102 protein-coding genes, 2 tRNA genes and 1 pseudogene (1 of these 105 running past the window's edge) are annotated in these 115,343 nt (G+C 34.5%); 66 read left to right on the top strand and 39 right to left on the bottom strand.

The features are described from left to right. Positions 1-271: the 3' portion of a translation initiation factor IF-2 gene (infB, locus tag ACN0QX_RS05665; RefSeq protein WP_417195835.1), read on the top strand. The gene continues 2,552 nt to the left of window position 1, outside the view; the window shows 271 of its 2,823 coding nt (coding positions 2,553-2,823); the start codon falls outside the window, past its left edge; the stop codon is at positions 269-271. Between the two features lie 67 nt (positions 272-338). On the opposite strand, the gene ACN0QX_RS05660 is transcribed toward infB, so the two are convergent. Beyond that, positions 339-746: an SPOR domain-containing protein gene (locus tag ACN0QX_RS05660; protein ID WP_417195834.1), complete on the bottom strand. Its 408-nt coding sequence runs from the start codon at positions 744-746 to the stop codon at positions 339-341. A 215-nt stretch (positions 747-961) separates the two neighbouring features. On the opposite strand from ACN0QX_RS05660, the gene ACN0QX_RS05655 reads away from it, so the two are divergent. The 34 genes from ACN0QX_RS05655 to tsaB all read left to right on the top strand — a co-directional run bounded on the left by ACN0QX_RS05655 (position 962) and on the right by tsaB (position 44,026). After that, a complete protein-coding gene (locus ACN0QX_RS05655) occupies positions 962-2,257 on the top strand; it encodes a cytochrome c3 family protein (protein WP_417195833.1) in 1,296 nt (431 codons plus the stop codon). A gap of 89 nt (positions 2,258-2,346) precedes the next feature. Beyond that, positions 2,347-5,589 carry a TAT-variant-translocated molybdopterin oxidoreductase gene (locus tag ACN0QX_RS05650; protein WP_417195832.1) on the top strand — a complete coding sequence of 1,081 codons (3,243 nt, stop codon included), beginning with the start codon at positions 2,347-2,349 and terminating at the stop codon, positions 5,587-5,589. 34 nt (positions 5,590-5,623) lie between these two features. Further along, the gene (gene nrfD, locus ACN0QX_RS05645; protein WP_376858820.1) at positions 5,624-7,360 is read left to right on the top strand and encodes an NrfD/PsrC family molybdoenzyme membrane anchor subunit; all 1,737 of its coding nucleotides are present in this window, start codon (positions 5,624-5,626) and stop codon (positions 7,358-7,360) included. Positions 7,361-7,363: 3 nt separating this feature from the next. Continuing rightward, entirely contained in the window at positions 7,364-7,900 is a 537-nt protein-coding gene (locus ACN0QX_RS05640; RefSeq protein ID WP_066248140.1) for a DUF3341 domain-containing protein, read from the top strand. Between the two features lies 1 nt (position 7,901). Further along, a complete protein-coding gene (locus ACN0QX_RS05635) occupies positions 7,902-8,459 on the top strand; it encodes a c-type cytochrome (protein ID WP_248397599.1) in 558 nt (185 codons plus the stop codon). A gap of 24 nt (positions 8,460-8,483) precedes the next feature. Then, a complete protein-coding gene (locus ACN0QX_RS05630; RefSeq protein ID WP_417195831.1) occupies positions 8,484-9,848 on the top strand; it encodes a quinol:cytochrome C oxidoreductase in 1,365 nt (454 codons plus the stop codon). A gap of 26 nt (positions 9,849-9,874) precedes the next feature. Then, the gene (locus tag ACN0QX_RS05625; RefSeq protein WP_248397603.1) at positions 9,875-10,942 is read left to right on the top strand and encodes a cytochrome c oxidase subunit II; all 1,068 of its coding nucleotides are present in this window, start codon (positions 9,875-9,877) and stop codon (positions 10,940-10,942) included. Positions 10,943-10,978: 36 nt separating this feature from the next. Further along, positions 10,979-12,772 carry a cytochrome c oxidase subunit I gene (locus tag ACN0QX_RS05620; protein ID WP_248397605.1) on the top strand — a complete coding sequence of 598 codons (1,794 nt, stop codon included), beginning with the start codon at positions 10,979-10,981 and terminating at the stop codon, positions 12,770-12,772. A gap of 176 nt (positions 12,773-12,948) precedes the next feature. Beyond that, positions 12,949-13,971, top strand: a complete 1,023-nt coding sequence (ruvB, locus tag ACN0QX_RS05615; protein ID WP_417195830.1) for a Holliday junction branch migration DNA helicase RuvB — start codon at positions 12,949-12,951, stop codon at positions 13,969-13,971. A 12-nt stretch (positions 13,972-13,983) separates the two neighbouring features. Next, complete coding sequence (locus tag ACN0QX_RS05610) at positions 13,984-15,318, top strand: cytochrome P450 (protein WP_417195829.1); 1,335 nt, start codon at positions 13,984-13,986, stop codon at positions 15,316-15,318. Positions 15,319-15,374: 56 nt separating this feature from the next. Beyond that, entirely contained in the window at positions 15,375-16,298 is a 924-nt protein-coding gene (gene queG / locus ACN0QX_RS05605) for a tRNA epoxyqueuosine(34) reductase QueG (RefSeq protein WP_417195828.1), read from the top strand. 82 nt (positions 16,299-16,380) lie between these two features. Beyond that, entirely contained in the window at positions 16,381-18,672 is a 2,292-nt protein-coding gene (locus ACN0QX_RS05600) for an NADP-dependent malic enzyme (protein ID WP_248397613.1), read from the top strand. A gap of 69 nt (positions 18,673-18,741) precedes the next feature. Continuing rightward, positions 18,742-19,323: a Holliday junction branch migration protein RuvA gene (gene ruvA, locus ACN0QX_RS05595; RefSeq protein WP_248397615.1), complete on the top strand. Its 582-nt coding sequence runs from the start codon at positions 18,742-18,744 to the stop codon at positions 19,321-19,323. A 6-nt stretch (positions 19,324-19,329) separates the two neighbouring features. Next, a complete protein-coding gene (gene sprA / locus ACN0QX_RS05590; RefSeq protein WP_417195827.1) occupies positions 19,330-26,541 on the top strand; it encodes a cell surface protein SprA in 7,212 nt (2,403 codons plus the stop codon). A gap of 59 nt (positions 26,542-26,600) precedes the next feature. Beyond that, entirely contained in the window at positions 26,601-26,981 is a 381-nt protein-coding gene (gene gcvH, locus ACN0QX_RS05585; protein WP_417195826.1) for a glycine cleavage system protein GcvH, read from the top strand. Further along, positions 26,953-27,351, top strand: a complete 399-nt coding sequence (locus ACN0QX_RS05580; RefSeq protein ID WP_417195825.1) for a VanZ family protein — start codon at positions 26,953-26,955, stop codon at positions 27,349-27,351. The genes gcvH and ACN0QX_RS05580 overlap by 29 nt, the downstream gene beginning before the upstream one ends. 65 nt (positions 27,352-27,416) lie before the next feature. Beyond that, entirely contained in the window at positions 27,417-28,136 is a 720-nt protein-coding gene (locus ACN0QX_RS05575; RefSeq protein ID WP_248397623.1) for an energy transducer TonB, read from the top strand. Positions 28,137-28,272: 136 nt separating this feature from the next. Then, on the top strand, positions 28,273-29,067 hold the full coding sequence (locus tag ACN0QX_RS05570) for an energy transducer TonB (protein ID WP_417195824.1): 795 nt from the start codon (positions 28,273-28,275) through the stop codon (positions 29,065-29,067). A 113-nt stretch (positions 29,068-29,180) separates the two neighbouring features. After that, positions 29,181-31,286, top strand: a complete 2,106-nt coding sequence (locus tag ACN0QX_RS05565; protein ID WP_417195823.1) for a gliding motility protein RemB — start codon at positions 29,181-29,183, stop codon at positions 31,284-31,286. Positions 31,287-31,346: 60 nt separating this feature from the next. After that, positions 31,347-32,240 carry a heme o synthase gene (gene cyoE / locus ACN0QX_RS05560; RefSeq protein ID WP_417195822.1) on the top strand — a complete coding sequence of 298 codons (894 nt, stop codon included), beginning with the start codon at positions 31,347-31,349 and terminating at the stop codon, positions 32,238-32,240. 2 nt (positions 32,241-32,242) lie between these two features. Next, positions 32,243-32,824, top strand: coding sequence for a cytochrome c oxidase subunit 3 (locus ACN0QX_RS05555; protein ID WP_376858844.1), 582 nt, complete (start codon positions 32,243-32,245; stop codon positions 32,822-32,824). A gap of 137 nt (positions 32,825-32,961) precedes the next feature. Further along, positions 32,962-33,942, top strand: coding sequence for a cytochrome c oxidase subunit 3 (locus ACN0QX_RS05550; RefSeq protein ID WP_417195821.1), 981 nt, complete (start codon positions 32,962-32,964; stop codon positions 33,940-33,942). 20 nt (positions 33,943-33,962) lie between these two features. Continuing rightward, entirely contained in the window at positions 33,963-34,343 is a 381-nt protein-coding gene (locus tag ACN0QX_RS05545) for a cytochrome C oxidase subunit IV family protein (protein WP_248397635.1), read from the top strand. A 92-nt stretch (positions 34,344-34,435) separates the two neighbouring features. Further along, a complete protein-coding gene (locus ACN0QX_RS05540) occupies positions 34,436-35,122 on the top strand; it encodes a hypothetical protein (RefSeq protein WP_248397637.1) in 687 nt (228 codons plus the stop codon). After that, entirely contained in the window at positions 35,106-35,861 is a 756-nt protein-coding gene (locus tag ACN0QX_RS05535; RefSeq protein ID WP_417195820.1) for an SCO family protein, read from the top strand. Before ACN0QX_RS05540 ends, ACN0QX_RS05535 begins: the two co-directional genes overlap by 17 nt. Then, positions 35,861-36,394, top strand: a complete 534-nt coding sequence (locus ACN0QX_RS05530; protein WP_417195819.1) for a DUF420 domain-containing protein — start codon at positions 35,861-35,863, stop codon at positions 36,392-36,394. The genes ACN0QX_RS05535 and ACN0QX_RS05530 overlap by 1 nt, the downstream gene beginning before the upstream one ends. 12 nt (positions 36,395-36,406) lie before the next feature. Next, positions 36,407-36,628 (top strand): hypothetical protein, encoded by a 222-nt coding sequence (locus ACN0QX_RS05525; RefSeq protein ID WP_248397643.1) that lies wholly within the window; start codon positions 36,407-36,409, stop codon positions 36,626-36,628. Continuing rightward, positions 36,629-37,540, top strand: a complete 912-nt coding sequence (locus ACN0QX_RS05520) for a carboxypeptidase-like regulatory domain-containing protein (protein WP_248397645.1) — start codon at positions 36,629-36,631, stop codon at positions 37,538-37,540. It begins immediately after the preceding gene. A gap of 140 nt (positions 37,541-37,680) precedes the next feature. Continuing rightward, positions 37,681-38,382, top strand: a complete 702-nt coding sequence (locus tag ACN0QX_RS05515; protein ID WP_248397647.1) for an ABC transporter ATP-binding protein — start codon at positions 37,681-37,683, stop codon at positions 38,380-38,382. Then, the gene (locus ACN0QX_RS05510) at positions 38,375-39,604 is read left to right on the top strand and encodes an ABC transporter permease (protein ID WP_248397649.1); all 1,230 of its coding nucleotides are present in this window, start codon (positions 38,375-38,377) and stop codon (positions 39,602-39,604) included. Before ACN0QX_RS05515 ends, ACN0QX_RS05510 begins: the two co-directional genes overlap by 8 nt. Before the next feature lies 1 nt (position 39,605). Next, positions 39,606-40,850 (top strand): ABC transporter permease, encoded by a 1,245-nt coding sequence (locus ACN0QX_RS05505; RefSeq protein ID WP_248397651.1) that lies wholly within the window; start codon positions 39,606-39,608, stop codon positions 40,848-40,850. A 60-nt stretch (positions 40,851-40,910) separates the two neighbouring features. After that, positions 40,911-42,023: an efflux RND transporter periplasmic adaptor subunit gene (locus ACN0QX_RS05500; RefSeq protein WP_248397653.1), complete on the top strand. Its 1,113-nt coding sequence runs from the start codon at positions 40,911-40,913 to the stop codon at positions 42,021-42,023. Further along, positions 42,010-43,344, top strand: coding sequence for a TolC family protein (locus tag ACN0QX_RS05495; RefSeq protein ID WP_417195818.1), 1,335 nt, complete (start codon positions 42,010-42,012; stop codon positions 43,342-43,344). Before ACN0QX_RS05500 ends, ACN0QX_RS05495 begins: the two co-directional genes overlap by 14 nt. A 4-nt stretch (positions 43,345-43,348) precedes the next feature. Next, entirely contained in the window at positions 43,349-44,026 is a 678-nt protein-coding gene (gene tsaB, locus ACN0QX_RS05490; RefSeq protein WP_417195817.1) for a tRNA (adenosine(37)-N6)-threonylcarbamoyltransferase complex dimerization subunit type 1 TsaB, read from the top strand. 3 nt (positions 44,027-44,029) lie between these two features. Here tsaB and ACN0QX_RS05485 read toward each other — a convergent pair whose 3' ends face one another. From ACN0QX_RS05485 to ACN0QX_RS05475, 3 genes are all read right to left on the bottom strand, one after another. Beyond that, the gene (locus ACN0QX_RS05485; RefSeq protein ID WP_248397659.1) at positions 44,030-44,848 is read right to left on the bottom strand and encodes a mechanosensitive ion channel family protein; all 819 of its coding nucleotides are present in this window, start codon (positions 44,846-44,848) and stop codon (positions 44,030-44,032) included. Positions 44,849-45,084: 236 nt separating this feature from the next. Further along, entirely contained in the window at positions 45,085-45,285 is a 201-nt protein-coding gene (locus ACN0QX_RS05480) for a dodecin family protein (RefSeq protein ID WP_092206572.1), read from the bottom strand. Between the two features lie 57 nt (positions 45,286-45,342). After that, a complete protein-coding gene (locus ACN0QX_RS05475; RefSeq protein WP_248397661.1) occupies positions 45,343-46,245 on the bottom strand; it encodes a NifU family protein in 903 nt (300 codons plus the stop codon). Between the two features lie 255 nt (positions 46,246-46,500). Between ACN0QX_RS05475 and ACN0QX_RS05470 the strand changes: the two genes are divergently transcribed. From ACN0QX_RS05470 to ACN0QX_RS05455, 4 genes are all read left to right on the top strand, one after another. Next, on the top strand, positions 46,501-47,502 hold the full coding sequence (locus ACN0QX_RS05470; protein WP_248397663.1) for a type IX secretion system membrane protein PorP/SprF: 1,002 nt from the start codon (positions 46,501-46,503) through the stop codon (positions 47,500-47,502). Between the two features lie 303 nt (positions 47,503-47,805). Then, on the top strand, positions 47,806-49,899 hold the full coding sequence (locus tag ACN0QX_RS05465) for a histidine kinase (protein WP_417195816.1): 2,094 nt from the start codon (positions 47,806-47,808) through the stop codon (positions 49,897-49,899). 69 nt (positions 49,900-49,968) lie between these two features. Continuing rightward, positions 49,969-50,703: a LytR/AlgR family response regulator transcription factor gene (locus tag ACN0QX_RS05460; RefSeq protein WP_417195815.1), complete on the top strand. Its 735-nt coding sequence runs from the start codon at positions 49,969-49,971 to the stop codon at positions 50,701-50,703. A gap of 270 nt (positions 50,704-50,973) precedes the next feature. Continuing rightward, a complete protein-coding gene (locus tag ACN0QX_RS05455; RefSeq protein ID WP_417195814.1) occupies positions 50,974-51,489 on the top strand; it encodes a gamma carbonic anhydrase family protein in 516 nt (171 codons plus the stop codon). Between the two features lie 76 nt (positions 51,490-51,565). Here the strand turns inward: ACN0QX_RS05455 and ACN0QX_RS05450 are convergent, their stop codons facing one another. The 9 genes from ACN0QX_RS05450 to ACN0QX_RS05410 form a co-directional block, all read right to left on the bottom strand. Then, a complete protein-coding gene (locus tag ACN0QX_RS05450; RefSeq protein WP_417195813.1) occupies positions 51,566-52,771 on the bottom strand; it encodes a TlpA family protein disulfide reductase in 1,206 nt (401 codons plus the stop codon). A 38-nt stretch (positions 52,772-52,809) separates the two neighbouring features. After that, complete coding sequence (gene murI / locus ACN0QX_RS05445) at positions 52,810-53,589, bottom strand: glutamate racemase (protein ID WP_417195812.1); 780 nt, start codon at positions 53,587-53,589, stop codon at positions 52,810-52,812. Positions 53,590-53,651: 62 nt separating this feature from the next. Then, positions 53,652-54,161 (bottom strand): OmpH family outer membrane protein, encoded by a 510-nt coding sequence (locus ACN0QX_RS05440; protein ID WP_066248235.1) that lies wholly within the window; start codon positions 54,159-54,161, stop codon positions 53,652-53,654. 38 nt (positions 54,162-54,199) lie between these two features. After that, positions 54,200-55,237, bottom strand: coding sequence for an OmpH family outer membrane protein (locus ACN0QX_RS05435; protein WP_417195811.1), 1,038 nt, complete (start codon positions 55,235-55,237; stop codon positions 54,200-54,202). A gap of 159 nt (positions 55,238-55,396) precedes the next feature. Further along, a complete protein-coding gene (locus tag ACN0QX_RS05430; RefSeq protein ID WP_417195810.1) occupies positions 55,397-58,075 on the bottom strand; it encodes a BamA/OMP85 family outer membrane protein in 2,679 nt (892 codons plus the stop codon). Next, positions 58,008-58,772, bottom strand: a complete 765-nt coding sequence (locus ACN0QX_RS05425; RefSeq protein ID WP_371922397.1) for an isoprenyl transferase — start codon at positions 58,770-58,772, stop codon at positions 58,008-58,010. The genes ACN0QX_RS05430 and ACN0QX_RS05425 overlap by 68 nt, the downstream gene beginning before the upstream one ends. After that, positions 58,754-59,443 (bottom strand): DUF6089 family protein, encoded by a 690-nt coding sequence (locus ACN0QX_RS05420; protein WP_417195809.1) that lies wholly within the window; start codon positions 59,441-59,443, stop codon positions 58,754-58,756. The genes ACN0QX_RS05425 and ACN0QX_RS05420 overlap by 19 nt, the downstream gene beginning before the upstream one ends. A gap of 100 nt (positions 59,444-59,543) precedes the next feature. Continuing rightward, a complete protein-coding gene (locus ACN0QX_RS05415) occupies positions 59,544-60,425 on the bottom strand; it encodes an NAD kinase (protein WP_248397679.1) in 882 nt (293 codons plus the stop codon). A gap of 4 nt (positions 60,426-60,429) precedes the next feature. Next, the gene (locus ACN0QX_RS05410) at positions 60,430-61,089 is read right to left on the bottom strand and encodes an acetoin utilization protein acuB (RefSeq protein ID WP_417195808.1); all 660 of its coding nucleotides are present in this window, start codon (positions 61,087-61,089) and stop codon (positions 60,430-60,432) included. 89 nt (positions 61,090-61,178) lie between these two features. Between ACN0QX_RS05410 and ACN0QX_RS05405 the strand changes: the two genes are divergently transcribed. From ACN0QX_RS05405 to clpX, 6 genes are all read left to right on the top strand, one after another. Next, positions 61,179-61,892, top strand: a complete 714-nt coding sequence (locus ACN0QX_RS05405) for a pyridoxine 5'-phosphate synthase (protein ID WP_417195807.1) — start codon at positions 61,179-61,181, stop codon at positions 61,890-61,892. Positions 61,893-61,939: 47 nt separating this feature from the next. Further along, entirely contained in the window at positions 61,940-62,716 is a 777-nt protein-coding gene (locus ACN0QX_RS05400; protein ID WP_417195806.1) for an alpha/beta fold hydrolase, read from the top strand. 35 nt (positions 62,717-62,751) lie between these two features. Continuing rightward, positions 62,752-63,099: a phage holin family protein gene (locus ACN0QX_RS05395; protein WP_417195805.1), complete on the top strand. Its 348-nt coding sequence runs from the start codon at positions 62,752-62,754 to the stop codon at positions 63,097-63,099. 155 nt (positions 63,100-63,254) lie between these two features. After that, positions 63,255-64,583: a trigger factor gene (tig, locus tag ACN0QX_RS05390; protein WP_248397687.1), complete on the top strand. Its 1,329-nt coding sequence runs from the start codon at positions 63,255-63,257 to the stop codon at positions 64,581-64,583. A gap of 153 nt (positions 64,584-64,736) precedes the next feature. After that, positions 64,737-65,411, top strand: a complete 675-nt coding sequence (gene clpP, locus ACN0QX_RS05385; RefSeq protein ID WP_248397689.1) for an ATP-dependent Clp endopeptidase proteolytic subunit ClpP — start codon at positions 64,737-64,739, stop codon at positions 65,409-65,411. A 78-nt stretch (positions 65,412-65,489) separates the two neighbouring features. Next, positions 65,490-66,722 (top strand): ATP-dependent Clp protease ATP-binding subunit ClpX, encoded by a 1,233-nt coding sequence (clpX, locus tag ACN0QX_RS05380; RefSeq protein WP_248397691.1) that lies wholly within the window; start codon positions 65,490-65,492, stop codon positions 66,720-66,722. 234 nt (positions 66,723-66,956) lie between these two features. Here the strand turns inward: clpX and ACN0QX_RS05375 are convergent, their stop codons facing one another. Further along, the gene (locus tag ACN0QX_RS05375) at positions 66,957-68,471 is read right to left on the bottom strand and encodes a GH3 auxin-responsive promoter family protein (RefSeq protein ID WP_417195804.1); all 1,515 of its coding nucleotides are present in this window, start codon (positions 68,469-68,471) and stop codon (positions 66,957-66,959) included. Positions 68,472-68,513: 42 nt separating this feature from the next. On the opposite strand from ACN0QX_RS05375, the gene ACN0QX_RS05370 reads away from it, so the two are divergent. Then, positions 68,514-69,308 (top strand): DUF2797 domain-containing protein, encoded by a 795-nt coding sequence (locus tag ACN0QX_RS05370; protein WP_248397695.1) that lies wholly within the window; start codon positions 68,514-68,516, stop codon positions 69,306-69,308. A 52-nt stretch (positions 69,309-69,360) separates the two neighbouring features. Here ACN0QX_RS05370 and rpsU read toward each other — a convergent pair whose 3' ends face one another. After that, positions 69,361-69,555, bottom strand: coding sequence for a 30S ribosomal protein S21 (rpsU, locus tag ACN0QX_RS05365; RefSeq protein WP_066248272.1), 195 nt, complete (start codon positions 69,553-69,555; stop codon positions 69,361-69,363). Between the two features lie 104 nt (positions 69,556-69,659). Continuing rightward, the gene (locus tag ACN0QX_RS05360; RefSeq protein ID WP_417195803.1) at positions 69,660-72,308 is read right to left on the bottom strand and encodes an AsmA-like C-terminal region-containing protein; all 2,649 of its coding nucleotides are present in this window, start codon (positions 72,306-72,308) and stop codon (positions 69,660-69,662) included. 344 nt (positions 72,309-72,652) lie between these two features. Between ACN0QX_RS05360 and folK the strand changes: the two genes are divergently transcribed. Both folK and ACN0QX_RS05350 read left to right on the top strand, forming a co-directional pair. Next, positions 72,653-73,798 (top strand): 2-amino-4-hydroxy-6-hydroxymethyldihydropteridine diphosphokinase, encoded by a 1,146-nt coding sequence (gene folK / locus ACN0QX_RS05355; protein WP_248400705.1) that lies wholly within the window; start codon positions 72,653-72,655, stop codon positions 73,796-73,798. 196 nt (positions 73,799-73,994) lie between these two features. Beyond that, positions 73,995-74,474, top strand: a complete 480-nt coding sequence (locus ACN0QX_RS05350) for a GyrI-like domain-containing protein (RefSeq protein ID WP_417195802.1) — start codon at positions 73,995-73,997, stop codon at positions 74,472-74,474. Positions 74,475-74,480: 6 nt separating this feature from the next. On the opposite strand, the gene ACN0QX_RS05345 is transcribed toward ACN0QX_RS05350, so the two are convergent. From ACN0QX_RS05345 to ACN0QX_RS05335, 3 genes are all read right to left on the bottom strand, one after another. Next, entirely contained in the window at positions 74,481-75,314 is an 834-nt protein-coding gene (locus tag ACN0QX_RS05345) for an energy transducer TonB (protein ID WP_417195801.1), read from the bottom strand. A 208-nt stretch (positions 75,315-75,522) separates the two neighbouring features. After that, entirely contained in the window at positions 75,523-75,945 is a 423-nt protein-coding gene (locus tag ACN0QX_RS05340; RefSeq protein ID WP_417195800.1) for a hypothetical protein, read from the bottom strand. A gap of 228 nt (positions 75,946-76,173) precedes the next feature. Further along, complete coding sequence (locus tag ACN0QX_RS05335; RefSeq protein WP_376858900.1) at positions 76,174-76,707, bottom strand: RNA methyltransferase; 534 nt, start codon at positions 76,705-76,707, stop codon at positions 76,174-76,176. A gap of 121 nt (positions 76,708-76,828) precedes the next feature. Between ACN0QX_RS05335 and mutS the strand changes: the two genes are divergently transcribed. The 3 genes from mutS to ACN0QX_RS05320 all read left to right on the top strand — a co-directional run bounded on the left by mutS (position 76,829) and on the right by ACN0QX_RS05320 (position 79,748). Then, the gene (gene mutS, locus ACN0QX_RS05330) at positions 76,829-79,444 is read left to right on the top strand and encodes a DNA mismatch repair protein MutS (protein ID WP_417195799.1); all 2,616 of its coding nucleotides are present in this window, start codon (positions 76,829-76,831) and stop codon (positions 79,442-79,444) included. Between the two features lie 118 nt (positions 79,445-79,562). Continuing rightward, positions 79,563-79,634: transfer RNA gene (locus ACN0QX_RS05325), tRNA-Gly, on the top strand. Positions 79,635-79,664: 30 nt separating this feature from the next. Beyond that, positions 79,665-79,748, top strand: a tRNA-Leu gene (locus ACN0QX_RS05320). A 209-nt stretch (positions 79,749-79,957) separates the two neighbouring features. On the opposite strand, the gene ACN0QX_RS05315 is transcribed toward ACN0QX_RS05320, so the two are convergent. Together ACN0QX_RS05315 and ACN0QX_RS05310 are read right to left on the bottom strand one after the other, a co-directional pair. Then, on the bottom strand, positions 79,958-80,197 hold the full coding sequence (locus ACN0QX_RS05315; protein ID WP_248397709.1) for a hypothetical protein: 240 nt from the start codon (positions 80,195-80,197) through the stop codon (positions 79,958-79,960). After that, positions 80,194-80,385 carry a hypothetical protein gene (locus tag ACN0QX_RS05310; protein ID WP_417195798.1) on the bottom strand — a complete coding sequence of 64 codons (192 nt, stop codon included), beginning with the start codon at positions 80,383-80,385 and terminating at the stop codon, positions 80,194-80,196. Before ACN0QX_RS05310 ends, ACN0QX_RS05315 begins: the two co-directional genes overlap by 4 nt. 114 nt (positions 80,386-80,499) lie before the next feature. Here ACN0QX_RS05310 and ACN0QX_RS05305 point away from each other — a divergent pair, with 114 nt between their 5' ends. Next, positions 80,500-81,369, top strand: a complete 870-nt coding sequence (locus tag ACN0QX_RS05305; protein WP_417195797.1) for a helix-turn-helix domain-containing protein — start codon at positions 80,500-80,502, stop codon at positions 81,367-81,369. 2 nt (positions 81,370-81,371) lie between these two features. On the opposite strand, the gene ACN0QX_RS05300 is transcribed toward ACN0QX_RS05305, so the two are convergent. From ACN0QX_RS05300 to ACN0QX_RS05290, 3 genes are read right to left on the bottom strand one after another with little or no spacing between them, the layout of a single operon-like run. Then, positions 81,372-81,674 (bottom strand): chaperone modulator CbpM, encoded by a 303-nt coding sequence (locus ACN0QX_RS05300; RefSeq protein WP_248397713.1) that lies wholly within the window; start codon positions 81,672-81,674, stop codon positions 81,372-81,374. Between the two features lie 2 nt (positions 81,675-81,676). Next, positions 81,677-82,567, bottom strand: a complete 891-nt coding sequence (locus ACN0QX_RS05295; protein WP_248397715.1) for a DnaJ C-terminal domain-containing protein — start codon at positions 82,565-82,567, stop codon at positions 81,677-81,679. A gap of 22 nt (positions 82,568-82,589) precedes the next feature. After that, positions 82,590-83,819, bottom strand: a complete 1,230-nt coding sequence (locus tag ACN0QX_RS05290) for a metallophosphoesterase (protein WP_417195796.1) — start codon at positions 83,817-83,819, stop codon at positions 82,590-82,592. 164 nt (positions 83,820-83,983) lie between these two features. Here ACN0QX_RS05290 and ACN0QX_RS05285 point away from each other — a divergent pair, with 164 nt between their 5' ends. From ACN0QX_RS05285 to ACN0QX_RS05270, 4 genes are read left to right on the top strand one after another with little or no spacing between them, the layout of a single operon-like run. Beyond that, entirely contained in the window at positions 83,984-84,829 is an 846-nt protein-coding gene (locus ACN0QX_RS05285; RefSeq protein WP_248397719.1) for a universal stress protein, read from the top strand. A gap of 28 nt (positions 84,830-84,857) precedes the next feature. Next, on the top strand, positions 84,858-85,694 hold the full coding sequence (locus ACN0QX_RS05280) for a universal stress protein (RefSeq protein WP_417195795.1): 837 nt from the start codon (positions 84,858-84,860) through the stop codon (positions 85,692-85,694). A gap of 32 nt (positions 85,695-85,726) precedes the next feature. Further along, on the top strand, positions 85,727-86,584 hold the full coding sequence (locus ACN0QX_RS05275) for an ATP cone domain-containing protein (RefSeq protein WP_417195794.1): 858 nt from the start codon (positions 85,727-85,729) through the stop codon (positions 86,582-86,584). After that, on the top strand, positions 86,574-87,956 hold the full coding sequence (locus ACN0QX_RS05270; protein ID WP_417195793.1) for an MBL fold metallo-hydrolase RNA specificity domain-containing protein: 1,383 nt from the start codon (positions 86,574-86,576) through the stop codon (positions 87,954-87,956). The genes ACN0QX_RS05275 and ACN0QX_RS05270 overlap by 11 nt, the downstream gene beginning before the upstream one ends. A 55-nt stretch (positions 87,957-88,011) precedes the next feature. Here ACN0QX_RS05270 and ACN0QX_RS05265 read toward each other — a convergent pair whose 3' ends face one another. Together ACN0QX_RS05265 and ACN0QX_RS05260 are read right to left on the bottom strand one after the other, a co-directional pair. Continuing rightward, positions 88,012-88,344, bottom strand: coding sequence for a hypothetical protein (locus tag ACN0QX_RS05265; RefSeq protein ID WP_376858922.1), 333 nt, complete (start codon positions 88,342-88,344; stop codon positions 88,012-88,014). 111 nt (positions 88,345-88,455) lie between these two features. Beyond that, on the bottom strand, positions 88,456-89,688 hold the full coding sequence (locus tag ACN0QX_RS05260; protein ID WP_417195792.1) for a 3-deoxy-D-manno-octulosonic acid transferase: 1,233 nt from the start codon (positions 89,686-89,688) through the stop codon (positions 88,456-88,458). A gap of 82 nt (positions 89,689-89,770) precedes the next feature. Between ACN0QX_RS05260 and ACN0QX_RS05255 the strand changes: the two genes are divergently transcribed. The 3 genes from ACN0QX_RS05255 to ACN0QX_RS05245 all read left to right on the top strand — a co-directional run bounded on the left by ACN0QX_RS05255 (position 89,771) and on the right by ACN0QX_RS05245 (position 92,321). Beyond that, the gene (locus tag ACN0QX_RS05255) at positions 89,771-90,928 is read left to right on the top strand and encodes a DegT/DnrJ/EryC1/StrS family aminotransferase (protein ID WP_417195791.1); all 1,158 of its coding nucleotides are present in this window, start codon (positions 89,771-89,773) and stop codon (positions 90,926-90,928) included. Further along, complete coding sequence (gene galE, locus ACN0QX_RS05250) at positions 90,921-91,943, top strand: UDP-glucose 4-epimerase GalE (RefSeq protein ID WP_248397733.1); 1,023 nt, start codon at positions 90,921-90,923, stop codon at positions 91,941-91,943. Before ACN0QX_RS05255 ends, galE begins: the two co-directional genes overlap by 8 nt. Before the next feature lie 186 nt (positions 91,944-92,129). Continuing rightward, entirely contained in the window at positions 92,130-92,321 is a 192-nt protein-coding gene (locus ACN0QX_RS05245; protein ID WP_248397735.1) for a hypothetical protein, read from the top strand. Positions 92,322-92,407: 86 nt separating this feature from the next. On the opposite strand, the gene lspA is transcribed toward ACN0QX_RS05245, so the two are convergent. The 11 genes from lspA to ACN0QX_RS05190 all read right to left on the bottom strand — a co-directional run bounded on the left by lspA (position 92,408) and on the right by ACN0QX_RS05190 (position 103,902). Then, entirely contained in the window at positions 92,408-92,908 is a 501-nt protein-coding gene (gene lspA / locus ACN0QX_RS05240; RefSeq protein ID WP_248397737.1) for a signal peptidase II, read from the bottom strand. Further along, positions 92,908-93,801 (bottom strand): ACP S-malonyltransferase, encoded by an 894-nt coding sequence (fabD, locus tag ACN0QX_RS05235; RefSeq protein ID WP_417195790.1) that lies wholly within the window; start codon positions 93,799-93,801, stop codon positions 92,908-92,910. The genes lspA and fabD overlap by 1 nt, the downstream gene beginning before the upstream one ends. 113 nt (positions 93,802-93,914) lie before the next feature. Beyond that, complete coding sequence (locus ACN0QX_RS05230) at positions 93,915-95,465, bottom strand: NAD(P)/FAD-dependent oxidoreductase (RefSeq protein WP_248397741.1); 1,551 nt, start codon at positions 95,463-95,465, stop codon at positions 93,915-93,917. Between the two features lie 29 nt (positions 95,466-95,494). After that, positions 95,495-96,664 (bottom strand): chloride channel protein, encoded by a 1,170-nt coding sequence (locus tag ACN0QX_RS05225; protein ID WP_417195789.1) that lies wholly within the window; start codon positions 96,662-96,664, stop codon positions 95,495-95,497. A gap of 116 nt (positions 96,665-96,780) precedes the next feature. Beyond that, on the bottom strand, positions 96,781-97,683 hold the full coding sequence (locus ACN0QX_RS05220; protein WP_417195788.1) for a dihydrofolate reductase: 903 nt from the start codon (positions 97,681-97,683) through the stop codon (positions 96,781-96,783). 59 nt (positions 97,684-97,742) lie between these two features. Further along, positions 97,743-98,600 (bottom strand): hypothetical protein, encoded by an 858-nt coding sequence (locus ACN0QX_RS05215; RefSeq protein WP_417195787.1) that lies wholly within the window; start codon positions 98,598-98,600, stop codon positions 97,743-97,745. A 9-nt stretch (positions 98,601-98,609) separates the two neighbouring features. Next, complete coding sequence (locus tag ACN0QX_RS05210; protein WP_417195786.1) at positions 98,610-99,434, bottom strand: thymidylate synthase; 825 nt, start codon at positions 99,432-99,434, stop codon at positions 98,610-98,612. Positions 99,435-99,646: 212 nt separating this feature from the next. Further along, entirely contained in the window at positions 99,647-101,377 is a 1,731-nt protein-coding gene (locus tag ACN0QX_RS05205) for a NupC/NupG family nucleoside CNT transporter (protein WP_417195846.1), read from the bottom strand. A gap of 7 nt (positions 101,378-101,384) precedes the next feature. Then, complete coding sequence (locus ACN0QX_RS05200; RefSeq protein WP_417195785.1) at positions 101,385-101,999, bottom strand: bifunctional nuclease domain-containing protein; 615 nt, start codon at positions 101,997-101,999, stop codon at positions 101,385-101,387. Between the two features lie 119 nt (positions 102,000-102,118). Beyond that, positions 102,119-103,078 carry an electron transfer flavoprotein subunit alpha/FixB family protein gene (locus ACN0QX_RS05195; RefSeq protein ID WP_417195784.1) on the bottom strand — a complete coding sequence of 320 codons (960 nt, stop codon included), beginning with the start codon at positions 103,076-103,078 and terminating at the stop codon, positions 102,119-102,121. Between the two features lie 77 nt (positions 103,079-103,155). After that, positions 103,156-103,902: an electron transfer flavoprotein subunit beta/FixA family protein gene (locus tag ACN0QX_RS05190; RefSeq protein ID WP_417195783.1), complete on the bottom strand. Its 747-nt coding sequence runs from the start codon at positions 103,900-103,902 to the stop codon at positions 103,156-103,158. Between the two features lie 260 nt (positions 103,903-104,162). Between ACN0QX_RS05190 and ACN0QX_RS05185 the strand changes: the two are divergent. From ACN0QX_RS05185 to ACN0QX_RS05165, 5 genes and pseudogenes are all read left to right on the top strand, one after another. After that, a pseudogene (locus ACN0QX_RS05185) lies at positions 104,163-105,130 on the top strand (alpha-ketoacid dehydrogenase subunit beta). A 64-nt stretch (positions 105,131-105,194) separates the two neighbouring features. Then, complete coding sequence (locus ACN0QX_RS05180) at positions 105,195-107,696, top strand: DUF5686 family protein (protein WP_417195782.1); 2,502 nt, start codon at positions 105,195-105,197, stop codon at positions 107,694-107,696. A 327-nt stretch (positions 107,697-108,023) separates the two neighbouring features. Further along, positions 108,024-108,551: an inorganic diphosphatase gene (locus ACN0QX_RS05175; protein WP_417195781.1), complete on the top strand. Its 528-nt coding sequence runs from the start codon at positions 108,024-108,026 to the stop codon at positions 108,549-108,551. A 116-nt stretch (positions 108,552-108,667) separates the two neighbouring features. Then, the gene (locus ACN0QX_RS05170; protein ID WP_248397765.1) at positions 108,668-111,109 is read left to right on the top strand and encodes a sodium-translocating pyrophosphatase; all 2,442 of its coding nucleotides are present in this window, start codon (positions 108,668-108,670) and stop codon (positions 111,107-111,109) included. 80 nt (positions 111,110-111,189) lie between these two features. Then, the gene (locus tag ACN0QX_RS05165; protein ID WP_417195780.1) at positions 111,190-112,188 is read left to right on the top strand and encodes an App1 family protein; all 999 of its coding nucleotides are present in this window, start codon (positions 111,190-111,192) and stop codon (positions 112,186-112,188) included. Positions 112,189-112,191: 3 nt separating this feature from the next. Here ACN0QX_RS05165 and ACN0QX_RS05160 read toward each other — a convergent pair whose 3' ends face one another. Beyond that, entirely contained in the window at positions 112,192-112,806 is a 615-nt protein-coding gene (locus ACN0QX_RS05160) for a deoxynucleoside kinase (RefSeq protein WP_376858951.1), read from the bottom strand. Positions 112,807-112,811: 5 nt separating this feature from the next. Next, positions 112,812-113,588 (bottom strand): hypothetical protein, encoded by a 777-nt coding sequence (locus ACN0QX_RS05155; RefSeq protein ID WP_417195779.1) that lies wholly within the window; start codon positions 113,586-113,588, stop codon positions 112,812-112,814. A gap of 169 nt (positions 113,589-113,757) precedes the next feature. Between ACN0QX_RS05155 and ACN0QX_RS05150 the strand changes: the two genes are divergently transcribed. Both ACN0QX_RS05150 and ACN0QX_RS05145 read left to right on the top strand, forming a co-directional pair. Continuing rightward, positions 113,758-114,678 (top strand): GLPGLI family protein, encoded by a 921-nt coding sequence (locus tag ACN0QX_RS05150; protein WP_417195778.1) that lies wholly within the window; start codon positions 113,758-113,760, stop codon positions 114,676-114,678. A gap of 175 nt (positions 114,679-114,853) precedes the next feature. Next, a partial coding sequence (locus ACN0QX_RS05145; protein WP_417195777.1) for a carboxypeptidase-like regulatory domain-containing protein occupies positions 114,854-115,343 on the top strand: 490 nt, incomplete at its 3' end.

The following is a 115,343-nucleotide window of genomic DNA, read 5'->3' as shown; positions in this document are numbered from 1 at the left end:
AGAAATCTTTAAAGTATCTAAAATTGGAAGTATTGCAGGTTGTATGGTATTAACAGGTAAGATTTTTAGAAACTCTGGAATTCGTTTAATTCGTGATGGAGTGGTAGTTTACACAGGTGAATTGGCTTCATTAAAACGGTTTAAAGATGATGTAAGAGAGGTTGCTAAAGGATACGATTGTGGTATGCAAATTAAAAACTACAACGATCTTAAGGAAGGCGATATCATTGAAGCTTACCATGAAGTAGAGGTTAAAAAGAAATTGAAATAAATTTTATTATATATCAAAAAAAAGAGTGCCAATTGGCACTCTTTTTTGTTTAACACTTAACGCTCTATTAGCCTTTGTTTCTGTCCTTTTTTTTGGGTTTAAAACGGAAAGCATCACTAAACTCTTTTTTAATTTTTTCAAGTGCGCGATCGGCTTCCAAACGACTTCTAAAATTTCCAACCCAGACCTTATAGTTTGGGGTTTCATATTCTAAAATAGAAGAAATTTTATCAAATTTTGCATCAAATTTACTCATGGCAGAATTTGCCCCAGAGCGGTCACCGGAGTATATTTGAATCTTATAACGATCAGAATCGGTTTCAGAAACATTCATTTCTTTCTTTAAAGCCAATAAAGTATCTAATTCAGGTGCCTGATTGATAGTAATTGTGCCTTGTTGGGCATAAAATAAATTAACGGTAAGCATCATGCTTACTGTTATTAAGGGTTTGGAATATCGGTTCAATAAATTCATTTTCAATAGTATTTGATACAAATGTATAAGATTATAACTTAAAAGTACTTCAAATTATTATTTAGAATTTCTCTAAATTAGCAATTAACAGTTCTGTAACATTTCTAAAATCGACTTTAAATGTTACTTTTGCGAGAGATTTTATTATTGTATTTTTTTTCTTTTGTTAATTGAAAAAATCATACCAAAGTTTAGAAGTTAATTCAACCAATAATATGAAACAGGTGAATCACCGAAAATTAGGCAAGAACATTTTACGTTTAAGTTTAATTATTTTATTAGCATTTTCAACATCACTTTCGGCCCAAGAAGGTGATTCCGTAAACGGTAAATCTTTATTTAATGCCAACTGTGCTGCTTGTCATCAATTAGACAAGAAGATGACGGGTCCAGCCCTACGAAATGTAGAGCAACGACTAGCTGAAGCCGAAGGTCTTGACAGAGAGTGGTTAAGCAGTTGGATTCGTAATAGTTCAGCAATGGTTAAAGCTGGAGATCCGTACGCTAATAAAATATTCAATGAATATGGAGGTGCAGCCATGACGGCGTACCCACAATTATCTGATCAAGATATTAGTGATATTTTGGCCTATACTGCAGAGGAAGCGCCTGCTGCACCTGCGGGTGTTCAGATTGCAGACGCTGGTCAGAGCAGTGGATCAGATGGTGCAAGTATGTCCAATAAAGTTATCTTAGGTGCTTTGGCCGTGCTATTTGCTTTATTGGCAATGGCGCTTATTTTAGTAAGACAAACACTAAATCGTTTTGCAGAAGCAAAAGGTGTTGATATTTCAGAAACTAAAGGCACGCCAATCTGGAAAGCTTTTATTCAAAATCAATTTCTAGTATTGGTTTCTGTAGTTGTTTTGTTACTAGCAAGTGGTTACTTTGTGTTTGGTTACTTTATGCAAGTAGGTGTTGATCAAGGTTACCAACCAGTTCAGCCAATCCATTTTTCTCATAAAATTCATGCAGGTGATAATGGAATTGATTGTAAGTATTGTCACTCTTCAGCACGTGTTAGTAAAACATCTGGAATTCCGTCATTAAATGTTTGTATGAACTGTCATAAATCCGTTTATGAAGTGGCGCCAGAAACTGCAACTGCAGAATACAGTAAAGAATTTTATGATGGTGAAATTAAAAAGCTTTATGCTGCCGTAGGTTGGGATGATGCTGACCAAAAGTATACAGGAGACACACAACCGGTTAAATGGGTGCGTATTCATAACTTACCAGACTTTGCTTACTTTAACCACTCGCAACACGTTTCAGTTGCCGGAATTGAGTGTCAAACATGTCATGGGCCTGTGGAAGAAATGGAAATCATGTACCAACATTCGTCTCTAACTATGGGCTGGTGTATTAACTGTCACAGAGATACAAATGTTAAAGTAGAAGATAATGCATACTATACCAAAATTCACGAAGAATTATCTAAAAAGTATGGTGTTGATAAACTAACAGCTGCACAAATGGGTGGTCTGGAATGTGGTAAGTGTCACTACTAATTATTTAGTAGCTTCCACAAGCGTGGAAATCTCATAATAGGGATTTAAAACTTTAAATAAATTAATAAGAAGTAATTCAATTATATAATATGTCATCAAACAAGAAATACTGGAAAAGTGTTGAAGAGCTAAACGAGAATAGCTCAATTGTTGAGACGCTAAAACAAAACGAATTTGTTGAAGAGATTCCAACGGATGATTTTTTAGGAAATAAAGAATCGTTAGAAAGTTCTAAAACAACACGTCGTGATTTCTTAAAATATGTTGGTTTTAGCACAGCTGCTGCATCTTTAGCGGCTTGTGAAGGGCCAGTTATTAAGTCTATACCCTATGTGGTGCAACCAGAAGTAATTACTCCTGGAGTAGCAAACTACTACGCTACTACAATTGCGGATGGTTATGACTATGCGTCTGTTTTAGTAAAAACTCGTGAAGGTCGTCCAATTAAAATTGAAAATAATACACTAGCTACTGCTAATGGTCATGCAAATGCTAGAGTAAATGCTTCGGTTTTAGGATTGTACGACAGTATGCGAATTCAAGGTCCAATGAGAGCAGGCGAGCCTATTTCATGGAGTGAATTTGATGCGGAAGTTGGTCAGAAACTAACTAGTATAAGTGGTTCTGGAAAATCTATCGTGTTATTAACGCAAACGTATGCGAGTCCGTCAACTTCTAAATTAGTAAATGAATTTAAAGCAAAATTTGGAAATGTACGTCATGTGCAATATGATGCCATATCCGAATCAGCAGCTTTAGATGCTTATGAAGCTAATTATGGAGAACGTGGTTTAGCAAATTATGATTTTACAAAAGCCATGACAATTGTTTCCTTTGGAGCAGATTTTCTAGGTGATTGGCAAGGTGGCGGATTTGATTCTGGTTATGCAAAGAACAAGGTTCCTACTAATGGAAAAATGTCACGTCATATTCAGTTTGAATCAAATATGTCTTTAACTGGAGCTAATGCTGATAAGCGTGTGTCTTTAACACCAAGCCAGCAAAAAGTAGCTTTAGCTAAATTATATAGTGCTGTAGTGGGAGGTTCTGTTTCAGGCGAATTACCACAGCATATTGAAGACGCTGTTCAAAAGGCAGCTTCTCAATTGAAAAAAGCAGGAAGTAAAGGTGTTGTTGTAACGGGTATTCAGGATGTGAATGCGCAAACCGTTGTTTTGGCAATCAATGAGTATTTAAATAGTCAAGCATTTGATCCAAACACACCTATTAAAATAAGACAAGGAAATGATAAGGCAGTCATGACTTTAGTTGCGGATATGAATGCAGGTAAAGTTGGTGCTATCATTATGAGTGGCGTTAATCCACTATATACATTACCAAATGCAGGAGATTTTTCTGAAGGGTTAAAGCAAACAGAATTATCTGTTTCTTTTACTATGAAAGCAGACGAAACTGCATTAGAGACAGAATATCAAGCAGCAGCACCACATTATTTAGAGTCTTGGGGTGATGTTGAGTTGAAAAAAGGTCATTATGCATTAATGCAACCCACCATTCGTCCGTTATTTGATACACGTCAGTTTCAAGAAGCTTTACTAAAGCTAATTGGTAGCGATTTATCGTATCATGATTATGTGAAGCAAACGTGGAATGAAAGTATTTTAGGTAATACTTCATTTAGTCAAGCATTGCATGATGGCGTGTATGTTGCAGGGTCGGCTTTAAAAAATGCTGAAGGCCTTACGACAACAGAAACAACAACTTCTACCAACGAAAAGGATTCTAAAACTTGGGTTGGTGGTATTATAGAAGATGTTGCTGAAGGTATTGGTCTAAAAGACAAAGAGGATGATGCAATTATGGTATCATCTACAACAACTACCACTACAAATGGAATTGCTGCGCCTGTAGCGGTTTCTGGTGGTGATGCAGCAAGACAATTGGGCGCAACGTCTACATCTAATGGATTAGAATTAGCCTTATACTCCAAAACATCAATGGGTGATGGGCAACAAGCCAATAACCCTTGGTTACAAGAAATGCCAGACCCAATAACAAGAACAACTTGGGACAACTATGTGACCGTTTCTCAAGCGGATGCTAAAGATTTAGGTATTAAAAACTGGCATGAAGCTGATGGTGGATTAAATGGTAGCGTTGTTGAAATATCAGTAAATGGTGTAACAGTAACCGCTCCAGTAATTATTCAACCTGGACAAGCAAAAGGTTCTATAGGATTATCTTTTGGATATGGTCGTAGAGCTGGTTTAAAAGAAGAAATGCAAACAGGCGTAAATGCCTATCCATTATATATGGACTTTAATCCAACGCAAGTAAATGTATCTATGACTGTTTTAGGTGGCGAACATGAGTTTGCTTCTGTACAGCTTCATAATACATTAATGGGTCGTGGTGATATTATAAAAGAAACAACTTTAGAGGTATTTAATACCAAGGATAAGAAGTATTGGAATGTTATGCCGGTGGTTTCATTAAATCATCAAGAAACTCCAGTAACTTCTCCAGAAGTAGATTTATGGGATGAGTTTGACCGTTCAATTGGGCATCACTTTAACTTATCAATCGACTTAAACTCTTGTACAGGTTGTGGCGCATGTGTTATTGCTTGTCATGCTGAAAACAATGTACCAGTTGTAGGTAAAGAAGAAATTCGTAAGAGTCGTGATATGCACTGGTTGCGTATTGATAGATATTATTCTTCAGAAGATACATTTGAAGGCGATAACACGAAAAAGAATGACACCAAAGGACTGGCAATTATTAATGCACTGGACGAAATGGAAACGGCTGCAGCTAATCCACAAGTAGCATTTCAACCAGTTATGTGTCAACATTGTAATCATGCACCTTGTGAAACGGTTTGCCCCGTTGCGGCAACATCACATGGTCGTCAAGGACAAAACCACATGGCTTATAACCGTTGTGTTGGAACACGTTATTGCGCAAATAACTGTCCTTATAAGGTGCGTCGTTTTAACTGGTTCTTATATAGCCAAAACGATGAGTTTGATTACCACATGAATGATGATTTAGGGCGTATGGTTTTAAATCCAGATGTTACTGTTCGTTCACGTGGTGTTATGGAAAAATGTTCAATGTGTATTCAAAAAACACAGAAAACTATTCTAGATGCTAAACGTGATGGTCGTGAAATTAAAGATGGTGAATTCCAAACAGCTTGTTCCGCGGCTTGTGGAACTGGCGCTATGGTTTTTGGCGACATAAACGATAAAGATAGTCAAGTTGCAAAACTTAAAGAAGATAATCGTATGTATCATTTGTTAGAGCACATAGGCACAAAACCAAATGTGATTTACCATACTAAAGTGAGAAATACAACCGAAGCATAATAAAACGAATTAAGAAAATAATTATAAAAGGATTATGGCGTCTCATTACGAAGCACCTATTAGAAGACCTTTAGTTACAGGGGAAAAATCATATCATGATGTAACAGTCGATGTGGCAAGACCTGTTGAAGGTAAAGCAAATAAATCTTGGTGGATTGTATTTTCAATTGCACTTATCGCTTTCCTTTGGGGAGTTGGGTGTATAATATATACAGTATCAACAGGTATTGGAACTTGGGGTTTAAATAAAACCGTAGGTTGGGCTTGGGATATTACTAACTTCGTTTGGTGGGTTGGTATTGGTCACGCAGGAACATTAATTTCTGCAGTACTTTTACTTTTCCGTCAGAAATGGAGAATGGCAATTAACCGTTCCGCAGAAGCAATGACAATTTTTGCCGTTGTTCAAGCAGGTTTATTCCCAATTATCCACATGGGTCGACCATGGTTAGCATATTGGGTATTACCAATTCCAAACCAATTCGGTTCCTTATGGGTTAACTTTAACTCTCCATTACTATGGGATGTATTCGCAATTTCAACGTATCTATCTGTTTCATTAGTATTCTGGTGGACAGGTTTACTACCAGATTTTGCTATGTTACGTGATAGAGCTGTCAAGCCTTTTCAAAAGAAAATTTATTCCTTATTAAGCTTTGGATGGACTGGTCGTGCAAAAGACTGGCAACGTTTTGAAGAAGTATCTTTGGTACTTGCAGGTTTAGCAACACCATTAGTACTTTCTGTACATACCATTGTATCCTTTGACTTCGCAACGTCGGTTATCCCAGGTTGGCATACAACCATTTTCCCTCCGTACTTTGTTGCAGGTGCAATTTTCTCTGGTTTTGCCATGGTAAACACCTTATTAATTATCATGCGTAAAGTAGCTAATTTAGAAGATTATATTACCGTTCAACATATTGAGTTAATGAACATCGTTATCATGCTTACAGGTTCTATTGTGGGTGTGGCTTACATAACGGAGTTATTTGTAGCTTGGTATTCTGGTGTGGAATATGAACAATACGCTTTCTTAAACAGAGCAACAGGACCTTACTGGTGGGCTTATCTATTCATGATGAGTTTTAATGTGTTCTCTCCACAGTTTATGTGGTTCAAGAAATTACGTACCAGTATCATGTTTTCATTCTTTATCTCTATTATCGTTAACATAGGTATGTGGTTTGAGCGTTTTGTAATTATTGTAACATCATTACACCGTGATTACTTACCATCTTCTTGGACAATGTTCTCACCAACATTTGTTGATATTGGAATATTTATTGGAACTATTGGGTTCTTCTTTGTGTTGTTCTTATTATATGCTAGAACATTCCCTGTAATTGCGCAAGCTGAAGTAAAAACAATCTTGAAATCATCAGGTGAGCGTTATAAGAATATTAGAGAGCGTGGAGATAGTCTTGTTGGAACCGGATCAGATGCTAGAACATCTGGTATTGTTAAAGCAAAACCAGTTTCACCTGTAGTGCCTCCAGTGGATCACACAGAAAAAACAAAAAATCTGCTAGAAAACATTGGTAAGTTTGATCCAACAATTCAAACGGCTGATGACCTTCAAAAAATTAATGGTATTGGACCAAAGATGGAAGAAGTACTTAATAGTATCGGGATTTTCACATACTTGCAAGTAAGTAGAATGACGAAAATAGAATACGATTTGTTGGACGAAATTACAGGTTCATTCCCAGGAAGAGCCGAACGTGATGATTGGTCTGGACAAGCTAACCAAATAATAAACGAAGCGTAGATAATGGAAACATCAAAAGTAATTCACGCTATTTATACAGATGACGACGTATTAATGTTGGCTGTTAAAAGAGTTAAAGCTGAAAAGCATCATATTGAAGAAGTATTTACACCTTTTCCAGTTCACGGACTAGATAAAGCTATGGGATTAGCTCCAACGCGTTTGGCTATAACATCATTTATTTACGGCTGTATTGGTTTAGCAGTTTCTATAGTAATGATGAACTTTATAATGATTGAAGATTGGCCTCAAGATATTGGAGGAAAACCAAGTTTTAGTTATATTGAAAATATGCCAGCGTTTGTACCTATTATGTTTGAGTTAACGATATTTTTCGCTGCGCACCTAATGGTAATTACATTTTACTTACGTAGTAGGTTGTGGCCATTTAAAAACGCAGAAAATCCTGACCCAAGAACAACCGATGATCATTTCTTAATGGAAATTGCAATTCATAACAATCAACTTGAATTAGAAAATTTACTGAAAGAAACTGGTGCAGTTGAAATTAACATTGTTGAAAAAGTAGAAGCACATTAATATGAAGGCCTTAATAAAAATAACAATTATAGCATTAGTATTAGTAACGATTGTGTCGTGTAAAAATGATTCCTCTCGTAATTACGAATACATGCCAAATATGTATCAATCGGTTGGCTATGAAACGTATTCTGAAACTAGCGCATTTAGAAATGGTGTAGAAGCGCAATTGCCAGCAGAAGGATCAGTACCAAGAGGTCATATACCTTTTGATATTGATAATACTTTAGATGGTTTTAATGAAGCTAAAGCTACTTTAAAGAATCCTATAGACTCCCTCCAATTTGATAAGATAAGAGGAAAGGAACTTTATGATATTTACTGTGGAATTTGTCACGGAACTAAAGGTGATGGACAAGGCAATTTAGTGAAACGTGAAAAAATTCTTGGTATTCCAAGCTTTGACGATGTGGGAAGAGCTATAACCGAAGGTAGTATTTACCATACTATTTATTATGGTAAAAATGCCATGGGTTCATATGCTAACCAATTGAATGAGGAAGAGCGTTGGCAAGTAACCGCTTATGTATTAGAGTTGAAAGCCAATTTAGAAAAATAAGATAGATAAAGATTATATATAGATATGTACACATTCTCAAATAGATTAAAGACATTTTCTATTGCCCTGATTATAATTGGAGCAATAGGTGTTGTTTATGGTTTTATGACATCTCATAAATCTTTTGAAGACGTTGAAACGATGTTGGCTGCAGAAGCTGCACATGGTGGAGGACACGGAGAAGAGGCTGGACACGAAGTCGCTACAACACATGATATGACTACCGAAACGGCTGCCCACGGTGACGCTTCAGAAAGTCATGTGGACGAACACAAAAAACATGTAGAACATGTACAACATCAAATGGCAAACAGACCTTGGTCTGCATTGTATGTTGCGGCATTTTTCTTCTTTATGATTGCGTTAGGTGTTTTGGCTTTTTATGCAATTCAGTTTGCATCTCAAGCGGGTTGGTCACCAGTTCTCTATAGAGTCATGGAAGGACTTACAGCTTATGTGTTACCAGGTGGTTTAATTGTATTAGCTGTTGCAGTAGCATCAGGTACAATTGGTCATTACAACTTATTTATATGGATGGATCCAGAGGTGGTAGCTCAAGATAAATTAATTCAAGGAAAAGAAAGTTATTTAAACTTACCTTGGTTTATTATTAGAGGCTTAATATTTATTGCGGGATGGAGTTTATACAGACATTTTGCGCGTAAATTTTCAATCGCTCAGGATCAGGCAGAACCAGGTGATAATCGTAATTTTAAAAAATCATTTCGTATTGCCGCTGCATTCCTAGTATTTTATATTTATACAGAATCAATAATGTCTTGGGACTGGATAATGAGTGTGGACCCACACTGGTTTAGTACCTTGTTTGGATGGTATGTTTTTGCTAGTATGTTTGTAAGTGGTATTACCGTTATTGCTTTAATGTCTATTTACTTAAAATCTAGAGGGTACTTACCGTTTGTAAACGATAGTCATCTACACGATTTAGCCAAGTTTATGTTTGGTATTAGTATTTTCTGGACATACTTATGGTTCTCACAGTTTATGCTAATCTGGTATTCAAATATTCCAGAAGAGGTAACATACTTTGTAACAAGATTCCAAGATTACCAATTGCCATTTTTAGGAATGGTAGCTATGAATTTTATTTTCCCATTATTACTTTTAATGAATAGTGATTACAAACGTATTCCATGGTTTGTTGTTATGGGTGGTATTGTTATCTTAGCAGGTCATTATTTAGATATATTTGTAATGATTATGCCAGCAACAGTTGGTGACAGATGGTTTATTGGAATTCCTGAAATAAGTGCTATTTTGTTATTTGCTGGTTTGTTTATGTTAGTCGTATTTACGTCATTAACAAAAGCACCACTATTAGCAAAAGGAAATCCATTTATGAAAGAAAGTGAACATTTCCATTATTAAAAATTAATTAAAGTAGAGAAAAGACAATGACAGCTTTTTTAACAATTATAATAGTTCTTTTTATTGCTATTGCTATTTGGCAAATGGTAAAAATATTTGATCTGGCACAAGTAGGTGTAACGGATAATCAAGTAGCAAATGAGACAGATAATAAAATGAATGCGTATTTAATGATAGGTTTTCTAATCTTCATTTATGCTATCACAATCGTTTGTTTCGTTCTATGGGGTGATTTACCATTAATGTCTAATTCAGCATCTGAACACGGATCTGAAATTGATAACTTAATGATTATCTCTATGATCGTTATCTTTATCGTTCAAACTATCACACAATTCTTATTACACTTTTTTGCTTATAAGTACCGTGGAGAAAAAGGTAAAAAAGCATTATACTATGCGGATAATAATACATTAGAAGCTATTTGGACTATTATTCCTGTTATTGTTTTAGCGGGATTAATTATCTATGGTTTATTTACTTGGACCAGTATTATGAATGTTAATGAAGATGACGACCCTTTAATTGTCGAACTATATGCACAACAGTTTAACTGGAAAGCGCGATATGGAGGAAACGATAATACACTTGGAAAAGCCAATGTACGTTTAATTGATATTGATAAAGCAAACATTTTAGGAGTAGATGAATCAGATCCAAATGCTCAAGATGATGTTATTACTTCAGAATTGCATTTACCTGTAGGTAGACCGGTATTAATTAAAATGCGTTCACAGGATGTTCTGCATTCAGCTTATATGCCACACTTTAGAGCGCAAATGAACTGTGTTCCAGGTATGATTACGCAATTTGGTTTTACACCAACAGTTACAACAGCTGATATGAGGTTAACACCAGAAATGATTAAAAAGGTGGACAACATTAATGAAATTCGTGAAGAAAAAAATAAAGAATTAGCAGCTAAAGGTGAAGCACCTTTGGATCCTTACGAATTTGATTATCTAGTATTATGTAACAAAATTTGCGGTAAGTCACATTACAACATGCAAATGAAAATAGTAGTAGAAACCCAAGAAGAATACGACGCTTGGATGGCAGAACAAAAAGAATTTAAAGATTCTTTAATTAAGTAAATAAAAACGGTTTTAAAAAAAAGCATATAGAAGATTATGTCAACACACGCAGATACTCACGCTCACGACGACGATCACGGACATCATCATAAGGAAACGTTCATGACTAAATACATTTTTAGTCAGGACCATAAAATGATTGCGAAGCAGTACCTTATTACAGGTACACTTATGGGAATTATAGGAGTTTTAATGTCTATCATGTTCCGTATTCAAATTGCTTGGCCAGAAGAACCTAATGTGTTATTTGAAGCTTTACTAGGTAAGTGGGCTCCAGGTGGTGTTATGGATGCTGATATTTATTTAGCATTAGTAACTATTCATGGTACTATTATGGTATTCTTTGTACTGACAGCGGGTTTAAGTGGAACTTTTAGTAACCTGTTAATTCCATTGCAAATTGGTGCACGAGATATGGCGTCAGGTTTCCTAAACATGGTTTCCTACTGGTTATTTTTCTTATCAAGTATCTTAATGGTTTGCTCTTTGTTTGTAGAAGCAGGACCTGCAGCTGCGGGTTGGACAATATATCCACCACTATCCGCATTGCCAATGGCACAAGGTGGTTCCGGAATGGGTATGACAATCTGGTTAATATCTATGGCTATCTTTATTGCTTCCTCGTTATTAGGATCATTAAATTACGTAGTTACAGTTATTAATTTACGTACTAAAGGCATGTCCATGACGCGCTTACCATTAACAATTTGGGCGTTCTTTGTAACGGCTATCATCGGTATCGTATCATTCCCTGTATTATTTGCAGCGGCTTTATTATTAATAATGGATAGAAGTTTTGGAACATCATTCTTCTTATCAGATATATTTATCCAAGGTGAAGTGTTACATTATCAAGGTGGATCACCAGTGTTATTTGAACACTTATTTTGGTTCCTAGGACACCCAGAAGTGTATATTGTAATTCTTCCTGCTATGGGATTAGTTTCTGAAATTATGGCAACCAACTCACGTAAACCTATCTTTGGTTATCGTGCCATGATTGCTTCCATTTTAGCAATTGCATTCCTATCAACTATTGTTTGGGGACACCATATGTTTGTATCTGGTATGAACCCGTTCTTAGGATCAGTATTTACATTTACAACACTATTAATTGCTATCCCTTCGGCCGTTAAAGCCTTTAACTGGATAACCACAATTTGGAAAGGAAATATTCAAATGAATACAGCCATGCTGTTTTCTATAGGGTTTGTTTCTACATTTATATCTGGTGGTTTAACAGGTATTATTCTAGGTGATAGTGCTTTAGATATTAACGTTCATGATACATACTTCGTAATTGCGCATTTCCACTTGGTAATGGGTATATCAGCATTGTATGGTATGTTTGCAGGTATTTATCATTGGTATCCAAAAATGTTTGGACGCATGATGAACAAAAAAATGGGATATATCCACTTTTGGATAACAGCTATTTGTGCTTACGGTGTTTTCTTCCCAATGCACTTTATTGGAATGGCAGGTTTACCAAGACGTTATTATACGAACTCGGCGTTTCCATTATTTGATGATTTAGCAAATGTGAATGTGGTCATTACAATCTTCGCTATTATTGGTGGAATTGTACAGATTGTTTATTTATATAATTTCTTTGCTAGTATGTTTTATGGTAAGAAAGCAGAACAAAATCCATGGAAATCTACTACTTTAGAGTGGACTGCTCCAGTAAAACATATTCATGGAAACTGGCCAGGTGCTATTCCACATGTTTACCGTTGGCCTTATGATTACAGTAAGCCAGGTCACGATGTCGATTTTGTGCCTCAAAACGTTCCGTTATTGGAAGGTGAAGAAGAGTTACATCACTAAACAATTCCCTTTTAAAAAGGGAGCTCATAATAACATTTATCATATCAAAGCCTTTCTATTAATTTAGAAAGGCTTTTTAGTTTTTTGATATAAATGTATTGTACACTTCGTATATTTGTTTATGAAGTTTTAATTTTGATTAATAAATACGATTCCCCTTTTCATGGGAACTGAACATGAACGAAAACCTAGATCCTACAAACGAAAATTTTTCACCGGAAGAAAATGACGTCGAGAAAAAGTTAAGACCGTTATCATTTGATGACTTTACAGGTCAAGATCAAGTATTGGAAAATCTTCAAATATTTGTTCAAGCCGCTAAAGGTCGGGAAGAAGCTTTGGACCATACCTTATTTCACGGACCTCCAGGATTAGGAAAAACTACTTTAGCCCATATTTTGGCTAGCGAATTAGGCGTGAGTATTAAAGTTACATCAGGACCTGTTTTAGATAAACCAGGCGATTTAGCTGGACTACTTACCAACCTAGATGAACGCGATGTGCTATTTATTGATGAAATCCATCGGTTAAGTCCTATTGTGGAGGAATACTTGTATTCGGCTATGGAAGACTATAAAATCGATATTATGATTGAGTCTGGACCAAATGCTAGAACTGTTCAGATAAATCTAAACCCCTTTACCTTAATTGGTGCTACAACACGTTCCGGATTATTAACAGCGCCAATGCGTGCGCGTTTTGGAATCCAAAGTCGTTTACAGTATTATAACACGGAATTATTAACGACCATCGTGCAAAGAAGTGCTTCTATTTTAAACGTTCCCATTTCTATGGAAGCTGCTGTTGAAATAGCCGGAAGAAGCCGTGGAACACCGCGTATTGCTAACGCATTACTGCGTCGTGTTCGTGACTTTGCGCAAATTAAAGGAAATGGTAATATTGATATTAATATTGCGCGTTTCGCTTTGGAAGCTTTACATGTAGATGCGCATGGTTTAGACGAAATGGACAATAAAATCTTAACAACCATAATTGATAAGTTTAAAGGTGGTCCTGTTGGAATTACAACATTAGCAACAGCCGTTAGTGAAAGTGCTGAAACAATTGAGGAAGTATATGAACCCTTTTTAATTCAACAAGGCTTCATCATGCGGACACCGCGTGGTCGTGAAGTTACGGAACAAGCCTATAAACATTTAGGACGGGTAAAAGGGCCTACTCAAGGCGGACTATTCTAATAATTCTTAATTTTGAAATCTAAAAAGCAAATACCGACGGTTCCATTAAGTAAATTCATTGGTAATTCTCTGGAGATTCTCAAAAACCCCCTACCTTTTCATCATAAGAATTTTACCGAACAAGGCGATGTTTTCCGATTAAAAATTGGCTTTTCAAATAGCGTTGTTTTTGTTCGCAATGCTGCCTTTGCCGAATATGTGTTGCAAACCAATCAAAAGAATTATAAAAAATCTAAAATCCAAACCGAAGATTTAGTCAAATATGTTGGCAAAGGATTGTTGACAGCTGAAGGTGAACATTGGAAAAAGCAACGAAAACTTATTCAGCCTGCTTTTCATAAGAAGCAATTACAATTGCTTTTAGATAGTATAAAAAACGCCATTCTTTCGGAATATAGAAAGATTGAACCGAATCAGGTTATGGATGTGTTCCCCATTTTAAATGATTTAGCATTTCAAACCGTTGTAAAATCATTATTCAGTAGTGCAGCCAATCAAGAAGATATTAATCGCCTGCAATATATTACGGAAGCTGCTCAAAAAATGCTGGTTAAAGAATTACGTCAACCGTATTTAGGTTGGTGGTTTACATGGAGTGGCGAAATTGAAAAGCATCTAAAATTAACGGACGAAGCACGCCAAATATTAAAGCGAATTGTTGCCGAACGTCGCGAATCACAAGTAAAAGAAAACGATTTGTTGGATATGCTTTTGGATGCCAAATATGATGATGGCAATTCCATGGAAGAAGAACAGTTGATTGATGAAATTTTAATTTTATTTACAGCCGGACATGAAACCACCTCCAATGCGCTCACATTTACAACACAATTGCTCGCATTACATCCAGAATGGCAAGAACAAATTTATAACGAACGGGTAGAAATACAAGAACAAAGCAGCGACTTAATGAATTTGGTTACACAATCTAAAATCTGTCAGCAAGTTGTTGAAGAAGCCATGCGTTTGTATCCACCGGTTTATTTTATAGATCGCGTAAATATAGAAGCAGATAGTTTTAATGAATTGGACTTTGAAGCAGGATCTAATTTGTTGTTTTCGGTTTATGAAATGCATCGTCATCCCGATTTATGGGAACAACCAAACCATTTTAATCCCGAACGTTTTAGTGAGGGGAGCAGGAAATTCTCATCGCAATATTTCCCTTTTGGAGCAGGACCACGAAAATGTATTGGAAACAATTTTGCTATGTTTGAAATGATTATTGCCATTTCAGAATTAACAGCTATGTATAAAATTTATCCGCAATTTGATACGATTGATATTACACCATTAATCACGCTAAAACCTAAAAACGCTTTGCTTACATTTGAAAGACGTTCATAACTAAAATATAAATTTTTAAGCATAAAGCTAACTAATCATAAAGCTAAAACCAGTAAGTGACCAATACATCCAAATACAGTCAGATTATAAAAACGGAAGCCAAACGCCTCGGGTTTTTGTCTTGTGGCATCAGTCAAGCTGGTTTTTTGGAAACAGAAGCTCCACGTTTGGAAACTTGGCTGAACAAAAACATGAATGGCAACATGTCCTACATGGAAAATCATTTTGATAAACGCCTCGATCCAACCAAACTTGTGGAAGGTTCTAAATCTGTTATTTCACTATTGCTGAATTATTATCCTTCTGAAACCCAATCAGAAGAGACTTACAAAATCTCTAAATACGCATATGGTAATGATTACCATCACGTTATTAAATCGAAATTAAAAGAATTAACGCATTTCATTCAAGATGAAATAGGTGACATAAACGGAAGAGCTTTTGTAGATTCGGCGCCAGTTTTAGATAAAGCTTGGGCCGCAAAATCCGGTTTGGGATGGATTGGGAAACACTCCAATTTATTAACGCAGCAAGTGGGTTCTTTTTATTTTATAGCTGAACTTATTATCGATTTAGAATTGGAATATGATACCGTTACCACGGATCATTGTGGTACCTGTACCAAATGTATTGATGCGTGCCCAACACAAGCCATTACGGAACCCTATGTGGTAGATGGCAGTAAATGTATTTCCTATTTTACCATTGAGTTAAAAGAAAATATTCCAACCGAATTTAAAGGTCAGTTTAACGACTGGATGTTTGGTTGCGATATTTGCCAAGACGTTTGTCCATGGAATCGGTTTTCAAAAGCACATAGCGAGCCGCTTTTCAATCCACACCCTGAATTATTGGATATGACCAAAAAAGATTGGGAAGAAATTACCGAGGACACGTTCCGTAAAGTATTTCAAAAATCGGCTGTAAAGCGAACCAAATTTTCAGGACTTACCCGAAATATTGATTTTTTAAAGGATTAGAACGCCATTAAAGTCTCCATCTTTTTTATACTTCTTTTATTCCTAAACTTGTACCTTTGTAAGTCCGATAAAATATTTATATATGAGTAAGCAAAGCAGAAGAAGAGAAGCCTTAGTATATCATGCCAAACCAACACCTGGTAAAATAAAAGTCGTACCAACAAAAAAATACGCCAGTCAGCGGGATTTATCATTAGCCTATTCACCGGGAGTTGCAGAGCCTTGTTTGGAAATAGCCAAAGATATAGATAACGTTTATAAATATACCACCAAAGGAAATTTGGTAGCGGTAATTTCCAATGGAACAGCCGTTTTAGGACTTGGAAATATTGGTCCGGAAGCGTCCAAGCCCGTAATGGAAGGTAAAGGTCTCCTCTTTAAGATATTTGCCGATATTGATGTGTTTGATATTGAAGTGGATACCGAAGATGTTGAAACATTCATTCAAACCGTGAAAATGATTGCACCCACTTTTGGTGGTATCAATTTAGAAGATATTAAAGCGCCTGAAGCCTTTGAAATAGAACGCAGACTAAAAGCCGAATTGGACATTCCAGTCATGCATGACGATCAACATGGAACGGCAATTATTTCAGCTGCCGCTTTATTGAATGCTCTAGAACTTGCTGAAAAAAACATAAAAGATGTTCAGATAGTTATTAGTGGCGCTGGTGCAGCTGCTATTTCTTGCTCACGATTATACCAAGCATTTGGAGCATCACGTGAAAACATGGTTATGCTGGATAGTAAAGGTGTTATTCGCAAAGATCGTGAAACCTTAACACCTGAAAAAGCAGAGTTTGCAACCCATAGAAAAATAGACACGATTGAAGAAGCTATGAACAATGCCGATGTATTTATCGGACTTTCTACTTCAGATATTGTTTCACCAGATATGCTGTTATCTATGGCAGACAATCCTATTGTTTTTGCCATGGCAAATCCAGATCCAGAAATACAATACGATATAGCCATTGCTACGCGTAAAGATATTATCATGGCAACTGGTAGAAGTGATCATCCTAATCAGGTGAACAATGTGCTTGGATTTCCATTTATTTTTAGAGGCGCGTTAGATGTTCGGGCTACTAAAATCAACGAAGAAATGAAAATGGCGGCTGTTATAGCATTGGCCAATTTAGCTAAAGAACCTGTTCCAGAGCAGGTGAATATTGCTTATGGTGAAACACGACTAACATTTGGCCGCGATTATATTATTCCAAAACCTTTTGATCCACGATTAATTTCTCAAGTACCACCAGCAGTAGCCAAAGCAGCTATAGAAAGTGGTGTGGCTAAAAACCCAATTACCGATTGGGATAAATACGAAAATGACCTTTTAGAACGTTCTGGTTCGGATAATAAAATTGTACGATTACTTTTAAATCGCGCTAAATTAAACCCGAAACGTGTGGTGTATGCGGAAGCCGATCATTTAGATGTTTTGAAAGCGGCTCAAATAGCACATGACGAAGGAATTGCCATGCCTATTTTATTAGGAAGACGTTCCGTAATTGAAAAACTAAAAGAAGAAATTGAATTCGATGCCGATGTGCCTATTATCGATCCGAAATCTGATGAAGAAGAGGAGCGCTTAAAAGCCTATGCAAAAGTATATTGGCAACAACGCAAACGTAAGGGTGTTACGTTGTATTCAGCCGAGAAAATGATGCGTGAGCGTAACTATTTTGCGGCTATGATGGTCAATGAAGGTGATGCTGATGCGTTAATTTCTGGATTTTCAAGAAGTTATCCGTCCGTTGTAAAACCTATGTTAGAATTAATTGGTTTGGCACCAGGTTCTACACGAGTGGCAACAACAAATGTAATGATGACACAACGAGGACCGCTATTCTTAAGTGATACGGCTATTAACATCAATCCATCGGCTAGCGATTTAACTAAAATAGCCCAAATGACAGCAGGTGTCGTTAAAATGTTTGGTATGGAACCTGTAATGGCCATGATTTCATATTCAAATTTTGGTTCATCAAAAAATCAAACGGCAACCAAAGTTGGTGAAGCCGTAGCATATTTACACAAAAGACATCCTAATTTATTGGTAGATGGTGAATTGCAAGCCGATTTCGCATTAAATAGTGAAATGCTTCAAGACACCTTCCCATTTTCAAAACTAGCAGGGAAAAAAGTAAATACCCTTATTTTTCCAAATTTAGAATCTGGAAATATTACCTATAAGCTATTGAAAGAATTGAACCAAGCAGACTCCATTGGGCCAATAATGATGGGTATGCGTAAACCCGTTCATATTCTACAATTAGATGCTAGTGTAGACGAAATTGTGAACATGACAGCCATTGCCGTTATTGATGCACAGCAAAAAGAAAAATTAGCAGAAGCACAAAATGGGTGATTCGGTTAGTAAACACCTTTGTTTTGAAAATAATTTTATTACATTTGAGAGTTAATAGAATGTTAATTAATGATTACACATATTCAAGGAAGACTTGTTGAAAAAAGGCCAACAGACGTTGTAATAGACTGCAATGGTGTTGGCTATCATTTAAATATATCACTGCATACTTTTTCGCAAATACCAGAGGGTGAAAATCTTAAGCTGTATACGCATCTTCAAGTTAAGGAGGATTCGCATACCTTGTTTGGCTTTTCATCACTCGCTGAACGTGAAATATTCCGCATGCTTTTATCAGTTAGTGGTATTGGTGCCAGTACCGCGCGTACTATGTTGTCTTCTTTAACACCTGTGCAAGTTCGCGAAGGAATTGCAGTTGGTGATGTAGCATTAATACAATCTATAAAAGGTATTGGAGCCAAGACGGCTCAACGTGTTATTTTAGATTTGAAAGATAAAATTTTGAAAGTCTATGATATTGATGAAAATTCAACAGCACAAAGCAATACAAATAAAGATGAAGCGTTATCTGCTTTAGAAGTTTTGGGTTTTACCAAGAAACAGTCCGAACGCGTTATAGACAAGTTTTTAAGTCAAGAGCCACAAGCAAATGTCGAAACCATTATTAAGCAAGCGCTAAAAAATTTATAATAGATTTTGAATACAACCAACCCTAATTTATATAAATCCTTAAAAAATTACGTACTTGTTGCCAGTGCGCTTTTGTGTTCCGTATTAGCCTGGTCGCAAACAGAACCTGTAGAACAAGATTCAACACAAACCGGGTTTAATTTTGGCAATATGCAAATGCCAAATCCGTCGAGTATTGAATCTAAATATAAATATGATCCCATAACGGATCGTTATATTTATACAGAAACAGTAGGCGAATTCAATATTAACTATCCCATAATTTTAACACCAGAAGAGTATCAGGATTTAATAGTAAGGCAAAGTTTAAAATCGTATTACAAACAAAAAATTGATGCTTTTGATGGTGTCAAAGAAGGTAGCGAGGAAGAACAGAAAAATTTATTACCTGAATTTTATATCAATTCCGGTTTTTTCGAAACTATTTTTGGAAGTAATACTATTGAGGTTATTCCACAGGGTTCGGTAGAAATGGATTTAGGTGTTTTATTTACCAAACAAGATAATCCAGCCTTTTCACCCAGAAATAGAAGTAGTTTCACATTTGATTTTGATCAGCGTATCAGCTTAAGTTTACTCGGTAAAGTAGGAACAAGGTTGCAAGTAACAGCTAATTATGATACCGAATCCACCTTCGATTTTCAAAATTTAATCAAATTAGAATACACACCAACTGAGGATGATATTATTCAGAAAATAGAAGTTGGTAATGTTAGTATGCCACTAAATAGTTCCTTAATTACAGGAGCACAAAGTTTATTTGGTGTTAAAACACAATTACAATTTGGAAGAACAACCATTACTGGAGTGTTCTCTGAACAACGTTCAGACAGGCGAACCGTAGTTGCTCAAGGAGGTGGAACGCTAGAAGAATTTGATTTCTTTGCGCGCGATTATGATGAAAACCGTCACTTCTTTTTAGCGCACTACTTTAGAGATAAATACGATGACGCTTTAGCTAATTATCCGTTTATTAATACCAATGTTCAAATTACCCGTATTGAAGTTTGGGTTACCAATAGAACCAATCGAACGGAAAATGTTCGAAATATTGTCGCACTTCAGGATTTAGGGGAATCAAATCCAAATCCAGCCGCTAATGATGTTTTATTAAACCCTATTCCTCCCGGATTTTTAAATGCAGGACCTAATGCATTTCCTGATAACGGAAATAACGATTATGATCCTACAGCCATTGGTTCTGGGTCTGTTTTAAATGATAATATTCGTGACATTGCAACCGCTCAACAGGGTTTTGGAAGTCTTTCAAGTGTTGTTAATGAAGGTTCTGATTATGCGAAATTAGAAAATGCCAGAAAGTTAACGGAAGGTCAAGAATATACTGTTGATACGCAATTAGGTTATATTTCCTTAAATCAACGCTTAAATAATGACGAAGTTGTAGCTGTAGCCTTCCAATATACCGTTGGCGGACAAGTATATCAAGTTGGTGAATTTGCCAATGGAGGTGTAGATCCAACCGGAATTGATAATTCTGGGCCTATTACAACGGTTACAAATAGTACGTTAGTTTTAAAATTATTAAAAAGTCCAATTACAAATGTGCAACAGCCTATTTGGGACTTAATGATGAAAAATATTTATGATACAGGCGCGTATCAATTGAGTCAAGAGGATTTTAAATTGAATATTTTTTATAGTGAGGCTTCACCATTAAATTTTATTTCCCCTGTTGCTGGAACACCATTTCCAGATTTTGAAGGGAATCCTATTCAGGAAACCACGTTATTACGATTATTTAATTTAGACCGCTTAAACTTTAATAATGATCCGCAAACTAATGGTGACGGATTTTTCGATTTTGTACCGGGAATTACTGTTTTACCACAAAATGGTAAAATTGTTTTTACAAAAGTAGAACCATTTGGTGAATATTTATTTAACACCTTATCATTATCCAATGCAGAAGATTATAACAATGATTTAACCTATAATGCTAACCAGGCAAAATATGTTTATGATGTATTATATAAGCAAACCAAGGCAGCAGCTTTAGAAGAAGCTGATAAGAACAAGTTTTTATTAAAAGGACGTTACAAATCTGAGGGTGGTGATGGCATTCCAATTGGAGCATTTAATGTGCCTCGTGGTTCGGTTACCGTTACGGCAGGTGGTAGAACGTTAGTGGAAGGTGTAGATTATACCGTAAACTATGGTGCAGGAACGGTTCAAATTTTAGATGAAGCCTTAAAAGCGTCCAATACACCTATTCAAGTTTCAACGGAAAACAATGCGGTTTTTGGCCAGCAAACAAAACGTTTTACGGGTGTAAATGTGGAACATAAGTTTAATGAAAACTTTGTTATTGGTGGTACCTGGTTGCACTTAAACGAACGACCTATTACGCAAAAGGCAAATTACAGTCAAGAGCCTATTAATAATCATATTTTCGGATTTAATGGAAACTACTCTACTGAAGTGCCATTTTTAACCCGTTTAGTAAATAAGCTTCCAAATATTGATACAGATGTTATGTCCAACGTATCGGTTCGTGGTGAGTTTGCTTATTTAGCACCAGGTTCTCCAAAAGGCACTGATTTTCAAGGTGAAGCCACTTCGTACGTGGATGATTTTGAAGGATCGCAAAATAACATCGATTTAAAATCACCACAATCGTGGTTTCTATCTAGTAGACCTCGTGGTATAAACGGTAACAACGATGACCAAAACGGTATTGCTCAAGGTTTTGATCGTGCCATGCTAAACTGGTATACTATTGATCCTATTTTCTATAGCAACAGAAGTCCAGATGGGATTACAGATGATGATATTTCTGATTTATTTACCAGTCGCGTATTTATAAATGAATTGTTTCCAGCCCAAGATATCGCGCAAGGTCAAACAACCGTTCTTTATACTTTGGATTTAGCATACTATCCAACAGAACGTGGTCCTTATAATTTCCAGACAAACAATGTTGATATTCCAAATGGCACTTTAACCAATCCGCAAGACAGTTGGGCAGGGATTACAAGAGGATTAACCTCTACAGATTTTGAACAAGCAAACGTTGAGTATATTGAATTTTGGTTACAAGATCCATTTCAAGAAAATACGACTAATCCAGGAGGTAAACTGGTATTTAATTTAGGTAATATCTCTGAAGACGTTGTTAAAGACGGTCGTAAATTATATGAAAATGGCTTACCAATTGACGGGAACGTTATTGGCGTTTTACCGCAATCGCCTTCTTGGAATACGGTTTATCCGCAAAATCAGTCCTTAATTTATGCCTTTGATACAACTGGAGACGAACGTACTAATCAAGATGTTGGTTATGATGGTTTGAGTGATGATGATGAACGCGCAGTTTTTACAGATTATTCGGCCTTACCGGATCCAGCAAATGACAATTATTCCTACTTTTTAAACGTAGATGGTGATATTTTTCAACGCTATAAAAATTATAATGGTGTAGATGGTAACTCACCAGACACGTTTTCCGATACCAATCGTGGTTCTACAACCCAACCAGATGTTGAAGATGTAAACCGAGATAATACCATGAATACCATAGATAGTTATTATGAGTATGAATTGGATATTAAGCCAGGCGATTTAAATATTAACAATCCATACATTGTTGATATTAAAGAAAATCAAATTAGAAGTCTACCAAACGGACAAACGGTGGTGCCAAAGTGGTATCAATTTAGAATCCCGGTTGATGATATTGATAGAACAGCAATAGGAGGAATTTCCGATTTACGTTCCATTCGTTTTGCTAGAATGTTTTTAAAAGAATTTACCGAGAAAACAGTATTGCGTTTTGGAACATTAGATTTAGTGCGTAGCGAATGGCGTCGTTATTCACAAACATTAGATACCGATGAAGGTGATCCCTCTTTAGATAACACCGAATTTTCAGTAGGAGTTGTTAGTACGTTAAAAAATGATGGTAGTTACCAGTCGCCTCCAGGTGTAGATCCAGAAGAGCTTTTTAATAATAATACAGTAGTTAGACAGAATGAACAATCTTTATTATTAGATGTTTGTGGGTTGGAATCTGAAGATGGACGTGCTGTATTTAAAAATATAAATGTGGATATGCGTCAGTACAAACGGTTACGTATGTACATGCACGCAGAGGAAGGTGATCAGCCAGGATTAAATGATGATGATTTATTTGGTTTTATTAGAATGGGTAATGATTTAACTCAAAACTATTATGAAATCATGGTACCTCTTAAAGTCTCACAAGGCTTTTCAAGAGAAGCCCTTTGGCCAGAAGCCAATCAAATAAATTTACCATTAGAATTACTTCAAGATATAAAATCAAAATCCATAGCAGCTGGAAATATTAGCAGTCTAAATCCAACCTATTATGAGGTTATTGGAGAACAATTAAGTGCCGCAGCTGTCAATCAGTACGATCCATTGCCTGTTGGAATTGGCGATGCCGATAATTATCACCGTATCGCTATTGTTGGTAATCCAAATTTTGGCGATATCCGAACTTTAATGGTTGGTGTTAAAAACAGATCTGCACTTAACAAATGTGCCGTTGTTTGGCTTAACGAATTGCGTTTATCAGATATGGATAGCGAAGGTGGTTGGGCAGCCGTTTTAAGTATGGATTCTAATATAGCAGATTTTGCTAGTGTTAGTGCAACTGGACGTAAAAGTACATCAGGGTTTGGAAGTATAGAACAAGGCCCTCAAGAACGGAGTCGTGAAGATGTTCAGCAGTATGATATAGTAACCAATGTTAATGTTGGTCAGTTACTGCCTGAAAAATGGGGTATTCAAATACCATTTAATTATGGTGTTGGTGAAGAACGCATTACTCCTAAGTATGATGAATTTTATCGGGATATAGAATTGCAAACGCAACTGGATAATAATGTAGATCAAGATTCTATTTTAAATGTCAACGAAAATTTCACCAAACGAAAGAGTATTAATTTCATCGGAGTTCGTAAAATTAGAACCGGGGAATCTGCACCTCGTTTTTATGATGTGGAAAACTTTACCGTTAATTACTCCTTCAATAAAGTAGAACATCGCGATTTTGAAATTGAAAGTGCGGTTGATAAAAATGTAAGAACAGGTGTTAATTACGCCTATAATTTTGCGCCATTAAGTATAGAGCCTTTCAAAAAGAATGATTCCTTATTTATGGGTAAATATTGGAAAATCTTAAAAGACTTTAATATTAATCCTGTACCTGCAAGTTTTACGGTAAATTCTAATATTAATAGGCAGTTTAACAAACAGAAGTTTAGAGAGATAGATTTAGGAGGTGGAAATATTGGTCTTCAAGAATTGTACAGACGTAATTATACTTTTGATTTTGGTTACACCGTAAACTACAATTTAACCAAGTCCTTAACTATGAATTTCACGGCGTCTAACGTGAATATTGTTCGGAATTATTTCAAAAACAATATTCGTAATGGAGAACAAGATCCAAGTTTAGATGTTTGGGATGGTTTCTTTGATGTGGGGGATCCAAACACACAGTATCAACAATTAGGTGTTAATTATGAAATACCAATAAACAAAATCCCAACCTTTGCGTTTATTGATGCCACCTATTCCTATAGTGGCGAATTCCAATGGCAAAAAGGATCAGATTTATTTGGCGATTTGGAAGTGGACGGTATAACCTACGATTTAGGAAATACCATTTCCAATGCCAATCAGCACAATCTAAACACAACGTTCAATATGAACAAATTGTATAATTATGTTGGGTTGAAAAAGAAAACCATTCGTAAAACGGCCGCTAACAGTCGTGATGTAAAAAGAACGCCAACACCTCCAGGCCAAGAGAGTCTAGCAAAAGATGGCCCAGTAGCAGATGCTAAAAAAGTATCTAAAAACAATACGGGAACCAAGCTTTTAAATACAGGAATTGGCATTGTTACAGCAGTTAAACGTATTCAGTTTAATTATGCCGAAACTAGTGGTACATATTTACCAGGATATTTACAAACTCCAGGATTTATTGGTACTTTAAAACCAACAGCTGGCTTTACATTTGGTAGTCAAAATGATGTTAGAAATATGGCAGCAAGACGTGGTTGGTTAACCTTATATCCTGATTTTAATGATCAGTATCGTGTAAATAAAACACGTCAATTGGATTTTTCTGCAAATATTGAACCTTTCAATGACCTGAAAATTGATATTGTGGGTAACAGAATGTACTCGGAAAACTATACTGAAAATTACCGTGTGAATGATTTAGGGAGTGAATTAGAGTATGAATCCTTAACGCCAAATGCCTTTGGAAACTTTAATATTTCTACTGTATTAATAAAAACAGCATTCACTGCAAGTGATGAAACCCAATCGCAAACATTCAATGAGTTCAGGTCCAACCGATTAAAAGTAGCTAACAGATTAGCCCAAGAATTTTACGGTAATTCTGGCTATGCAGTAGATGCAGAAGGCTATCCGGTAGGATTTGGTAAAAACAGTCAGGCTGTCTTGTTACCATCCTTCTTATCAGCTTATTCCGGTCAGAAAGCTGAAAAAGTTTCATTGAGTGCTTTCAGGGATGTGCCAATTCCAAACTGGGATATTAAGTACACAGGATTAATGAATTTAAAATGGTTTAAAGATAAATTTAAACGTTTTTCTATTGTTCATGGTTACCGTTCTAATTATACTATTAACCAATTCCGTTCCAATTTAGATTACGATGCTGATAACCCAACAGCGGTGGATCAGAGTGGAAATTTCAAGAACGAAAAACTATACAGTAATATTAACTTAAGCGAAATGTTTAGCCCGCTATTCCGTATTGATATGGAAATGAAAAGCTCAATTAAAATTTTGCTTGAAATGAAAAAAGACCGACTTCTTTCATTGAGTTTCGATAATAATTTAATGACAGAAATTCAAGGAAATGAATATATTGTAGGATTGGGTTACCGCATTAAAGATGTTCGAATTAAAACAAAACTAGCAGGACCGAAAAAACGTATTGTTAGCGATTTGAATATGAAAGCAGATGTTTCCGTACGTGATAACAAAACTATTATTAGGTATTTAGATTTGGATAATAACCAAATTACATCTGGTCAGACCATCTGGTCATTAAAATTTTCAACAGATTATGCGTTTAGTAAAAATCTAACTGGAATTTTTTACTTTGATTATGCTTTTTCCGAATACGCAATTTCAACTGCATTCCCACAGACTACTATTCGTTCAGGAATTACTTTAAGATATACATTTGGTAATTAATGCGTATTAGTTTGAAAATATAAAGCGAATAAATACATTTGTAAAAAAATATAATAATTATGAATATTCCAGCCGAATTAAAATATACAAAAGACCACGAGTGGGTTAAGTTAGAAGGAGATGTTGTAACCATAGGTATTACAGATTTTGCACAAAGCGAATTAGGTGATATTGTTTATGTTGAAGTGGAAACTGTAGACGATACATTAGACGCAGATGAGATTTTTGGTTCTGTGGAAGCTGTAAAAACAGTATCTGATTTATTCTTACCAGTAGCTGGTGAAATCATTGAGTTTAATGAAGCTTTAGAGGATGCTCCAGAAACGGTAAATTCAGATCCTTATGGCGCAGGCTGGATGATTAAAGTTAAATGTTCTAACGTATCAGATGTAGACGGACTTATGACTGCAGATGAATATAAAGAACTTATTGGTGCTTAAAAAGTACGTCTTATTAATTTCTATTGGCTATACCGTTTCGCTATTGGCGTTAAGTTTATTGACATTAGATTTTGATAAGATTGAGGATTTAGTGCCATCATTTAGTGATAAGATTTTCCATTTCGGAGCGTATGCACTATTAACTCTGGTTTGGTTTTATACCCTTACCGTCCATTTCAATTTTACAAAAATTAAAGCTTTACTCATTGTAACCTCTGCTAGTATTGCATTTGGTACAATTATTGAAGTGTTACAAAAAGAATTAACAAACACGCGTACTTTTGATTGGTATGATGTTACAGCAAATATGGGAGGTGTCGTTATTGCGGCTTCTATAGTGCTCTTCTACAAAAAAAGTGACGTTAAATAATATTAATCGTTTGTTTAATTACCAATTTATTGGTTATTTTAGCAAGCAGTAATAAATAGATAACTATGGAACCTAAAAAAAATCCGAAAGCAAACGTTGGTAGAAACAGCTCACTGTTCTTTGCCATTGGTTTAGCATTAATGTTGTTTTTAACAAACTATGCTATTAACTATAAAACCTATGATAAAGAATTGATAGATATCGGTACTTTAGATATGGGAGAAGAGTTGGAAGAAGAAGTTCCAATTACTGAAACCATTGCTACGCCACCACCACCACCGCCACCACCTGCAGCGCCAGAAGTGATTGAGATTGTGGAAGATGATGAAGAGGTTGAAGAAACCGTAATCGAATCAACGGAAACAAGTCAAGAAGAAGAAATTGTTGAAATTGAAGAGGTTGAAGTAGAAGAGGTAGAGGAAATAGAGGAAGTTCCGTTTGCAGTTATTGAAAATGTGCCTGTTTTCCCAGGTTGTGAAAGTGGAAACAATGAAGCTAAAAAAGCCTGTATGAATAAAAAGATGAATGATTTCATCGCGAAAAAATTCAACACAGATTTAGCGCAAGAATTGGGATTATCCGGAATTCAACAAATTCGCGTTTTCTTTAAAATTGATAAAAATGGTGATATTGTAGATGTAAAAGCAAGAGCACCGCACCCAAGTTTAGAAAAAGAAGCTATGCGTGTAATTGGTTTGTTACCTAAAATGAAGCCAGGAAAACAACGTGGAAAAGCGGTAAGAGTACCTTACTATTTACCAATAAAGTTCCAAGTTCAAGATTAAGCAAAACAGCTTTTTTATATAAAATTAAAATCCCGTTACTATTTTAGTAACGGGATTTCTTTTTTGGTATGCTTATTGCTTTTTTAACATAATATTAACTTGCTTGCCATTAGGCAGGCATCTAAACTGTAGTATTATGAACTTTTTAAACAAAAAGAAAGTCAACACTCTGCAAAGTGTTCCTTCCGTAAAAAAACATCATAAGCATGATGTAAATTTACAAAAAAACGCAACCATTTACTTTCAGGTGGGTGTAATTCTCTGTCTGCTGGTTGCGTATGGCTTGTTGGAAATGAGTTTTCAAACGGTGGACCGAACGCTTCCAGAAATGGGGGTTGTAAATGAACCACCCACTGAATTTTCCATGAATAGTTATCAGGTTTACAAAGAACCTGTGGACGAACCCCTTGTTGAAAATAAGAGAGCACCAACCGATTCGCCCGTTATAGATGTAATAAAAAATACGGATCCAACAACAGAAACTACAGAAACCTTTTTAAGTTCGGACACCTCCAATGCATCACCAGATTTGACTTCTAGTGATATTCATCTCGTTGATTTACCCGAAGATCCCATCAATATAATGTTGGTAGAAAAAGTGCCAGTTTTTCCCGGTTGTGAGTCAGCAACTAACAATGAACAACGTCGTGCATGCTTAAATGCGAAAGTAAAGAGCTTTGTAAAAGACCAATTTAATACAGAAAAAGGGCAAGCAATTGGTTTACAAGGCGTGCAGAAAATATATGTCAATTTTAAAATCACTAAAAATGGTGATATTGAAATCTTAAAAACACGAGCACCACATGTAAATTTGGAAGAAGAAGCGCAGCGTGTTGTAAATAAACTCCCTAAAATGAAACCAGCACAACATGGTAATAAAAGTGTAGATGTGCTTTATACCCTGCCCATTGCATTTAAAGTAGAATACTAATTGCCATAATTTATGTATAGGAATGCCGTTATTATAGAAGCTATGATAACGGCTTTTTTATAGGCGTATTATTAAAAAAATAGTATCTTTCAACACTCATAAATCCATACTTAATGAACATAAAGAACTCCTGTATTATTCTGCTTCTTTTACTTCAATGTAGCATTTTTGCACAAACAAATAAATTTTACGAAAAACCACCCGTTTTTCCAGATTGTGAATCGGAAGATATCCATACGCTTCAAACCTGTTTTGATAATCAAGTTTTTAATAATGTATTTAACAACTTTAAAGTTCCTGATGTAGTTTCGGAAGAAAACTATCGGGGTGATGTGGTTATTTTATTCGAAGTTGATAAAGAAGGAACTTTCAGAGTTATTTATGTAGATGCGATTTATGCGGAACTGAAGGATGAAGCCAAACGTGTTTTTGATGCGTTTCCAAAAATTAAACCAGCAACCTACAATGGCAATCCAACTTTCAAACAGTATTCTTTCGCTTTAAAAATTCCATTGGTGCAACAAACTGTTGTTACCAAAGATTTGTCAAAAGATGAAGAAATGGCCGAATTAGAACGTGGTGCTAAACAGGAATATGATAGTGTAAACGCTAATTTAAAACCGTTTTCTAATAAGGAATATACCAGTCAATTAAACATTCCCTTTACGCATGAATATTATTCGCGTTTTGGAAGAAATATTAATTTAGTAGGAACAAACAGTCATACAAGTTCTAAACCTTATATGTATGAAGATGTTTCAAAATATTACGATTTTGAAGCAGAAAAGGACGCTTTGGCGAAAACCAAATCCTCATTTGCGGGACGAAAACTTTGGAATGAACGTCTAGTTCGTGTGGAAGGAAAGGACTATTGGTTTGCTGTAGATCCTATTTTCGATTTTCAAGTTGGAAAAGATACCGAAGCCGATTTCAGTTCAACCTATAATAATACACGAGGTGTAAACATTCAAGGAGGTTTAGGAAAAAAGTTTAGTTTTTATGCGTCTGTCTTTGAAAGTCAAGGGCGTTTTGCAGAATATTATAATCAGTATGCCGAATCTATTAAGGCAGCAGATGAAGTTGCTATTATCCCTGGACGAGGTATAGCAAAACGTTTTAAAAAAGACTCTTATGATTATCCCGTGGCCGAAGCATATGTGTCTTTTACACCTGTGAATTTTTTTAATGTTCAATTCGGTCAAGGTAAAAACTTCATTGGTGATGGTTATCGCTCATTATTTACGAGTGATGTAGCTAGTCCAAATCCGTTTTTAAAGTTAAATACCACGTTTTGGAAAATAAAATACACCAATACATGGATGTGGTTAAAAGATTCAAGACCAGATGTAATTGATCCGGAAGGTGCGTATTTAAGCAAATATATGGCAACGCATTTTTTAAGTTGGAATGCTACCAAGCGTTTAAATATTGGCTTTTTTGAATCGGTTATTTGGGCAAAATCTGATAATCGCGGATTTGATGTTAGTTATTTAAACCCTATTATTTTTTACCGTGCCATTGAGTTTGAAACCGGGCAAGATGCTGGAAATGCTGTTATGGGATTATCCGCTAAATACAAGCTTAATGATAATATGAACCTATATGGTCAGTTTATTTTAGATGAATTTTCCTTATCCGATATGACTGGTGGAAATAAAAGCTGGAAGAATAAATACGGCTATCAATTAGGAATAAAATATTATGAAGCCTTTAAAGTAAAAAACCTAATGTTACAGGCAGAATATAATCGTGTGCGTCCTTATACGTATTCTCATAATACGGTTGTGTTAAACTATGGACATAACAATCAAAGTATGGCGCACCTTTGGGGCGCTAATTTTAGCGAATTGGTATTAATTGGCCGTTACCATTATAAACGTTGGTTTGGAAATGCTAAACTGGTAATGGGTGAGCGTGGTATGGACTTTAATAATGGTGTAGATAACTTTAGTTATGGAGGTGATATTTACCGCGACTATAACGAAAGACCTTATGATAATGGTGTTACCGTAGGACAAGGAAACAAGTCAACGACTATGTTTGCTAATTTGCAAGCGGGTTATTTAATAAATCCAGCAACAAATTTAAAGTTGTTTGCAGATGTTACTTTCAGGAACTTTAATCCAGATACCGCAAATGCAACAACTTTTAAAAGTAATACGGCTTGGTTTAATATCGGAATTCGAACGGATTTATTTAATTGGTATTTTGATTTGTAGAATTAACTTTTCAAGGTATCTTTGCACTCGCAATAAACGCGTAAAAAGCAACCCATTACTTTGAGTAAGCAAGCCACTTTACCGGTTAAACATTCTATACTTTCTGATTTTAAAGAAATCACGAAAATGCGCTTATCATTAAGCGTCGTATTTTCTTCAATTGCAGGTTATCTTTTAGGTGCCGAAACAGTCGACTTTACAACACTTTTTCTGTTAGCTTTAGGTGGTTACTTTATGGTAGGTGCTTCCAACGCATTCAATCAAATTATTGAAAAAGATTTGGACGCCTTAATGGATCGTACAAAAAACAGACCTGTTGCGGCTGGACGTATGTCTGTAAATGTTGCGTTTACAATTGCTTGTCTTTTTACTGTTTTAGGAATTGGCATATTGTATTCAATCAATCAGCAAACAGCCATGTTTGGAGCCATCTCCATCTTTTTATATACCTGTGTTTACACACCTTTAAAAACAAAAACGCCTTTATCTGTTTTTGTTGGAGCTATTCCTGGAGCTATTCCATTTATGTTGGGTTGGGTAGCTGCAACAAACGACTTTGGTATTGAACCAGGGACCTTATTCGCCGTGCAGTTTTTTTGGCAGTTCCCACATTTTTGGGCTATTGGGTGGTTTTTATTTGACGATTATAAAAAAGGGGGGTTTTTCATGCTCCCAACTGGAAATCAGGATAAAGGTACAGCCAAACAAACCATTATGTACACGGTGTGGACCTTGTTGGTGTCCATTGTCCCGGTATTTGGCTTTACAGGAAAATTACAATTGTCTGTAGTGGCAGCTGTAATTGTTTTCATATTAGGATTAGGCATGTTGTATTATGCTATTCAACTTTATAAAAAAATGAGTGTACAAGCAGCTAAGGAACTTATGTTATCAAGTGTGTTGTACATAACCTTATTACAAATAGTCTACGTTGTAGACAAATTTATTAGATAACCATGGATTTAACCCAAGGAACTTTAGAAGAGAAGAAAGGCAGAGCAAAAAAAATGATGCTTTGGTTTGGTATATTATCATTAATTATGTCATTCGCCGGTTGGACTAGTGCATTTGTTGTAAGTAGTACAAGGCCCGATTGGGCATCAGATTTTCAACTGCCTCAAGCGTTTTTAATCAGTACTATTGTTATTGTAATTAGTAGTATTACAATTTGGATGGCCAAACGCAGTATGTCTCAAAGCAATCAGCAAATGACAACTGTTTGGTTGTTAACCACATTTGTTTTAGGCATCGTTTTTATTTATAATCAATTTGTAGGCTTCCAGCAAATTATAGAATTAGGCTATAATTTTACAGGGCCAACCAGTAATATTACCATGAGTTATATTTATTTGATAGCTGTGGTGCATATTTTACACGTAGCTGTAGGGTTAATCTGCCTGTTGGTCGTAATTTATAATCATTTTAAACAGAAGTATACTTCCAACCAAATGTTGGGTATTGAATTGATCGCAACATACTGGCATTTTGTAGATTTACTTTGGGTCTATCTATTTTTATTCCTATATTTCGTAGGTTAAATTACGCCAGTAATAGCGTGACCAAAAACCCGTATTATTTATTATCTTCATAATGAGTCCAAAATTTTAGAGTGGATGTTTCTTTAAAAAGATAAATTGATTATTTTTGTGCAACTTTTATTAACTAAACCAGACATATGAGTACTACAGTTGTAAAAACTGGAACAGAAGGTAAAACCTGGGGTGGCGGAAACGATCCACTAAAAGCAAGTTATGGTAAAATGATGATGTGGTTCTTTATCGTATCAGATGCCTTGACGTTTTCAGGATTTTTAGCAGCCTACGGATTTTCCAGATTTAAATTTAGTCAATCATGGCCAATTGCCGATGACGTTTTTACCCACGTTCCATTCTTGCATGGTCAAGAATTACCAATGATTTATGTAGCGTTCATGACGTTTATCTTAATCATGTCCTCGGTAACAATGGTTTTGGCCGTTGATGCGGGTCATAAAATGAATAAGGCCAAAGTAACACTTTACATGTTTTTAACGGTTATTGGAGGTCTTATATTCTTGGGTTCTCAAGCTTGGGAATGGTCAACGTTTATTAAAGGGGATTACGGTGCTGTTGGAACGCATGGTGGTAACATCATCCAGTTTGTAGATACCGATGGTAAACGTGTTGCATTGAAAGATTTTGCTATTGCACAACCTTCTAGTCGTGAACAGCATAAGCGAAAAAATGGGCTTTGGTTTACGAGTGAAAGAGATTTACCTAGCTTTACCTTTAACGAAGTAGTTGCCGGTTTTGAAGCAAACCCTAATATATTAGTTAAAACAACATATTCCGATGAGAATGGTAAAAAAATCATCTTATCTAGAAATGAATCATTAATTGAATTAAAAACTAAAGGAAAAAATGTTGTTGAAGGTGCTAACTTAATTCAAAATGAGTACGGCCCACCGTTATTTGGTGATTTCTTCTTCTTCATTACAGGATTCCACGGATTTCACGTATCTATTGGTGTTTTATTAAATATCATTATTTTCTTTAATGTTATTTTAGGTACGTATGAACGTAGAGGAAGTTACGAAATGGTTGAGAAAGTTGGTCTTTATTGGCACTTCGTAGATTTAGTATGGGTATTTGTATTCACATTCTTCTACCTTGTTTAATTATAGATAATACAGTTAAAATGGCAGACGCACATAAATTAGAAATATTTAGAGGGTTAGTTAAGTTTAAATCTAACACCCAAAAAATATGGGGAGTATTAATACTACTGACCATAGTTACAGCAATAGAGGTAGTTTTAGGTATTTATAAACCTGAAATGTTGATGGCTAAAGTTTTAGGCATGAGTCTCTTAAACTGGATTTTTATTATTTTAACTATAGTAAAAGCTTATTATATTACTTGGGATTTCATGCACATGCGTGATGAAACAGCAGCATTCAGAAGAATGTGTGTTTGGACCGGTGTGTTTTTAATATGTTATATATTATTCATCCTCCTTCAAGAAGGTGGTTATGTAGAGAGTATATTTACAAATGGCTTTGTAAAACACGATTTTTAATATAAGTTAAATGTTCTACAAAAGGCGGTTTTTAAACCGCCTTTTTTTATTTTTGCACTATGAGAAAGCAGCAAATAAAAAGGAATCTTATTTTGGGAATTTTATTTTTTCTACCAGTCATGTTTGTATTGGTACTTTCCCTTTCTGAAGACAATTATAACCCTTTGGATATCATTAACGAAAATGTTGCTGAACTACCTCCAAATGCAGAAAACATTGTTCTTCAAGATCATATTACCGTATTAGCCTTTTTTGGAAATAAACCTTTGGATATGGCAATTGCAGCCTCCAATCTTAAGGAGCTAGTTTACGATAAATTTAAAGGCTTCAAAAAATTTCAAATTGTTGTGTTGGTTCCAAATGGTTCTGAAGCAGAGTCAGAGGAATTGTTTAGAGAAATAGCACGTTATGAAGATTTACGGTTTTGGCATTTTGTTCATTTGGAGGAAGCGGCTATTCAGAAAACCTTTAATAGCTTAAAAGCATCCTTCAGTTTATCAGATAATGTAGCTACAGATAATGTGTTTCTTATAGATACCGAGCGTCATCAGCGTGGTCGTCTGGATGATAGAACAGATCAGGAAAAAGGAAAAAATGCAGCTATTTATGGTTTAGATGCTTACAATTGCATTCAAGTAGCTGTTATAAAAAATAAAATGAGTGCCGAAGATTTACGTGTTCTTTTTACTGAATACCGTCAAAAACGTAAAGGTAATTTCGACTCGGAAACACGTCGCGCTAACGAATTAAAACCTACAAGTCATGAGCAAAAAAGCTAATTATTCTTATGTTGGTATCGCCTTTGTAATTCTAATTTTTGGAATTTGGTTTGTACCACGAATAGTAGATCGTATAACCAAAGGCGATACCGTAAGAAATGATACCAGGAGCGAACCAATTTCTAAAACGGATTTCTCTAAAGACGAATCGTCAGATCTTGTTTTTATAAATATTAATGGAACACCTAAAAAGGTACCTGCTTTCAGTTTTACCAATCAACATGGCGAAACCATTACAGAACAAGATTATTTAGGGAAAGTATATTTGGTTGAATTCTTTTTTACTACTTGTCCTACCATATGTCCAAGAATGAATAAGAATTTGGTTCAAATTCAAAATAAATTTGAAGGAATTGAAGATTTTGGTGTGGCATCCTTTACAATTATGCCTAAAGTGGATACACCAGAAGTACTTAAAGCGTATGCTGAAGAATATGGTATTACCAATCCAAATTGGAATTTAATGACAGGCGATCAAGATGCTATTTTTGAATTGGCAAACATAGGTTTTAATATTTATGTTGGCGAAGATGAAACCGTTGAAGCGGGTTTTGAGCATTCTGGTAATTTCGCATTAATAGATAAAAATGGTTTTATCCGATCTAGACAGGATGATTTTGGGAATCCAAAAATTTTCTATTCAGGTATTATCAGTGAGGAAGAAAAGGTTGATGAAGACGGACAAAAAGAAGAAATAAGCATGTTGAAAACTGATATTGCTAAATTGTTGAAAGAATAATGAATCAGAACTTAAAAACAGAACAAAAATATAATAAGTGGATTATAGTTCTCTCTATTGTTGTGCCGCTTGTAGTAGCAGTTTTATTTGGGGTTAAAATACCAAATGTGGAGCCTCTTATGTTTTTGCCTCCAATTTATGCTACTACAAACGCTATAACTGCCTTTGTTTTGGTCGCTGCATTTTGGGCCATAACCAACGGTAAAATTAAACTGCATGAAAAACTCATGAAGTTTGCTATTTTACTTTCGGTTGCTTTTTTATTAATGTATATGGCGTACCACATGACGAGCGATTCAACTAAATACGGAGGCGATGGCGTTATGAAATATGTGTATTATGTTATTTTAATTTTACATATCATTTTGTCTGTTGCCGTTATTCCGTTTGTGTTAATAACCTATGTGCGTGCTATTACTAATAATATTGAGCGTCATAAAAAAATAGCACGCATTACATTTCCACTTTGGTTGTTTGTGGCCGTTTCGGGTGTGGTAGTTTTTATTATGATTTCACCCTATTATGTTTCTTAAATATATAATCACATGAAAAAAGCATTCATTATCACCGGAATATTAATGTTGTTTTTCACATTGCCAGCCGAAGCACAATGTGCCATGTGTCGTGCGGTTTTGGAAAGTGAAGAAGGTCAAGCTCAAGCCGAAGGTATCAACAATGGAATTGTGTATCTCATGGCTGTGCCTTATATTTTAGTTGGTGGAATCGGTTTTCTTATATACCGTAATTATAGATCTAAAAAGAACTAAATGCGTTTCATATTAGGTGTTTTTTGGGTTTTAATTAATTTTCAAACTCTCAATGCCCAAATTCTGTATGGAACCATCTCAGACAGCCTTTCAAAAAAAACACTTGCGTATGCTAATTTGAGTGTTTTAAATTCAAAATACGGGACATCTACAGATAGTTTGGGGAATTTTGTACTCCATTTAAAAAAGCACCCTAATGATACCTTATTTATTTCTATGCTGGGTTATCAGTCTAAAACGATTGCCTTACATCCTTTTTTAAAGGATAGAAATCAATTGGATATATTATTATCTGTTGCAAATATGGATTTGGATAATGTGCTCCTAGTCTATAAGAAAAAGAAGTATTCGGCAACAAAAACTTTAGGTGTTAAACGCAAGAAAGTCAAATATAAATCCTCCGTTCCCATAGGTTATGAACGCAGTATTTTTATTAAAAATGATACTGGAAAAACAGGGAAAGTAACCTCGGTTAGCTTTAAGCTTAAGAAAACACAATCTGATATTTATGATGTTTATCCTGTTTATTTTCGAATTAAATTTTACGAAATAAATAAATCCACCAAAGGTCCTGGCGCCGCAATTTCCTTTAATGATTATGTTGTAAAACCTCTTAATAAAAATCAAACCATTACGCTAGAATTTGAGAATACATTCATTCCTTTTTTAGAATCAGGTATTTTTGTGAGTATTGAAACCATAAATCCCAATCCGGAAAAACCATTGGGAAGTATGTATATTACAACACCTAATTTGCTTATGACTTATGATGATGAACCATTAACCTATTCCAGTTTTCGTGGACAATCGTGGACACATTTAAAGCGCAAAATGAGGTGGAAGGCCTTTGGGAAAACACGTTATTATTATGCAAATCCATTGGTTGAAGTTACCGTACAATTGGAGAAATAATAGCCTAGATATCATTTATTTATAAAAAATTTAACAGCACTTCAAAAGTCTCCGATTAAAATATATTTACTTTTGTTGTAACATTTTTGTGTTTTATAAGTCTTACTTGTAGAATATAATTTAACCAACCAACGTAAATTATGCTAACTATAAGCAAATTGCACAAATCCTATCCTATAGGTGACTCCAGTTTACATGTATTAAAAGGTATTGATCTTTCTGTTAAAGAGGGTGAAATGGTTGCCATTATGGGATCATCGGGTTCTGGTAAATCTACCTTATTAAATATTATTGGTATGTTGGATGAAGCGGACGAAGGTGAGTATATTCTTGATGGTGTTCCCATTAAAAATTTAACCGAAAAAAAAGCAGCAATTTATAGAAACAAGTTTTTAGGATTTATCTTTCAATCCTTTAACCTAATCAATTATAAAAATGCGATTGAAAACGTAGCACTTCCCTTGTATTATCAAGGCATGAAGCGTGCTGAACGTCAAGAATTGGGTATGTTTCATTTGGAAAAGGTTGGTCTTGCCAATTGGGCACACCACTTGCCAAATGAATTGTCTGGTGGACAGAAACAGCGTGTTGCTATTGCACGAGCGTTGGCTGCAAACCCAAAATTACTTCTTGCCGATGAGCCTACAGGAGCTCTAGACACCAAAACATCTTATGAAATTATGGCCTTTATTCAGCAGTTAAATGATGAAGGAAAAACCATATTAATGGTAACGCATGAAGAAGATATTGCCAATATGTGTAAACGTATTGTCCGTTTAAAAGATGGTGTTATTATGGAAGATGTTTTTGTAGAACAAGTTAGAGCCGAACAATATGTTTGATTTAGATCTTTGGCGTGAGATATTTCAAAGTATCAATAAAAACCGAACGCGAAGTTTGCTTTCAGGATTTACGGTAGCTTTTGCTATTTTACTATTTGCTGTTCTTTTTGGATTAGCTAACGGACTTCAAAATACTTTTTCAGACGCCTTTAATGACGATGCCAATAATTCCATTATGATTTATTCGGGTATGACTACCAAAGCCAATAAAGGACTTCAGGCAGGTAGACGTATTCAGTTTAAAAATGAAGACTATTCCTATGTTAAAGACGAGTTTAAAGATGAAGTTCAATTTATAACCTCTAGAATCTATAGAAATGTAACGGCTACTTTTAGAAACGAAAAAAGTAGTTATTCTGTTCGCGCGGTTCACCCGGATCATCAATATTTAGAAATGACCATAATGGATCAAGGACGATACATTAATGAGTTGGATGTTCAAAACCACACTAAAGTGGCTGTTATAGGTCGTTTGGTTGAAGAAGATTTATTTTTAAGAACAACCGCTTTAGGAAAATATATTAACCTAGATGGTATTCCGTATAAAGTAGTTGGTGTTTTCTCGGATGATGGCGGCGATAATGAGGAACGCTTAATTTATATGCCCATTTCCACCGCACAACGGTTATATGGTAATACAGATTATGTAGATCAAATTAACTTGACCTATAATCCTGAAATGAATTACGACCAAGCCATTGCGTTTGGTAGAACACTTACTAATAAAATGAAAAACCGCTTTGATGTTGCGGAAACCGATCAGCGTGCAATTCGTATTCAAAACATGGCGGAAGGTACCAAAGCTGTGGGGCAAATGACAACCGCCTTAGGATTTATCATTTTCGTAATTGGTTTTGGAACCTTAATAGCAGGTGTCGTTGGTATTAGTAATATAATGATTTTTATTGTAAAAGAACGTACCAAGGAAATTGGCATTCGTAAAGCATTAGGCGCTACACCACGATCTATTGTATCTATTATTTTAATAGAATCTATTTTAATTACTGCCATTGCAGGTTATGTTGGCTTGTTATTAGGTGTCGGTGTTTTAGAACTTGCTGCTCCAACGTTGGAAACATATTTTATTAAGGATCCAAGTGTACAACCGTCACTAATTATTGCGGCAACCATTACACTTATTTTAGCAGGTGCAATTGCAGGTTATTTACCAGCTAAAAAAGCATCACAAATTAAACCCATTGTAGCATTAAGAGACGACTAATATGTTTAAATTTTTAACAGATAGAGATACTTGGCAAGAGGTTTTTGATAGTCTTAGTAAAAACAAACTACGATCTATCTTAACCATGGTAGGTGTTTGGTGGGGAATTCTCCTACTTATTGGTCTTCTTGGTTCTGCCAGAGGATTAGAGAATGCATTTAATCGTTTGTTTGGCGATTTTGCTACGAACAGTGTATTCGTTTGGGCACAAAGCACTAGCAAACCTTTTCAAGGCTTTCAAGAAGGAAGACAAGTAAAGTTGACATTAACGGATGCTAAAAAAGTAGAAGAGAATGTAGAAGGTATTGAATTTGTAGTACCAAGAAGCCAAAGCCAAGCCATGGTGGTTCGGAATTTCCTTTCGGGAACCTTTGGTATAAATGGGGATTATCCTTTATTAGATAAAGTGCAGAAGAAAAAGTTAATTCACGGTCGCTTTATCAATCAAAACGATATAGATGCGAATAGAAAAGTTGTAGTCATTTCAGAAGATGTTTATAAACAACTATTTGAAAAGGATGTACAGGCAATTGGCGAGTTGATTCAAATTAACAGTATGAACTTTATGGTGATTGGTGTATTTGAAGTTGGTAATATGAATATGGGGCCATCAACGGATATGCATATTCCGTTTACCACCTTTCAGCAAATTTATAACCGTGGTGAAAACATCAGTTGGATGATGATTACTGGGAAACCGGAATACAACATCAAACAAATTGAAGAAGACGCAAAGCTCATTTTAAGAAATTTAAATAACGTGCATCCGGAAGATAAACGTGCCTTTGGAAGTTTTAATTTAGGTAAAGAGTTTGCAAAAATGACGGGTTTTCTTTCTGGTATGCAATTTTTGACATGGTTCGTAGGTATTGCAACCCTTATTGCAGGTGTTTTTGCCATTGGTAATATTCTATTAATTACCGTCAAAGAACGCACCAAAGAAATTGGTGTCCGCCGTGCACTAGGAGCCACGCCTTACGAAATAAAACGACAGATTTTAGTAGAAGCCGTTTTCATCACTTTACTGGCGGGATTCTTTGGGATTATTAGTGGTGGATGGATTCTGATAGCATTAGATGCCGCATTTGGGCAAGGTCCAGACGCAACCATGGTAAATGCATCTGTTTCCATTTCAGTTGTATTTATAGCCTTGCTCATTTTAGTTGTTTTAGGCACTTTAATCGGATTAATTCCAGCATTTAAAGCCACTAGTATTAAACCTATAGAAGCATTACGCGAAGAATAAATAAGTAAAATTTAGATATTATAAAACCAACCGATCAATTAAAATAATAAACACAATCAAATGAATAAAGCAGTAAAAATCATCATTGGCATCGTAGTCCTAGTACTATTTGTTTGGGTAATTAAATACTTTAAAGACTCCAATTCTAAAGCTATTGAAGAATTTAAAACAGAAACACCGTTTTTCACCTCTATAAAAACAAAAGTGGTTGCCACAGGGAAATTAAACCCAGAAGAAGAAATTGAATTGAAACCGCAAATAGCTGGAATTATTGATAAAATTTTGGTTGAAGAAGGTGACGTTGTTAAGAAAGGCGATTTAATAGCTAGAATTCGCGTGGTACCAAACGAACAAAGTTTAGTAAGTGCAAGAAGTCGCATTAATAGCGCACAATTATCTTTTGATAATTCCAAAACCTTATACGACAGAAATAAAGCCCTTTTTGAAAAAGGTGTTATTTCAAAACAAGATTTTGAAAACAGTGAGTTGTCCTTAAACCAAGCAAATGAATCTTTACGTCAGGCTCAAAATGACTTTCAAATTATCAAACAAGGTTCCTTATCGGGAGGTGGTTCTGCCAACACCAATATTGTAGCACAAATTCCTGGAACTGTTTTAGAAATTCCGGTACGTGAGGGAGATCAAGTAATTGAATCTAATAGCTTTAATGCAGGAACAACCATTGCTACCATTGCAGATATGAGTAAAATGATTTTCGAAGGAAAAGTTGATGAATCTGAAGTAGGAAAACTAGAAGAAGGGAAAGATATTATTGTGGTTCTTGGCGCTATTAATCAACAAGAATTTCCATCTAAATTAACGTTTGTAGCGCCAAAAGGAATTGAAGAAAATGGTGCAGTTCAATTTACTATTAAAGCAGACGTAGAAGTTAATCCGTCTGTAAAAATTAGGGCTGGTTACAGCGCTAATGCAGAAATTGAAATGGAAAGTAAAGATAGCGTAATGGTTGTAAAGGAAGCCTTATTACAATTTAATCGTTTTACGGAAAAGCCATTTGTAGAAGTTCAAAAAGAAGATGGTACCTATGAAGAGAAATATGTTGAGTTAGGTATTTCAGATGGAATAAATGTTGAAATTACTGAAGGTGTTTCAGAAACTGATAAAATAAAAGTTTGGAATAAAGCAAAAGAAGATAACAATGATGAAGATTAATAAAGTACTAACCCTTTCGTTTTTAACGGTTGTTTTTTCTGTTAGTTCATATGCTCAAGAAAAAGTATGGACGCTGGAAGAATGTGTAAACTACGCCTTGGAAAACAATATTGCAATTCAAAAAGGCGCTAATACCTTACTTATTAATGAGGAGGATATTACTGCAACCAAAGGAAGTTTATTACCGTCACTTAGTGCGAATGCCAATCAGAGTTTAGGATTGGGTAATCAGGAACTTTTTCCTGGGCAGTTTGTAGACAGGACGAGTCATTCCACCAATTTAGGTCTACGAGTAAATCAAACTATTTTTAACGGTTTTAGAAACACAAACTTGCACAAACAAGCATTGTTGAATTTAGATAGAAATCAATTGGAATTAAACCGAATTAAAGATGATATTTCGTTAAATGTCGTTAATTCCTATTTAAATGTGCTCTTTAACAAAGAAAATTTGGAAACGGCGCAAGCGCAAATTGAATTTTCAAGTAAGCAATTAAAGCAAGTTCAAGCATTAGTAGACGCGGGTGTTCAACCACAAGCTAATATTTACGATGTAGAAGCTACATTAAGTAGTGATGAGCAAAATTTAACGGTTGCAGAAAATAATTACACGCTTTCCATTTTAAGTTTGTCTCAACTTTTACAAGTGCCTTTTGAAGGTTTTAAAGTGGAAATTATTGAAGTAGATAGCCCTTCCGCAGCTTTGATGTACACAGATATTCAACCTATTTTAGATTATGCATATAATAATCGGTATGAAATAAAAGTAGCGGAAAAGAATATTGAATTAGCCGAATTGGATACGGAAATTTCTAAAAGTGGTTTTATGCCAAATGTGGGATTTAGCTATGGTTTTGGTTCTAATGTGTTTTATTCTAATTTAACCGATCAAGAAGCTAGTTTTGGAAATCAATTAAATGATAATAAAGCCCATAGTTTTGTGTTAAGTGTGGGTATTCCTATCTTCTCCCAATTCCAAAATAAGACAGCTGTTGCTAAATCTAAAATTAGAATAGAAAATAGTAAATTAGATTTTGACCAAGCTAAACTAGATTTAGAAGCTAATATCCAACGCGCATTTACGGATGCCAACGCAGCATTAAAAGCTTATGAGGCGGCTCAAAAATCCGTAAGAGCTCAAAAATTAGCATTTCAAAATTCGCAAGAGCGTTATAATTTAGGAACTATGAATACATTTGATTTAGAACAATCACGTATTCAACTTATCAATGCGCAATCGCGATTAATTAATGCAAAATATGATTTTGTATTTAAAACGAAAGTTCTTGATTACTATTTAGGAATTCCTTTAACAGAATAATGCCGTGGCAATAATATTAAGTATAGAAACAGCAACAACAAATTGTTCGGTCTCTCTTTCAAAAGAAGGAGAGACTTTTGCTTTAAAAGAAGATTATAATAATGGCTTTTCGCATGCGGAACGTCTACATGTTTTTATTGATGATATTTTAAAAGAAAACCATATAGATAAATCGGAAATTGACGCCGTAGCCATTAGTAAAGGTCCTGGGTCTTATACCGGTTTACGGATTGGTGTTTCGGCAGCAAAAGGCTTGTGTTTTGCTTTAAATATCCCACTAATTAGTCTTTCAACTTTGGAAGCTATGGCGCATCAAGTTAATATAACCAAGGGCATTATCATTCCCATGTTAGATGCCAGACGTATGGAAGTTTACGCCGCTATTTACAATGCAAACTATCAACCTATTCGTGGAATTGAAGCAGAAGTTTTAGATGAAACATCATATGCTGAATTTCTGGATAAAAGTCAGGTTCATTTTATAGGTAATGGTGTTGAAAAAACAAAAGCACTCATTACACATAAAAATGCTGTTTTTATAGAGCACAAGTTACCATCAGCTAATGAAATGGGTGTTTTGGCTTTTAATAAGTACAAAAAAAGCGACACCGAAGATGTCGCTTATTTTGAGCCCTATTATTTAAAAGATTTTGTGGCTATTAAACCAAAATCTAAAAGATAGGTATTAGCCTTCTTTGTGTATTTCCACTTGGTGTGGGTAAGGAATATCAATTCCAGCCGCATCAAGTGCTTCTTTTGTTTGTTCCATAACATCAAACTTAACGGTCCAATAATCTTCTTTCTTAACCCATGCACGTGTAAAGAAATTAATAGAGCTATCCGCTAATTCAGATACATTTACAGCCGTAGCCGGATCTTTCAATACCAATGGATGCGAATTAATTACACCAAAAAGTATTTCTTTGGTTTTCTTAATGTCAGAATCATAACCAACACCAAACGTAAAATCTACACGTCGTGTATCTTCTGTACTATAATTAATAATATTGCCATTTGATAATGCGCCATTTGGAATTATGACTTCTTTATTATCTGTTGTATTTAATTTAGTCGTAAAAATTTCAATTTCTTTAACGGTTCCACTTTCACCTTGGGCTTCAATAAAATCACCAATTTTAATAGGTCTGAATACCATTAAAAGTACACCGCCCGCAAAATTCCCTAAAGAACCTTGAAGTGCTAAACCAATGGCTAAACCCGCAGCAGCTATAATAGCGGCAAATTGCGCTGTAGGAACACCTAAAGTGCCTAATATGGTAATTACTAATAATATTTTTAAAATAGCATTGATTAAATCTACAAGAAATTTCTTGAGGCTTACTTCATAATGACCTTTATCCATCATTTTTTTGAAACCTTTAAGAATCTTTTTAATAAGCCAAGAACCAACAATCCATATAACAATGGCTCCAATAACTTTTAAACCGTAAGTGGTTACAAATGCAATGCCTTGTTCTATCCAGTAATCTAAATTTTTATCCATAATGTGTTTAGTGAGATTAATTAAATGACAAATTTAAGTATTATCTCACAGTTCTAAAAATTATAGAAATTTAAAATAATGATTAACAGTTAGATAATAAGTGAGGTATGGTTTGATGTATGAAACCAAATAGCAAATTTATAGGTGAAAACTACCAATTCCAACGAATAGCATACAAGCTATTAAGAATGGGGCATAAAAAAACGCCCTAAAAAGGGCGTTTCAAATAGTTGTTATTATTTAACCTCGAAGGTTATTTTTATATTCACTCGAAATTCGGTTACGTTATCGCCATTTACAATAGCACTTTGTTCTTTTACATAAACCGAACGAATGTTTTTTACGGTTTTAGATGCTTCCTTAACGGCTTTTCGGGTTGCGTCTTCCCAGCTGGTTTCAGAATTTGATAATACTTCAATAACTTTTAAAATAGCCATAATATTGTTTTTTTAAGTTTAGCTATTAAGTTACTAATTATATTTCGGAATATAAAATTATCCGTTTAAGGCTTCAACTGTTTCCACACGACCTTTAAGCATTTCTTTTAGCATATTTTCAATACCATTTTTCAAGGTAAACGTAGACGATGGACAGCCACTACACGCACCTTGTAGAATAACTTTTACCGTTTTCGTTTCTGGATTGTAGGATTCAAATTGAATATTTCCACCATCACTAGCAACGGCAGGTTTTATATATTCTTCTAAAATGTTTATTATTTCTTTGGACGTATCATCGCGTGATTCATAGGTTTCGTCCAGTTTTTCACTTGTAATATTTAGTACTTCTTGCGCATTAGCATTTACGACTTCCTTACCATTTTCAATAAATGTTCGGATAAACTCGCGTAATTCCATGGTGATAGTTTCCCATTCTGCCATGTCATATTTAGTTACAGAAATGTAATTGTCTTCCATAAAAACACTTTTCACAAACGGAAAATGGAATAATTCTGTTGCTAATGGCGACACTTTAGCATCGTCTATGGATGTAAATTCATAAGTTGCAGTTACTAATTTTTTATTGGCTACAAACTTAATTACAGCAGGATTAGGTGTGCTTTCCGCATAAACCGTAATCGGTACTTTTTTTACCGTTGTGGTGTCGGTAATTACAACTCCACCCGAATTTAAGTATTCGGTAATTTGTTCTGCAACTTCCTCTTGAACATCAGGCCACTCGACAATATTAAAACGTTCAATAGCTATAAAATTACTTGATATATAAACCTTCTTCACAAAAGGTAAATAAAATAATTGCTGTGCTAAAGGTGAATTTTTAGCATCATCAATATTATTAAATTCAAAGCTTTGGTGCTTGGTTATAAACTGATTAAGTTCAAATTTTACAATTGTATTATTGGAAGTTTCTTGAATGGAAACTGTATATGGATTCATGATAAATATTTTTTTTGCAAAAATACTAAAAGAAAACTATAGATATCCATATATTTGAGTTTTAATGCTCGGTAAAATAGAGTTTAAAACTTATCAATTTCATGAAATTTGGTAAGGTTTAACTTTTGTAATGGAGTGATAAAAAGTAATTTTTATATATTTGGTCGCGGATTTATAATTTTATTGTAAAAACCGAGTTTTATATAAGGATAAAGATTTAGTGTGGTTTTACCAATCTACCTTGAAAAATATACTATGAGAATGAAAAGGTTTTTTTTAATAGCAGTTGTTGCCTTTTTTACACAGTTTGTAAAAGCCCAAGAAGGACTTCCTATTTATACCGATTATCTTACAGATAACTATTATTTAATTCACCCGTCTATGGCTGGTGTTGCCAATTGTGCTAAAATACGTATGACAGGTAGACAGCAATGGTTTGGCCATGAAAATGCGCCCAAACTATTAACCGTTAGTGCTAATGGTAGAATAGGTGAATCTAATTCTGGAATTGGGGCCATTTTTTACACGGATAAAAACGGATACCACTCGCAAAATGGTGCGTATTTAACGTATGCATACCAATTAATGTTTTCTAGAAATGAAGTAGATTTAAACATGCTTTCTTTCGGTTTAAGTGTTGGAGCTATCCAATATAAATTGGACGAGACAGCTTTCTTAAATGAATTACCAGATCGTATAATTTCAGGAATCGAACAAAGTTCAACCAACTTTAATATTGATTTCGGATTTTCATACTTCTTGTATAATTTCTACGCACATGCTACTGTAAAAAATATTCTAAATAATGAAGGGATTAATAACGATATCGAAATTACTAGTAATTTAAGACGTTATTTATTCTCTACAGGTATTGTTTTAGGGAAGTTTGGTAGTGAATGGACTTATGAGCCATCCATCATGTTTCAATATAAAGATGGTACAAAAGAATCGTCCATTGACATCAATGCGAAAGTTTACAAAGAAATGGATTTCGGAAAGCTTTGGGGAGGTTTATCCTACCGTCGTAGTTTAGATGGTGCCGAATATATTGATGGCGGAAGTGTTAATAGCCAAAAATTACAATATATTTCACCACTTGTAGGTGTTAATTTTAAAGAGTTTATGGTTGCATATACCTATTCATACCAATCAAATTCAGTTGTATTCAACAATGGTGGTTTTCACCAAATAACATTAGGTTATAACTTTGGTTGCAGAAAAGAGCGTTATCACTGTGCTTGTCCGGCAATTAATTAAGACATACAATTCAAATAATTTAAAACTCGGAATAACCTTCCGAGTTTTTTTTATGTTGTTTAATTTTATTTGAATAAAACCCAGAATGTGTGAAAGCCCTATTTTAATTAGGGAATGAATTTAATCAGCTTGTAAACAACACTTTTTAACTTAAAATCTTCACCGTATTTGCAAATACGTATTTTATAATACCGCTTAAAGTACGTAAGTTTATACATGTAAATTTTAATAATGAAATCTTTTTTAACCGCTCTTTTGTTTCTGTTCCTGTACGTCAGTCCCTACATGGTCTATGCGCAGGAAATGTCAACATCATCTAATAGGCAACAAACTGTTTTTACAGTTCGTGGGTCGGTATATGATGCTGAATTTAGTAAGCCCATTCCAAAAGTTAATATTGAGGTAAATGGTGGCGCATATACCACAACAAATATGGCTGGTGAATTTAGAATTCAGGCAAAAAGAGGTGATGAATTAGTGATAAGGCATAAAGATTTCCAAACCGTTTACTACACCATAAAAGATAACGAACGCATAAAAATAGAAGTGCGAGCAAATGAGTTAACATCTGAAGCGCCAAAAATAAATCAAGAGTCAACTTTTAATGCATCTATAGATTCTGCGGAAACCTATTTAAAAACAGATATAGAAAAAAGCTTGCAATTTATTACAGAAGCGCTTTCCAAAAGTCGCTTTATTAACGAAAATGCGCAAGTATATGAAGTTTTAGGTGATGTATATATTCATTGGAAACAATATGATTTAGCAATTAGTAATTATCGCATTAGCCTTCAAAGCGTGACAACCAATGCTGTTTTATTAAAGTTAGCCAAAGCCTATTGGTTAAATAGTAATTATCAAGAAAGTCTTTCAGTTTATAGCAATATTTCGGAAGTCGATTTAAGTAATTTTCAAAAAGTCCAATTATATGAAGGTTTTGGAGATACCTTTAGCAGTATTCAAAATTATAGAAATGCCTTAAAATCCTATACTACGGCTTTAGAATTTGCAGATCAATACAGGATAAAGCCTAAAATAACCGATTTAAATTCGAAAATAGCCCAAGTGTTGAGTGAAACTGGGAATAAAAAAGAAGCGGAAGATTACTTTGATAATGCTTTAAAATTAGCCTTTCAAGAAACCGGTTCGCGTGCTGTGGAGGAGAAAGTGAAAGTGGCCGATTTCAAAAATAGAAGTCAAAATTTTTCTGATGAAATTGAACTGCGAAAACAAGCCATACAAGCCATTCAAAATATTGAGTTAGATTCGGCTATCGGTAATGAAAGTGCGTTAACTGTTCAAAAACAAAATTATAAAATTGGAAATGCCTATTATTTACAGAAGGATTTTGGTAGTGCCAAGGCCTATTTAGAAAAAAGTATTGACGAAGCCAGTGAAAAAAATGATTTGGTGGTTGCTAAAGATGCTAAGCGTAAATTATCTGAAGTTTATAGTAGTTCTGGAGAGTATGATAAAGCACTAGAAACTTACAAAGAATATACTGATTTAGTTGAAGCTCTGTACATAAAAAAAGAACAAGAAATTATTCAAGCAGCCAGATTTAGTAAAGAAATTGCAGAAAAGCAAAATCGGATTACCAGTTTGGAATCCGATAGACAATTATCAGAAAGTAAGTATCAATTAACATCAGAACGTAACAAGCGTCAGCAGCTCATAATCTACTCTTTAATTGGAGGATTATTGTTGCTTTTGGTTACGGCTTATTTTATGTATAAATACATTAAACAACAACGTTTGGCAAATAATTTATTAGCTTTAAAATCGTTGCGTAGCCAAATGAATCCGCATTTTATTTTTAATGCCTTAAACTCCGTAAATAGTTTTATAGCGGCTAATGATGAGCGAACAGCTAATAGATATTTATCCGATTTTTCCCATCTCATGCGTTCCGTTTTAGAAAATAGTGAAGCTGATTTTATTCCCTTGGAAAAAGAGATTGCCCTGTTGGACCTTTACACGAAATTGGAGCATTTCCGGTTCCAAGATAAATTTGATTATGAGATAACCATTGCGGATAATGTGGTTGTTTCCGACTTTCAAATTCCACCTATGCTGTTACAACCGTATATAGAAAATGCAGTATGGCATGGTTTACGTTATAAAACAACCAAAGGGTTGTTGTCCATTAGAATCTGTAAAACAAGCGAAACAGAACTAACGATTACCATTTCTGATAATGGTATTGGTCGCGAACGTTCTAAAGAATTAAAAACTGATAATCAGAAAAAGCATAACTCACAAGGCATGAGTAATATTCAAAAACGGGTGTCTATTTTAAATGATATGTATCAGGATAAAGTAGATGTAAGCATTTCCGATTTTCAGGATGAAGAAGATGCAGGAACCCAAGTGATTGTCACATTGAAAAAAGATTGATTATCGCATATTAAGACAACTTAATTTGTAAACAAAAGAATGAGAGCCCAAATCTAAAAAAATAAGAATATGAAACTAAAAGCTATAATAGTCGAAGACGAACATACTAGTAGAGATATTTTAAAAAACTACTTAACACGCTACTGTCCAAATGTCCAGGTTTTAGGTGAAGCAGAAAACGTGGAGGAAGCACTCATTTTAATTAGAAATAACGAACTAGATTTGGTGTTTCTAGATGTGGAAATGCCTTATGGAAATGCCTTCGATTTATTAGAAAAAGTAGGCGATATTAATTTTGAAACCATATTTGTAACAGCCTATAATCACTATGCTATGGATGCGTTAAATGCGCACGCATCGTATTATTTAATGAAGCCAATTTCTATTGATGAATTAATTAAAGCGGTGGATTATGTAACTGAAATTAAACAGAAAGAATCCGCGCTTCAAGATCAGGTTTTAGTCCCTAAAATACAGGTGATTTCAGGAAAAATAACCGTACCACAGCAGGATGGGTTTGAAGTCATCAACACAGCAGATATTTTGTATTGCAAAGCCGATGATAACTACACGGAGATTTATTTAAATAATGAGAAAAAGAAATTGGTAAGTAAGACCTTGAAGTATTTTGAAGATGCGTTGATGGATAGCCACTTTTCACGCGTGCATAAATCCTATTTAGTAAACGTCAACGAGATTGTAAAATACGTGAAAGGAAAGGGTGGAAGTGTTGTGTTGAGTAATGGGAAGCAAGTGAGTGTTTCGGCTTCTAGAAAAGCGGAATTGTTGGCTTTTTTTAAATAGAATTCCTGCAAAAGCAGGAATTTCATAGCTTTAAATACAGCACTTCAAATTTAACACAAGCGTTAACCATTTCAAGCGAAGCGAGAACTAATAAATTTTTTATATCACCCTAGATTTCCAAACCTATCAGGTTTTAGAAACCTTTTAGGTCATTTAGGCCTTTCTCAAAACCATTCAGTAAGAGTAGAAATATTAATCTCAAAAATAATCCTACATTAGCAATTCATAAAAACGAATACTCAAAACATAATTTATAAAAGCAACATTATTATGCCTGTTATCAAACCCGTAAACGGAAAAGCACCAAACATACCAACTAATTGTTATATTGCCGAAAACGCCACCATTGTTGGCGATGTTTCAATAGGTTCAAACTGCAGTGTTTGGTTTAATGCCGTAATTCGTGGTGATGTTCATTATATTAAAATGGGAAATAAAGTGAATGTTCAGGATGGTGCCATTATTCATGCTACATATCAGAAATCGCCAACCACCATAGGAAATAATGTGTCTATTGGACATAATGCTATCGTACATGGGTGTACCATCCATGATAATGTACTTATTGGTATGGGTAGTATAGTAATGGATGATTGTGTTGTAGAAAGCAATAGTATTATTGCTGCAGGTGCTGTGTTAACCAAAAATACACATGTAGAATCAAATAGCATTTATGCAGGCATTCCAGCTAAAAAAGTAAAGGATATTAGCCAAGAATTAATTTCAGGTGAAATTAATAGAATAGCCGAAAACTACGTGACATATTCGGGTTGGTTTAAGGAGTAGATTCTTTTTTTATATAATTTAGACTTTGATGAAATGGTATTATTGAGATTTTAAAACGGTATTGTTTTCTAATAGATTAATTTTTTTGAAAGGTGTAAACTTTAGTTTTTGTCTTACTATCCTTAATGCTGAAACCGCATTTCAATAGACTTTCCGTAATTGTTCTTTCTGACGAGAAATCGATTTCAAAATCATAATAATTTGTGTTTTTTGAATTAAAGTGATAATAATAATTTGTGTTTTTGTTTAGTGCCCCTACTAATTTCTCAATGGTGTATTTGTAAAATATACTTTTGTTTTTCCCAAGCTTTAAAGTAGATGTTGTTTCTACTTTTGTTTTCGGAAGTAACTTTGTGTTTTCTATTGTGATTTCCTTAATTGAAATTACGCCAAAATCAGAATTTTTTTTAAAACCAGTATAGCTTAAAATTTCTTGTTCTAATTTAGATAAAGCTTCTGGATTAAAATTCGAATTTTTGTATAGTACATCGTATGTTTTTAAAGTGTCTTTAGGTTTGATGATTATTTGGTTGTGTTTATAGCCAAGACTTAACATAATATCCTTCAAAGTAACAGCGCTTAAAAGTGATAATTTGGATATTCGAGGAGCACTCTTAATTTGATAATTATATTTTGGTGATTCTTGAATATCTAAATAATAATCAATACTATCATTTTTAGCTAAATACATTAGCATGCTTAATGAACTTTCAGATTTCTTTTTATATAATGAATTAAATATTTGTTTATCATCCTTATAAATAGTTTTCTGTTCTGTAAATAATCTATCATTCAAAAAGTCTTCTAACACAAATTCATTGAGCTGACTAGCTGTTCCTATCCATTTTATATAACCATCTTTACCAATTAGAATTGTTAGAGGAAGTCTAGTAATACCTCTCTTGCCATCACCATAAACAATTTGAGTTTGACTTTTGATGTCGGAAACTACAATAGACTCAAAATGAACCCTTTCTAATAATTTTTTAACCTTCACAACTTCTTCGTTGGTTATAGAAACGAAATATAATTCTTTATTTTCTCTAAATATATTTTGTAAATCGTTAAGATGTGGAACATTTTTTAAACATGGTGCACACCAAGTTGCCCAAAACTCCAAAACTATATATTTATGGTTAAGATTCTTATCATTGGGAACATTAGCAATCCAATCCGTTATGGTAATTGGTGGAGCTTGTTGTTTTGTTGAAATATTATTTTGACTGAAGATACAACTTGAACCGGAAATTAGAAATAAAAGAAATAGGATGTTTTTTAACATTATAGGAGGTATTATGATTACTATTTATGTTTTCTTTCTTAAAAATCCAAATAAGAAATATCATGATTACCACCTAAAAGCGTGGTAATAACCTCTGTACTTGCATTGGTGTTAAATTGCCACTTCCCTTTAGTCATGGATCTATTTAATAAATTATTCTCTTTTAAAATAAGTTCCGTCTGTTTGGCAACTGCTTCTCCAGAATCAATAATTTTAACCTGCTCTGGCAATAACTCTAATAGCTGTGGAAGTAAATAGGGGTAGTGCGTACAGCCTAACACTAAATAATCAATATTGGCTTTAATCATGGGTTGTAAATAGAGTTTTAATAACCCTGTCATTTCAGATGAATTTAATTTACCCGATTCAATTAATTGCACTATACCTTCGCCTTCTTGTTCTATAACTTGTATATGCCGACTATATAAATCTGCTGCTTGATGAAATAATTCGCTGGACAAGGTGCCGCGAGTGGCAAGAATACCAATGGCTTTGGTTTTAGTATTTAAAGCTGCTGGTTTAATAGCAGGTTCAATACCTATAAAGGGAATTGGAAATTTTTCGCGAAGTATTTTTATGGAATTGGTTGTCGCGGTGTTGCAAGCCACAACAATGAGTTTGCAACCTTTGGACATTAGGTGTTCGGTGTTTTTGATACTTAATTGAATAATTTCCTGCTGCGTTTTAGTACCATAGGGCGAGTTTTTACTATCGGCAAGGTAAATGGTATTCTCATGTGGTAAACGCAGGTGGAGCTCGTTCCAAATGGACGTGCCACCAACACCAGAATCGAATATACCAATAGGTTTTGTGCTCATATACCAAAAATAAAAAAGCCACTTGATATAAGTGGCTTTTTATAGAATATTTTAAAAAAAGATTAGATACCTAACGCTTTCTTAACATCGTCTAATAAATTTTTACCGTCGGCCATGATTACACCACCACCTTGTGTAGAATCAAGTACATACTCAAAACCTTGAGCTCTTGCTACTTTTAAGATAGCTGCTTTGGCTTTTTCAGTAATAGGCTTTAATAAGTCTACTTCTTTCTTTTGCATGTCTTGTTGCGCAGTACCACGATATTGTTGGATGTTTTGCTCCATAGTTTGAACTTCAATCAAACGTTTTTGGTTTTCTTCATCCGTTTTTGTTGGTGCTTCCGCTTCGTATTGCTTCATTTTATTTTGGTATTCAGTTACCATAGCTTTAATATCAGCTTCATACGTTTTGCCCAATTTTTCCATTTCAGATTGTGCTGTTGACATTTCTGGCATAGATTTAATTAAATCTTGGGTATTAATGTGCGCAACTTTGCTTTGAGCTTGTGTAAAACTGGTTGCTCCAATAAATAATGCTGCTGCAAATAAAAGGGTTTTGAATTGTTTCATTTTAAAAATAGTATTAATGTGTGTTATAAATTTAATTATTAATTATCGCCTTCATCCTCGTCTGGCGTGTCTTCATTTGTGTTGTTTCTAGCTTTTTCACGCTCTAAACGTGCTTGTTCTCTTTCGGCTAGAATTCGTTGCTTACGTTCTTCTAATTCTTGTTTTCTGCGCGCACGATCATCTAATTTTTCCTGTCTGCGCTCTTCAGCAATTTGCTCTGGGGTTTTTACCTCTTCAGAGTCTGTATTGTTTTTGTTATTTTCAGTAACAGTTGTTTCTTCTACCTCATCTTCGGCTTCATCAGCTTCATTGTCCTGATTACGGCTGTTTAATTTTTCTTCACGCGCTAAATTACGAGCTTCAATAATACTGTCACGACGTTTTTGAGCTGCTAATTTACGTGCTTCACGTTCGTTCATTATTTCGTTTTTGCGTTCGTCAGCAGCTTCTTGTTTTGCTTCTAATTCTTCATCAACTTCAATAACCAGATTTTCATCTTGGGCAGCCTGTTTTTCTGCTCTAGAACCTGCTTGGGTACGTTTAGCACTACGGGTTAAACTTCTAATAACTTGCTCGCTAAAATCATACCGTTTTGCTGAATACAGCATCACTACATCAGCTGATTTATCAAAAACAAAATCATATTTCTTGGCTTCTGCAATATCTTGGACCGCAGAAAAAATTTGATCTTGAATGGGTTGAATGAGTTGCTTTTTCTGAATCATTAAGTCGCCATTAGGACCAAAACGCTTTTGCTGATAATCTAATATTTCTTTTTCTTCAAAAGCAATATCCTCTTCACGCTCGGCAATTAATTCCTTAGTTAAAAGCGCTTTTTCATTGCTTAAATCTTTTCGCTTTTGCGCAATAGTTCCTAATTGTTGTTCAATTTCGCTTTTCCACTTTTGGACTTTTGTTTCCAATTGTGACGTTGCTTGTTGATATTCTGGAACATTTTCAAGAATGTATTCAGTGTCTATGTAGCCAATTCTTACACCACGTTGTGCAAAACTGGACATGCTTAACATGAATACTGTAGCCACTAAAAAAAGAACTTTTAATTTCATCTGTTTCATATTTTATAATTTATAACGTGTAAATTCTAAAACGACAGACTTTTTATATTATTCTATCCTTTTTAAATTACTGTTTTCAAAATTATGAATTTTAATTTGAAAATAATTTAAATCGGGATTTAATTAATTATAAGTGTTATAGAAAATATCGTGCCAAAATTAAAATTGTTGTCCAATAATAAAGTGCGTTTCCCATCCATTAGGTGATGTTTGTCCTGGAAGCGCATCGAATCCATAACCAAAATCAATACCTAATAAACCAAATGCTGGCATGAAAATACGAACACCTGCACCACTAGATCTGTATAAATTGAATGGGTTATAATCCTGAAAATCATTATAGGACACACCTCCTTCAACAAAACCTAAAAGATATATTTTAGCCGTTTGGCTCATACTAATTGGATAACGTAACTCCATAGAGAACTTATTATAAATAGTTCCACCATCGTTGGTAATATTATTTTCGCCATCAATTGGTTGAAGTGATTGGTTTGGATAACCACGAAGCGCAACGGCTTCACGTCCATCTAAACTGTAACTTCCTAAACCATCTCCTCCAAGGAAAAAACGCTCAAAAGGAATTACACCCCTTGCTTGGTTGTAAGCTCCTAAGAACCCGAATTCTACGCCAGATTTTACAATAAACTTACCAAATAGTCTGGTGTACCAGTCACCTTTCATTTTAATTTTATAAAATTCTAACCACTTAAAACGTTCTTGATCAATGGCACCTACTTGATTGGCTGCTTGATTTCTAATAATTGTAGAATTATTTGGATCGTTTTGAATCTCTAACCACGCATCTCGCTCTTCTATAAGCATATCGTAATCCACTCCATTAAACAATGAATATGGCAAAGATAGCTTAGCTGTAACACTAAAGTTAGATCCACCTGTTGGAAAAACAGGGTCATTATAAGTGTTGTTTCTACTTAAACCGATTGTGTAAGCCAGGTTGTTTGAATATCCATCACCAAAAGTAAATAGTCCGGTGTTATAGTTTTTTAAATTATAATGTTGAAAACTTACAGCTTGTGATAAAGTGAAATAATCATCAGGGATAGTTAAACGTTTGGCTAAACCAACTGTTATACCTGAAATATTAAAACGTTTATCGCGATCGGCATTTCCTGTTGTTGGATCATATAAAAATTGTGCCGAATGCGAAATAGATGTTGAAAATTGAACTGGTTTTTTTCCACCCATCCAAGGTTCTGTAAATGAGAAACTATAGGTTTGGTAAAAACGACTGGCTTGTAAACGCAATGCTAATTTTTGTCCATCACCACGAGGAACTGGCTTGTAAGCTTCAGGATTAAATATGTTTTTTAAAGAGAAGTTGTTAAATGATAAGCCTAAAGTACCAATAAAACCACCACCACCATAACCACCTTGTAGCTCTACTTGGCTTGATCCTGTTTCTACAACGCCATATTCCAAGTCAATAGTCCCTTCATTTGGATTGGGGTTATTAAAGTTGGTGGCAATTTGCTCTGGGTCGAAATAACCTAATTGACTTAACTCACGAATAGTACGAACAACATTAGCTTTACTATACAATTGACCAGGTCTAGTGTGTAATTCACGATATATAACCCGGTCATTAGTAACATCATTACCTACAACAGTAACGCTATTGAAATAAACAGGCTTACCTTCTGTAATACGGATCTCCATATCAATTACATTACCCTCTGTGTTAACTTCTACAGGGTTTATCGTAGAGAATAGATAACCGTTATTTTGGTATTGATTGGTAATATCTAACGCATCTGGTTTCGTTTCGTCTGCTATACGCTTTTCTAAAAGAACACCATTATAAATGTCGCCTTTATTAATTCGAAGAATACCTCTTAACTGTTGATCAGTGTATACGGTGTTTCCAATAAAGCTAATATCGCCAAAACGATATTGTTCACCTTCTTCAACCCTAATATTTATAGCAACATTTTTCTTGTCAATTCGGGAAATAGAATCTGAAATAACGCGTGCATCACGAAAACCATTTTCCTTCAATTTATCGATAACACTTTCTAAATCTTCTTTATAATCTGCTTCAATAAATTTAGACCGTTTAAAAATGCGTAAGAAATTTTTCTGTTTCGTGTTTTTCATGGCTTTTCGTAACTTCGAATCTGGAATTGCTGAATTCCCTTCAAAATTAATTTCGCTCACTTTTACTTTTTTGCCTTTATCAACATTTAAAACCATGTTTACGCCTGGACGTCCTGTAGAGTCTGGAACTTCAATTGTATTAATATGTACTTTCGTATTGTAGAAGCCTTCTTTTTGGTATTTATTTGTCAGGTAGTTTTTAGTAGTCGTGACCAAGTTTTCCGTAACTTTTACACCATTTTGTAAATTGTTTTCGGTAATAATATCATCCTTTTTAGATTTTTTAATACCGTTTATTTTCAGCTCCTTCAATTCTGGAAGATCAAAAAGACGAATTTCTAAATAAGCAACATCACCTTCTGTTTTAAGAAGGTACATATTAATGTCTCTAAATAAATTGGATTTCCAAAGCTTTCTAATGGCTTCGCTAATTTTATCACCAGGAATAAGGATTTCTTCCCCTTTTCTAAGTCCCGAATATGTAATAATAGTTTGCGGGCTAAAGTGTGTATCACCAGAAACTGAAATATCACCAAGGGTGTATTTCTTACCGGTTGGTGCTGGTTGTAATTCTTGTGCTTGGATGGTTAAACTGCTTACTAAAAATAAAAAAGTAAATAATAGTCCTATATAAGTTTTCAATGATGTGATATTAATGGAGTTGTTCACTTGTTTTCCCAAATCGTCGTTCTCTTTTTTGATATTCAATAATTGCTTCATACAAATTTTGCTTTGTAAAATCTGGCCAAAGCACCTGTGTAAAATATAATTCAGCGTATGCAATTTGCCACAATAGAAAGTTGCTTATGCGCTGCTCACCACTGGTTCTAATTAGTAAATCTACGTCTGGTAAATTTCGCGTGTAAAGATGCTCATTTATAACTGATTCATCAATTTTTTCCGCAGAAATTATATTATTTTTAACTTTAAGACTTATTTCCTTAACGGTATTTAGCAATTCTTCGCGTGAGCCATAACTTAAAGCTAGCGTTAAACACATCCGTTTATTGTTCTTTGTCTTTTCTATAACTTCCAATAATTCTTTATGTGCTTTTTTGGGTAAGGAGTCTAAACAACCAATAGCCGCTAAGCGAATGTTGTTTTCCTGAAGTGTTTTTATTTCCTTCTTTAATGAGGATACTAACAGCTTCATAAGTGTTTGCACTTCTAATTTTGGTCGATTCCAGTTTTCTGTTGAAAATGCATAGAGTGTTAAATTTTCTATACCCAATTCAGCCGAAGCTTCTACAATCTCGCGAACAGATTTGGAACCATTTTCATGTCCAATACTGCGCAATAAACCTTTTTGTTTTGCCCAACGGCCATTACCATCCATTATTATGGCTAGGTGCTTGGGTAAATAATCGGTATGTATGGAGTCTTTTAAGTTCACTTTTTTTAAAATACGCAGAAACATGGTTTCTTGCCGAATGTATATGTTAAGGTTAAACCTGTAAACATATACCAATCATTATTGTTTGTATTACCAAAGCCTACTGGGGCTTCATTGTCATAATCAGGAACACTTCCATCTATTTCATCTGAAAACGTATAACGCGCACCAATTTCGGCTGCAATAATAAGGTTTCCTAATACATTGGTTTTAAAGCCTAAAACCATGGGAATTCCATAGGCAAAACTAGAGGTGTTTTCATCTCTTAAAACGCCTTGTCTACTAAAATAAAAATTATCATGATAGGCTACAGAAATTCCTGAATATAAATAAGGAGTTGCTTTAATTCTACCGTCATGCAAGTCCCAATCGAAAAAAGTAAACTCCAATCCAGCAGATGCTTCAATAAGTTGGTTTGTAAAACTGTAATCACGTTGTTGTCGTCTTGGATCGTCTGATTTTGAGTCTTTACCTTCTAACTCGGTATAAATTACCGAAAACCGAAATGCATGACGTGGACTTCTGTTCCATTTGTATAATGCACCAATAGCTGGCTTGTTAGGCGCAATGTACTTAGAGCTACCAACATCTCCAATAAAATTACTGCCACCTAGAAACACACCCAATTCGTGGGTTTGCGATTGGCAGACGTGGTTGCTTAAAATTAGTAATAGTACGATGGTTAAATACCTCATAAACGTTTAAAAGTTTGCAAATATAATAAACTAAGATTAGCCTATAACAATTTGATTCAAAATGTATTTGAATTAAACTGATTTTAAATAAAATTATTGCCTAATTGCGCTTGTCTTCGCCCCAAAGTAGTTTTTTTCGCAAGGTATCCAAAAAGCTTTCTTCTAATAATTCAATCATTTTAATGGTAAAAGGTGCTTTTTTTATCTTGATAATAGTGTCATTAGATAAGGTTGCAATTCTAGAATCTAAGGATACTAAAAAATTGTCTTCACGACCATCTACTTTTAATTGAATTTCAGTAGAATCAGTTATCACCAAAGGCCTCGCGCTTAAATTATGTGGCGCAATGGGTGTAATAACAAAGCTATTTGTATCTGGCGTAATTACGGGGCCACCGCAGCTTAATGAATAACCGGTTGATCCTGTTGGTGTGGAAACAATGAGCCCATCACTCCAATAGGATGTTAGGTATTCATCATTTAATCGTGTTTCCACAGTAATCATGGAAGTCGTGTTTTTCCGGCTAACGGCTATTTCGTTTAGTGCAAAATTAAGTGTGTTAAAATCATCTTTTTTAGGAAATGTTTCAATAGCTAATAAATTACGTTCCGAAAGTTTATAAGCCTTATTAAAAATAGCATCCATAGCAGGAATAATTGCCTGACTTTGTATGGTGGCTAAAAATCCTAATCTACCTGTGTTAACACCAATTATAGGAATATTTAAGTCGTGAACATAGGTAATGGCTCGTAAAATAGTACCATCACCACCAATGCTTATGAGTAAATCAAAACTCGAATCTAAAACGTCAGTAAGCGGAACATCATTGAACGACGATTCTTTTTCTTCTTGAATTTTCTGATTAAACTCTGAAATTAAAAATACACTTGCGGCGTCCTTATTCTTTAGGTAATGCAAAATAATAACAAGTGCTTCTTCCGTGCTGGCGTTAAAAGCTTGACCAAATATAGCTATTTTCATGACCTTATATATTTAGGTATTTATTTAAATAGGCTGATCGGTCTTTTAAACTCTCTAGGTAACTGTCTTCCTCATGTCCAGAAATAACATTATAACTGTAACGCCTAAATGTTTGCATGATATCATTTAATCCCGTGTTTCCAACTTTTAAGGTGATTTGAATCATATCGTTTTCAGTTTTTGAAATAAAAGCACCCAATAATTTTCCGTTGTTGGATTCCACTATCTGGCTTATTTCACTAAAGGAATAATCAACTAAACCTTTTTCAATAATTAAAATACCTCCTGCTTCAGCAAAAAACGGGGTTTCGTTAAATAGACCAATCACATCATTTAACTCATAATATCCTATATACATATTATTACGGTCCAATATAGGCATGATGTTGGTGCTGTTTTGGGCAAAAGCCTCCAAAACATCCAACCAATTGGTATTATCGCGAACAAAAAAGCCTTCAATAGCGTGCATTTGGTCAGCAATTACCTCCTGTTTTTCAAAACAATACACATCCGTTTCAGACATGCATCCCACATATAAGCCATCAGGCGTTTTAATCGGAATATGAGAATAAGTTAACTGATTAAACAGCATTTGTAAATCACCAATTTTATCGGTGCTTACTAATGGCTTTATATCGTTAATAACAAATTCGTTTAAATTCATAGCGTGTTTTTAGGTATTTGCAAATTAATTAAAAAATACTATAATTCCGGTAGTTGAGTTTGTATTTTTGTAAATCAAACGACTAGAATATGACAAAGTTAAGTGTAAATATTAATAAGATAGCAACCTTACGAAATTCTCGAGGTGGCGATTTGCCAAATGTAGTTCAATTTGCTAAAGATGTTCAGCGTTTTGGGGCGGAAGGCGTTACTATTCATCCACGTCCGGATGAACGTCATATTCGCTATCAAGATGCTTACAATTTAAAACCAGAAGTATATGCCGAATACAATATTGAAGGCAAACCGATAGAGAAATTCATGAATATGGTTTTGGAAATTAAACCCACTCAAGTAACCTTGGTTCCGGATGCTGTAAATGCTATTACTAGTAATGCGGGTTGGGATACTTTAAAGCATAAGGCCTTTTTAGTAGAGGTAATTCAGGAATTTAAAAATAATGGGATTCGTACGTCAATTTTTGTTGATCCGGTTTTAAAACAAGTGGAAGGGGCTAAAGCTACAGGAACAGATAGAATTGAATTATACACAGAAGCTTTTGCACACGAATTTAGTTTAGGTAATAAAAAAGCTATTATGCCCTATACCGAATGTGCTGTTTTAGCGGATAGCTTGGATTTAGGCATTAATGCAGGACACGATTTATCGTTAGATAACATTCAGTATTTTAAAGAAAATATCCCCAATTTATTAGAGGTTTCCATTGGTCATGCCTTGATTTCAGAAAGTTTATATTTGGGAGTAGAGAATGTCATTCAGATGTATTTACATAGACTGAAATAAGTTTTCAGGGGACGTTTATATTAATAAATTAAGCAAATTTCAAATTCGTGAAAGACAGTAAAAAATTATATTCCAATATATTAGGTGAAGGGAAACCCTTTATTATTCTCCATGGCTTTTTGGGTATGGGTGATAATTGGAAAACTTTGGGTAACCAATTTGCGGAACAAGGCTATCAAGTTCATTTGGTAGATCAACGAAACCATGGTAGAAGTTTTCATGATGCTGATTTTAGTTATGAAACATTATCAGCCGATTTAAAGCATTATTGTGATGCACATCAACTTTCAGACATTGTGCTTTTAGGGCATTCTATGGGTGGAAAAACAGCTATGCTTTTTGCAACCCAGTTTCCTGAGTTGGTTTCTAAATTATTGATAGCGGATATTTCACCGCGTTTTTATCCCGTGCATCATGATGCCATTTTAAATGGGTTAAGTCAGCTAGATTTTTCTACATTAAAAAGTCGTGGCGCTGCCGATAAAAGTTTAGCGAAGTATGTTTCAGACGTTGGAACCCGTATGTTTTTACTTAAAAATTTATACTGGAAAGAAAAAGGACAATTAGCGCTGCGTATGAATATGGATGTTTTAACAGACCAAGTTGGTGAAGTAGGGGAACCATTGCCAATTTCTGCTAAATTTGAAGGCGACACCTTGTTTTTACGTGGTGATAAATCTGAATATATCAGTAATCAGGACGAATCTATTATTCACGCCCATTTTCCAAAAGCAGATATTATAACAGTTTCAAATGCAGGACATTGGTTACATGCTGAAAATCCTGAAGAATTTTATGATGCTGTGATGGCATTTCTTAAATAAGTTGCATTTTAACAAATCACCAAAAAACACGTACTATGAAATTAATTATCAGAATTTTAATTACAGCCGTAACAGTTGTATTGTTAGCTAAATTGTTACCAGGTATTGCAGTAGAAAGTTATACAACAGCTATAATTGTAGCAATTGTTTTAGGATTACTAAATTTAATAGTCAGACCTATTTTAATCTTTTTAACCTTGCCGGCAACTATTATCACTCTGGGTTTATTCCTGTTTGTTATTAACGCTTTAATGATCTTATTAGCCGATAGTTTAATTAATGGATTTACAGTTTCCAGTTTCTGGACCGCTCTATTATTTAGTATTCTATTAACGATTTTACAATCCATATTTTACGGTATTTTAGGTCAAGATAACGAGTAGAAGTGAGTTTTTCTTTAACATTTTAAACGAATTGAAATCCGTTAGTCCCACTGAAAATCAGTACAAATAAACAGGTGAAAGACAATACGTTAAAATACTTTGTTGGAGTGTAAAAAAGTAGTATTTTTGCACTCCAATTTTTATGTCATAATACAATGAATATTACAAGAGAAAATATTGATGCATTAAATGCTGTAGTAAAAGTCGATATCGCTAAAGAAGATTATAGTGGTAAAGTTGAAAAAATATTAACTGATTATCGTAAAACAGCTAACATTCCTGGTTTTAGAAAAGGTCACGTACCAATGGGAATGGTTAAAAAGCAATATGGTAAAGCCGTATTGGTTGATGAAGTTAATAAATTACTTCAAGATGCATTGAATAAATATTTAACAGAAGAAAAATTAGACGTTTTAGGTAATCCATTACCAAAGGCACAAGATAATTTGGATTGGGATGCTGAACTATTATCATTTGAATTCGAATTAGGTTTAGCTCCAGAATTTGAAGTAAACTTATCGCCTAAAAAAGCGATTATCGATTATAATATTACTGCTGGTGATAAAATGATTGATGATCAAATTTTAAATGTGCAAAAGCAATACGGAAAATTAATCGCATCTGATGTGGTTTCTAAAGATTCTGAAATTACAGGTGTTTTCAAAAATGAAGAACGTGAAATAGAAAACACAGTAACATTAACACTCGATAAATTCAAAGGAAAAGCCACCGAAAAGAAATTTATTGGTGCTAAAGTTGGCGATGTTATTACATTAAAAACTAAAGGGTTGTATGCAGATGATCACGAATTAATGCATGCATTAAAAGTATCTCATGATGATATTCACGGTTTAGATATTGAAGTGACTTTTACCATTACCGAAATTAATGAGCGTGAGTTAGCTGAATTAAACCAAGAGTTATTTGATAAGTTGTTTGGTGAAGGTGTAGCCACTTCTATTGAAGATGTAAAAGAAAAAATTAAAGAAGATGCTGAAAAGCAATTCAAGCAGCAATCAGAACAAAAATTACTAAATGATGTTACAGAGCATTTAGTAGAAAATACTAAATTCGATTTACCAGCAACATTCCTACAAAAATGGATGCAAACTGCAGGTGAAAAAGAATTAACAGAAGCTGAGGCGCAAGAAGAATACGCTAAATCTGAAAAAAGCTTGCGTTACCAATTAATTGAAGGTAAATTAATTACTGAAAATAATATTAAAGTAAGCATGGATGATATTAAAGATCATGCCAAGCAAATGATTAAGGCTCAAATGGCGCAATTCGGTCAGATGAATCCTACGGATAAAGAACTAGAAGATATTGCGGCTCGTGTATTATCTAACCAAGATGAAGCACGTCGTATTTCTGAACAAATTATCAGCCAGAAATTATTAGCGCTTTATAAAGAAAAGGCAAACATTAAAACAAAAGATATTACTTACGAAGACTTTGTTAAAGAAGTTTACGGAGACAAATAAGTTGCCAAGTTTTAAAGAATAAATCCTTATATTTAGGCGTTGGAAAAAAGAGCTTCAACGCCTATTTTTTTAAATTATTTTTAATTTAAGAAAATGGGACTATACACTTCCTGCTTTTATACAGGATTTTAACCTATAAAATTTTTAAAAACAATGAATTACGGAAAAGAATTTGAAAAATTCGCTATAAAAGATCAAGGTATTAGTAGTACGTATTACGACAAAATTATTAGTCATATGTACCCAACAAACTTAACACCTAATATTATTGAAGAACGTCAAATGAATATCGCTATTTTTGATGTTTTTTCCCGATTAATGATGGATCGCATCATCTTTTTAGGAACCGCAATTAATGATCAAGTAGCCAATATTATTCAAGCACAATTATTGTTTTTAGAGAGTACTGACTCTTCTAAAGATATACAAATATACATCAATTCACCAGGTGGTGGTGTTTATGCTGGTTTAGGTATTTATGATACTATGCAATTTATTAAGCCAGATGTAGCCACAATTTGTACAGGAATGGCAGCTTCTATGGGAGCGGTTTTATTATGTGCTGGTGAAAAAGGAAAACGTAGTGGTTTAACCCATTCACGTGTCATGATTCACCAACCATTAGGTGGAGCGCAAGGTCAAGCAAGTGATATTGAAATTACAGCGCGTGAGATTTTAACCTTAAAAGAAGAACTATACAAAATTATTAGCAAGCATTCTGGTCAGGATTACGACAAGATTTATCATGATAGTGATCGTGATTACTGGATGAAAGCAGATAAAGCTAAAGAATACGGTATGATTGATGAAGTATTGGTTCGTAGCTAATACCTTATAATACATCTTTCCATAATCCATTTTTTGCAGGATTATGGAGAGAATTTGATAATTGAAATTAATTAATTTATGGCAAAGGAAGAATTAGAATGTTCATTTTGTGGTAGGAAAAAGCCAGAAACAAGTTTATTAATTGCTGGATTGGATGCCCATATCTGCGATCGTTGTATTGAACAAGCGCATGGTATCGTAATTGAAGAATCTAAGCAAACGGATAATAGCGATTTGTCTGCGGAATTAAAACTGCGCAAACCACAAAAAATTAAAACATTCTTAGACGAATATATTATTGGTCAGGATACCACCAAAAAAGTAATGTCTGTTGCGGTTTATAACCACTATAAACGATTGTTACAAGCACCAACGGATGATGATATTGAAATTCAAAAGAGTAATATCATTATGGTTGGGCAAACGGGAACGGGTAAAACCTTAATGGCAAAAACCATTGCAAAAATGTTAAACGTACCATTGGCTATAGTAGATGCTACGGTTTTAACAGAAGCAGGTTATGTGGGTGAAGATGTTGAAAGTATTTTAACACGTTTGTTACAGGCTGCCGATTACAACTTAGAAAAGGCAGAAAAAGGAATTGTTTTTATTGATGAAATAGATAAAATTGCGCGTAAAAGTGATAATCCATCTATAACGCGTGATGTTTCAGGTGAAGGTGTGCAACAAGCGCTTTTAAAATTATTAGAAGGTACCGTTGTTAATGTACCGCCTAAAGGCGGGCGTAAACATCCAGACCAAAAGTTCATTGAAGTTAATACTGAAAATATTTTATTTATTGCAGGAGGTGCTTTTGATGGTATTGATAAAGTTATTTCTAAACGTTTAAATATGCAAGCCGTTGGTTACAGCGCGTCCATGTCTGATGAACGTGTAGACCATAACCACTTATTGCAATATATTATTCCAAAGGATTTAAAAGACTTTGGGTTAATTCCTGAAATTATTGGTCGTTTACCCGTTTTAACATACATGGATCCATTGGATGCTAAAACGCTTCGGGCTATTTTAACCGAACCTAAAAATGCCATTATTAAGCAATATAAAAAGTTGTTTAGTATGGATGATATTGAGTTTCATATTACCGATGGTGCTCTAGATTTTATTGTTGAAAAAGCAATAGAATACAAATTAGGCGCTCGTGGATTACGTTCCTTGTGTGAGGAAATCCTAACAGATGCTATGTTTGAAATGCCAGGAACGGATGAAAAAGAATTGAAAGTCACCAAAGCCTACGCCGAAGATAAAATAAGCAAAACAACTATCAAGAAATTGAAGGCGGTTTCGTAATTAATTCGGAACCCAATACAAAAAAAAACCACGCAAATTGCGTGGTTTTTTATTTTGGTTGTTTTTGGATTACAATTAATAATTTGGCATTATGTGCAAATCATTGTGTGATTAATAGCTCTGTAAAACTAGTGCTTTTTCTGTAAGAAAATCTAGACAGGATTCATTTTTAGATAAACCAACTGCTAAATTCGTTAATCGTATTTTTTTTGCAATTAATTAGGATAAAAAGTATTACCTGTTTAATTCTAAAAGCGCATCTAGGTAGTCTCTAGTATTAGATAATCTGGGTACCTTATGTTGTCCGCCTAATTTGTCAGTGGCCTTTAGCCAGTCGTAAAATAGGCGTTCACGTGCTATGTGGATCGTTGGTTTATTAAGCGTCATGTTATTATAACGCTTGGCTTCATAATCGGAGTTTAAAGATTTTAAAGCATTATCAAATAACTCATTAAAATAATGAATGTTTTCCGGTGGTGTTTTAAATTCAATAATCCATTCGTGTGCGCCTTTTTCTTTGCCATCCATAAAAATTGGTGCAGCAGTATAATCTACAATTTCAGATTTTGTTTTTTTGCAGACCTTTTTTAAAGCATCTTCGGCGTTTTCAATAATTAATTCTTCACCAAAAGCATTTATATGGTGTTTGGTTCTCCCAGAAACTTTTATGCGATATGGGTTAATGGACGTAAACCGAATAGTATCGCCAATTTTGTATCGCCAAAGTCCCGCGTTGGTAGTAATAATTACAGCATAATTTTTATCAATTTCCACCTGACTTAATGGAATTATTTTTTCGTCTTTAGTGCCGTAGGTTTCCATCGGAATAAATTCATAAAAGATGCCATAATCCAACATTAATAGTAATTCGCTAGACTTGTTTTGATCTTGAATGGCAAAAAATCCTTCCGAAGCATTGTAAATTTCATAATAGCGAAAATCTGTCTTTGGTAAAATTTTCTTGTATTGATCCACATAAGGCAAGAAGCTAACACCTCCATGAAAATAAACTTCTAAATTGGGCCAAATATCATGCAGATTGTCTTTGCCAGTTGTTTCTAAAACATTGTTTAATAAAACCAACATCCAAGACGGTACGCCAGCCAAACTGGTCACATTTTCCTGTATGGTTTCATTAACAATGGCCTGCATTTTTTCTTCCCAATTGTTCATCAAAGACACCTTGTTACTAGGTGTGCTGCTAAATTCTGCCCAGAATGGCATATTGTCAATTAATATAGCGGACAAATCACCAAAAACGGTTCCGTTTTCTTTGTACAGTTCTTTACTACCTCCTAAACGTAAACTTTTTCCCGTAAATAATTGTGCGTTTTCATTATTGTTTAAATACATGCACAATAAATCCTTGCTCGCTGCATAATGACAGTTTTCCAAGGCATCTTCACTCACAGGAATAAATTTACTTTTTGCATTGGTTGTTCCACTGGATTTAGCAAACCATTTAATAGGTTGTGGCCAAAAAATATTGTTCTCACCTAAACGAGACCGTTCAATCATGGGTTGGTATTCCTCATAGGAAGAAATTGGAACACGGTCTGCAAATGTTTGATAGCTCTTTATAGAGTCAAAACCATGTGTTCTACCAAATTCTGTATCCTTTGCCTTATATAGTAATTGCATAAGTAGTTCTTCTTGAACCTCATTTGGGTATTTTAAAAACAATTCAATTTGATGAAATCGCTTTTTTAAAAACCAAGAAGCAATAGAATTTACAATAGGAATTGGCATATTTGCAGTATATTTAATGAACTAAAAATAATACTTTTTTTTATGACCTACCAAGGTGTTTTAACAAAAATGACAACGGAGTTTACCGAACCAATTCAATACTACCTCATTTTTGAAAACGACTTCATCCATATCAATCAGTTGTTAGATAAAACGATTCAGTTGGAGTTTGTTGGTTATCAATGTTTAAGTTGCGGTTTAAATAAGCCAATTTATAGACAAGGGTTTTGTAAAAGCTGTTTTTTTGATATACCTCAAGCAGCCGATTGGATTATAAAACCTGAATTAAGCAAAGCACATTTAGATCAGGAAGAACGCGATTTAGATTATGAAAAACGCGTACAATTACAACCACATATTGTGTATTTAGCCAACTCTAGTAATGTAAAAGTTGGTGTTACACGTAAAAGTCAGGTGCCAACCCGATGGATAGACCAAGGCGCACACGAGGCTATTGAAATTGTTGAGGTGCCAAATAGGTATTTAGCAGGAATTACAGAAGTAGCTTTAAAAGATTTTGTTGCCGATAAAACCAATTGGCGCAACATGCTTAAAAACGATGTGAAAGATGAAAATTTAGTGGACTGGCGTGATAAATTGAAAGCCTATATTCCAGATGAAGCTAAAGAATATTACATAGCTAATAACGCCGAAACGCACATTACCTTTCCGGTGCATCAATATCCAGTAAAACCAAAAAGTTTAAATATTGTGAAAAGTGAATCCTACTCTGGGAAACTAGTAGGCGTAAAAGGACAGTATCTTATTTTTGAAGATAATACGGTTTTCAATATCCGATCCAATGAAGGGTTGGTTGTTAAACTTTCTGTGGCATAAAAAAAAGCACGCATAAAAAATGCGTGCTTTTTTATATATCTAAAAAAGACAATTAAATATCTTCTTGATCTCTTAAGTTTTGGATGTATTCAGCTTTCTGAATCTCACGTCTTCTTTTTACTGAAGGCTTTGTAAAGTATTGCTTCTCTCTTAAGTTCTGCATTACTTTTACATTTCTATGCTTACGCTTGTAACGCTTTAAAGCACGTTCTATATTTTCTCCTTCTTTAATTTCGATTCGTAACATATTATTTTTCTTAAATTTAATGGGTGCTAAGGTAATCCTTTTATTGCAATTTTTAGAATGTTTTCTAAAATTTAATTAAAAGGCAATTTTTCTCCTAAAACCCTTTAGTTTATACTGTCTTTTTTCTTCTTATTCTTGTTCAATAAACCACCCAAAATATTCTTAATAGCGGTTTCGGTTGATGGTGTGTTTGTATTCGTGGAATCTGATTGAACAGCTGTACTGTCCTTTGGTGTTGCACCAGAACTTGATGTGTTACCACTTGCTAACCCACCTAAAAGATCTTTGATGGCACCGGTGCCTTGATTAATTAATTTTTTCTTTTCAATTTCAATTAATTGCTGTGTTAGCTTGGTGACACTGGATGATAAATCAGTCGAAATTTTAGGGTTTTTAAAAGTTCCTTTCATATTAGCTGTTACAGGAATGCTAATTTTGTTGACTTCGGGATCGTTAATTTTTCCGATTAAGCGATTAATATCACTTCCTAAATATTTTGCAGGTACATCAAACGCCAAATCGTAATTCATGGTTTGATCAAATCCATGACTTCCACCAATGGCAATATCAATATCCTTATATTTTAGCATAAAAGGCTTAATATTTACTTGACCATCATCAAACGTTAAATTCGTTTTTAAATCATTTAAATCTAATTTATCAAAATCTATAAAATTCAATTGATTATCTAAAGCATTTAATAAGGGACTGCTTTCAATATTTGTTTTTGTCGCTAATAATTCCGCAAAAGCATTACCCGTAACTGAACTTAAAATAGGTGAAAACGAGCTATCTAAATTACCATTTAATACAATATTTGTATTTAATTTTCCTTCAAAAATCTTGGCAATTGGAGCCAATGCTTTTAATAAATCTAGTGTGTTGAAGGACTCCGTAATATCAAATGCATTGGCATTCAATTTTAAATTAAAATTGGGTGTATCTTTTTGGGTGTTAACATCTCCTGAAACGGCTAAAGTACCATCAAATAAATTGGTTGTTAAATTATTTAATGTAGCTACTTGATCCTTAATTGCTAGTTTTCCTTTGGTGTTTTTCAGCGTAAGGTTGTCATAAATTACAGTATTAACATCAGCATTAATGGTGCAATCTAAAAATGCTGGAATTTTAAGAGGAACGCTAGCATCTGTTGTTTTTTTAGTTTCACCTTCCACTTTACCATCATCAGCCACCATAAAGTCGCTTATATTAAAGGTGTTTGATGTCATATTAAAGTTTCCTTGTAGTTTTTTGTCACTTAAAAGAAAACCTAATAAATTGGTAATTGTTCCCGTAGCATTTATATCACTTTGACCAGATTTAGCCTCAAATTTATTCAGCATTACAAGGCCTGTTTGAAAGGTTAAATCTGCATTTGAAATATTAATAGGATTTACAATATCTTCAGAAGCATATACAAAGTCACTAACCTGAACGCTACCATTACTTTTTATGCGTTGATAGGCGTTGGTTTCAATGGCGTTCATATCAAAAGCCGTATTAATCTTGGCTTTTAAAATCCCGCTTAATTCATTGTCCAATTCAATGGGATAGGCTTTAGTAATATTGGCCAGATTTAAAATACCATCAATATAGGCGCTCACCGTCATGTTTTCGGTTAAATTTCGTAACGTACCAGATGCATTAAATTGGTCATTATCTATTTTAAAATTTAAGGTGCTAATGTCTACGTATGTATCTTCAGATTTTCCTGTTGTATTTTTAATGCTGGTGTTAATATTAATATTATCAACACGTTTTGGTAGTTCCGGATATTTAAATGACGCATTATTGGATAGGATATTTATGTCCATTTGCGGAACCGTTTCTTCAGAAATCAACCCGTTTATACGACCGGTTAATTTAAAATTACCAGTTGTTTCTACATTGGCAATGTCTTTGGAATATGTTTTAGGAATAACGGCTAAAAATTCTTTAAAATCAGAGCCTGGATTTTCAAAAGTAATGTCTAATTCTTGACCGTCTTCTAATTGTTTGAAGTAACCTTGAAACTCCAAAGGCAATTCATTTATATAAGCTTTATTCTCCTTAAATGTGTATGTGTTGTTCGGTAAATCCAAACCAATTATAGCGTCTAATTTTAAGGTGTAATTACTTAAATATTCGGTGCTATCCATGTTTAGCGTAACTCGAGCTGACGTTTTTGTATCTAATTCCGAAACATTTCCCGAAAATGTACCTTGTCCAGAATGATTTAATTCTGTAATATAAAAAATGGTGTTGGCTCCTTCGTCTATATAAGTTAATGCACTATCGTCAATGCTATAATCTTGCACATCTAATGTAAAACTGTTACTGGGTTCTACATCTGCTTGTTTACTATCAGACTCCTTCACAATATCGTAGTTGGTTTGCCCTATTTTATTCGTTTTTAGGACAATTAAAGCTTCATCAATATTAAATTTATTGATAACTACAGGTCCATCGCTTGGTTTTTTGAAAAGCTCCTTAATGGACATGGTTAAGGATATCGATTTGATAGACGCTAATTTTTCATCTTTAAAAGGTGCGAAATTGGTAATTTCTAAATCGCTAACATCTACTTGAGCTTGTGGAAAACTTCTAATAAAGCTTAAATTAATATCGCTAAACTCTACGTTGGCATTCACATTGTTATTAATGGTGTTCTTAACAATGTCCTTAATTTTTCCTTGGAAAACAAAAGGTATAGCTATCAGTAATAGAATAATAACGAGTAGTGTAATTCCAATAATTTTGAAAACTTTTTTCATAAAAATTTTTAAGTGATGGGTTTGTAAGGATATACGTATAAATTATATGAAAGGTTGCTGAAAACCAAAAGTTTAATATAATTTTAATACTTATAGTGGCTTTTTTGCTGGCCTTGAAAAATAATTCATGCTAGGACAAAGATACATCCAAATTTAAATAGAACATATTCCTATTGCTATATAAATTGACGCAATACATATTAAAATTGACATGGTGAAGCGAGTTTGGAGACGTAAAAATTTACAGTCCCCATCTAATCTTTTAACATCAGGAATTTTTGTGAATAAAAAGGTGTGGCAATTTTAAACTTTTAGAATTTCTTTTAGTTATTTTGGCATCTGTTATGACCCAACCAAACACCGTTTACATATCATTAGGAAGTAATCAAGGCGACCGTTTAAAGCACTTGCAAGACGCAGTAGATGTAATTTACAAGCGTGTGGGTAAGGTGCAGATGATTGCTAAGGTTTATAATACACCTGCTTTAGGTTTTGAAGGCCCTGATTTTTTAAATACCTGTATCATTGTTAAAACCGATTATTCGGTTGAAACGGTTTTGGAAGATTTACAACGGATAGAAACAGAAATGGGACGCGTTCGGACAGAAAACGCAGCCTATGAATCCCGAAGTATTGATTTGGATATCTTGCTTTATAACGACGCCATAATTCATACCCCAACTTTAATGGTTCCGCATCCACAAATGGCTAACAGACGTTTTGTATTGCAACCATTGCATGATATTGCCTTAAAAGAAAAACACCCAACCTTACATAAAACCATTGCTGAACTATTGGAGATTTGCGAAGATAAAAGTACGATAGAACCTATTAATATCTGGTTAAAAAACCCGAGTAAAAAATATAACCTTTCCAACTATAATTACATTGCTATTGAAGGAAATATAGGTGCTGGAAAAACGAGTTTGGCCACGATGATTTCAACTGATTTTAATGCGAAATTGGTTTTGGAGCGTTTTGCCGATAATCCGTTTTTGCCCAAGTTTTATGAAGATGCTAAACGGTATGCATTTACGTTAGAAATGAGTTTCCTAGCCGATAGATATCAGCAAATTAGTGACGACTTATCGCAATTAGATTTATTTAAAGATTTTATAGTTAGCGATTATGATATTTATAAATCCTTGATTTTTTCGAAAATCACCCTTCCAGAAGATGAATTCAAGCTATATAGACGTTTGTTTTATTTAATGTATAAAGATATTGCCAAACCTGAATTGTATATTTATCTCTATCAAAATACACAGCGACTTCAAGAAAACATCAGAAAGCGTGGACGTGATTATGAGCAAAATATTCAGGATGATTATCTGGAGAAAATTAATGCAGGCTATTTAAATTTCTTAAAAAATCAAGAGGAATTAAACGTGAAAATTATTGATATTTCCAATCGGGATTTTGTAAATAGTCGTGAGGATTATTTATGGATTTTGAATGAAATTGCTTCCGTGGTGCCGAAAGTAGACTAATAGCTTCTGTATAAAGTGTGGTTATCTTAAAAGAGATTCTGCGCTACGCTCTGAATGACATTTTGATGAGTAATATGAACTATGTCATGCGGAAAAACCTATGAATGAAACAACTTTTTTCTATAATAATGAGATTTTCCATTGCGCTCTGAATGACACGATTATATCATGAAGTAACACGCTAAACGCTAAAAAAATGGACTACCAAAAAGTAACAACCAAAGATATATTAATTATTGGTAATAAATCCGAATTGTCTTTCTTGACCAATGTCGAAGGAACAGGGAGTTTAGCAAGACAATTTATGCCGCGATTACAGGAAATTACCAATCGGGTTGGAACCTATAGTTTTTCTATTCAGAAGTATAATACCTTCGATATAAAAACCATGACGCCCGAAACCCGTTTTGAAAAGTGGATAGGTGTTGTCGTATCAGACCTAAATTCAATTCCAGAAAATATGGAATCGTTAATTATTCCAGGAGGCGATTTTTTGGTGTTTCCATTTCAAGGTTCTGTGTCCAATTTTATAGAATTTTGGCAACAACTCCATAACGAATGGTTGCCAAATTCAATATATCAATTAGATAACAGACCACATTTTGAAAAACTTCCAGCTGGTTATAATCCAATGCGTGTTGACAACCAAGAGGAAATTTGGATACCTATTAAATAAGATGTTTTAGCAACCATCAGCCAAGCCAAACGACAACACAAGCACATCTTCCATGATTTCATTATTAGCATTTTTGGCAGGAATCCAACTTCCAGGAATTTGCTTTACCAGTTCTATAAGGTTGGTGTCTATTTCAGGGTAATTGGTGGTTCTATCAAGCGTTATATTAGTAATGGTGCCATTTTTAGTAATGGTAAAGGATACTTTTACAGCCTGGATTTTTTTTGCATCTATAAAATATGTGTTTTCTAGTTTGTTGGCTTCAATATAGGTCATTAATGCTTTATAGCCATCTGCATATGTTGCTTTAGTCTCTGGAACAACGGTGTAATGTGGTCCAAAATGAGGCGCTTCATTTTCGTAAATCATCGCGTTTGCTTTGATGTAGTTCACACGAAATAAAAAGTGTTCTGAATAATCCATAGATTTTAGTAAATCCTTTTGAGAGTCACTCAATGCTTCCGAATCTCCATAGGCACGAATCTCCGTTTGAATATCGTTTTTAATAAGGATAACTTCTGTACTATTTATATGTGCTATGTTTCGTGAATCTTTCTCTGGAATAAAATCATGAATGGTTGTTGCCTTGGTCATGTTACTTTTTGTAATGGATTCAAAACGACTATCAATATTATATGCAAACACTAATGGTTTATTAGCGTCACGCTTTAAAGCAGGTTCCGTTTCTGGAATTTCTTCTTGTACAGATTCCTTGACGGTTTCATGTATAGCAACAAGATCGGTTTGGTCTAATGTGTCTTGATTCCAATTTATAAAACTAAAAGCTCCAAGACTTAAAAGGACTAAAGCAATACTGAATAGGGGGAGAGGTTTTTTCATGATTTATTTAATTTGTTTTCCAAATGTAGATCATGACCAAGCTTTATCACGAATTATAAATGTAAAAAAAGTGTCAAATTTGTGTGAATGGGTTGTAGTTATTAAGCTTAAAAGAAGTTTCTATCCTTTATTGTTGTAATCAGAAATCGTTAAAATGTATAATATGTTTTAAGAGATAAATATCGTTTGCAATAAAAGTTAGATGCACTTATTTAAGCCAACCCTTTTTTTTAGCTTTTTTACTATATACATAAAGAAAACCAGCAACTAAAATTACCAACAAAGGAATAATAATAGAAAATACGATGGATTGTTTTTTAATGTCAAAAACAAATAACCAATACAATTCTATAGAAATCAAGGTAACTAATGCTATAGCAAAAAATGTAACTGCAATTTTTTTTCTCATAAAAAGCATAAAGCTTCCTAGCATTTCAGAAAACAGTGCAATTAAAAACACAATACCATACCAAAACGGTAATGATTGGATTCTTTCAAATTCTTCAATCGTAGAATTTTCCTGTAGGAAATCTAATTCAATGGAACTAAAATAAATCTCAAGGAGGTTCCATACAATAGAAAAAATAGCGACTACCCAAAAGGAAGTTGGTGGTTTAACGTTTTTTATCATAACCTACAATTATAATTCTGTAAGTAAGATAGGGAATTATGTTGTGTTTTGTTAGTATTACGTCAGATTCTAAATATAAAAAATAAATATTTATAGCTGTGACATAGGTTTCAGTGGCTGGTTTTTTACTAAAAAAAGGCCAAGCGCTAATATTTTGTTCTATTATAAGTGTTTACTAAACAATAGCAGATGTTTGAATTCAAATAAATTGTTTTTGAAACTGCTTATTTAATATTTTTTCATTTTACTAAACACATCCCATATAACCAAACCACAACTCACAGAAATATTTAAGGAGTGCTTGGTGCCAAATTGTGGAATTTCCAAAACCACATCACTCGCACTTACCACTTGTTGCGCTACGCCTTTTACTTCGTTTCCAAAAACGAGTGCATATCTGGTGTCGGGTTTCGGGTTGAAATTGTGCAACATGGTGGCATTTTCAGCTTGTTCAATGGCGCAGATTTGCACATTTTCATTTTGCAATTTGGAAATCACATCTAGCGTGTTTTCGGCATATTCCCAAGCAACCGTATCGGTACTTCCTAAAGCGGTTTTATGAATATCTTTATGCGGTGGTTGTGCGGTAATGCCACACAAGTAAATTTTTTCAATTAGAAAGGCATCAGCAGTTCTAAAAACAGAACCTATATTATTCAGACTTCTAATATTATCTAAAATAATAATAATAGGTGTTTTTTTGGTGTCTTTAAATTCGTCAACACTCAATCGGTCTAACTCGCTATTTTTTAACTTTCGCATATTTTATTTTGTGATAATTGTAAATAACTTATAGAAACTTGGCTTTAAAAACCTTAAATAAATAAGTACTTTAGCAATCCTATAACTTGGGCAAAAGTAACACATAAAAATTAGTTAAACGTTGGCAAAAAAAGCAAAAAAGGAAACACCGTTAATGAAACAGTATAATGCTATCAAGGTGAAATATCCTGATGCTTTATTATTATTTCGTGTGGGCGATTTTTATGAAACCTTTGGAGAGGATGCCATTAAAACGGCTGGGATTCTTGGCATTATTTTAACCAAACGTGGTGCAGGAAGCGAAAGCGAAATAGAACTAGCCGGCTTTCCACACCATTCCTTAAACACCTATTTACCTAAACTGGTAAAAGCTGGCGAGCGTGTGGCTATTTGTGATCAGCTTGAAGACCCAAAACTCACCAAAAATATTGTAAAACGTGGTGTTACAGAATTGGTAACGCCAGGTGTAGCTTTAAATGATGAGGTGCTAAAATCCAAATCCAATAACTTTTTATGTTCCGTGTATTTTGGGAAACTACATATTGGTATTTCGTTTTTAGATATTTCTACAGGCGAATTTTTAACCTCTCAAGGAAATGCCGAGTATATTGATAAATTACTTCAGAATTTTAATCCAAGTGAAATATTAGTTTCTAAACAAAAGCGCATGCTTTTTAATGACACTTTTGGTCCTGATTTTCATACGTATTATCTAGAGGATTGGGTATATCAAACCGATTATACTCATGAAACACTTATAAAACATTTCGATACTAAAACGTTAAAAGGTTTTGGTATAGAAGATTTAAATGAAGGGATTATTGCTTCGGGTGCCATTTTGCATTACCTAGCCGAAACCCAACACAATAAATTACAACACATAACGGCTATTAGTAGGATTGCCGAAAATGATTATGTGTGGATGGACCGGTTTACCATGAGAAATCTGGAGCTATATCATTCTACCAACACTAATGCGGTTACGTTATTGCAGGTTATTGATAAAACCATTTCCCCTATGGGAGGACGGTTATTAAAACGCTGGTTGGCATTGCCATTAAAGGATGTGGCTAAAATTAAGCAACGTCATGAGGTGGTTGATTTTTTGAGTAACAATAAACCCATTCTACATAAAATACAAAACCACATCAAGCAAATTGGCGATTTAGAACGACTGATTTCAAAAATTGCGACAAGTAAAGTAAATCCTCGAGAGGTTATTCAACTTAAAAATTCTTTAGAAGCTATTGTGCCAATTAAAGAAATAGCGTCAAGTTGTAATAATGATGCTTTGAAAGTCATTGGAGATACACTTCAAAGTTGTGAGGTGTTGCGCCATAAAATTTCCGAAACCTTAAATGAAGATGCACCTGTAAATGTGCTAAAAGGTTTTACTATTGCCAACGGTTTTTCGGAAGAGTTGGATGAGCTTCGTGGTTTGTCTAAATCAGGGAAGAGTTATTTAGATAACATGCTAAAACGTGAAAGTGAACGTACTGGAATTACCTCACTTAAAATAGCATCTAATAACGTGTTTGGTTACTATATTGAAGTCCGTAATACACATAAAGACAAAGTTCCTGAAGAATGGATTCGGAAACAAACATTAGTAAATGCGGAGCGTTATATAACCGAAGAACTCAAAGAATACGAAAGTAAAATTTTAGGGGCGGAAGAACGTATTTTAGCCATTGAGCAACAGCTGTTTGCCGATTTAATCCAATGGATGACACAGTATATTAAACCGGTTCAACAGAATGCCTTTTTAATTGGACAGTTAGATTGTCTTTGTGGTTTTGCACAACTGGCAATGGATAATAATTATGTGTATCCTGTAATTGATGATTCTTTCGATTTAGAAATAAAAGACGGTCGTCATCCTGTCATTGAAAAACAACTACCACCAAGTGAAGCCTATATTGCTAACGATGTGTATTTGGATCGTGATAAGCAACAAATGATTATGATTACAGGACCCAATATGTCTGGTAAATCGGCAATTTTACGTCAAACGGCACTTATTGTTTTGTTAGCACAAACGGGAAGTTTTGTTCCAGCAAAAGCGGCTAGAATTGGTTTAGTGGATAAGATTTTTACGCGTGTTGGCGCTTCAGATAATATTTCTATGGGTGAATCAACCTTTATGGTTGAAATGAATGAGACAGCTTCCATTTTAAATAACCTATCAGAACGTAGTTTGGTGTTGTTAGATGAAATTGGTCGAGGCACGAGCACCTATGATGGCATTTCCATAGCTTGGGCCATTAGTGAATACCTGCATGAACATCCTGCGAAAGCAAAAACCTTATTCGCAACGCATTATCATGAGTTAAATGAAATGACTGAAACATTTGAAAGGATTAAGAATTATAATGTTTCGGTAAAAGAATTGAAAGACAATGTTTTGTTTTTACGAAAACTGGTTCCAGGAGGTAGTGAGCATAGTTTTGGAATTCATGTAGCAAAAATGGCAGGTATGCCACAACAAGTTTTACATAGAGCAAATAAGATCTTAAAGAAGCTTGAAAAATCACATTCTAGCGAAGAATTGACAGATAAAGTGAAAAGTTTGAAAGATGATGAGATGCAGTTGAGTTTTTTCAATTTAGACGATCCCTTATTAGAAAATATCAAAGAAGAAATATTACATATTGATATTGATACACTTACGCCTGTAGAAGCGCTCATGAAACTGAACGAAATTAAGCGCATGTTGCTCAAGAAAAAGCAGGCTTAAAATAAATTGCATTATTTTTCAAAAAAGGCTTTGCAATTCATATAAATATTTTAAATTTGCAACCGCAATAAGCAATATTGCACGCTTACTTCATGTAGGCACGTTCATTAAAAAATTTGCGAAAGTAGCTCAGGGGTAGAGCATCACCTTGCCAAGGTGGAGGTCGCGGGTTCAAATCCCGTCTTTCGCTCTGAAAACTTTTTTAAAGATAAATTCCAATGCTGAAGTGGTGGAATTGGTAGACACGTTGGACTTAAAATCCAATGTCCATTAGGACGTACGGGTTCAAGTCCCGTCTTCAGTACAGATGAAAAGCCGAAACGAAAGTTTCGGCTTTTTTGTTTTAAAAATTTGCGAAAGCACGCTTTCAAGCATATTTTAAAGCCAAAAAGAGCAATCCACACTTTTGGATTGGTTTTTCTCAAGATGTTGATATTGGGACGCGATGCAGTCAATTCCTTGTATTTTAAGTAGTATAATCCATTTTTGCATGGCAGGATCAATTTAAAGATATTAAGGTTCCTTGATTTCTTCAATAATAGAAACTTCCGAAGATGTTAACTTTCTATCTGCTAAAGTTTCAAATAAACTTATTAAGGTTTCTATATTTTTTAAGGGTACAATTTCAGTTTTGAAATCTATTTGTATCAATAGCATTTTTAGGCTTTTTACAGCTTCTAATTTATCCTGATGTATTACAGAGGCATTTACAATACTATACTCTATTATTAATAATTTTTCTTTTACATTCATTGGTTTCTCAAATAAAGTGCTTTTATTATTTTGTTTATACGAAGATTAAATTCTAAAGTACTTATCATACCACCGTGTTCTTCGTCATTCAATAAGCTCAATGCCTGTAAGGCTTGTTCAATTGAAATTCTTGCCCTTGATTTAGTTTTAGATAATCTATCTGTATGAGTTATACTTTTATCTTTCATGTATAGATAATTTGTGGAGGGCAAAGATATTTGCTGCCTGTAACATCTTTTATGACAGGCCATGTCACCCATAAAAAAAAGGTTTATATTTGAGTATCAACAGGATACATTTACATGAAAAAGTATACTTCCTTAGGGATGTTTTTAATAGATTTCAGAGCGCATAAAAACATGTCTCAAGCTGATTTCGCTGCGAAATTAGAAGTAGATATTCGGACAATAATCAGGTGGGAGAAAAATCAAACTTTACTAAAACCAGAAAAAGAAGAGGCTTTAGTTGATGTTGCATTTGTTCCATATCAGGTTATACGGAATTTAAATGCACCCGTAGCTATTCATACATTCTATGATTTTACGTTGCGAAAGTATTCCTTAAGTTTAATGTCCAATGATATTCCCGAAGCGAATTGGTTGAAGGATAAAATAAGTATTTCTACAGACCGATTACGGACTATACAGTATGATTCTGATATTAAAAATGCGCTTCAGTGTATTTGCTTACAGCCCCATATTAAAAAACCAATAGGAATAGATGTTATTAAAAAAGCAGTAAGATTACTGCCAGAACTTAACTTAATAATTTTTGACAACTCCAATTATTACTCGGGGGACAGTGTTTTTCTGCCTTTAAGCATGGAATGTTATAATCGTTTAAAGAAAAGAGAAATTAGGGAGGAAGCAATCACGGTAAATGATTTGGTTGATTATAAGCAACTGAATAATCCCGTGTTTTATGCCTATGATATAAATAGCGACTGTAATGAAAACATCTTTTATATTGCGAGTAAGCTTATGCGGTTTTTCATGCATATAAAACGCGCGTATTTATATGGCGCTTTTATTTCACGACTTGATAGCTATTCTTTAAACACCCAAATGGGAATCCGTATTGTTTGGCAGGATGATGAGCAACAGCTTCCAGACGGATCAACCTATTTGCCGCGTTTTTATGAAGGTAGTTTTGCTGAATTTCTAAATACCTAGTTTTAGAGTTTTATATTCTCATAAAACGTCAACTTATTATGAAGCGCTTTTACATCTTTTTGCAAGCGTTCTACTTTGTTTAATAAGTTTGAAATAGCGTGAATGCCTTCAATATTAATATCTAATTCAAAATGAAAACGAATTAATTTTTCAATTGTTTGTATTTCGGTAACGTAAATGCAAGGTGTGTTATTTTCAGTAGCAATTTCAACTAATTCATATTCGTTTAAGGCTATAATAAACTGTTCGGGAATGTTATAATGCTGACAGAATTCAGTGATCGTAATAACGTTTTTTGTTTCCATGGTTATCGTAATTTAGATAATTCAGTAAATAATGCTTTCTCTTTTTCTGTAAGATTGGTAGGAGTTTTTATGTTGTAAGTAATAAATAAATCGCCAAATGCATCTGCTTTTTTGTAAACAGGAAATCCTTTTCCTTTCAGTTTCACGCGTGTGCCGTTTTGAGTTTCCGGTTTCACGGTTAATTTTGCTTTGCCATCAAAAGTATCCACTGTTATATTTCCACCTAAAAGAGCCGTGTATAAATCTAAATCTACTGTCTTGTACAGGTTAGCTTTATCGCGCTGAAACTTTGTGTTGTTATTGATAGTGAAAGTTATATACAAATCCCCTTTCGGGCCATTATTTGCACCTGGACCGCCATGGCCTGAAATTTTTATAACTTGACCGTTTTCAATACCAGCGGGAATAGTAATACGAATGTTTTTTCCGTTTACGGTTAATGTGCGCTTATGACTGGTATAAACGTCCTTTAAATCCAAATGCAATTCGGCATTATAATCTTGGCCTCTAAAACCGGCTTGGCTTCGTGAGCCTCTAGAAGCACCGCCAAACATAGATTCGAAAAAGTCAGAGAAATCACCTTCGTTAAATTGACTAGAACTTGAATACTGTTGATACTGGCTTCTGTTTTGGTTTTGTTGTTGTCTGGCTTGGTTGTAAGCATCGGCATGTTGCCAGTCCTTACCATGTTCATCGTATTTTTTACGATTTTCAGGATGACTTAATACCTCATTGGCCTCATTTATTTCCTTAAATTTCTTTTCGGCTTCCGCATCACCTGGATTTAAATCTGGATGGTATTTTCGCGCCAATTTCCGATATGCTTTTTTAATGGCTTGCTCGGTAGCATTCTTTGGAACACCTAAAACCTTGTAATAATCTATAAAAGGCATATTTTTATATTTTAGTTATAATTTAATAATTTTTTTCTGATTTCTGAAGGGTGATACAGGTTATTTCAGGTCGCATACCTAATCTGCCAGGAAAGCCCATCCAGCCTAAACCACGATTAACATATAAATATTGTTCGTTTTCTTGGTATAAACCCGCCCAATGCTTGTATTTGTATTTTATGGGACTCCACTCTTTTTTTCCAAAACTTACACCAGCTTGCATGCCGTGTGTATGACCAGAAAGCGTTAAAGCAATATCAGTTTCGTTTAGGACTTCTTCCGTCCAATGGGAGGGGTCATGAGAGAGTAAAATTTTAAATGGAACCTTCTCGGCTTTATATAAAGCTGTTTGCAAATCGCCATATTGTTTAAAAGGTGGATTCCCCCAATTTTCCACACCAACAATAGCGAGTTGTTGATTGTCTATTTCTAGTATTTCTGAATCGTTTAAAAGCAATTTAAAATTATTGTCTTTGAAAAAATTAGTGATGCCTTCAAAGTTTTTTTGCTTGGCTTCTGCCGACTCCCAAGCACTGTAATCCCCATAATCATGATTGCCTAAAACGGCATACATGCCTTTTTTTGCTGAAAGATGCCGGAATGATTTTTTCCAACCACGCAGTTCCCAAGCGTAGTTGTTTACTAAATCGCCAGTAAAGAAAATTAAATCTGGTTTTAATTGATTGATCTTAACAATAGCACGATCCAAAATATGAAACCGATGATTAAAACTGCCTAAATGTAAATCGGAAATCTGAACAATTTTTAAGCCATCAAATGCATCTGGTAAATGCGAAAATAAAAGGGTATGTTCATGGATTTTAAAATTATAAATTGCTTTAAAAATTCCGTATACGATCACAAAAAAAGGTAAAAAACCTGCAAATAATCCAAGTAGTGGGATTATTAAAAGCGATTCTTTATTTGTAATAGCATAGTTGGTAATGAACAAAATACTAATAACAATGATGAAAATAATTTTAGGAATAAAGGATGAAATAGTCAATCCATAAAGCGAGCTAATTAAAAGTTGCTTGCGTTTTGGCGTAATAGAATCTAATTTTAATTTCAAGATAATTATAGCTGCAATTAACCCAAAAGTAAAAAACCAAAAAAGAATATGGATACTGTATTTAAGGATATTAGAATCTAGAAGATCCGTTATGGATTTTAGCCAATAGAATGCAGCAAAATCTACCAGAAATATGGCCAAACAAAGTAATAATATGGTAAAAAGTGAATAACTTCTCATGTGTAATTTAGAAAATTGAAATAGGGCAAATGAACGAGATATCAAGTTAGTTATTATATGTAATATAAGATCAATCTGATGTATAAATATTTGTTAATGTGATAAATGTCATAGTTTATCATCGTGATATTTCTTAAATTCAAAACAGTTAAAACAGGGATATTATGAGACAAATTTTAATGCCATTAGATTTTTCAGAGAATGCTAAAAATGCTATTCGTTACGCTCTAGAATTATTTAAATATGAACGTAGTGTGTTTTATTTTTTACATGCCTATGAAGATGCTATTTATCAAAATGAAAAACTAACGCGAGAAACACTTTCAGAAATTGAGGAATCAATTAAGGCAGAAGTTGATGTGAAACTAGAAGAAACCTTAACTTTTGTAAATGAAATTTCACCTAATCCAAGGCATGATTATCGCGTTTTGTCAGCTAACAACTCATTGGTAGATGAAGCTGGCAGACTAGTTGAGGATCACAACATGGATGTTATTGTTATGGGTACACGAGGTGAAAGTAATGATCCTAAAGTGCTCTTTGGAAGTCATACGGTTCAAGTATTAAAATACGTACCTTGCCCTGTATTGGCTATTCCAGAAAACTATAAATATACGCAGCCCAAGCATATTTTATTTCCAACAAATTTATTAATCCCGTTTAGACGAAGGGAACTCAAGTTGCTTTGTGAAATTGCAGCACCATATCGTTCTAAAATTGATTTGCTCTATGTATCAAAGAGTGATACGCTATCCATTCGTCAGGAAGATAATCTAACTTTTTTGAAAGATGTTGTTTGTCAAAATGACATTCAAGTTATAACGGAACATCATGACTCTATTAAAACAGCAATTTATAATAATATAGAGAATCGAAAATCGGATATGCTCGTTATGGTAAACAGCAGACAGTCCTTTTTTGAAGCTTTGCTTATGCAGTCGCCAATTGATAAAATTTCCTTACGAATTGACATTCCTTTTCTGGTGTTGCAGAATTTAAGACGTCAATAAATATGTTTAACCCTTAAAATTAATTCAGATGAAAAATATTTTATTACCAACAGATTTTTCCGACAATTCGTTTCAAGCCATTGGCTATGCTTTGCAGCTTTTTGAACAGGATGTTTGTAAGTTTTATTTGTTACATACCTACACACCCGTAATTTATAATATGGATTATATGCAAGGTTCTACAGCGCAGTTTGAGCTCATGGACGCTGTTAGAAGCGCCTCTGTTGATGGCTTGAAGCGTTTTGAGGCTAAAATTAATGCAACCTCTAAAAATTCAAACCATACTATAGAGAGCATTTCATCATTTAATACTTTAACACAAGAAGTTAAAAACATAGTAGCCAAAAAAAATGTAGATTTTATTGTTATGGGAACTCAAGGAGCTACAGGTGCTAAAGAAGTGCTTTTTGGAAGTAACGCTGTTCATGTGTTTAAAAATGCTACCTGCCCGGTTTTAGCTATTCCTAAAGAAACCAAATTTAAAGCGCCTAAAAACCTGCTATTTCCTACAGATTATGGTATTAATTATCAGGACAAAAACATACAACCTATAATTAAAATTTCCAAACCACATAACTCCCAGGTACATGTCATGCACGTCTCTTTTGGTGATGATTTAACTGATGAACAAAGGCAGAATCAAGAAACGTTGAAGCGGTATCTTGAAAAAACGCCGCATGATTTTCACGATATTCGTAATGATGCCGTTTCTGCGGCTATTGTAGATTTTCAGAAACAGCAATCTGTAGATATGTTAGTTATGATAAACAATAAGCATTCATTTTTTGAAAACCTCTTTTTTAAATCTAGAATTAATCAAATCGGTTTTCATATTGGTATTCCATTTTTGGTAATACCATCGTAAGCACAAAATCATAAGATTTAAAATAAATAATTATGAAACAGGATGCATCTAATTCAGGTATAAGTATCATTAAATCCTCTGGAGAACGTGTTAAATTCTCATTAGAGAAATTACGAACATCCTTAAGTCGATCAGGTGCTGAAAAAGAGGTGGTAAATCGGATTGTAGATGTTGTTCGAGATGAGTTATATCAAGGTATTTCCACCAAAGAAATTTATAATAGAGCTTTTGCTTTACTCAAAAAAGAAAAGCGCTATTATGCTTCAAAATACAAATTAAAGAAAGCGATTTATGAATTAGGGCCAACGGGTTTTCCGTTCGAAAACTTTATAGCAGCACTGCTTAAATATTCTGGTTATGAAACAAAAGTTGGACAGATTCTTCAAGGTATATGTGTTCCTCATGAAATAGATGTGGTTGCTCATAAAAATACCGATACTACTATTGTAGAGTGTAAATTTCATAGTGAAGAAGGACGAAATTGCAATGTGAAAGTGCCACTTTATATCGCCTCTCGATTTAAAGATGTGAAGAAACATTGGGACTCGAAACCACATAAAACGTCGTTAAATCAAGGTTGGGTAGTTACAAATACACGGTTTACAAAAGATGCGCTTCAATATGGCAATTGTATCGGGTTGTATTTATTGAGTTGGGATTACCCTAAAAACGATGGGCTTAAAGACCGAATTGATAGATTGGGTTTATACCCTATTACGGTATCAACATTACTAACAAAACGTGAAAAGCAATTTTTATTAACGCGAGATGTGGTGCTTTGTCGGGATTTAATTGGAGATGTTTTTTATTTAGACCATTTGGGTATTTCAGAAGTTAGAAAAACAAAAATATTAAAGGAAATTAAACAATTATGTCATCATGATGAATGAGATAAATCAAGTTAAAGTCACATTTTTAGGAGCTTCTCAGGTGGTTACAGGTTCTAAATATTTATTAGAAACAGGTGACTTAAATATTATGATAGATTGTGGTATGTTTCAGGGTTTAAAGGAATTGCGCGCGTTAAATTGGCAAGAATTACCTATTGATGTTCCAGCTATTGATGTGGTGTTATTAACTCATGGTCATTTGGATCATGTCGGTTATTTGCCTCGATTGGTGAGACAAGGTTTTTCGGGAAAAATAATTGGCACTAGTCCAACATTAGCTATTGCTGAAATTATTTTAAGAGACAGTGCCAAAATTCACGAAGAAGAAGCCGAGAAAGCTAATAAAGAAAAGTATAGTAAGCACGAACCAGCATTACCATTTTATACGACCTTGGATGCAGAAAAAGCCATTCGGAAGTTTCAACCAGAATTACCTGATAAATGGATTGCGCTATCAGAAGTATGCAAATACCGTTTTCAATACAATGGTCATATTTTAGGGTCCACGTTTATTGAATTAGATATTAATGAGAAGCGCTTCGTGTTTTCAGGAGATATTGGTCGTCAAGAAGATTATTTACTCCAGCCTCCAAAAAGACCAGAATGGGCCGACTATTTGTTTGTAGAAAGTACCTATGGTAATAAATTACATCCTGAAGAAAATGTAGAAGCTATTTTAACAGATTTGGTAAAACAAACACTACATAAAAAAGGTAATTTAATTATTCCTAGTTTTGCGGTAGAACGCTTACAGACTTTAATGTTTGTACTTTGGAAATTGTATAAGGAAAACAAAATACCAAACATTCCTATAATTGTAGATAGTCCAATGGGTCATAATGTTTTAGATGTTTTTAGCCAGTTTCCAGATTGGCATAAACTATCTCATTCTGAATACCAGGCTATGGTTCAGCATGTAACGATAACAGAATCGTATAGAGATACTTGGAAAGCTATTGATGATAAACGCTCTAAAATTGTTATAGCAGGAAGCGGTATGGTAACGGGTGGACGGGTGCTAACATATTTACAACAACTTATTGATGAACCTGCAACAACCATTTTGCTGGTTGGTTATCAAGCGGAGGGAACTCGCGGTAGACAATTATTAGATGGAGCTCACGAAATTAAGTTTTATGGAAAATACTATCCTGTTAAAGCGCGCGTGGCACATTTGGAAAGTTTATCAGCACATGCCGACCAAAAGGGATTGTTACATTGGATGGGTGGCATTAAAAATATCCCTGAAAAAGTATTTTTAGTGCATGGTGAAGCTGCTGTAATGGATGCTTTTCGTGTAAAAATACAAACAAATTTAAAGTGGATAGTTGCTATGCCGAAACTTAATGATGTAGAAATATTAAAGGTGTAAATAAAAAAAGCGCTCCATTGGGAGCGCTTTTAAAATCAGATTTGTAAAAATCTAATTAATTATCGTCAGTTAAGTCGTTAACTTTATCTTTTGTTGCATCAGCAGCATTGTCAATTGCCTTTCCAGTTTCATCAACTGCATTGTCAATTGCATCACCAGTGTCTTCTGCTGCTTGGTCAATAGCTTTACCAGCTTCTTCCATAGCACCTTCAGTTTCGTCAGCAGCATCTTCCATAGCATCTTCTACATCATCAGCAGCATCTTCCATTGCATCACCAGCGTTGTCCATTGTTTCTTCTACGCTATCAGCATTTTTCTCATCTCTACAAGATGTGAAAGTTACACCTAAAGCCAATAATAAAGCTGTACTTAATAATAATTTTTTCATTAGTTTAAAGTTTTAGTGTTTATTTTAATTGTGCGAATTTAATAACAAATTATGAAATTATGCATTTAATTTTAACATTTTTTAACATCCGTTAAAAATTCACAGTTTCACCTATATACGTATGTAGTCCAAGATTTGGATTACGGCACCTGTATTTTTTTTTATATAATTAAGATTCTGATTACCAGAATTTTGTATTTCTGAAGGGTTTTTTGTGAAATGGTCAAGTGTGTTCTTTAATTCAAATTTATCGCAAATGGAAACCATACCGCCTTCTGAAATCATGTGTGAAGCTTCTGGAAACTTCTCATAATGCTTTCCAATAATAATGGGAATGCCAAAAACAGCCGGTTCCAATGTGTTGTGTAATCCCGTAGACCCCATGGCACCTCCCACATAAGCTATATCCGCATACTTATAAATTTTGCTTAATAATCCGATGGTGTCAATAATTAAAACGGTGTAATCATCTAATTTTTTATCTGCTTTATCTGAAAAAAGGACCGTCTTTTTCGTTAAAGCATCTTGCAGGTTCTTAATCTGATTTGCTTTAATATTGTGAGGTGCAATTATGAATTTCGTCTTGGAGTCTGTGTTGTTTATGTAATCAATTAATAACGCTTCGTCTTCAGGCCACGTACTACCAGCAACTAAGCACAATTGATTGTTTTTAAATTGGTCTATAAAAGGCAATTCATTGTTTTGTGATAGTTGACTGAAAACCCGATCAAATCGGGTGTCACCAGTTACGGTGGTTTCATTATAATTTATAGTTGCTAATAATTTTTGCGTGTTGAAATCTTGAGCAAAAATATGCTCAAAAGCGAAAAGCGCCTGACGCATAAATCCGCCATAAAATTTAAAAAAGGATTGTTCTTTTCTAAATAATGCAGAAACAAGAAGCGCTTTACTACCGCGTTTTTTTAATGCCAATAGATAATTCGGCCAAATATCATACTTGATAAAAAGGGTTAATTCTGGATTAACTAATTCAAGAAAGCGCTTCGCATTATGCGTTGTATCCAAAGGTAAATACACAACTACATCAGCAATGTCTGTGTTTTTTCGGATTTCATAACCAGATGGTGAAAAGAAAGTTAATACAATTTTATGGCTTGGATAAAGCGTTCGTAATTCCTTGAAAACGGGTAGGCCTTGTTCGTATTCACCTAAAGAAGCACAGTGATACCAAAGGGTCTTGTCAGAATTATTTAGAGCCTTTTCTAAAATTGAAAAGCTGTTGGATCGGCCAGAAACGCCTAGCTTTATTTTGTTGTTGAATAACGCTACAAGTGGTAAAACCAATTGCGCTAAAAACATTCCAATGTTATAAATAATTCTCAATTGCTATTCTTTGATGCTAAAATACATTTCTTTGAAATAATTTCATTGGTTCGCGTTAATGAATTTCGTAATTTCGTAGCATATGAGAAAAATTCAAATGGTTGACCTTAAAGGTCAATATAAAGCGATAAAGGATGTTGTGAATCCTGATATTCAGGAAATAATTGATAATGCATCATTCATTAATGGGCCTAAAGTTCATGAGTTTCAAAAAAACCTTGAAACCTATTTAAATGTAAAACATGTTATTCCATGTGCTAATGGTACGGATGCCTTGCAAATAGCCATGATGGGCTTGGGGCTAAAGCCTGGTGATGAGGTTATTACAGCCGATTTCACTTTTGCAGCAACTGTTGAGGTCATTGCGCTTTTACAATTAACACCTGTTTTAGTGGATGTGAATCCGGACGATTTTAACATTAATATTGAAGCAATAAAAAATGCTATTACGCCAAAAACGAAAGCTATTGTGCCTGTTCATTTATTTGGACAATGTGCGGATATGGAGGCTATAATGGCTCTAGCGGAAGCTCATAATTTATTTGTCATTGAAGATAATGCCCAAGCCATTGGTGCGGATTACACATATAGTAATGGTAAAAAAGCGAAAGCGGGAACCATAGGCCATGTAGCATCTACATCATTTTTTCCATCTAAAAATTTAGGTTGTTATGGCGATGGTGGTGCTATTTTTACAAATGATGATGCTTTAGCACATACCATTCGTGGAATTGTAAATCATGGGATGTACGAACGGTATCATCATGATGTGGTTGGTGTAAACTCACGATTGGACTCTATTCAAGCAGCTGTATTAAATGCCAAAATACCACATTTGGATGCTTATAATAAAGCGAGACAAACCGCAGCTATGAAATATGATGCCGCTTTTAAAAATCACGCTAATATTGAAATCCCTTTTAGAAAAAGCGTTGATTGTGAAGGCCGTTGTTCAACTTGTGATTGTCATGTATTTCATCAATACACATTAAAAACCAAAAATGTTGATCGTGATGGCTTGGTGAAATTTTTAAATTCTCACGATATTCCTTGCGGCGTTTATTATCCAATTCCGCTTCATAAACAAAAAGCTTATGAAGACGATCGTTATAATGAAGCCGATTTTCCGGTAACTAACCAATTAATAAAAAGTGTTATTTCATTACCAATGCATACGGAATTAGATGATGAGCAAATCGACTTTATTACGTCAAAAGTTTTAGAATACATTAATGGATAAAGTATTAGTTACAGGCGGTTTAGGTTTTATTGGCTCTCACACTGTTATCGAATTGCAGAACGAAGGTTTTGAAGTGGTAATAATAGATAATCTATCCAATTCATCCATAGATGTTTTAGAAGGTATTACGGCTATTTCTGGAAAGTCACCGCTTTTTGAACAACTGGATTTAAAGGATAAATCAGCTGTTCAAAATTTCTTTTCTAAGCATAAAGATATTAAAGGAGTTATTCATTTTGCTGCCAGTAAAGCGGTTGGTGAAAGCGTACAAGAACCGCTCCTCTACTATGAAAATAACCTAAATACACTTATATATATATTGCAGGAATTGACGGCTAAAATGGCGTCTAACTTCATATTTAGTTCGTCATGTACGGTTTATGGTCAAGCAGATAATATGCCTATTACAGAAGATGCGGCTATAAAACCGGCAGAATCACCTTATGGAAATACCAAACAAATAGGTGAAGAAATTATAAAAGACACTTGTAAAGTTAAATCGAATTTTAATGCGATTGCTTTGCGTTATTTTAATCCTATTGGCGCACATCCAACTGCAGAAATAGGGGAGTTGCCTATAGGCGTTCCACAAAATTTGGTGCCATTTATCACTCAAACAGGAGCCGGTTTACGTGATGCTTTATCCGTGTTTGGAGATGATTATCCAACACCAGATGGTACCTGTATTCGAGACTATATCCATGTTGTAGATTTAGCAAAAGCCCATGTTGTTGCGTTAAAACGTTTGTTGAATAAGAAGAATACTTCAAATTATGAAACCTTTAATATTGGAACAGGCGTAGGAAGTTCTGTATTAGAGGTTATCCATTCTTTTGAACGTGTTTCCAATAAAAGCTTAAATTACAAAATTGCTGATAGACGGGAAGGCGATGTTATTTCGGCTTATGCAGATACGACAAAAGCTAATGAAGAATTAGGTTGGAAAGCAGCATCAAGTTTAGATGAAGCTATGTTGTCTGCATGGAAATGGGAACAGAAAATTAGAGGTTTGTAAGTCATTTCTCTCATTTTAGCATTTACTATCTCATAATTATACGTAAGTTTCATTGTGGATATGATAATGAAATAGCGTTTGAATTATTGTATCAATATTATTGCATTGATTAACAGTGTATTAATGATGTATTTTTGCGTATTCCTTTAAAATGTCGTTTCTTTGTATCAAATGATACGAGATAATATGAAATTGATTACAGTAAAACGTGAGACGAAAGTCGAAAAAAGATTCACACCAAAAATGGGTGAATTACTTACCAGAGTAACTTACATTAAGAAACAATTTTTGAGCATTCCTGTCAAAACGGTTCACAAATATCGTGAAACCTATTATGGCAAAATTAAAGATTGTGAAGCTTGCGAATTGGCAAGATAAACGTGTAATACTTTAATTTATTAAGCAAAAAGCGTGTCGAAAACATATGTATATATGATTTTGACACGCTTTTTCTATGGCTTAATTTAAGCCGTTTCCTTAACGTTCTTTTTGGATTTAAAACTAGCAACTAGTAACAGTCCCATTCCAAACATTACAGACATATCTGCTACATTAAATATACCAGTTCTAAAAACGCCGCCTAAATCTATGTGAAAGAAATCGGTTACCGATCCGTAAACAATTCTATCATATACATTGGCAATTCCACCACCTACGATACAGCAAAATCCAATTAAAGACCATTTATCCAATTCTTTATTTTTAAGAATGTAATAAACCACATAGCCTAAAACTACGGTTGGCAAAATTAATAGGAAAATGAGTCGCAAGGTTGGATTGAAGTCGCTTCCCATGCCTAAAAATGCCCCTGAATTTTCAACATTATGTAAGGTAAAAAAATCGCCAATGATAGGTGTTTGACTACCTGGAACAACATCGGCTCTAACAATAATTTTGGTTATCTGATCAATAGCAATATTGAATACAATTAATAGAATAATCCAAGTAGTACGTGATAGTTTCATTAGGCTTCCGTTTCAAAAGTTGCAGAGGCCGTTTGAGAATCTCTATTGATTTTCTTCACCAAGCCTTGTAGGACATTTCCTGGTCCAACTTCCGTAAATAGAGCGGCGCCATCTGTTATCATTTGCTGAACAGACTGCGTCCATTTTACAGGAGCTGTTAATTGTGAAATTAAATTGGCTTTAATAATCGCTTCATCCATAACGGCACTTGCTGTTACGTTTTGATATATTGGGCATCGTGGTTTGGCAAAAGTGGTAGCTTCAATAGCAGCTGCTAACTCCTCACGGGCAGGTTCCATTAAAGGCGAATGAAAAGCACCACCAACCGGTAGCACTAAAGCACGACGGGCGCCTGCTGTTTTCAATGATTCGCAAGCTCTGTTTACGGCCTCAATTTCTCCAGAGATCACTACTTGTCCAGGGCAGTTATAGTTGGCAGCAACTACAATTCCTTCGGTTTCGGCACATATTTTTTCAACAATAGCATCTTCTAAACCTAAAACGGCAGCCATTGTACTTGGTTGGATTTCGCAGGCTTTCTGCATGGCTAATGCACGAGCAGAAACTAGTTTTACACCATCTTCAAAAGACATGGTTCCATTGGCAACTAATGCGGAAAATTCTCCTAATGAATGTCCAGCAACCATATCAGGCTTGAAACTGTTTCCTAAAACTTTAGCTAAAATAACCGAATGTAAAAAAATGGCTGGTTGTGTAACCTTGGTTTGTTTTAAATCTTCAGCAGATCCTTCAAACATGGTATCTGTAATATTAAAGCCTAAAATATCATTTGCGGTTTCAAATAATTCTTGTCCTAAAGGTGATTTTTCGTAAAGGTCTAATCCCATTCCTGAAAATTGGGCACCTTGTCCTGGAAATATATATGCATTCATGTGTATCAAATTTTGATTGCTGCAAAAATAGGAAATTTTAAATTAGTTTACCGTCGCCCTTAAATGATAAAATTAGCCTTAAGTTCAACGCTAAAGAAAACAATTTACTAGCTTTAAAAACAAGCTGCTTCGGCACAACGCTCACCATCCATGGCAGCAGAAACAATGCCTCCTGCATACCCACCACCTTCACCGCAAGGATACAAGCCTTTAATTTGTGTGTGTTCTAATTTGTCGTTTCTAGGAATGCTAATAGGTGAGGAAGTACGGGATTCCACACCAACTATATTTGCTTCTTCGGTATAATACCCATGCATTTTTTCGCCAAAAGCTTTAAAGCCTTGGCGTAAACGACTCCCAATTAATTTTGGTAATAAGGAATGTAAAGGCGCCGAATTTAAACCAGGTTGATAGGAGGTTGGGTTTAATGTAGGTGATAGTTTACCATTAACAAAGTCTGTTAAACGTTGGGCAGGAGCTGTTTGAGTTCTGCCGCCAGCCGTAAAGGCTAAACGCTCTAAATCCTTCTGATATTCTAAACCTTTCAACACGCCAAAATGCTCATATTTATACAGGTCTTTGTGGACATCAATTTCAACCACAATCCCAGAATTAGCAAATAAATTATTGCGTTTAGAAGGCGACATGCCATTAACAACCACTTCGCCATTAGCTGTAGCTGCAGGCACAATAAAACCGCCGGGACACATACAGAATGAATATACACCACGATTGTTAACTTGTTGCACTAAACTATAGGAAGCTGCTGGTAATAAATCGCTGCGTTTACCGCTACAATGATATTGAATACTGTCAATAATTTCTTGCGGATGCTCGGCGCGAACACCCATAGCAAAAGATTTTGCTTCGAGTGCAATTTCTTTTTTATGCAGCAAATAATAAATATCTCTAGCAGAATGACCCGTTGCTAAAATAACGCGATTGGCTTCCATTTCGTTGCCATTTTGTAATTGAATGGCTTGGATGGCATTGTTTTTTATTATGAAATCGGTAACACGTGTTTCAAAATGAATTTCGCCACCGTATTTTAAAATGGTTTCACGAACATTTTGGACCACTTTCGGCAACTTATTGGTGCCAATATGTGGATGGGCATCGACTAAAATCTGATCTGTAGCACCATGATAGACGAGGTTTTCAAAAATGCGTCTTACATCACCACGTTTTAAGCTTCGGGTGTATAATTTTCCATCACTATAGGTTCCTGCGCCACCTTCACCAAAGCAATAGTTGGAATCTTCGTTTACAAAATGATCTTGATTGATGGCTTTTAAATCCCTACGTCTGTCTTTTACATTTTTACCTCGTTCCAAAACAATAGGTTTAAAACCGAGTTCAATACAGCGTAAAGCAGCGTACATGCCTGCAGGTCCAAAACCAATAATGTGAACGGGTTTTGCTTTGGAAACATCTTTATAGTCAAAAGTGTATTCGGATGTTTCTGGAACAGCTTCGTTAATATAAACGGCGACTTTATAATTGAAAATTATTTTAGGTTTTCGCGCATCAATAGACTTCCGAAGTACTTTTATGCCTGAAATTTTGTCGCGACTTATATCAAGAAATTGAGACGCTTTTATTAGTAAAATATCAGCGCGTTCTTCTTCTACTAAACTAACGCGCAATTGAATGTCTTTAACCATACTGCGAAATTAGAGAAAAAATGGGAATATTACGCGTCTTTTTCTTCGCTCATTTGAGATCCAATAAACGGAGTGCGTGGTGCTAAAAAATAACCTGTTAAACTCGCAAATAGAATCGGGATAAAATACGTAAACCCTGTTAAGGTTGATAGTAAAATTGTCGTACTCATGGGGGTTCTAGTTACGCAAGCATTTATAGCAGCCATACAACTAACAATTGTTAAGGACAGACTGATAGATGGTAAAAATTGATGAAGTATTAAACCCAAAGTAGCGCCTGTAAAAAACAAGGGAATTATAAAGCCACCTCGCCAACCAGATGTAACGGTTATGGCAATGGCAATTATTTTAAAGCATAGAATGAGGACGAGCATTTTTAGAGGAAAGTCGCTTAAAATAAGGGTGTTAATTTCAAGATGACCAAAATAGCGGGTGATTGGTAGGTAGTAAACAATACAACCCAATAAAACACCTCCAATAAAGGTTTTGATATAAATGGGCACCATTAATTTAGCAAATATATTTTTAAAGAATTTTGTGCAAACTATAAAGAGCCAACCAATGGCTGTTGCTATAATTGCGAATAAAATAGCATAAGCAAAATCAAATTTACTTAACATTTCATAAGCTGGTAAATCCCAAGTTGGCCCAATGCCTAAATGAATAATTAAAGCAAATATCATATAACTAAAACTGCTAGCTACAAAGGCAGGAATAATGGCTTTGTAATATTCGACGGCATGTTCATGATGCAAAATTTCAAGTGAAAATAAACTACCACCTAAAGGTGCTCCGAATAAGGCTGTAAATCCGGAAGCCATACCAGCAATACTCATGGAACGTAGGTCTTCACCTTTTAATCTAAAGACTTTTCCAAGCCAAGTGCCAGTTGATCCTGTAACTTGAACCAATGGCGCTTCGGGACCCAAACTACCTCCTGACGCAATACATAATAAGGAAGAAAGAATCATGGATGGATTATTCTTCGGGTCGAGTTTTCCTTTATTAAAACGAATGTTGTTTACAATTAAATGAATTTCCCCTGGATCGCCAATAAAGTGAATAACAAAACCTGCTAAAAGCCCACAGATAGCCATGGTTGGAATAACCAACCAACCATCAAAAAACGCTAATTGATGGGTGAAAAACTCTAAAACAATCCAATAAACACTAGCAATTAGTCCGCCTATTAAACCCAATATGGCCCAAAGAATAAATTTTCTGCTAAATACAAAAGGGTTAAATTGAATGGGTTGATCCAGTATATTAAGATACGTTATGAGTTTGCGTTTTTTTTAAGCTTCACAACAGGATTTTATTGGCGTGTATAGGTTATAAACGAAAAATCATGAGCATGCTTATCATCTTTTGGATGTGTGGTTTTGGTAACTTCTTTCCAGATAGATAGATCTATTTCTGGGAAAAATGTATCGGCTTCAAAACTGGAATGCACGCGTGTTATTTCTAACTTATTAGCAAAAGGCATAGCTTGCTTGTATATTTCGCCGCCTCCAATTATAAATGGTTGACTGTCTGCTCGCGCTGCATCTAGAGCATCTTCTAAATTATTAACAACAATAACACCAGAAGGAACTTGATAGTTTTCTTGACGGGTTATAACAATATGCGTACGGTTAGGTAAGGGTTTCGAGAAACTTTCAAAGGTTTTACGACCCATAATAATATGGTGACCATTAGTTAAGTTTTTAAACCGTTTGAGGTCGTCACTTAAATGCCAAATTAATTGGTTGTCTTTTCCTATAGCATTATTCTCTCCAGCGGCAACTATTATAGTAATATTTGAATTTTTAGAAGTCGCTATCCGGTTTTTTTTTTCTGGTAGCGGTAAGTCATTTTCTACCTGTGTTTTTAATTCGGCAATGCGTTGCTTTTGCTTATTAATAAGTAAATTTAATTGTTTTTCTTCCCACTTTTTACTCAACAATTTTGACGTAATAAATACATTCACAATGTGATATATAAACAAGAATAACCAAATGCCAATAGCATATACAAACCAATCTATGTTAAATAGTTTAACACCTTCTCCAATTCCTAAAGCCGTGTTGGCGAGTATTAAAAATACGGACCCAATTAGAAAAATTACAAAATGCGCATACAAACGCTTTTTTTGTTTAATGCGGTTTTGGGCTGTTTTTAAAAGCTCCAATTGTTCCTTATCTATTTCCGTGGTAGTATCTTTTTTCTTTCCGAACATGATTGACTGAATTTAAACAAATTTAGCTATTTTTTGCTGAATTCATATTGTGAAACAGATTAGAAATAAATGGTCATTAAAAATTTGACGGGTACTTTGGTTGGCTTACCATTTATAGAGCCAGGTGCTTTCATTTTGGGCATACGCTTTAAAACGCCAATAGCTTCCGCAGCCATTTCTCTTTTGTGTGCTTTGGCAGAAATATCTTCGGCTTTACCTTTCTCGTTTATAACAAAGCTAACTTCAAATTGCGTGCTCTTATCCAATGGGAATAGTTTATCGGCCAAATCATAATTAATGCTAACTTTAACATAGTCCATTATTTTCCCAATCGTGCAATTTTTTAAATCCTCAAAGCTCACTGATTTTTCACAACCTCTGTAAGTTGGATATTGCATGTCTTTAGAAGAATTAAAACCGCTATTTGCAATTTTAAATTTTATTGGAATAAAATAAGGAACGCTTACAGGTGCATCTTTAAAGTAACCTGGTCTTTCCATTTTCGGAATTAATTTAATAACGCGAATAGCTTCGGCTTCCAATTCTGGAAAGGGTGTTTCAGCTTCAATATCTACAATTTCTCCAGTTTTAGAAATAATGAACTTAACATTTATTTTAACCACAGTCTCGTCAGGCAAGTCTAATTTTGCAGCGACTTTAGTATTAAAGTTTGCGCCAATATGTTTGTTTAGTTTTTTATTTAAACATTCTTTTTGAGCTTTGTTGTCTAGATTTTTACTGCAGCCTTTATAAATGGGAACATTTTCTATGATAGAAAATGATGTGACATCCGAATCAACAGAGCCTTCGAAATTAGACGTATCTTGAGTATCTTTCAAGTCTTCTGAATTTGTGTTTTCTTGTGAAAAGATAGAGAGACTAAAAAGGATCGAGAATATGAATAGTAGGTTTTTCATGAAGGGGTTTTAAATGGCCACTTTTCCTTTAATATGAGGATGTGGATTGTAATCTTCCAACGTAAAATCTTCAAATTTGAAATCGAAGATATCTTTTACATCTGGATTAATTTTCATTTTAGGTAAAGGTCTGATGTCACGAGATAATTGCAATTCCAATTGTTCTACGTGATTATTATAAATATGTGCATCACCAAAGGTGTGGATAAATTCGCCAGCCTCATAACCACAAACTTGTGCTATCATCATAGTGAAAAGCGCATAGGAACCAATATTGAAAGGAACACCTAAAAATATATCAGCACTACGTTGGTATAATTGGCAAGACAACTTACCATCTGCTACATAAAACTGAAAAAAGGCATGACAAGGTGGAAGTGCTGCTTTTCCGTTGGCCACATTTTCATCAAACGATTTGGAAGTGTCTGGTAAAACAGACGGATTCCAAGCAGAAACCAACATGCGTCGGCTATTCGGATTGGTTTTTAAAGTTTCAACAATATCTTTAATTTGGTCAATTTCGTCGTTGTTCCAGTTTCGCCATTGATGGCCGTAAACTGGTCCTAAATCGCCATTTTCGTCAGCCCATTCGTTCCATATTCTAACACCATTGTCTGTTAAATATTTGATATTGGTATCACCTTTTAAAAACCATAAAAGTTCGTAAATAATAGATTTTAAATGTAGCCTTTTGGTTGTAACCATTGGGAAACCTTCGCTTAAATCAAAACGCATTTGATATCCAAATACACTTTTTGTTCCAGTTCCTGTACGGTCACCTTTTTCGTTTCCGTTTTCCAATACGTGCTTAACTAGGTCGTGATATTGTTTCATAATATGTCCCACGAAAGTGGAAATCTCTTTTTAATTACACAAAAATTTCAATTATACTTGGGCGTTTGCCTCCAACAATGATAAGCTAAAATAAAGAAAAGGGTTAAATACAACGGAGGTAACCTTTAAAATGATATAAAAAGTTATTAACTAGCTGACGCTAAACTATAATAGTACTTTTAAATCGATTTTCCGTCCTTTGCAGAAGTGTGTTATCCAATAATCATTCCTGCAATTGTTGCAGAAATTAAAGATGCAATGGTTCCACCAATCAACGCTTTCATTCCAAATTTAGATAGTTGTTTGCGTTGGCCTGGCGCAAGAGATCCAATTCCGCCAATTTGAATACCAATAGATGCAAAATTTGCAAATCCACAGAGCATATACGTTGCCATAATTACAGATTTCTCGTACGTTAAATGTGTGGCATTCGCTACATTTTTTAATTCTGCTAATTGGATGTACCCAATAAACTCACTAGCTGCTAGCTTAATACCTAGAAGTTGACCCATTAAAGCCATATCCTCTGTTGCAATACCAATTAACCACATTAATGGCGCAAAAATATAACCTAAAATAAATTCTAATGACAACGCTTGATACGGGGTGTTTGCTGCAATGACTTCATTTAATGAGGTAAAATGCCAGTTAATGTTTAAAGCTTGAATGCTAATACCGTCAAAACCAGCAATACCGCCTAGAATGCCATTAACCATAGCTATAAATGCGACAAAAACGAGTAGCATAGCACCAACATTTACGGCTAAACGCAAACCTTCAGTGGTTCCGTTTGCTATAGCTTCCAAAATGTTAGACCCTATTTTTTCTTGGGATACATGAACATCCGTATTAATTTTTTCTGTTTGTGGAAATAATATCTTGGAAATTACAATAGCACCTGGAGCCGCCATAACAGAGGCAGCTAATAAATGTTTGGCGTAAAAGAGTTGTAATGCCTCGTCTTCGCCACCAAGAAAACCAATGTAAGCTGCTAAAACGGCTCCTGCAACGGTAGCCATTCCCCCAATCATTACTAGGAGAATTTCAGACTTGTTCATTTTTTCTAAATACGCTTTTATTAAAAGTGGCGCTTCCGTTTGGCCTAAAAAGATGTTTCCTGCAACACTTAAACTTTCAGCTCCCGAAATGCCCAATACCTTACTTAATAGTAAACCCATTAGTTTGACTACTTTTTGAATAATACCTAAATAGAATAAAACGGATGTTAATGCCGAAAAGAAAATAATTGTTGGCAATACTTGAAATGCGAAAATAAACCCGAAGGAAGTAACATCTAGCATGCCCCCAAATAGAAACTCGCTTCCAGCTTGCGTGTAACTTAAAATTTCGATAAACCCTTTGCCTATAAACTCGAAGATGCCTTTTATAAAACCAACTTTTAAAACCCCAATGGCAATAATGAGTTGTAAGGCTAATCCTAAACCAACCGTTTTCCAATTAATAGCTCTTCGGTTACTGCTAAATATAAAGGATACAAAAATTAAGGTTACCATACCTAGAATACCACGCCAAAGACTATTAATGGAAAAACCTTGACTTGGAATAATGACACCGTTTTCTGAATTTGATGCAACCGTAGGCGCCGGATTTTCAGCTAAAACTGATGTGGATGATATATAGGTATAAGTAGCTTGCTTATCTTTAAAAATTAAGGTAGAATCTGTTAGTTCTTTTATTTTAAAACGTTTAATGGAGTTTAAAGAATCGTTATAATAGAATACCAATAAGTTGTTTTGATACAAATAATCACCTTTTAAGTCCTGAATTGAATCGTTAGAAAAGGTGAATTCTCCTTTTTTAAACTCGATACTCTTATAAGGATTTGATGTGGATTGAGACGACCATTTTTTTTCTAAATCTTGTCCGAAAGAAGTTGTAATCCCAAAAAAAATAGCTGTAATAGCTAGTAGTATATTTTTAATCATAAGGTTAGCGTTTAGAAATCTCATCGCGAATGTTAGCTGCCTTTTCATAATCTTCATTGGCAACAGCTTCATCAAGCATGTTATGAAGTTCCTCGAGCGATTTTGCTTTGTAATTCTCCTGAACACTTCCGGTTTCTAGTTCTTCGGCAATCATATCATCTACTAAAATACTTTCTGATTCCGACTCGTCTTCATCTTCCGGATTAATTTTTAAATAAATTCCTGCTTTATCTAAAATATTCTTGTAAGTGAAAATTGGTGCCTGAAACCGCAGCGCTAAAGCAATAGCATCACTAGTTCTGGCATCAATAATTTCTTCAGCGTTGTCACGTTCACAAATAATACTGGAATAGAAAACGCCATCCACTAGCTTATGGATGATAACCTGTTTGACAACAATATCAAAACGGTCGGCGAAATTTTTAAATAAATCGTGGGTAAGTGGTCTAGGCGGTCTAATTTCTTTTTCCAAAGCTATAGCAATGGATTGTGCTTCAAAAGCACCAATTACAATTGGCAACTTTCTATCACCATCTACCTCATTTAATATTAATGCGTAGGCGCCATTTTGTGTTTGGCTATATGAAATTCCTTTTATCTTTAGTCGTACTAAACTCATAGTATTTTAAAAAACAAAGAACTGTTTAAATTAGGACTTTACCAAACTGAACGAAACAGTTTTAGTAATTTATACCAACTTAAACAGCCCTTTTATAAATACAATTTAAAAAAATATATTTACTGTTGTGCTTTAAACTCCTTTAATTTTTCAATCAATTTAGGGACAACTTCAAAAGCATCACCTACAATTCCATAATCAGCAGCTTTAAAGAAAGGTGCTTCGGGATCTGTATTAATAACAACTTTTACTTTTGATGCGTTTATACCCGCCAAATGCTGGATAGCTCCTGAAATGCCAACAGCAATATATAAATTGGCAGCAACTGGTTTTCCTGTCTGACCTACGTGCTCACCATGTGGTCTCCAACCTAAATCACTTACCGGTTTAGAGCAGGCAGTCGCTGCACCTAAAACTTCAGCTAATTCTTCAATCATTCCCCAATTTTCTGGACCTTTTAAACCACGACCTGCTGAAACCACTATTTCGGCATCTGCAATGGTTACTTGGCCTGTTACTTTATCAACAGAATCTACATGAACTCCTAGTTCTGGAATGTTAGGTAAAAAATCTTCCGCAGTTGCACTCGCTGCATTTTCTTTAACACCATACGCATTTTTAGAAACACCTACCAATTTCACATCGGTATCAATAGTCGTCATATTAAAAGCTTTGTTTGTAAATGCTGTACGTTTTACAGTGAATGGTGAAACATTTGATGGCGCTTCAACCACATTGGATGCAAAACCAGCATCTAAATTAATAGCTAATAAAGGTGCTAAATATTTACCGTCCGCGCTGGAGCTAAGAATAACTACTTTGGAGCCTTCTTTTTTAGCAGCTTGAGAAATAGCGCTTGCATAACCGTTTGCGTTAAATTTCTCTAATTCACTACTTGTAACTTTCAATACTTTGTCAACACCATGATTTCCAAGTACGCTTGTGTCATCAGCGTTAAAGGTAATTGCCGTTACGGTTGTACCCATTTGTTCCGCTACAGCTTTTGCATAAGATGCAACCTCTAAAGCGGTTTTTTTAAATTTTCCTTGTTCGGATTCTGTATATACTAAAACTGACATAAATTTTTAAATTTTAAACTCCAAAAACTAAACTCCAGAGGATTATTTACTGGAATTTGGAATTTGGATATTGTTATTTATATAACTTTAGCTTCATTATGAAGTAAGTTAACTAATTCTCCAACATTATCGGCATCAATTAATTTAACGGCGCCTTTTGGAGCTGGCTTTTCAAATTTCACTGAAGCGGTTTCAGTTCCAGCATCTACTGGTTCCTTAACTTCTAAAGGTTTTTTTCTAGCCATCATTATCCCACGCATGTTTGGAATACGTAAATCGCTTTCCTCAACTAATCCTTTTTGTCCACCAATTACTAATGGTAAACTGGTAGAAACCGTTTCTTTCCCGCCATCAATTTCACGCATAGCTGTTGCTTTGGTTCCATCTATTTCTAGACTAATGCAATTGGTTACAAAGTTTGCACCAATTAAACCAGCTATCATTCCCGGGACCATGCCACCATTGTAATCAATGGATTCACGTCCAGCAATTACTAAATCGTAACCACCTTCTTTAACTACATTTGCTAATTGTTTGGCAACTTGGTAGCCGTCTTTAGCTTCTATATTAACGCGGATTGCATTGTCTGCGCCAATAGCTAATGCTTTACGTAAAGTTGGTTCAGTTTCTGGTCCGCCAACATTAACAACCGTTACTGCAGCGCCTTGCTTCTCTTTAAACCACATAGCGCGTGTTAATCCAAATTCGTCATTTGGGTTAATAACAAATTGTACACCATTGGTGTCAAATTTTGTGTCGCCATCGGTAAAATTAATTTTCGAAGTCGTATCAGGTACATGACTAATACATACTAATATTTTCATATTAGTATGTATTTAAATATGTGTAATTCTTTTGAGGTTACGAAGTTAATTATTTTATTCAGAATATTTACTATGCATGCATAATAAATTTATTGAAAATTTCAATATTGTAATAATTTGTTCTTGAGCCAAAAGTTTAGTGTCTTTTATTAAGTTAAACTTTCGTGTAATTTTAAAGATTTATAATTTACAATTATATTTTTAAAAATATATTATTCTTTTATCAATAATTTACTTTTGCCTTTCTTAATAAAGTAATAATGAAAACAATTCAATTTAGGGAAGCCATTGTCGAAGCTAAGAGCGAAGAAATGCGTAGAGATGAAAGCATTTACTTAATGGGTGAGGAAGTAGCGGAATATAATGGTTTGTACAAAGCTAGTAAAGGTACGTTTGATGAATTTGGTCCAAAACGGGTTATAGATACGCCAATTGTTGAGCTTGGTTTTGCTGGTATAGCCATTGGTTCTACCATGACAAGTTGTAGACCCATTGTAGAATATATGACTTTCAACTTCGTTGGTTGGGATTGATCAAATTATAAACAATGCAGCAAAAATTAGACAAATGTCTGGTGGGCAATTTAAATGTCCTATCGTGTTTCGTGGACCAACAGCTTCTGACAGTTGGCTGCAACACACTCGCAGGCTTTTGAAAGTTGGTTCGCCAATACACCTGGGTTTAAAAGTGTTGTGCCATCCAATCCATATGATGCCAAAGGGTTTTAAAATCGGCCATACGCGATGACGATCCTTAATATTTTGGAAAGTGAACAAATGTATGGAGATAAAGGCGAAGTACCTGAAGGTGAGTATACCATTCCATTGGGAGTTGCCGCTGTAAAACGCGAAGGTACAGATGTTACCATTGTCTCCTTTGGAAAAATTATCAAGGAAGCCTATAAAGCTGTTGGGCAGATGAATTGAAAAAGAAGGCATTTCGTGAGATAATCGATTAAGAACGGTTCGTCCATTGGACAAAGAAGTAATAATTGCATCAGTTAAAAAACAAACCGTTTGGTGGTTTGGAGGAAGCATGGCCATTTGGAAATGTTGCGACAGAAATAACATATTTAGTCCAATCTGAAGCATTTGATTATTTAGATGCACCTATTATTAAAATAAATACAGCAGATACACCTGCGCCTTATTCACCAGTTCTTTTTGAAGAATGGTTGCCTGATCATAAAGAAGTGATAAAGGCCGTGAAAAAAGTAATGTATAAATAAATACGTATATTTTACGTTAATAAAACTTCATTGGCTAGATTGTTGATGAAGTTTTTTTATAACTATGAGATTTAACTTACTACTTTTTATTTTTGCCCTTGCTACTTTTGTTGGTTACGCCCAAACAAAAGTTAGTGGCTACGTGTTTGATGAAGGCAATGAACCCGTTGCTTATGCTAACATAATTTTTAAAGGTTCTTTTGAAGGCACCATAACTGATGAAAATGGTCGTTTTTATATGGAATCTGATAAAACGTGGCCAACGTTAATTGTCTCCTTCGTAGGTTATAAAACCATAGAGTTGCCATTAGACAAGAAAGTGAATTACGACTTACGTTTTTCTATTGAAGAAGAAGCAGCTGCGCTTAATGAAGTGTTTATTGTAACAGGAAAACAATCTAAAAAAGCAGAAGAAAATCCAGCAATTGCAATTCTGCAAAAAATTTGGGAACGCAAACGTCAAAATGGCTTGAGTCAGTTTAAGCAGTATGAATACGATAGGTATGAAAAAGTAGAATTCGATTTAAATACCATTGATAGCGCACTGATAAAGAGTAACCTTTTTAAAGGTATGGAGTTTATTTTTGAGCAAGTAGATACATCTAAAGTTACAGGAAAAACATATTTGCCAATATTTTTAAATGAAGAGGTGGCCAAAGTTTATGGCGATAATTTATTAAACAAGGAGAAAGTAGAATTAAAAGGAAACAAAAATTCAGGCTTTAGTAATAATCAAAGCATTATTGCTTTTATCAAGGACTTATATTCGGAATACGATGTGTATGATAACTATCTAAAGTTTTTTGATAAAAGTTTCGTGAGCCCAATTTCCAGAACAGGTGTCAATACCTATAATTATGTATTATCTGATAGTGCTTATCGGGACAATAAATGGTGTTATAACATTATTTACTATCCAAGACGTAAAAACGAACTAACTTTTAAAGGTGACTTCTGGGTGAATGATTCCACATTTGCTATTAAGGAAATTAATATGCAAGCCTCTAAAAGTGCCAATATAAATTGGGTAAAAGAAATTTATATTGAACAAGAATTTGACGTGCTAAATGACTCTGTTTTTCTTATAAAACGCGATTATTTCATGTCCGATTTTACATTTAATAAAAAAGAAAAGTCGCGAGGTGTTTATGGTAAACGCACAACGTTATACGATAATTACGAGTTTAATAAATCCAAAGACGAAAAGTTTTATAAGGAAGAGGTATTCGATTACAATTTAGATGCCTATAATCGGGAAGATGATTTTTGGGACGAAAACCGAATGGAAGCTTTAAATAATGATGAAAAGGGTATTTACCAAATGTTGGATACTTTAAAAACCGTAAAAAAGTTTAAGCGGTTGTATAATGCAGGAAGTATTTTGGCGTCTGGGTATATTGAGTTTGACGATTTAAACCTTGATTATGGCCCTATTTTTTCTACTGTAGGTTATAATGATGTAGAAGGTGTGCGTTTACGAGCAGGTGCAAGAACGTATTTTGGACCTAATGATTTGTGGCGCTTACAAGGATTTTTAGCTTATGGTTTTAAAGATGATAAAATGAAATATGGTTTTTCGGCCAAGTATTTATTAAACAAGCGAAACCGGTTAATTGTATCTGCAGGTCATAGGCGCGATATTGAACAAATTGGGGCAAGTTTAACCACATCAACCGATGTTTTAGGACGAAGTCTAGCTTCCAATGCGGTTTTCAGTACAGCCACCAATGATAAATTAACCAATATTAATCTAACGGCGTTAGCTATAGAACTGGAGCCCATTAAAAACGTATTGTTTCGCGTGGGAGGTGATTATAGAACACTGTCATCCGCTTCGCCAACATTTAGTTTAGATTATGTAGATCAGGAATCCACTACTGGTGTTTCATCAGAAATAAAGCAATTTGAAAGTACCTTTGCAGTATCTTACTTTCCAGGCAGAAAAATGGTAGGTTACGGTGTAGAACGTCGTAATGGAAATGATACCTATGCATCTATATTTGCACAATATTCTTTAGGTGATAAAAATATTTTTGGTAGCGATTTTAATTATACCAAGTTACAGCTTTCTTATATTCAGCCATGGCAATTAGGTGGTTTAGGCCGCCTGTATTCTACCATTGAAGTAGGTAAAACATTTGGAACGGTTCCATTGGGGTTATTAAGTGTGGTGCCTGGTAACCAGTCGTATTTCTCTATATACAAATCGTTTTCGCAATTAAATTATTATGAGTTTGTAACAGATACCTATGCCTCTTTGCATTTAGAACATAATTTTAATGGACGATTGTTTTCAAGAATTCCATTTTTAAGAAAGTTAAATTGGCGAGAAATTGTTGGTTTTCGCGGTGTTTGGGGAGATATATCAGCAGATAATATAGCTTTAAGCGCACCGTCTAATATTCCATTGGTAGCACCAACAGACGAAATTTATTATGAATACAGCCTTGGTATTGGTAATATTTTTAAAGTATTTAGAATAGACTTTAATTTCCGTGGAAATTATCATGACGTCCCTGATGCCCGAAATTTTGGCGTAACCGGAAGTTTTGGCTTTAATTTCTAAAATTCAGACAACCTATTTTTGAAATAATTATATAAAAATAGCCTCTAACTTCTAGAGGCTATTTTTTTTTAAATAAAAGATTTAATTCATTTACTTACTTTTAAAATTATCAGATTGTGATTTGGATTCCTTTTTAGGAAACGAGGTGTTTAACATATTAGTATCGGCAAATTCGAAATTATAGGATCTAAATTAATTTTAGTTGCCCAAACCCAAAGACTTATGTATCTTTGCAGCCCGTAAAAATGAGGCTTCTGAATATGAACCTTCTTCAATTTTAATAGGAATAAAAAAACAAGCCTGAATAAAAGGTTAAAATAATATATAATGACAAAAAACGGAAAATTAACTTTTGATGTATTAATCGAAATACCGAAAGGAAGTAGAAACAAATATGAATATGATTTCGATTTAAAAAAAATACGTTTTGACCGTATGCTTTTTTCATCCATGATGTATCCAGCAGATTATGGGTTTATACCAGAAACATTAGCATTAGATGGTGATCCATTAGATGTTTTAGTGTTAGGTGGTGAACCAACATTTCCAATGTGTGTGGTAGAGGTAAAACCAATTGGTGTTTTCCATATGGCAGACGAGAAAGGTCCAGATGAAAAAGTAATTTGTGTACCAGTTTCAGATCCGATTTGGAATATTTTAAATGATTTGTCAGATATGAATCCACACCAAATAAAAGAAATTGAACACTTTTTTCAAGTTTATAAAGATTTAGAAAAGAAAAAAGTTGACGTAGGAGGCTGGGGAAATGCAGATGAAGCCTATGATATTTTAAACAAATGTTTAGATCGTTACGAGAATAGTGAGCATAAAGCAAATGGTAATTTTACCATATAGTTGTAAGAAACACAGTAATATAAAGCCCTTCTATTATTAAATAGAAGGGTTTTTTAGTTTTAATGTATTTCACTACTTTAGCGAGCTAATTAACAAATTAAAAAAATTATTAATATATGGAATCAATGATGATTTATATGCCAATTGCCATGGCACTTTTAGGATTAATTTATATGGTCGTAAAGAAATCTTGGGTTATGAAACAAGATGCTGGCGACGGAAAAATGAAAGAAATTTCAGATCATATTTATGAAGGAGCTTTGGCTTTTTTAAATGCCGAGTATAGATTACTTGCCATATTTGTACTTGTAGTAAGTATTGCACTTGCAGCTGTGTCATTTATTGTTCCAACAACACATTGGTTAATTGTAGTTGCATTTATTTTTGGAGCTGTCTTTTCGGCATTTGCAGGAAATATAGGTATGAAAATAGCAACAAAAACGAATGTAAGAACGACACAAGCGGCTAAATCTAGTTTGCCTAATGCACTAAAAGTATCTTTTGGTGGTGGAACTGTAATGGGATTAGGAGTAGCTGGATTGGCAGTTTTAGGTTTAACTATATTTTTCATAGGGTTCTTCCATTTCTTTATGGGAGGTGTATGGACAAATACCATGGATATGACTATTGTTCTTGAAACATTGGCTGGTTTTTCTTTAGGTGCTGAATCTATTGCTTTATTTGCCCGTGTTGGTGGTGGTATTTATACCAAAGCTGCCGATGTTGGAGCCGATTTAGTTGGTAAAGTAGAAGCAGGAATTCCTGAAGATGACCCTCGTAACCCTGCAACTATTGCAGATAACGTTGGTGATAATGTTGGTGATGTTGCTGGTATGGGAGCCGATTTATTTGGTTCGTATGTAGCTACAGTATTAGCTGCTATGGTTTTAGGAAACTATGTAATTAAAGATATGGGTGGAAATATTGCTGATGCCTTTGGCGGTATTGGACCAATCTTATTACCTATGGCAATTGCTGGTGCGGGAATTATTATTTCTGTTATTGGTACTATGTTGGTGAAAATTAAAAGTAACGAGGCTAAAGAAGCTCAAGTTATGGGCGCTTTAAATGTGGGTAACTGGACCTCTATTGGTTTAGTAGCCTTATCTTGTTTTGGTTTAGTAACGTGGATGTTACCGGAAACCATGCAAATGAATTTCTTTGGTGAAGGTTTACAAGAAATATCTTCCATGCGCGTATTCTACGCTACTCTAGTAGGATTAGTTGTTGGCGCTGTTATTTCTTCGGTAACTGAATATTATACAGGTTTAGGTAAAAAACCTATTTTAAATATAGTACAACAGTCAAGTACAGGTGCTGGAACCAATATTATTGCTGGTTTAGCTACTGGTATGATTTCTACATTCCCTTCTGTATTGTTGTTTGCTGGAGCCATTTGGGCGTCTTATGCATTTGCCGGTTTTTATGGTGTGGCTTTAGCAGCTTCAGCTATGATGGCAACTACAGCTATGCAATTGGCAATTGATGCCTTTGGACCTATTGCGGACAATGCAGGTGGTATAGCTGAAATGAGTGAACAGGAACCTATAGTAAGAGAACGTACTGATATCTTGGACGCTGTTGGAAATACAACTGCGGCTACAGGAAAAGGTTTTGCTATTGCTTCTGCAGCATTAACATCTTTAGCTTTATTTGCTGCCTATGTAACCTTTACTGGTATTGATGGTATTAATATTTTTAAAGCGCCCGTTCTAGCCATGTTATTTGTAGGTGGAATGGTGCCTGTCGTATTCTCTGCTTTAGCTATGAATGCGGTAGGAAAAGCAGCTATGGAAATGGTAGAAGAAGTACGTCGTCAGTTTAGAGAGATTCCAGGAATTATGGAAGGTACTGGGAAACCAGAATATGATAAATGTGTGGCAATTTCTACTGAAGCGTCTTTAAGAGAAATGATGTTGCCAGGTTTATTAACTATTGGTTTTCCGTTAGTAATTGCATTTGTTCCTATGATTTTTGGAATGAATAACATGGCAATTGCTGAAATGTTAGGTGGTTATATGGCTGGTGTTACTGTTTCAGGTGTGCTTTGGGCTATATTCCAAAACAATGCTGGTGGCGCTTGGGATAATGCTAAAAAATCCTTTGAAGCTGGTGTCTTAATTAATGGCGAAATGACCTATAAAGGTTCGGAAGCTCATAAAGCTGCTGTAACTGGTGACACTGTTGGAGATCCATTTAAAGATACTTCTGGTCCATCTATGAATATTTTAATTAAGCTAACCTGTTTAATTGGTTTGGTAATTGCACCAATTTTAGGTGGTCATTCTGCTGAAACTGGTTTGGCTATTACTGAAACTACAGAAGCTGTAGAAGGACTTACGGCAAAAAAAGTATATGTTGATTTTGTAATTAAATCAGACGATTTTGCAAAAGCTGTCGTTAGCGTTACAAATGTAAATGGTAATAACATTAATATGGAAGAATTAGTAATCTCTGGGACAAAAGCAGAAGTTGATGCTAAAATTTCCAAGCTAAAAGAAGAGTCTACGCAATTCAAAATGGATGTAACAGATGATAGACCAATACAGGTTAAATAAATGTTATAGTACTATAATATTACAAAACCACGCTAATCAGCGTGGTTTTTTTATCAATCAAATCTTTTATATTTTTAAACATGTTTAAAAAAGATCCGTTTCAAATTATTACGTTTCAAAGTTATGGAAGTGACACGCATTTTTATCTGCGCGGTAGAGCTCTTGAAGACGAATCTATAAACCTAGAAGATAAAGGTTGGTTTAAACTTTTAGTAAACACCTATAAACGGTTTGAAAGTGATGAAATTAAAAATGTTGACATAAATTTAAAGTTGCCCAACGGGACAATTTTAAAAACTAAAACGGACAATAAGGGGTATTTTAAATGTGAAAAACAACTAGAAGGTTTAGGTGCCTTAGCTAATAATGAAGGTTGGTTACCAATAGTTGCATCTTTTAGTGATGTAAATTTGAAGCGAAACATAACCAATAATAATGTATTTCCAGCTGAAATTTTAATTCCATGTGAAGAATCAGAATTCGGCGTCATTAGTGATATAGATGATACTATTTTGCATACTGGTGTGGTTTCACTTTTTAAATGGCGCGTAATATTTAATACGGCCTTTAAAGGTGCCTTTAGTCGGATTCCTTTTGAAGGAGCAGCCAAATTCTACCATAAGTTGCATCGGGGCAAATCAGGGCAAAACGCAAACCCTTTATTTTATGTTAGTCACAGTCCTTGGAACCTTTATCGGTATTTAAAGTATTTTCTAAAAACGAATGATTTTCCAAAAGGACCCATTTTATTGCGTAGTGTTAATGGGGTTTTTCACAAGAAAAGTCAAGATGAAAAGCCGCAGAAGCAGAATGAAATTATGCATATTCTAGAGGCTTATCCGAATTTGAATTTCATTCTAATTGGTGATTGTGGTGAATATGATGCGGATATTTATATGGAAGTATCAGAAAGCTACCCGAACCGTATTATGGCTATTTACCTACGAATCGTTAATCATAAAAAGAAAATGTTACGTATCAAAGCCTTGTTTGAAAACTATAAAACAACACCTGCGTTATTAGTTGAAAGTAGCGATCAGGCTATTATTCATGCAAGAGAACGTGGCTTTATAAAATAAACCCTAAAAAAGGCCGTGAATTTGTGCTTCAATTTTATTGATAATAGTCCCTAAATCTTCTGGGTTTGCCACAAAATCCATATTATCTACATCTATTATTAATAGGTTGCCCTTATCATAACCATGAATCCAAGCTTCATAGCGTTCATTTAAGCGACTTAAATAATCAATACTAATCGTGTTCTCATAATCGCGACCACGTTTGTGAATTTGACTCACTAAATTCGGGATAGAGCTACGTAAGTAAATCAATAAATCGGGACCTTGAACAAAGGATTCCATTAAATCAAATAACGAGCGGTAATTTTCAAAATCTCTATTTGTCATTAATCCCATGGCATGTAAGTTGGGAGCAAAAATATGCGCATCTTCATAAATGGTACGGTCTTGAATAATATCCTTACCACTTTCTCTAATCTGATTTACTTGACGAAAACGGCTATTTAAGAAATAGACTTGTAGGTTGAAACTCCAACGTTCCATTTGGTTGTAAAAATCGTCTAAATATGGATTGTCTACAACATCTTCAAGTTGCGGTTCCCATTTATAATGTTTGGCTAATAATTTGGTAAGTGTAGTTTTTCCTGCACCAATATTTCCGGCTACTGCAACATGCATACGTTTTAATTTTTAAGTTGGAATTCATGAAGAATTTTCGAATCGTAAATATACATCGTTTCACCCGTTACTAAAAACTGATTTATTAACAAATTTGGTAAAGCAATTGGTGTAATTTCTTGTGTTTTATCATTTAAAAAATAAAGGTTATTTCCCTTCTGAAGAATAATATCATCATTCCGTTCTGTGAGCTTGGTATAACCGGTATTTTTAATTTTAAAAAGTAAACTACCAAAATAACTGTATTTATAAATGTAATTCTCCGTTAACAACCACGCGTAATTGTAATTACTTGTAAAAGACAATGCATTAGAAACAACAGGGATAGTAGTGGCTCTCACGGATTTTGCTTTGTAATCATACAACTCCAATTGCTGGTTATCTTGATTAAAAATCCATATGGTATTGTCATTTCCTAAGGACACAAAACTAGCATTTTTGTATGGTTGAACTGTATTAAAATCTATCCTTAAAATTTCTGACAATCGATTATCTAAAATAATTACAGTATTGAAATCTTTGTAAAAGGCAATTAATTTTAGCGGGTTAAAAACATCAACAGAGGTTAATCTTCCTAATTGAACATTGCTATAATTAATGGTTTTGTCAGCAGTTTTTTTATAGAAAACATTATTGATCTCATAATATTTGGTGCCAAAATTATCAACACCTATTATGGTTTCAACCTCTATGGGGAATTTAGACTTCCTAAACGTAGAGATACTATCTTGTGCAAACACAGATAGAGACAATAAACTAATTATAAAGGTGAGTAGTTTCATGAAGCATGAAAAGTACAAAATTCAAACCAAACTATATATTTTAGTTCGGGATTAGCTGGAATTTCTTTTTAAGAAAACTTTAACAATTTAAGGCTTTACGTTTTAACCTTATTTAAGTCTAACTAGTATCAATTAAGATTATTTATAAAAATCATATAAAATATTCCAAATGAATCAATTCTACAAATTACTTGCAATTTTGTGCCTAACCTTATCAATATCTACTTACAATTACGCGCAACAGGACTTTCAGGGTCAGGCTTATTACCAAACTAAAACCACTATGGATATAGATAATTGGGGTGGGCGCCAAATGAGCGAACAACAAAAAAAGCAAATCATGGAACGTATGAAAACCATGCTTGAAAAAACCTATGTGTTGACATTTTCTCAAACAGAATCTACCTATAAAGAAGAAGAAAAGTTAGAAGCGCCAGGGAGTGGAAGAGGTTTTGGAATGATGAGTAGTTTTACAGGTGGTTCTCAATACAAAAACATTAAAGACAAGCAAATGATTCAGGAACAAGAATTTTTTGGAAAACAGTTCTTAATTGTTGACGAAATAACAGAATTGGATTGGGAATTAAGCGGTGAAACCCGACAAATAGGTCAGTACATGTGCTTTAAAGCAACGGCTGTAAAAAAAGTTGATGAATTTGATTGGACTAGTATGAGAAGAAGGTCCAGAGATGATGATAAAAAAGAAGACAAAGAAAAAAGTCAGGACTCTGTTAAAACCGAAACGGATTCTACAGCTACGGATTCTACCAGTAAAGACTTCATGGCAGATATAGAAGTGCCAAAAGAAATTACGGTTACGGCTTGGTACACACCTCAAATACCAGTAAGTAATGGACCTAGTGAATATGGCGGTCTGCCAGGGCTTATTTTAGAAATTAATGCAGATAGAACGACTATGTTATGCTCTAAAATTGTTTTAAACCCTTCAGAAAAAGAGACTATTAAAAAACCAACAAAAGGAAAAGAAGTGACGCGTAAGGAATACAATGCCATTATGAAACAAAAAATGGAAGAAATGCGTGAAATGTATGGTGGTAGAGGCGGCCGAGGCGGCGGTCGTGGACGTTAATTACAAATTATAGTCTGCCATTTTAATTGATTTTTTCTTTATTGAAAATTATCAATTCACATTTATATTACAATTTCAAGGCCCCAATTACAACAGGTGCCCTCGTGCTGTTGTTAGGCTTAATAGCATCCCTAAACAATCAAGAAAAAAAATCAATAAACCAATCACCAAATAAATGAAACATGTAATAACGGCAATTTTACTTCTTGTAGCATCTGCCACGTTTTCCCAAGTAAAAATTGAAGGTATTGTAAAAGATAGTATCGGTAATCCATTGGAATTAGCCAATGTCATTGCTATAAATCAACAAACCAACAAATTAGATTCCTACGGAATTACTAACGATCAAGGTCGTTATAAACTGTCTTTAGAAAAGAATACAGATTACAAAGTTCAAGTGAGTTACATTGGCATGAAAACATCTGATGTATCCATTACAACCAAAGAAGCTGATATTTCAAGAGATTTCACATTAGAAAATGATAATGCTCTAGACGAAATTGAATTGGTTTACGAAATGCCCGTAACCGTTAGAGGCGATACGCTTATTTATAATGCCGATTCGTTTAATAAAGGAACCGAACGGAAACTAGAAGATGTCCTTAAAAATTTGCCAGGTGTTGAAATAAATGCGGATGGTCAAATTGAAGTAGAAGGCAAGGTCG

Source organism: Bizionia sp., from assembly GCF_048259285.1.
GTDB classification, from domain to species: domain Bacteria; phylum Bacteroidota; class Bacteroidia; order Flavobacteriales; family Flavobacteriaceae; genus Algorimicrobium; species Algorimicrobium hallyeonense.
The sequence above is the reverse complement of the archived record's forward strand: the minus strand, read 5'-3'. Positions and strand labels throughout refer to the sequence as shown.

Excerpts from the sequence above, each read along its gene's own strand:
- ACN0QX_RS05660 (WP_417195834.1), bottom strand. The coding sequence starts at position 746 with ATGAATTTATTGAACCGATATTCCAAACCCTTAATAACAGTAAGCATG.
- ACN0QX_RS05655 (WP_417195833.1), top strand. The coding sequence starts at position 962 with ATGAAACAGGTGAATCACCGAAAATTAGGCAAGAACATTTTACGTTTA.
- ACN0QX_RS05650 (WP_417195832.1), top strand. The coding sequence starts at position 2,347 with ATGTCATCAAACAAGAAATACTGGAAAAGTGTTGAAGAGCTAAACGAG.
- nrfD (WP_376858820.1), top strand. The coding sequence starts at position 5,624 with ATGGCGTCTCATTACGAAGCACCTATTAGAAGACCTTTAGTTACAGGG.
- ACN0QX_RS05640 (WP_066248140.1), top strand. The coding sequence starts at position 7,364 with ATGGAAACATCAAAAGTAATTCACGCTATTTATACAGATGACGACGTA.
- ACN0QX_RS05635 (WP_248397599.1), top strand. The coding sequence starts at position 7,902 with ATGAAGGCCTTAATAAAAATAACAATTATAGCATTAGTATTAGTAACG.
- ACN0QX_RS05630 (WP_417195831.1), top strand. The coding sequence starts at position 8,484 with ATGTACACATTCTCAAATAGATTAAAGACATTTTCTATTGCCCTGATT.
- ACN0QX_RS05625 (WP_248397603.1), top strand. The coding sequence starts at position 9,875 with ATGACAGCTTTTTTAACAATTATAATAGTTCTTTTTATTGCTATTGCT.
- ACN0QX_RS05620 (WP_248397605.1), top strand. The coding sequence starts at position 10,979 with ATGTCAACACACGCAGATACTCACGCTCACGACGACGATCACGGACAT.
- ruvB (WP_417195830.1), top strand. The coding sequence starts at position 12,949 with ATGAACGAAAACCTAGATCCTACAAACGAAAATTTTTCACCGGAAGAA.
- ACN0QX_RS05600 (WP_248397613.1), top strand. The coding sequence starts at position 16,381 with ATGAGTAAGCAAAGCAGAAGAAGAGAAGCCTTAGTATATCATGCCAAA.
- ruvA (WP_248397615.1), top strand. The coding sequence starts at position 18,742 with ATGATTACACATATTCAAGGAAGACTTGTTGAAAAAAGGCCAACAGAC.
- gcvH (WP_417195826.1), top strand. The coding sequence starts at position 26,601 with ATGAATATTCCAGCCGAATTAAAATATACAAAAGACCACGAGTGGGTT.
- ACN0QX_RS05580 (WP_417195825.1), top strand. The coding sequence starts at position 26,953 with ATGAATATAAAGAACTTATTGGTGCTTAAAAAGTACGTCTTATTAATT.
- ACN0QX_RS05575 (WP_248397623.1), top strand. The coding sequence starts at position 27,417 with ATGGAACCTAAAAAAAATCCGAAAGCAAACGTTGGTAGAAACAGCTCA.
- ACN0QX_RS05570 (WP_417195824.1), top strand. The coding sequence starts at position 28,273 with ATGAACTTTTTAAACAAAAAGAAAGTCAACACTCTGCAAAGTGTTCCT.
- ACN0QX_RS05565 (WP_417195823.1), top strand. The coding sequence starts at position 29,181 with ATGAACATAAAGAACTCCTGTATTATTCTGCTTCTTTTACTTCAATGT.
- ACN0QX_RS05555 (WP_376858844.1), top strand. The coding sequence starts at position 32,243 with ATGGATTTAACCCAAGGAACTTTAGAAGAGAAGAAAGGCAGAGCAAAA.
- ACN0QX_RS05550 (WP_417195821.1), top strand. The coding sequence starts at position 32,962 with ATGAGTACTACAGTTGTAAAAACTGGAACAGAAGGTAAAACCTGGGGT.
- ACN0QX_RS05545 (WP_248397635.1), top strand. The coding sequence starts at position 33,963 with ATGGCAGACGCACATAAATTAGAAATATTTAGAGGGTTAGTTAAGTTT.
- ACN0QX_RS05535 (WP_417195820.1), top strand. The coding sequence starts at position 35,106 with ATGAGCAAAAAAGCTAATTATTCTTATGTTGGTATCGCCTTTGTAATT.
- ACN0QX_RS05530 (WP_417195819.1), top strand. The coding sequence starts at position 35,861 with ATGAATCAGAACTTAAAAACAGAACAAAAATATAATAAGTGGATTATA.
- ACN0QX_RS05525 (WP_248397643.1), top strand. The coding sequence starts at position 36,407 with ATGAAAAAAGCATTCATTATCACCGGAATATTAATGTTGTTTTTCACA.
- ACN0QX_RS05520 (WP_248397645.1), top strand. The coding sequence starts at position 36,629 with ATGCGTTTCATATTAGGTGTTTTTTGGGTTTTAATTAATTTTCAAACT.
- ACN0QX_RS05515 (WP_248397647.1), top strand. The coding sequence starts at position 37,681 with ATGCTAACTATAAGCAAATTGCACAAATCCTATCCTATAGGTGACTCC.
- ACN0QX_RS05510 (WP_248397649.1), top strand. The coding sequence starts at position 38,375 with ATGTTTGATTTAGATCTTTGGCGTGAGATATTTCAAAGTATCAATAAA.
- ACN0QX_RS05505 (WP_248397651.1), top strand. The coding sequence starts at position 39,606 with ATGTTTAAATTTTTAACAGATAGAGATACTTGGCAAGAGGTTTTTGAT.
- ACN0QX_RS05500 (WP_248397653.1), top strand. The coding sequence starts at position 40,911 with ATGAATAAAGCAGTAAAAATCATCATTGGCATCGTAGTCCTAGTACTA.
- ACN0QX_RS05495 (WP_417195818.1), top strand. The coding sequence starts at position 42,010 with ATGATGAAGATTAATAAAGTACTAACCCTTTCGTTTTTAACGGTTGTT.
- ACN0QX_RS05485 (WP_248397659.1), bottom strand. The coding sequence starts at position 44,848 with ATGGATAAAAATTTAGATTACTGGATAGAACAAGGCATTGCATTTGTA.
- ACN0QX_RS05480 (WP_092206572.1), bottom strand. The coding sequence starts at position 45,285 with ATGGCTATTTTAAAAGTTATTGAAGTATTATCAAATTCTGAAACCAGC.
- ACN0QX_RS05475 (WP_248397661.1), bottom strand. The coding sequence starts at position 46,245 with ATGAATCCATATACAGTTTCCATTCAAGAAACTTCCAATAATACAATT.
- ACN0QX_RS05470 (WP_248397663.1), top strand. The coding sequence starts at position 46,501 with ATGAGAATGAAAAGGTTTTTTTTAATAGCAGTTGTTGCCTTTTTTACA.
- ACN0QX_RS05465 (WP_417195816.1), top strand. The coding sequence starts at position 47,806 with ATGTCAACATCATCTAATAGGCAACAAACTGTTTTTACAGTTCGTGGG.
- ACN0QX_RS05460 (WP_417195815.1), top strand. The coding sequence starts at position 49,969 with ATGAAACTAAAAGCTATAATAGTCGAAGACGAACATACTAGTAGAGAT.
- ACN0QX_RS05455 (WP_417195814.1), top strand. The coding sequence starts at position 50,974 with ATGCCTGTTATCAAACCCGTAAACGGAAAAGCACCAAACATACCAACT.
- ACN0QX_RS05450 (WP_417195813.1), bottom strand. The coding sequence starts at position 52,771 with ATGTTAAAAAACATCCTATTTCTTTTATTTCTAATTTCCGGTTCAAGT.
- murI (WP_417195812.1), bottom strand. The coding sequence starts at position 53,589 with ATGAGCACAAAACCTATTGGTATATTCGATTCTGGTGTTGGTGGCACG.
- ACN0QX_RS05440 (WP_066248235.1), bottom strand. The coding sequence starts at position 54,161 with ATGAAACAATTCAAAACCCTTTTATTTGCAGCAGCATTATTTATTGGA.
- ACN0QX_RS05435 (WP_417195811.1), bottom strand. The coding sequence starts at position 55,237 with ATGAAACAGATGAAATTAAAAGTTCTTTTTTTAGTGGCTACAGTATTC.
- ACN0QX_RS05430 (WP_417195810.1), bottom strand. The coding sequence starts at position 58,075 with ATGAAGCAATTATTGAATATCAAAAAAGAGAACGACGATTTGGGAAAA.
- ACN0QX_RS05425 (WP_371922397.1), bottom strand. The coding sequence starts at position 58,772 with ATGTTTCTGCGTATTTTAAAAAAAGTGAACTTAAAAGACTCCATACAT.
- ACN0QX_RS05420 (WP_417195809.1), bottom strand. The coding sequence starts at position 59,443 with ATGAGGTATTTAACCATCGTACTATTACTAATTTTAAGCAACCACGTC.
- ACN0QX_RS05415 (WP_248397679.1), bottom strand. The coding sequence starts at position 60,425 with ATGAAAATAGCTATATTTGGTCAAGCTTTTAACGCCAGCACGGAAGAA.
- ACN0QX_RS05410 (WP_417195808.1), bottom strand. The coding sequence starts at position 61,089 with ATGAATTTAAACGAATTTGTTATTAACGATATAAAGCCATTAGTAAGC.
- ACN0QX_RS05405 (WP_417195807.1), top strand. The coding sequence starts at position 61,179 with ATGACAAAGTTAAGTGTAAATATTAATAAGATAGCAACCTTACGAAAT.
- ACN0QX_RS05395 (WP_417195805.1), top strand. The coding sequence starts at position 62,752 with ATGAAATTAATTATCAGAATTTTAATTACAGCCGTAACAGTTGTATTG.
- tig (WP_248397687.1), top strand. The coding sequence starts at position 63,255 with ATGAATATTACAAGAGAAAATATTGATGCATTAAATGCTGTAGTAAAA.
- clpP (WP_248397689.1), top strand. The coding sequence starts at position 64,737 with ATGAATTACGGAAAAGAATTTGAAAAATTCGCTATAAAAGATCAAGGT.
- clpX (WP_248397691.1), top strand. The coding sequence starts at position 65,490 with ATGGCAAAGGAAGAATTAGAATGTTCATTTTGTGGTAGGAAAAAGCCA.
- ACN0QX_RS05375 (WP_417195804.1), bottom strand. The coding sequence starts at position 68,471 with ATGCCAATTCCTATTGTAAATTCTATTGCTTCTTGGTTTTTAAAAAAG.
- ACN0QX_RS05370 (WP_248397695.1), top strand. The coding sequence starts at position 68,514 with ATGACCTACCAAGGTGTTTTAACAAAAATGACAACGGAGTTTACCGAA.
- rpsU (WP_066248272.1), bottom strand. The coding sequence starts at position 69,555 with ATGTTACGAATCGAAATTAAAGAAGGAGAAAATATAGAACGTGCTTTA.
- ACN0QX_RS05360 (WP_417195803.1), bottom strand. The coding sequence starts at position 72,308 with ATGAAAAAAGTTTTCAAAATTATTGGAATTACACTACTCGTTATTATT.
- folK (WP_248400705.1), top strand. The coding sequence starts at position 72,653 with ATGACCCAACCAAACACCGTTTACATATCATTAGGAAGTAATCAAGGC.
- ACN0QX_RS05350 (WP_417195802.1), top strand. The coding sequence starts at position 73,995 with ATGGACTACCAAAAAGTAACAACCAAAGATATATTAATTATTGGTAAT.
- ACN0QX_RS05345 (WP_417195801.1), bottom strand. The coding sequence starts at position 75,314 with ATGAAAAAACCTCTCCCCCTATTCAGTATTGCTTTAGTCCTTTTAAGT.
- ACN0QX_RS05340 (WP_417195800.1), bottom strand. The coding sequence starts at position 75,945 with ATGATAAAAAACGTTAAACCACCAACTTCCTTTTGGGTAGTCGCTATT.
- ACN0QX_RS05335 (WP_376858900.1), bottom strand. The coding sequence starts at position 76,707 with ATGCGAAAGTTAAAAAATAGCGAGTTAGACCGATTGAGTGTTGACGAA.
- ACN0QX_RS05315 (WP_248397709.1), bottom strand. The coding sequence starts at position 80,197 with ATGAATGTAAAAGAAAAATTATTAATAATAGAGTATAGTATTGTAAAT.
- ACN0QX_RS05310 (WP_417195798.1), bottom strand. The coding sequence starts at position 80,385 with ATGAAAGATAAAAGTATAACTCATACAGATAGATTATCTAAAACTAAA.
- ACN0QX_RS05305 (WP_417195797.1), top strand. The coding sequence starts at position 80,500 with ATGAAAAAGTATACTTCCTTAGGGATGTTTTTAATAGATTTCAGAGCG.
- ACN0QX_RS05300 (WP_248397713.1), bottom strand. The coding sequence starts at position 81,674 with ATGGAAACAAAAAACGTTATTACGATCACTGAATTCTGTCAGCATTAT.
- ACN0QX_RS05295 (WP_248397715.1), bottom strand. The coding sequence starts at position 82,567 with ATGCCTTTTATAGATTATTACAAGGTTTTAGGTGTTCCAAAGAATGCT.
- ACN0QX_RS05290 (WP_417195796.1), bottom strand. The coding sequence starts at position 83,819 with ATGAGAAGTTATTCACTTTTTACCATATTATTACTTTGTTTGGCCATA.
- ACN0QX_RS05285 (WP_248397719.1), top strand. The coding sequence starts at position 83,984 with ATGAGACAAATTTTAATGCCATTAGATTTTTCAGAGAATGCTAAAAAT.
- ACN0QX_RS05280 (WP_417195795.1), top strand. The coding sequence starts at position 84,858 with ATGAAAAATATTTTATTACCAACAGATTTTTCCGACAATTCGTTTCAA.
- ACN0QX_RS05275 (WP_417195794.1), top strand. The coding sequence starts at position 85,727 with ATGAAACAGGATGCATCTAATTCAGGTATAAGTATCATTAAATCCTCT.
- ACN0QX_RS05270 (WP_417195793.1), top strand. The coding sequence starts at position 86,574 with ATGATGAATGAGATAAATCAAGTTAAAGTCACATTTTTAGGAGCTTCT.
- ACN0QX_RS05265 (WP_376858922.1), bottom strand. The coding sequence starts at position 88,344 with ATGAAAAAATTATTATTAAGTACAGCTTTATTATTGGCTTTAGGTGTA.
- ACN0QX_RS05255 (WP_417195791.1), top strand. The coding sequence starts at position 89,771 with ATGAGAAAAATTCAAATGGTTGACCTTAAAGGTCAATATAAAGCGATA.
- galE (WP_248397733.1), top strand. The coding sequence starts at position 90,921 with ATGGATAAAGTATTAGTTACAGGCGGTTTAGGTTTTATTGGCTCTCAC.
- ACN0QX_RS05245 (WP_248397735.1), top strand. The coding sequence starts at position 92,130 with ATGAAATTGATTACAGTAAAACGTGAGACGAAAGTCGAAAAAAGATTC.
- lspA (WP_248397737.1), bottom strand. The coding sequence starts at position 92,908 with ATGAAACTATCACGTACTACTTGGATTATTCTATTAATTGTATTCAAT.
- fabD (WP_417195790.1), bottom strand. The coding sequence starts at position 93,801 with ATGAATGCATATATATTTCCAGGACAAGGTGCCCAATTTTCAGGAATG.
- ACN0QX_RS05230 (WP_248397741.1), bottom strand. The coding sequence starts at position 95,465 with ATGGTTAAAGACATTCAATTGCGCGTTAGTTTAGTAGAAGAAGAACGC.
- ACN0QX_RS05220 (WP_417195788.1), bottom strand. The coding sequence starts at position 97,683 with ATGTTCGGAAAGAAAAAAGATACTACCACGGAAATAGATAAGGAACAA.
- ACN0QX_RS05215 (WP_417195787.1), bottom strand. The coding sequence starts at position 98,600 with ATGAAAAACCTACTATTCATATTCTCGATCCTTTTTAGTCTCTCTATC.
- ACN0QX_RS05210 (WP_417195786.1), bottom strand. The coding sequence starts at position 99,434 with ATGAAACAATATCACGACCTAGTTAAGCACGTATTGGAAAACGGAAAC.
- ACN0QX_RS05200 (WP_417195785.1), bottom strand. The coding sequence starts at position 101,999 with ATGAGTTTAGTACGACTAAAGATAAAAGGAATTTCATATAGCCAAACA.
- ACN0QX_RS05195 (WP_417195784.1), bottom strand. The coding sequence starts at position 103,078 with ATGTCAGTTTTAGTATATACAGAATCCGAACAAGGAAAATTTAAAAAA.
- ACN0QX_RS05190 (WP_417195783.1), bottom strand. The coding sequence starts at position 103,902 with ATGAAAATATTAGTATGTATTAGTCATGTACCTGATACGACTTCGAAA.
- ACN0QX_RS05180 (WP_417195782.1), top strand. The coding sequence starts at position 105,195 with ATGAGATTTAACTTACTACTTTTTATTTTTGCCCTTGCTACTTTTGTT.
- ACN0QX_RS05175 (WP_417195781.1), top strand. The coding sequence starts at position 108,024 with ATGACAAAAAACGGAAAATTAACTTTTGATGTATTAATCGAAATACCG.
- ACN0QX_RS05170 (WP_248397765.1), top strand. The coding sequence starts at position 108,668 with ATGGAATCAATGATGATTTATATGCCAATTGCCATGGCACTTTTAGGA.
- ACN0QX_RS05165 (WP_417195780.1), top strand. The coding sequence starts at position 111,190 with ATGTTTAAAAAAGATCCGTTTCAAATTATTACGTTTCAAAGTTATGGA.
- ACN0QX_RS05160 (WP_376858951.1), bottom strand. The coding sequence starts at position 112,806 with ATGCATGTTGCAGTAGCCGGAAATATTGGTGCAGGAAAAACTACACTT.
- ACN0QX_RS05155 (WP_417195779.1), bottom strand. The coding sequence starts at position 113,588 with ATGAAACTACTCACCTTTATAATTAGTTTATTGTCTCTATCTGTGTTT.
- ACN0QX_RS05150 (WP_417195778.1), top strand. The coding sequence starts at position 113,758 with ATGAATCAATTCTACAAATTACTTGCAATTTTGTGCCTAACCTTATCA.